A 115,343-nucleotide genomic window follows, 5' to 3' on the forward strand; every position below is an offset into this window, starting at 1 on the left:
GCTCGGATAGCTGCTCCTTCGTCACACCTGCAATATGCAGCGCTTCCTCGTCCCAGTCCAACTGCTGCAAATTCATAAGTCCGGTTGCAGAGGCAATCGAGTGGTCCACGACATATTGGTGGAATAACCGGGCAAAAACGTACTCCTTAATGGAAATGAATTTGTACGTCTGGGTCGCTACATCTGGTAAATCCCGTGTAATCCACATTAGTTTTGTGAGCGGTGACATAGGATGAATAGGCGTTCCGGTACGTAAGTAAATATCGTGTCCGTTGTATTCATGTTTGAGCGCTTCGGCCCATTTGGCGCTACGGTTATCTGCCCAAGTGATAGAGGCGGTCAGCGGTTTGCCGTTCTTATCCACTGCCAGTACGCTGTGCATGGCCGAACTGAAGGAGACGAACAGTACATGCTCAGCTGACACTCCGCTTTGTTTCATGACCTCTTGCACCGTCGTCACAACAGCTTTGAAAATATCTTCTGGATCTTGTTCTGCCGCATCCGGCTCAGGTGTATGGAGCGGATAGCCCACATGGTGCTGGGCGGCAATATTGCCGTTTTCTTCGAAAAGAACTGCTTTGGTACTGGTCGTACCGATATCGACGCCGATCATATATCGGGTGTCTGTCATATTCAATCTCCCCTTCACTTACCGTTATTAGCTCATTATCGTTAAGTTAACACACTCAGCAGCATAATCAAACCGAAAGCGACCAGGGAGAGGATGGTTTCCATAACGGTCCATGATTTTAGAGTCTGCGGAACCGTCATATTGAAAAATTCTTTAATCATCCAAAAACCGGCGTCATTCACATGAGACAAGATCAGCGACCCTGCTCCTGTAGCAAGGACGACCAGTTCGACATTCGCGCCGGGTGTAAGTGCCAGCACAGGTGCGACAATACCGGAGCCTGTCGTCATCGCGACTGTCGCTGATCCAGTGGCTACACGAATGAGCGCAGCGACCAGAAAAGCAAATACAATCACATTCATATGGGCTCCTGTAGCGACCGCTGCAATGGCCTGACCTACACCGCTGTCGATCAATACCGTTTTAAATGCACCACCGCTCCCGATAATTAAGATAATAGAGGCTGTTGGTGCCAGACATTCACTGGTAAAACGGGACAAGTCCTCTTTCTTTAGACCACGTGCATAGCCTAGCGAGAAAAAAGAAAACACGGCCGCAATCAGTAATGCCATAACCTCATCACCAATGAATTTGAAAAATACAGTGAGCGGATGTGTATTGGCCGGGTCTACAATTTCAGCGACTGATCCGCTAAGCATTAGAATAACAGGTAACAAAATGGTGAACAAAGTAATCCAAAAGGGAGGCAACGACCGCCCCGTCGTATTTCTGAACTGCTCGTCCAGCCTCTCGGAAGGTCTGACCATGATTCTTTTGCCAATCCAAGCGCCGAAGACCGGGCCTGCAATAATGGCTGATGGGATGCCCACGATGAGTGCATATCCTATCGTGCGTCCAATATTGGCGTTAAAGGCTTCAATCGCGATCATCGGAGCCGGGTGGGGTGGTAAAAGGCCGTGTACCGTCGATAGTCCTGCCAGCATTGGAATACCGATTTTAAGCAGAGACATGTTCATTTTACGGGCAACCGTGAACAGGATGGGAATTAATAAAATAATACCAACCTCAAAAAACACCGGAATTCCCACGATAAAGCCTACGATCATCATCGCCCAATGAACGCGTTTTTCACCAAAACGATCCATCAGTGTAGTCGCGATGCGTTCGGCGCCGCCGGATTCTGCCATCATTTTACCGAGCATTGTGCCTAAACCGATCACGATGGCGATGGAGCCAAGTGTACTGCCGAGCCCTTTGGTGATGGAGGCAGTAACTTCATGACCAGGCATCCCGTTAACCAGTCCGAGAAATACCGACGAAAGCAGCAGTGAAACGAAGGGATTCCATTTGAATTTAGCAATCAGCAAAATCAAAAGAATGACGGTAACTAGCGCCCATATGAGCAGGGACGCGTTATGGCTTAAGCCGAATAATGTGTTCATGAAGGTATGCCTCCTTATTCTTATATGTATAGCTAAATGTATACTTGTCGACAACTTCAATTAAAAGAGAGCCGCGCCAGCGAGAAACGCATAAAGCGCGGTACATCTGCTCTTTGTCACGCATATGTGGCTAGGACGATGTCTTTCTTCTGTAGGGAGACAGAACGCTATCGTTAACCGCGTTGCGGGTATCTCGATAATGATCCTCAATAAATCCTGACAACTCCTGAGCATCCCCCTGATTTAAAGCGTTTGCAAAGGTTCGATGTTTGTGAATCGTGACTTGTGATTCTTCGATGTTGGACGCAAATCGTTGTTCTGTTGCAGCTAACATGACCGTCAGGATTAGCTGTCTCATGCCATTCCAGGTATAAAGAATACGGGTATGGCCAGCTTCCAGAACCAGAGCTTCATGAAAATTAAAATCCTGAAGAGAAAATTCAACGACATCCCTGTACTTGAGAGCGATTTCCATTTTGTCAATCATCTGATTCAAAACAGTCACCAATGTGGCATTATCACTATGTACATACCTTTGTACAACAAAATGTTCAATCAGCATTCGCACATCGAATAGCTCCTCCATATCACCGGGTGTCATGCCGACGACAATCGCCCCCATGCGCTCCAGACGGATCAGTCCTTCGCCCGAGAGTGCCTTCAAGGCTTCACGCACCGGAGAACGACTGGTACCAAAATCGGCAGCAATCTGATTCTCAGATAGCACAGTGCCTGGTGTCTGAACGCCGCGTATAATCTGAAGCCGAAGTTCACAAGCAATCCTTTCCCCAAGTGATGCGCCCTGTAACCAGGTTGTTGGATATTTCATAGGATACTCCTATCTAGGAAATGATTTTGCATACTGGTATACAAGTTATGGAATATTATATACCCCGTTTAAGATCCTTGTAAACGGTATCAGTTGACATCGGTTCCATTTCGCTGCTTTTAGCGTTACAATAGAAGCAGAAAAAAGAAGCAGTGAAAAGTGGAACGAACACGGAAAAGAAGGAGACCGTTTAATGATTATCATTAAAACCAAAGAACAAATTGAAAATATGAAAAAGGCTGGAGACATTTTGGCTGCTTGCCACCGGGAAATTGCCAAAATGATCAAGCCGGGCATTACGACACTGGAAATTGACGCCTTTGCGGAATCCTTTATGAAGAAGCATGGCGCAACACCGGAGCAAAAGGGCTATAACGGCTACCAGTTTGCAACTTGTGGCTCACCTAACGATGTGATTTGCCACGGATTTCCAAATAAGACACCGTTGAAGGACGGGGACATCGTGACGATCGACATGGTTGTGAACCTGAATGGCTGGCTGGCAGATTCCGCTTGGTCGTATGCGGTGGGTAATGTGTCTGAGCAGGCGCAAAAGCTGCTGGATGTTACCAAGGAATCGCTGTATAAAGGGATTGAGCAAGCCGTTATCGGTAACCGGATCGGTGATATTTCCCATGCGATACAAACCTACGCGGAAGCGGAAGGCTTCTCGGTCGTACGCGAATTTATTGGGCACGGTATCGGAGAAGAGATGCATGAGCAACCGCAGGTTCCACATTACGGACCTCCACACCGTGGACCACGCTTAAAAGAGGGTATGGTCATTACAATTGAGCCGATGCTCAACACAGGCACATACCGCAGTAAAATTGATGCGGACGGCTGGACCGCACGCACGTTGGACGGCGGCTTGTCTGCGCAATACGAGCATACGCTGGCCATTACAGCAGAGGGTCCGATCATTTTGACCCAGCAATAAAAGCAGGCATCCACCGCAAACATACAGACTACCGTGGTGAATGGTCTGGACATATTACAGAAAAGGGGCTGTCCAGAGGATAGTCCCTTTTGCTACGTGCATTCTATAAAGGTCCAGTACAAAAAAAATTGCTGCGGCGGGTGAAGAACCTAAGCTTTTAGCTCAGGACATTCGAGCCTTCTACAAGCTTTTTAGAGCGAAAAAAAATTAATCAAGATCCAACGGGTGCATGGACTGGATAATGAATAGGAAACTGCGGGGAATAATGGTTTCACCTCCAAAAACCGATTTTGGCCAAAAGGCGAATATCGGTTTTTTTCATTTCATGAGTGCCAGGCCACCATTTTAACGAAATATACACTATGCCATCAGAGTGATCAGCTTAGTTCTGGACGCTAGGATACGCTAAGTGTGTGATTATGAATCTTCTATATAGTACAAAAATAACAATAATTTGAAAACAAATTCATAAGAATGAAATGAAAAATTTCCTTTATTACACATTTAGTCCCTACTACATTTTGCAAAAATTGTTTGTTCATTGTTATATGAATTATTTTTTTGCTCTAATAGAACTATTTCAACTTTTTTCCTTGATGTCGATGTAATTGAGGATCACAAAAACGTATTCCTTTAGGAAGATGGAGATCCACTCGCTAAAACGAAAAACATGTAGGTTGCGAGTCAGCATTGTCCTAGGGGAATATCGGTCACATCTTAAGTCTTGCAATTACAAGTAGCAAGATATAAACATCAGGAGGATAACCATTATGAATTCATTCAAGAAAACGAAGAGCTTGATCAGCGCCCTGACCGGGGCTGCATTATTATTCTCGCTACCAATGACGGCAGGCGCGGAGAGCAATATCAACTATACTGGCATGTTCCTGGGCTATGACGGAAGTGTAAACACCAGTCCTGTCTGGACCTACAATCCTGACATCGTCTCCTATGATCTGCTGAACTGGAACCAGGGGGGAACCGATGCAGCCTCCATTACCTCCAATAGCGCCTCCGCCATCCAAGCCTTGGGGAAAATCGTCACCGTTTCCACCCACATGCCCAATCCCCAGGGTGGAAATGTAAACGCCCCGATGTCTGATTCCGATTTCGAGATCTTGGCTAATACAGACATTTCATCCATCAATTCGTCCAGCCCCGCATGGCTGCAAAATTATAAGGCCCAGGTTGACAACGTCGTGAACGGCCTGCAAAAGTTTAACTCATCCCCCGTTTACTACAGACCCTTCCATGAAATGAACGGAGGCTGGTTCTGGTGGGGAGACAAAAACACGACGGACTATAAGAACCTGTACATCAATCTGTACAATTACATTGTGACGACCAATGGCATGTCCAACGTCAATTTTGTCTATGCTCCAAATAAAGGAGCCAACGCGGCTGCTTATTACCCCGGCTCCAGCTACGTCACATGGATTGGCATCGACGCTTACAGCGACGATCCGTCCAATGACAATGAAATTAAGATGGCTTACAATGACATCAAAGGACTTGGCAAAACTTATGGCTTCTGCGAAATTGGACCAGCCGTGGGTGGCGACCATGTGGATCGCAACAATAATCAGCTCAAGGAATTCGATTATTCGCTTTGGAACAAGGCCCTGAATGAAATCTACACTGGAGCAAGCTTCTTTATCACCTGGGACGGCGCTTATGCTCCGCAGAACAACATAAACGGCAGCACGCTGTTTACAAAAGAAAGCTCCCAGTAAGTGCCTAGCGCCCGGCGTTCGGGCAAGACGGAAATGTAGCCTCCAATAGACTAAAAAGACGAAAAGACCAAAAAGGCACGGCCTCCTGGCTGGGAGAACGTGTCCTTTTTTGGTCTATACAGCAATATGCTAGCAAGCATGTTAAAAAACCGTTGGTCAGATGCGGACTTCTGTCTCGTCCGGAACGAATTGACGATATTGAAAATACATACGGAGCCGCCAGTGTAACAAGGTGCCGAAGGCTAGGATGAAAAATAGCCCTGCTGTCTGCGGAATGGTAATGTAATGCTGAATAAATTCATGCAGCAGCAATCGGACGATCAGCAGGCTGAATAGGATAAAAAAGAAGGTACGTGAGCGTTGCACGAAAACCAGCCCTTCTTGCAACTCAAATTTGGTGCTGCGGATCAACGGGTAAGAAAAAATAAACCAGCCGACCAGAAAAGCGCCCAGCGCCCAAAGCCAGGGAACCCGTACTTCCGGCACCACGAACATCATAAAACCGGTGCTCATGCCGAGCGGAGGGATGATGATTTTTTTGGCATTAATCGGGCGATGACCTGTCTTCATACGGATGAAAATAGCCGATATAGCGATTAAGATCATACCGAAGGTTGCGCCATATTGCAGCAATGGGGTGCTAATATGAAACATGGACTGGCCCCCTCTATAAGGAATATAAGCGTTATTGGACAGACTGCAAACCTTTCACATTATACCACATATGTAATGGATATATTTAGTTACAGTCTCTCCTCCGGCAAGCGGATTATACGCCTCTTGGTGATAACACTGGCCCTATAATTGGGTCTCTTTCATACTTATGCGAGTTCTGTTGCTTGTACCTCTCCCTGAGATGATTTTTTCTCCTTTCGCATGATATAACCCATGGCTACAATAATAAGGATAAAGGCGATCAGTGCGAGAAAAGGAATGGTGATGAAATCGAACCAGTTTAGGTAATCCTGTTCACAGGATACTCTGCCGCAGGAAGTTGAAGTTTGCGTAGCTGCTTTGGCGGCTGCATGGATGCGCTGAATGGTAAAATGATAGGCCGAAATCGCACCTCCAATGATAGCCAACGGCATGACATAACGGCGTATCCCCGAATCCCCTCGAAAATAGGCGATCCCGAGTAGAAGGGTCAGGGGATACATCAGAATGCGCTGAAACCAGCATAGCTTACAAGGCTCATACCCCAAAATCTCGCTGAGATACAGACTGCCCAAAGTTGCCACACAAGCTACAACCCAGGCGGCAAACAAAGCAATATCTGTTTTTTTAAACGATCCAATCATAGTAACGCTCCTTTTTTAATTCAAATGAGAACAAAATGAACTCATTATGTCTTGTCCCATCGGCAGGCATCTGCCGATATGTATGTCTTTATCCGTATTGTACTGTATTTTGAGTGCAGGGTCATACTTAAACATATTGACATGACTAACTATCATTTTTATAATTGCAGTAGTTTGGGAAGTTAATGAGGATTCAAGTTAGATATATATCATAAGAAATTAGGAGTGTGCCCAGAATGTCGAGTAGTCCAAAAAATGAAACCCTATCTACGATTAGTGAAAGACACGCGGTAAAGAGCTATGTTAAGGATTTTAAATTGCCAGAGGAAGATTTGGAGGCTATTTTGACTGCGGCGATAGAAGCTCCTTCCGCTTGGAACCTTCAACATTGGAAATTCCTTGTTATCGAAAGCGAAGCGGACAAGCAAAAATTGCTGCCTATCGCCTACAATCAGGGTCAAGTAGCGGAAAGTTCCGTTACGATTGCCGTATTGGGTGATTTGGAAGCGAACCGTAACACCGTCATTTATGATCAAGCGGTAGAAGCAGGCGCACTGCCAGCGGAAATCCGTGACGCATTGGTAGGTCAAATCAACGGCGCGTACCAAAACCCGCAAGTAGCTCGCGATGCAGCCATCCTGAACTCTGCTCTTGCAGCACAAAATATTATGTTGGCTGCTAAATCTCTGGGCTACGACACTTGCGCAATGGGCGGTTTCATTCCAGCACAGTTGATCGAGCAATTCAATATTCCAGCACGTTACCTGCCAACCCTGCTTATTAGTGTAGGTAAGGCACAAGTGCCAGCACGTCCATCAGGACGTTTTCCACTCTCTGAAGTTGTTGTAAAAGGCAGCTTCTAAGAAGATTTGTGAATATAAAAGGGTGTTCCTGCAACCGTTCGTGGTTGGGGAACACCCTTTTTTACGTCGTGTTAGACTATTTAAGTCCTGTTGTCAGCCCTTTGTTTAGTCCGAGCGTTTGGACACGAGATATACCAGCTCCAGCGTCAGGATCGGTAGAAAGACAGAAGCTGGATAGGCCAGATAGCGCGGCTCCCATTGCGGCTTGAACTTATCCTTAAAGCGCCGCAGCCCCTGAAAGCCGTAAAAATGTCCCCCGTATTGGAAAACGAGTCGGGCCAGCTTTTCCTCGCGCAATGCCTTTTCGCTTTGCCCTACCTGGGACAGCGGTGCCATTCCCAGATTAAATGTCGTATACCCACTCTCCTTGGCCCACTCAATGACCCGTGTGAATAAATAATCCATCGTGCCATTTGGCGTGTCAGGCAAGTGGCGCATCAGGTCAATGGAGACCGTCCGTCCATGATCATAGGAAGGGGCCATCGTAGCGAAAGCGATGACCTTCCCTTCAGAGTCCTTTAGCAATGCAATCGGAGCCAACTGAAGATAAGATTCTTTGAACCAGCCGAGTGAATATCCCTTCTCCTTACGCCCATCCAGCCAAATATTCGAAACCTGACGCATCTCCTCAATCAGTAACGCCTCTAGAGGCGGTTGGATGATTTCGAACGAGTAGCCATCGCGGTCAAAACGGTTTTTGGCGCTGCGTAGCGCTTGATTGCTTTTGCCCGTCAGTGTAAATGATTCCAGCGGCACCAGTGCTTCCTCGCCCAGTTTGAAAAAGCGATAGCCGTTCTCGTGATAGATGGACAAATACTCCGGCGAGGCCTGATAAAATACAGCCGTTAACGCATACCGATCTGCGAACCGCTGAAATTCCTGAATGGCTTCACTCACACGTTCTTTTGGACCGAGTGGGTCACCTAATACAATCAGTTTGTCCCGGCTACGAGCATAGGGAATGACAACCTGTTCATTTTTGGTCCAATACAGATATTTATCGCCCAGAAAAAGCATATGAGAGACGAGATTACCACCCTGCCGTTCCAAAAATTCTTTTAGCTTATCCAGCTCCTGCTCGTCGGGTAGATTAGCGATGCTACGCTGAGGTCGAAGAAAGAAATATACCGTCAGGAATACCCATGCCAAAATCAGACTAAACACGGCGGTAACTCCGTAATCGCTGCGGTTCATAAAAAAGTCTAGATGGACCTTGGCATGCAAATGGCGCATAAAGGGAGTGTTGGAGCCTGCCCCAATGATAAAATAAGCCCCGGTTACGAGTAGAGATAATCCACCCCATATTAAAATGTTGTGCCGATTCAGCGGCGCACTGACCCGATAAAACCGCGAACGCGAAATCCATAGCATTAACGCCACAAACAGTAGGAATAAAGCTTCTTCAAAATCCAGACCTTTAGTGAAGGTGAAAATAGCTCCTGTCAGAAGCAGTATCAATGTCAGTCGTAATGCTCTGCGAATACGCAGAGAGATTCCATGGGACAGGACGACAAGCATAATTCCGATGATGACCGAGATTTCATGCGACAAGCGCATGACGGGCAGGCTGAGCAAATGCTCAGCAAAACGAAGCCGATATAACAGACCGGGCGTAGCTGCCGACAAAAGAAGCACCACGCCGGATATGAGTACCAGCTTACCAAGCGCCCATACCCCTAGGTCGGCCAAAAACCGGAATTGACCAGGCCAGCCCCATACCTTCTGCCAGGCATTAAGGGAGTAATCCCAACCTGTCTCAGCTAGCTGATTCAGGCGCTCGTTACGCGGAATCATTTCCAGCGCGGCTAACACCAAGCCGATGAGCCACGGGATGATGTAATAAAAGACGCGAAAGACCAGTAGGACAGCCAGTGCCCGATCTGAGTTGGCTTCCGCCATTTGCAGCCCGAGCAGGGCAATGATGTCGAATGCCCCGACCCCTCCGGGTGCAAGACTGATTAACCCGGCAATCGCGGCTATTACATAAATACCGAACACAGCATGCATCGGCAGTTCATGGAGCAAGTGCGAGCCGATCCATGCAAAGGTAAGGCCAGCCAGCAGCCATTCCAGCAGGGAAGCACTGATGGAAGCGGAGATGGTGGACCAGGAAAGCTGTCCTTCTCCCTTGTTGAACCATGTGGAGTACCGTTTGGAGCGCTGCATGATCAGGAATAGTGGTAGGTACAATGCCATTCCCCACAGCGCCCAATGAAGCCACGGGTGAGCATCCAGTACAGGCTGTACCGGATACAGATGAACAATGGCTCCCCAAGCCAGCAAAGATAGTCCGGTAATGACGACTGGCGAAAGAAACACGACCGCAGAGGTGATGACACCCAACGGCACACCGCTTTTCTTATACAGTACTGTGCGAAGTCCCGCTCCTGTAAAGCCTGCAAAACCAAAGACATTATTGAAGGTATTGGAGATCCAGGCGTAGCGAAATGTTGTTCCAGGCTTGACCTGAAGCTTGAAATGATGTCTGATTACGTAATCATATGCACTCATAGCCGCCACAGCAACCAGTGAGAACAAGCCAATCTCGATGAGAAAGGTGGCATCCATTCGCCGCAGCTCATGAAGCATACGCGCCAGATTAAAGTCTTTTAGTTCTCGTCCCGCCTCCCATATAATAAAAGCCAGTACAGCCAACGGTAGCAAAATACGTGTCAATCGCTGCCTGTAGATGGTCATTATGAACTGTACGATTTTAAAAGATTGAATCGGTTTGTGATTAGATTTCATAGATTCACCTGCTTGGAAAAGAATGAGATATACACGGAATGAGGTGCTTAGATTTCATACCCGCTGAACATTACTATATATTATACCTGTAATAATCGCTTCAATAACAACAGAAGGGTTACGATATGGGATTTCAGATTGATTGCTGTAAATAATTCCAATATAATGATGGAAAACCTAGTGAATTGCTTGGCAATGGAGCTGATTTGGATATGAGTATATGGGACCGTAATCTTTTTATACGTCGCCTGGAGCTGATATGGCCTCCAGATGCGGACAAGAGCCAATATCCGTTTAACTTAAAAGCCTTACACCAGTGGAACGAACTCAAATTTCATCCTTCCGTCACCTATATTATTGGAGAAAATGGCGTAGGTAAATCGACGCTTATGGAGGCAATCGCGGTCGCGTGGGGATTTAATCCAGAGGGAGGTACTAAAAATTTCAATTTTTCTACACAAGCCACGCATTCCTCACTGTATGAGCATATCCGGCTGGTGAGAGGGGTAGAAAAGCCAAGGGATGGCTTCTTTTTCCGGGCGGAGAGCTACTATAATGTGGCGACTCACATCGACGAGCTGGATCGAGAAGGAGGAGGACGACCGATTCGAGATTCCTACGGGGGTAAATCGCTGCATGAGCAGTCGCATGGCGAGTCTTTTTTTGCTGCCTTTGTGCATCGGTTTGGAGGGCAAGGATTGTATATTTTGGATGAACCGGAAGCTGCATTATCGCCTTTGCGCCAGATGGCCATGCTTGCACGGATTCACGAGCTGGTGCAGCAGGGCTCACAGTTTATCATTTCTACTCATTCCCCTATTTTGATGGCTTATCCAGATTCCATCTTGTATCATCTGACACATGAAGGGATCGACACCCGGACGCTAGAGGAAACCGATCATTTTATCATTACGAAACAATTTCTGAATAACAGGGAAAAGATGATACAGGAGCTATTCGAAGATCCACAATAAAGTTCGTAGGGACCGCCAGACCGTTCCAGAAATTCATCCTGGTCGTTCGTTATGAGAGGGACAACATCGCCATTTCAAGTTGTTCCTTTTTGCTGTTCTGCCCAAAGGAAAGATTCAGGGTTATCGGAAGTATTTTAGGATTGTTATTTGTCTCTCTCTCTATTAATATAATGAAGAGTTTTGCTGAAATGGTTGCAAAATAAGATTTTCGTATACGAAATAAAGAACCTGAGGAGGACAAAACGCTACATGTCAGATTCACAACAGTTGAAAATGGGGCCGCTGGTCATTTTGATGATTAATATGTTTATTGCCATGCTGGGGATTGGCCTCATTATTCCGATCCTTCCCAAGTTTATGAGCTCCTTGGGAGGCAGTGGTGAAACGGGTGGTTATTTGGTTGCCGTGTTTGGCTTAACCCAATTCCTGTTTTCGCCGCTAGCGGGAGAATGGTCCGATAAATACGGACGTAAAAAAATGATTATTATCGGTTTGGTAATCATGACGGCGTCTTCTGTATTGTTTGCGATTGGGGAATCGTTAACCATACTGTATATCTCCCGTTTGCTGGGAGGTGCAGGAGCAGCTTTTATGATTCCTCCGATGATGGCCTATATTGCTGATATTACAACGGTCCACAATCGTGGTAGAGGAATGGGGTTGTTGGGTGCCGCCATGTCTCTTGGCTTTGTGATCGGTCCTGGTGTGGGCGGCTTGCTGGCAGATATCTCGATTCGTACGCCCTTATATGTTTCGGCGGCCGTATCGGGCGTAGCTGCACTGATTTCCTTGATTATGCTGCCCGAAACCTTGTCGCTGGAGAAACAGTTGAAGTTTCGGAATGTCAAGGCCAAACGGGATAATGTGATTAAACAGTTTGCCCTTTCTTTCCGCAAGCCTTACTTTATGCTGCTGATTATGATATTCACGCTAACCTTTGGATTGACGCATTTTGAAACGATGTTTCCTTTCTTCGTGACGGGCAAGTTTCATTACAATGAGCGTGATATTGCTATCATTATTACCGTAGGAGCACTGGTCGGAACCGTGATTCAAGCTGTGGTCATTAGCCCGATGTTGAATCGTTTTGGCGAAAAAGGTGTCATTATCGGTTCCTTTCTGTTTTCAGCGATTTCCCTTGTGCTTATGCTGCTCTCCGGCAACTTTTATTATGTACTCGGGGTATCGCTTATCTTCTTTACCGCTACGTCGTTGCTGCGGCCAGCCATTAATACTGCTTTATCCAAAATGGCGGGGGATGAGCAGGGAGTTGCAGCCGGCATGAACAATGCTTATATGAGTATTGGTAATATTCTGGGGCCTGCACTTGCGGGTAAATTGTTCGATGTGCATATCAATTTGCCATATATTTTTGGGGCAGTCATCCTCATCCTTAGTTTGGGGCTGGCTGTAAAATGGAATAGCAGAGATACGCAAACCACAGCGGTTTAATGTTGTTCTTGTCGTAAATTTAGTCTCTTTTGGTGTGAACTGTGACGTTCTTATGAACCACAGATGGCGCCGAAGGAGGCTATTTTTTTGCATACATTGCGAAACGTTAAATGAAACGACAGAATCTTGGGTAATAATGCATGATGGTTTTACAACAAGACAAATAGTAGAGCTAAAAGCCAGATAAAAAAAGCTAGAAGGAGCTGAGAGCCGATGGAAGAGCGGAATGAGCAGTTATTTTATACAGGGACTTATGCGTCTCGTCAGGAAAGAGGAATATATGTATGTGCTTTGAATGTGACCCATGGTGATCTGCGCATGGTTGGAGGTGTGGAAGGGATGGAGAGGCCTTCTTTTCTCGCGCTACACCCGGATGGGACAAAGCTGTATGCTGCCAGTGAAACAGAAGGAGGCGAGCTGTATGCGTATCAGGTGAATACCCAGACGGGGGAATTACATCCTTTGGATCGCAAAGGGACAGAGGGAGCACATACTTGCTATGTTTCCGTAACAACCGATGGACGATATGTGCTGGCTTCCAACTATTCAGGCGGCAATGCCGTTGTGTTCCCTGTGACGGAAGCTGGAGGATTAGGAGACATGTCGGGGCAAGTTCAGCATACCGGCTCAGGTATTCGCCAGGACCGTCAGGATGCGGCACATCCGCATTCAATTATTCCAGATCCTTCAGGACAGTATGCCCTGATATGTGATCTGGGGCTGGATCAGATTGTGGTATACCGTTTGACAGAGGATGGCAAACTGGTGACCCATCGTGAGACAGATTTGCCACCTGGTTCTGGACCGCGTCATCTGGTTTTTCATCCTTCGCGTCCATATGCTTTTGTCGCCAATGAGTTGAACAATACCGTCGCTGTGTTTAGTTATAACGAACGTAATGGTGAGCTTACATTGCTGCAAAGCCTGTCCACACTGCCAGAAGGCTTTATAAATGTAGATAATACAGCAGCCGATATTCGGATTACGCCCTGTGGACGCTTTTTGTATGTGTCAAACCGCGGCCATGACAGCATCGTGCTATACCATGTCGATCTGGACAGCGGCAAGCTGAGGACGGTTGAATGGGTGGAAACCTTCGGCAGCACACCGCGTAACTTCAACATCTTGTCCGGTTATCTGGTAGTGGCGAATCAGGATGGAAACAACCTCGTATCCTTTGCCATCCATGGTGAGGATGGACGGTTGACCCGAACGGGATATGTGCTGGAGGTTCCTTCACCTGTGTGTATTGAACCTGTACGCTAATCGGATAGCACGTGGCAAAAGAGTACGATATAAGTGAATGAAAAAATAAAACACGGCGCTTTGTTTCCCATGAAAGGCATGGGACAAACGCCGTGTTCAGGTCTTGAAGTGAACTAAAAACTATTTGCTGCTATCGCCAGCTTCTACCGTTACTGTTTTGGTATGATTTTCTGCGTGTTTGTAGTACAAACGGAACAAGATGTCCTGATTGTAGTTACCGAATCCGGTGCCGAACAGAGTAACCCCTCCCACATGCTGGGCATCATCCAATATGGCAATACGGAATTTCCATTGCTTCTGATCAATCAGCACTTGGCTTAAAGTCACGTCAGAAATTTGCTTCCCATCCATAAAGGTACCCTCGGAGGTAACGCGAAGTCTTTTGAGGAGACCATATTGATTGATAAAATCAGGCCACCATGCAGGTGTGTATTTACCACGGTTATCCCCGAAATCCCCTGGGCTGGTCCATGTACCCAAATTCACATCATTTAGGAAAAAAGTGATATCTGAAGGCCAATTATCATTGGTAAAAGGGGCCTCGGATGATAGTTCCATCGAAATTTCCAGTTCCTCAGCTTTTTGGCTGGACAGTAGGAAATTCGGCACCTTATAATCCATATATCCTTGGCTGAACCAAAGAATTTTGGAATTGAAGCGCTCAGGGTCCAAGAACGAACGAGGCTCATCGAATTCACCAATGATCTTTTCGACGGTAGCCAGTCCGCAGGTCGCCTGTATTTCAAAATCTGTAAAGTGTCCGACGGAAATCTCTGTCTGATGGAATTGCCGTACATCCTGCTGATAGCGTGGCATGGCGATTTCAATTTTGTCTGTTGCCAGCGAGCACACTTTCTGTACCCCGCCTCGTCCGGGCAGCATTTTGGTCGAAATAATGGACGCTCTCTCCAGTTTCTTGACATGCATCGTCATAATCGCACTGCTGAGCCCCAACGCTTCCGCCAGCTCACGTATATTCATAGGCTTCTCCGCAAGCAGAACAATCATGTTTAGCCGAACCTCACTGGCCAGCGCCTCATAAACGGGAAGTGATTTTTCAGAAATGTCCAGTTGCATAGTTCCTCCAATTCTAACGCACATCATAAATTGATGGTAGTTTAACATATATGGATTTTTTTCAATAATAATACATATTAAACGATATGATTTACATTTATATAAACAATATACCCTTTCCTTGATCATTGGCACAAGCCTAACCCCACAAAAATCCAAAAATTGTTCAAAAAACAGGACACCCCATAAACTCTTTCTTTGTTGTTGGGATGTCCTGTGATGGTATGTGATTTGCAGGCAGGATACGGGTAAAGGCATGTCCATTGGTGTTTAGGATCGGATATGTTCTTCTGCCAAAGAAGAGTCAGCCGTTTTATCTTTATCTGCTGCGCGTAAATCCTGATGTTGAGAAGCATCTGCCTTGATCAAGCCGGGATGACCAACATAAGGACGATCACTGCGAGAGCGGCCTCGGGTAAGTCGGAAGCCGATCAAGAACAGCACAAGCTGAACAGCCAGTATGTAGGGAGACGCTTCGGGTCCGATCCATTGAAACAGGGCGACAGCGGCGATTACCAAGCACAACAGGCTTGTTGGAAAATGGGATGCCGTCACGTCCAGATCATTTTGCCTGCGCAGGGTCATTAGCCTGTACACATACAGTAAGGCGATCAAGCCTGAAACGAACCTCATCCACGCACACCCTATGAGCCATGAGGCAGATTGTGCAGTGTCGGGCAGACTAACATCAACATGGCTGGAGGCTGTCAGTTCCACAACCAGCCTTGTGACCAACCAGACGATTCCTGCCAGTGCCAGCGGACCAGCTGCTGGACGCAATAGCTTCCACAATGCTGTTCCCCAGCCCGGAGCATGAGATTCCAGCAGAACAAGACGCCGTTCCTCAATGAGTTTGTTCATTTCACGCTCCAGTGATTTGAGAAGCAATTCTCTGCGGAACGCATCACACTCCCGAAGGGATGCTTGAACCTGCTCTTGAAGGTGAGGGGTCAAATAGGGAGCAGCTTTGGCTTCCTGAAGAGCGTGGATGAGTCCGTTCTGGTACTGCTTTTCGCTGTTATTGAACCCGTTCTGGGTAGCGGTTTGGAGACAACCAGCTAATCGTCCATAGATACGCAGCGATTCCTGTAATTCTTCCAGCCGCTGCTGACGCGAATTTCGAAGCTGGGCTGCACTGTGAACATACAGCCATACCAGCAAAGACAACGCCAGCAGGAAGGCAATCAGACCGGGTGAGATATATGCGGCTAACGCCGCGAAGTCCGTCGGGGACACCCGCAATCCCTCCTTCCATTGTTCTTTCTACACTATTGCACAGACCACACAGGCATTTCAAGGGCTTGTATATCTCTGACCAAGATATATGAAGTATTTTTTGGTAAAATAGACAAGATTACAAGCAGGAAGAGGAGATTCGGCATGAATAAAAATATAGAAAATGCAACAGAACATCATGAGACATCGAATCAACCGTATGAGCTTCTTCGTGTAGATTACGCCATTCCATCCGTCGAGGAATATCGGGCTTTGCGCAAGGAAGCTGGTTTGTCGCAAATTACAGAAGAAGCGGCAGCCAAGGGCCTACCGAACAGGAAGGGATGTACTGGCGACAGCCGGGAGGACTGTAAACTGAAATCCTGTACGAGTTTGAGTTGAACATAAAACGGATAAATAACAGTAAGAAAATTATAGACAGGAAGAAGGCAGTGAATATGAAGGTTATTATTTTCGGGGCAACAGGGACAATCGGCAAAGCGTTAGTAAAGGAAGCTATCAAGCGTAAGTATCAGGTGACGGCGGCGGTGCGCGATCCGCAACGTATGACAGAGCAAAGTGAATATTTGACAGTGGTTCAAGCGGATATTCTGAATCCAAATTCTGTTACGGATGTGGCCAAAGGGCACGATGCTATCATTAGCGCGTACGGTCCCAAGTTTGGAGAAGAGGAAGAACTGCTCGAAGCGACTCGTTCTTTACTGGAAGGAACTCGGCGTTCCGGCGCGGAGCGCATACTTGTCGTTGGTGGAGCGGGAAGTCTGAAAACAGAAAACGGTGAACGCCTCATGGATACCGCCGAGTTTCCGGAGGAAGTGAAGCCGCTGGCGGCTGCCCATGCAGATGCACTGGAGCTGTACCGCGCTGCGGATGTAGACTGGACCTATTGTAGTCCTGCCGGAATGATTGAAGCAGGAAAACGTACAGGACAGTTCCGTATTGGTTTGGATCATTTGGTGGTTGACGAATTAGGCCATAGCCGTATCTCGGTCGAAGATTATGCGGTAGCCCTGATTGATGAGTTAGTAGAAGGGGAATTTGTCAATTCCCGTTTTACGGTTGGATATTAATAAGCAGGGATAGCCATACGGGAGGCGAAAAGCATGTATATGGTGACCGCCGAAGAAATGCGAGAATTGGATCGCTATACAATTGACAAGCTGGGTATTCCGGCCCTTACCTTGATGGAAAATGCCGGGCGCGCGGTAGCTGACGAGGTATTGAAGCTTTCACACACTGGGCAGGGGGATATACCGGGACATGGCGGTGTTATACGGACAGAGACGTGGAGTCAAGGACGACATGACTTACGGGAACGAGAACACTGGTATATCCTCGTAGGCAAAGGCAACAACGGTGGTGACGGACTGGTGGCGGCCCGCCATTTAACCGATGCAGGGCTACGCGTCACCGTTGTGTACGTCGAGCCGCTAGACACGCTGCGGGGTGAGGCGGCTGCGCAGCGCGATATCATCGCGGCTCTGGGTATCCCGGTGATCCTCTATGGCCGGGATACCCTCGACCTGCGCGGCGCCTCCGGCATCGTCGATGCCCTGCTGGGCACGGGCACGCAAGGCCCGCCGCGCGAACCCTACGCCTCGCTGATCCACGAGGCCAATGCCAGCGGCGTGCCGCTGGTGTCGGTAGACGTGCCTAGCGGCCTTGACGCCGACACAGGTGCACTGCACGAGCCGTGCATTCGTGCGCGCGTCACCGTATGCCTCGCCTACTTGAAGCGTGGGCTCGTCCAATATCCAGGCGCCGGGACCGCAGGCGATGTGGTGGTACGCTACATCGGTATTCCACCCGGCCTTGCCCGTGAGTGCGGCGTGCAGCTGCAGCTCTTGACCCGTGACACGCTGCGCGCTGCGCTGGACGTGGATGTAAGCCGCAGCCGCGTGCCGGACGGACACAAGGGCACCTACGGCCACGTTCTGGTCGCGGCTGGAAGCCTGCGCATGAGCGGCGCGGGCTTGCTGGCCGCACGTGCCGCTCTGCGCATCGGCAGCGGCCTTGTCACGTGGGCGGTGCCCGAAGCGCTGCTGCCGCGCATCATTGGCGCCGCGCCGGAACTAATGCTCGCTGCCGCAGCAGCAGGCGGAGACGGCGAATGGAACGCCGACTCCGCAGACGAGCTGCTACAGCTCGCGCAGGCACGTGATGTGCTGGCCGTCGGCCCCGGCCTCGGCCGCTTTGCAGGGGACACCGGCTGGCTGCGCCGCCTGTGGGAGGAATACGGCGGTCCGCTTGTGCTTGATGCGGACGCCTTGAACATCCTCGCCTCGGCGGGGCCTGAGCTGGAGGCTTGGAAGCCGAGAAGTGCGGCGGTCGTATTGACCCCGCACCCCGGTGAAATGGCTCGTCTGCTGGGCATACCGACAGCAGAGGTCCAGCGTGACCGTATCACCCATGCCCGGGAGTACGCCCGAACACGTGGGGTCACGCTGGTGCTCAAAGGAGCGCGCACGGTCATCGCTTGTCCCGACGGAACGGCCTACGTCAATACCACAGGCCATGCTGGGATGGCGACAGGCGGTGCGGGCGATGTGCTAACAGGCATCATCGCAGGTTTGCTGGCTCAGGGCTTGAATGCTTCGCAGGCAGCAGCTTTTGGCGTGTATTTGCATGGTGCGGCTGGAGAAACAGCCGCACGTCATCGCCAGCATCCTGACTCTGTGATCGCTGGCGACATTATTGAAGCCCTATAGGCCATAGCAGCAGTGGCAGGAGGAAGGCCAGCATGATCTGTAATCCATATTCACGGTTCAGCCAGTGCCTTCCTCCATAATACAGCAGTGTAATCCCTGCACCTGCTATGCCGTTGCTCCATGAAATGCCCGTTCCGGCAGGCGACATCAAAGAACCTAGCAGGAGAAAGACACTGAATCCTGCAGCGAGGTATAGGGTGAGCTGCTCGGGCTTGCGAAGCCAGGGTAAAAGATCGCATAGCGCATCAGCGACAAGAGCGGCAGGAAGGGCAAAACCATAGGCCCACAGCTGCGCGGTCAGTTCACCACTATTGCCTGCTATAGTCAGAGGAACCCCTATTACTTCCTCTGTCAGATAGCAGTAGACCCATAAGAGACCAAAAACCAATCCTCCACAGGCCAGTTTATTCAGCGCATAACAACCAAGCTCCATCCGCCAAGGCATTTTGGAATTAAATTCATTCCAAGGCTGTCTCATGTTGCGACTCCTCCTCTGATCACACTCGGTATTCACAACCAATCAAGGAATTTATTTTCAATTACAATCCGCTTACCGTTTACGACATTTCAGTTTACGTTAGCTGTGTATCATGTTCCTAAGCAAAATAAAGATTGCGGATAGCCGCGGTACGGAAAGGCGGGGATTGCATGATACAGGCGGTTATTTTTAATCTCGAAAGTACATTGTTAGACCCCGGAGGACGAGGCTTAACCCAGGGAATGCGTGATATTTTCAGATGGAAAGGTATACAGGTAACTGAAGAACAGGTATCTCATGGGCGAGGAATGCCGATCCGGGATCATATTGCGAATGTGCTGGGACTTTCAGAGGTTCGGAAAAAATGGCTGGAGTGCTTTGGTGCGCATCCTGGCAGAGTGGATATTGAGCATATTTATCTTGAGCTTGTCCCTGTTCTCCGCTCCTTGATCCAAGGGGCTGAGCCTGCTATCGGTATAGACAGGGCGCTGCAGGAGTTGCAGGATCGTCGCATTCAGTCAGGTGCCACTGCATCCTGTCCAATGGAGATGCTCAGTCACGTATTTACGCCTGCACAGTCACCCTATACGCTGGATTGTATGGTTGCCCCTTGTGAAGTTTCGCAGGGGAGACCTTATCCGTGGATGATCTATGAAATTGCACATCGCTTGCAGGTATTTCCGCTGAGCGATATTGTGAAAGTAGGAGATACAGCAGCCGATATGCAAGAAGGACGGAACGCCGGTGTATGGACGATTGGTGTCTTGAACCATAACGAAAGCGTGATGACCGTAGCTCAAACGACCAGCCATGAAGCGGAAGACAGAGTGGCTGAGGAACGGCGCAGACAGAGTGTATATGGTTTGAAAAGAGCAGGAGCCCACATCGTGATGAACTCGGTCGCTGACTTGCCGCGTATTTTGCGTGAAATCGAAATGCTCCAGCATACGGGAGGCTATCCTTCTTATACAAAACAGGTGAAAACAGCGGCGCTACCTCCATCATAAGAACGGGTATGATTCTGGGTTGCTTGAATACACACTTCTAGGTTATATGTATGCACCTACTCGGATAAAGGTGAACTCTGCTCGGCTTTCAAAACATAATAATGGAGCATTCGCTACGTTAGCGAATGCTCCATTTTAGTTTACTTCTTTTTGTTTAGTTGAATCGAATCCAACATCATATTTACTATTCAGCGTTTTTTACCCGGAACTGGTCGGCATGACGCTGCAGATTGTTTGATAGTGTGGTGAGATTGCGGGCTACTTCGGATAGTTCTTTTACCGCTAGGGCCTGTTTCTGAGCGCTTGCTGATACATCTTCTGTCATTCCGGCAGTCTGCTGTGCCGCGCTGGCTGTGTGATTTAAATGTTGATCTACGCTGTGACGTACCTCTTGCATCTCTGCCGTCAACTGAGCCAGATGTGCAGCTAACTCCTCAACTTCCCGTGAAACCTGGGTGACTTTGTCAACAGACTGTAGACATGCTGAAATTTGGGTTTCTTGTTCATTGACGGTCTTTATGTTTTCATCAAATTGATCACCCATTTGCTCAATTTGCTCAACAAAGCTGCTTAAGATTTCGTCGATTTCACGAATCGATATGGCGGATTGTTGGGCAAGTTGCCCCATTTCATGAGCGACCACAGAAAAACCCTTGCCAGCTTCGCCTGCACGTGAGGCTTCAATAGATGCATTGAAGGACAAAATCTGCGTCTGCTTTACGATGCCCTGTACCTGTTGACCGATGTTAGCTGCCTCACGGGATTTTTCGGTTAACGCGTGGGACATGCGTTGCATCTGCTTGATACGCAGGGCGCTTTCGCGTCCTTTTTCTAATAACAGTTCATGCTCACTGGCTACCTGATTGCGAACCTCATTGAGATGATGGGCTGTATCCGTGAATTGCTGCACATGGCTTCCGACTTCATCCAGCGTTTGTCCTAATCGGTCAGATTGTTGAACCGATTCCACCGCTTGTTCTGCTTGGTTAATAGAGACATCGGCAATTTGCTGGAGTGTACGGGACAGTTCCTCAGTCTGATGGAGTGTCCCCTCCGTTGTCACGACGATATTCTTCGATGCAAGCTGGAGTGTACTTGAACTGCTTTGAATATCCACAATCATATTCGACATGGCTTCCACCATTTTGTTCGTCAATCCGCTGATTTCGCCTAACTGATCATATGTTACTTGCGACGATGTAACCGTAAGGTTGCCGTCGGCTACTTGCTCCAGTGTATTTTTAATAAATCTCACCTGACGTAGTATCCGCCGGGTTACCAGCATCATAGCCGCAATGGAGATGATCAGAATGATGGAGATAACAGGGATCACTAATCGGTAGGCCTCGGGCAAGGTATGTTCGTATACTTCAGTCACAGAGGACAGGGATCTATCGATTCCCAAATAACCAATGATGGTTCCATCAGTATCCTTAATGGGAGTAAAGGAGGAAAACATCGTCCCCCACTCAGGGTCCGTTGTAATATCTGTAGTCACTGTTTCCCCTTGTTTCAATTTCTCTTCCGTTTCTTTAAGGGTAAAACTTACAGGAGTTCCGAATGGACTGTAGTCTTTGTCTTCCCATGCGGCTCCATCTACTGTAATTTTCCACTCATTGCCCACACGGTTGTACATATAGATGTACAGGATTCCAGTTTGCAGCCTGAGTGTATTTAACTCGTTACGAAGCTGCTTATACTCGCTGCTTTGCTCCGATGAATCCGTATTTAAGCTCTTGACTGCGGATTTGTCCAATAACTGGGCCGTGTTCTTTGCCAGCGTTTCATTGTTTAGCTGCATGGTTGATAGAGAAGCATTCTGGATAGATTGATTGGTCGTCCACAGAACAATGACGCCAATCACTATTAAAGGAATGAGCAAGATGAAGTAGAGTTTGGATTGTAATCCCATTCTTTTTTTAACGCTTCTTTTCATAATATGCTCCTTACTATGTTTTTTTACCTTCATATATATCGTGTACAAATAGGAAAATATGAATAGTTATTCAGATGTTTCATGATTTTTTTTGCGTATTTGCGTAAATTCTCATGAAAAAAGCCTTAGCCCGGTAAGTACCGAGCTAAGGCTGTATCTTATGACTTACAAATCGTCAAATCCGTTGTCATCTCCGACCTTGCCATAATTGCGTGATTTTGCTTCAAAGAAGTCCGTTTTTGTCGCATTCAGCGCTTCATCTGAGAATGGTTTAATCCAAGGCATACAGTTTACATCTACGCCTTCGTACGCTTTGTCCATACCAAGCAATCTCAGGCGCATATTTGCCATGTATTTGATGTAATCGCTCAGCTCGTTCAAGTCGATGCCGCGAACCTCTTTGAGCGTATAATGCGCCCAATTCGTTTCCAGCTCCACAGCGCGGTCAATCATACGATAGACATAGTCCGTATTTTCCTTGGTATTCAGCTCAGGGAAATCAGACAATAGCTGCTTAAACACTTCGGCAAAGAAGTAGCAATGCTGATTTTCATCACGCTGAATATACGAGATCATTTGGCTGGTTGCCATCATTTTCTGATCACGGGCCAAATTGTAGAAGAAAGCAAACGTACTGTAAAAGAAAATGCCTTCCAAAATCAAATCCGCTACCATCGCTTGGAAAAAGGTCTGTGGGTTCTGCTCATCGCGGAACTCCTGATAAATGTCCGAGATGAATGTGTTACGCTCCAGCAGGACAGGATCGTTTTTCCAGTATTCAAAAATTTCCTTCTGTTCCTGATCTGACACCAAAGAAGACAGAACGTAGGAGTAGGACTGGTTATGCACCACTTCCTGCTGCCCGATAATCGCTGAAATAGCTTCCAGTGACGAGTCGGTAAAATAGCGTTTTACATCCCCGACAAACATCGTTTGCATCGAATCCAGTACAGCCAGCAGGCCGATGTTAATTTTGAAGGTGCGCTGTTCTTCGGCATCCAGCACAGGGAACTGGGACGCATCCTTGGACATCGGAATTTCATCTGGAATCCAGTGGTTCAGCAGTAGCACTTTATACAATTTGTACATATGCGGCATCCGAATATCGTTCCAATTCAAAATACCGGAGCTTTCGCCTTCAATAATACGGGTAGAACGATTTGGCGCTTCCGTGTTAAAAATCTTCTGTAACTGCATGAGAGCTTCTCTCCTTTAGTTTAGGATGCGCAGCTATCACATTCTTCAATCGTCAGTGCGCGGCTGCGTACATAATAGGTCGATTTCATACCTGATTTCCAGGCATGGATGTGCAGCTCTAAAAATTCAGTTGCTTTAATATCAGGCCGTACATACAGGTTAAAGCTTTGGCCCTGGTCAATATGACGCTGACGTGCAGAAGCCATGTTGATCGAAGCGTGTTGATCCAGCAAGAAAGCCGTCTTGTAGTACCAGATAGTTTTTTCGTTCAAGTCCGGTGCAGGGTTAGCAATCTTGTAAGTTGTTTTCTCTTCATAGGAAAGCAGCTCATACAATGGATCAATGCTGGCGGTAGAGCCTGCAATAATAGACGTGGAACCGTTAGGCGCGATGGCGAACAGCCATGCGTTGCGGACACCGTTTTGTTGGACTTCTTCTGCAAGCTCACTCCACTCGGAGGTAGTGACAAATTTGCCTTCGCGTGTACCGTCTGTATAGCCACGGGAAGTGAAATAGTGCCCGGTAGACCAGTCAGAGCCCTCGAATTTGGCATAACGGCCTTTTTCTTTCGCTAGCTCCATGCTGGATTTGACGGCCAGGTAGTTAATCTTTTCATACAAATGATCGTTATAGGTTACCGCTTCATCGGATTCCCAACGGATACCTTCCAGTGCGAGTAGATGATGCAGTCCGAATGTACCCAGACCGACAGCGCGATATTGGCTGTTCGTATATTGTGCTTGCAGTACTTCAATGTTGTTGATATCAATAACATTATCCAGCATACGTACCTGAATCGGCACGAGGCGATCTAGCACACCTGCCGGAACCGCACGAGCCAGATGGATGGAGTTCAGGTTGCACACCACAAAGTCGCCAGGAATTTTGGAAATAACGATGCGTGTTTGTCCGTCCTTGGTGACCAATTCTTCTTTTTCCACTACAGTTGCAGATTGGTTTTGCATAATTTCCGTACACAGGTTGGAGGAATACACCATACCATGGGCGCGGTTCGGGTTGGCCCGGTTTACCGTATCACGGTAGAACATGTAAGGCGTACCTGTTTCCAGTTGCGACTTCATCAGGCGCTTCATAATGTCGATGGCAGGCACTGTAATACGAGAGAGAATGGGATGCTGTGACGCCTCCTCATACTTTTCGCGGAAGGTACCTGAACCGAAGGTTTCATCATAAAAATCTTCCAGCCCCAGTGGACGACCGTTGTCATCTTTCCAGCCCATCACTTTCTTCACTTCATGCGGACAGAACAGATTCCATTCGCCCCGTGCTTCGACCCGCTCCATGAACAGATCGGGCAGACATACGCCATGGAACACGTCATGTGCACGCATCCGCTCGTCACCGTTGTTCAGCTTCAGGTCAAGGAATGCGAGGATATCCTTATGGAATACGTCCAGATATACGGCAATTGCACCTTTGCGAGTACCCAATTGGTCTACGCTAACAGCTGTATTGTTTAACTGGCGAATCCACGGAATGACGCCGGAACTTGTATTTTTATGTCCACGGATATCGGAGCCACGCGCCCGTACTTTACCGAGGTACACGCCGATACCGCCGCCCATTTTGCTAAGACGGGCTACATCCGTATTGGAGTCGAAAATACCTTCCAACGAGTCGTCTACGGTGTCGATAAAGCAGCTGGAGAGCTGTCCGGCCACCTTTTTTCCGGCATTGGACATAGTTGGTGTAGCTGCTGTCATGTACATGTTGCTCATCGCCCAGTACGCTTCTTTGACCAGCTCCATCCGCTTGTCGGCAGGCTCTTGGTGCATCAGGTACATCGCGATGATCATGTAGCGTTCTTGAGGCAGTTCCATTACGCGTCCGTCAAAATCGTTGGCCAAATAGCGCTCAGACAGTGTTAACAGCCCGATATAATCGAACAACAGGTCATTTTTCGGCAAAATGGAATCGCCCAACTCATCAATCTGCTCCTTGGTATAGTAGTCGAGCAGTTCTTGACGGTAAATTCCTTTTTGGACCAAATCAGTGATCAGTGGATAAAAAGCGCCGTAAGGCTCGTCCGCATAGGATTTGTAACGGCGGTGAGTAGCCGCTTTTTTATACAAGGAAGTGAGCAAAGCACGTGCAGCGGCAAATTTCCAGTCCGGTTCTTCCTTACTAACCAATTCAAGGGCAGCCATTGCAAACGCGTTGCTAATGTCATCCCCCGTGACTTCGTCCCGGCGCAGCTTGCTAGTTACACCGCGAATGAGTCGATCCTTATCCAGCTTGTCCAGTCCGCTGAGTACACGGTCGGCATATACGGAGATGCGTATTTCGTCAAAAGCCAACTGGCGATTGTTTGGTTTGGTTACGAGTTGTGGCATAGGATTAATTCCTCGCTTTCCTGATTTGGAATCATACTTGGGAATAGGCATGAAAATGATCATGATGAGAAGATAATGGCGAAAAAAGCGATGGTCAGACAGCATTTGGGGGCTGTATGTAATCCAATAACATAGAAATAGCGATGTACCTGCCAATGAAGGGGGAAAAGATGGTTCCCGTACGATTTATCGGCTACATCACTATATTTAGACGTGTTATGAATATTTAACCCAACATATTGTGTGTAAAAACTTAAAATTTCAAATAAGTGCAAGGAGTATTATAGCAACATTCGAAGCCATACGTAAAGGAAAAGGAATGGAAAATCAAAATATACAGAGAAGTCGCGGGCTGTATTTGAATTGAGACAGTTTGAACGGTACAATAAATGATAAAGATGTTTCCTACAGAAACAAGCAGCATACATATGAACTTTTTTTGTGAAATAAGGCTGCTCGCTCTATCGGACTGAAATTTTAGATTTTTAAAGAAGCGATGATTTTAATTTTAGGGAGGAACCTGGCGATGGCTATTGCAGAAGTGACAGTGATCCCGATTGGAACGGGGAGTACAAGCCTGAGCGACTACGTTGCCCAGATGCAAAAAGTGTTGAAGACGCAAAAAGGAATTACCTATGAGCTTACCTCCATGAGTACGATTATTGAAGGTTCGTTGGACGATGTATTCACCGCCATTGCTGCGCTGCACGAAGCACCATTCCTGTCAGGAGCGAAGCGTGTTTCCACCTCGGTCAAAATTGATGATCGCCGTGACAAGCCTTCCTCCAGTCACCAAAAGCTCCGCTCTGTAGCAGAGAAACTATCTGGCACCGTGACAGGAAATGTTACCGAACTAAATCCAAATCCTAGTTGAAAAAGTTGATGTAAGTGATTGATTTTTATGTAACTAAGAGTATAATAGTTTTTGTTGTCAGTTACACTGACCTGCTGGTGTAGCTCAGGGGTAGAGCAACGCACTCGTAATGCGTAGGCCGGGGGTTCAATTCCCTTCACCAGCATAGCTATAAACTCAAGCACAGCGCGACTTCCAAGCTTTTTGGAGACCGCGCTTTTTTGTGATTCTGGACAATCTTCTACACTGAGGTCTTTTTTGTAGGATTATTATGCTATATATAATTAATTTTTTGTTTCGTTTCATGCTAAAGATCGAATTTTTACATTAGTTGCATGGTATATTGACAGGTGGTTAATTTTGGTGAAAAATGAAGTATGATTTTAAAAATTATGGAAAGTTTATGCGAAGGGTGGCTATGGCATGAAGCATACACCTACGATACGAGCAGAATTAGACAGATACTTAAAACAAGAGAGCATGAGTCTAACGCAATTCGGGCATATAGCAGGCATGAACAGGGGGATAGTAAGTAGCATAGTGTCAGGAAATAAATCTATGTCTGTTAACCAGATAGATCGCATTACAGAGGCTATGGGTTTACCAGAAGGCTATTTTTATGATCTATTTATAGAAAACTACATCATCGACACTCCACCGAATATGAGGCGAATCGAGCCGTTTTTGTATCGCTGTGCGGAGTTGGACAAGCTGGATGCGATCCGTCGAGTGGTGGGAACCATTATGGACAACCTACTCTATTCGCCTAAACTATTTGAAATTGCAGAAGAATTGTTGACACAGGGACGACATGCGGCTGCATTGCTGCTCTATGAAGGGGTAGCTGAAGCGGAGAAATATCAACACTCTGAACGCTTGGCAGTCTGTCAATATCGTATATTCACGATTCAGATTGGAGACGACCAAAGCCGCAACCACAAGGCAGCTATACTATTTGAGCCTTATGTCGAGCGCCTAGATGATTTAGAACAACTTGATGCGTTAAAGGATTTGGCTAATGTGTACAGGTCTTTGCGTAAATGGGACAAGGTTGATGAAATAGCGAGGGTGATGAGAGCTAAAGCTAAAATCCAATACAATTGGAAACATCAACAGAAGAACCAAGAACGCAATGAGGCTGTTAAGAAACTAGGTCGTCCGATGTTTGTGTACATCACGTATGCCGACTTACTATGTGCGAGTGTCTGTGATGCCCGAGGCGATTACCAACAAGCTCTACAATATACATACGCCTATGCGGACTTGGATTGGGTTAGAGAGACTGATGATGATACCCTCTATTGGATAGAAATGTATCAAGATTGGGCACGATGCAATATTTATGTAAATAAGCTCTTGTCTGGAGATGTCAGCGTGCTCTCAGATTATGTTGAATACATAGCCGAAACAGCAGATACCATGGAAGGTGAGAAACTTTCAAAGCTGTTAAACGTTATGATAGCTGCTAATCAATATAATTTGGATGTTGATGATGTACTTTCAAGGTTTAAAAAAGACATTGATGCCTTTACTCAACTCCCGACATCTACTGATATGTACAGCCAACAAGTAGTACCCGACTACATTGCATGGTTTGGTTACGAAATGGCCTACTATTATTTAAACAGAGAAAGGTACAGTGATGGTTTTAAACAATTGTTATTTGCAATGGTAAAGTCACATATAATAAATAATGAGACTTACTTTATAAATTGTATTGGCCTGTTTATGCGTTTCCAAGTCTATGCGATTCCTGAAATCAAAACAGAGTTCTCCAATCTAATTGAAAAGGTGTGGATAGGTAATGTTGAGAAAAATAGGACTGTTAATTGTTGCGAGTAGCTTTTTAGTTTTCATGACTGTACCTGGTATCCAGATCCTTGTGCAAGTTGGAGGTTCCTAAACGTCAGTACAGCAATCCCCGCTAACCTTAACCTGGTGGGCGGGGATTTTTTTGTTGAAGGAATTACCACTTCGTTCATCGAATGAATGACCGAGGTGATCAGCATGAAACATACATATAAGGTGTTAAAGTCGGATATCGAATTATTTGCTGCTGCATTAAGCCAGGTAAAAGTATATGTTGTACAGCCGTTGGGAGAGAATTTGATAGATATTGTGGATTATGGCGGTACAGTGGAGAAGATTATACCGGAATGGCTAGATACATACCTAATCGGTAATCGAACTATGTTCTTGTCCATTTTCGGCAATCGGGACAAGAACTTGTACCGATAAAATAAAAAAGCCGCTAAACAGCGACTTTCAATGGGACCATGTTCCCGGCAACGTGTCATCACGGTTTGAAAATTCATTTTTCACAAATGCTCGCTCAACATTTAATCATTGCCAATAGTTCAGACCGAGCAACCGCATCGTCTTTATACACACCACGGAATGATGAAGTTTTCGTTACAGTTCCACGTTTTCTAATGCCCCTTCCACACATACAGTAATGCTCAGCTTCGATGTATACGGCTACTCCTAGTGGTTTAAGAACTTTATCCAAGGTATCTGCAATTTGTGTTGTCATTCTCTCTTGTAATTGAAATCTGTGTGCATAGGCATCTACCACTCTGGCTAGCTTGGATAATCCCGTGATGATATTCCCTTGTGGTAGATAGGCAATATGCGCCTTTCCATAAAACGGAGCAAAGTGATGCTCACAAAGAGAATGAAAAGAGATATCTTTCACAAGAACTAATTCATCATAAGATACATCGAAAGACTTCTCCAGAAGGGCTTCAGGATTTTCATTATATCTTTCGGTATATTCCATAAACGCTTTAACAACACGACAAGGAGTCTCTTTCAATTCATCTCTACCTGGATTATCACCACATAACCGAATGAGGTCAGTGATGCCAGCCAACGCACTATTAACTTGCTTGACTTCAATGTCGCTAAAACTATGCCCCAGACCAATTGATTTTTTCAGTTCAAGCAAAGATTCCGAATCAAGATTCATCTGAGTTTTCTCCCTCACTATATCTAGAAAATTCACTCGAAAAATCCCCTGTAAGTGCCATGTGTTTTTTACATCATAGTCTTCTTAAAGGGGATAATTTATATTTTATTTATTAGTCTACATAGAAAGTTAACCTGTATTAAATCAGCGATTATTTCTGAAAATACTTCGCTCCATTATTAGCGATAATTTCTTTGTACCAATGAAAACTTTTCTTTCTGATTCTACGAAGCGTGCCAGAACCATCATTGTTTTTGTCCACATAGATGTATCCATACCGTTTTTTCATTTCGCCGGTACCGTTACTCACAAGGTCAATCGGTCCCCAACTTGTATAACCAATAATATTAACTCCGTCTTTTATTGCTTCAGCAATCTCTGCAAAGTGAAGGTCCAAATACTCAATGCGGTAATCATCTTCAATGGTATCGTTGTCCAAAAGAGTATCTTGGGCACCAAGTCCGTTTTCAACGATAAACAATGGTTTGTTGTACCTTTCATGTAACTGGTTGCAGGTAATACGCATGCCCTTTGGATCAATTGTCCATCCCCACTCGGAGGTTTCCAAGTAAGGATTAATTACGGAACCAAACACATTTCCATCCGTACAATTCTTCAAAATTTCAGGATCAGCACTGGTACAACGGCTCGAATAATAGCTGAAACCGATGTAATCCACAGTATATGTCTTCAGAATCTCCAAATCTTCAGGCTCAAGCTGTAGCTGAATTCCATTCTCAATGAAAAAGCGTTTGGCATAACCTGGATACTCGCCTTTGGACTGTACATCAATCAAGAAGTATGAATCATGCTCCATTTTCATTACTTCCCAGTAATCTTCCGGATTGCTACTGTATGGATATACATTTCCAGCCGCCAACATACATCCCATCATGGCATTAGGAATGATTTCATGACAAGCCTTGACTGCCAGTGCACTTGCTACAAGTTCATGATGCGCTGCTTGATACAGAACTTGTTGTTTGTCCTCGCCTTCTTCAAAAATAATGCCCGCTCCTGTATAAGGAAGATGCAATAACATATTAATTTCATTGAATGTCATCCAGTATTTCACTTTATTTTTATAGCGTTCAAACAGTGTTTTGGAGTATTTTTCAAATAGTTCAATCATGATTCGGTTTTTCCAGCCGCCATACGTTTTCGCCAAGTTCACGGGTAAATCAAAATGACAAATCGTAACGACAGGCTCAATATTGTACTTCAGAAGTTCATCAAACACGTCATCATAAAATTGCAATCCTGCTTCATTCGGAGTTACATCGTCACCATTTGGAAAGATACGGGCCCAGGAGATCGACATTCGAAATGATTTGAAACCCATTTCAGCAAAAAGCGCGATATCCTCTTTATAACGATGATAAAAATCGATAGCTTCATGCGAAGGATAAAACTCGCCATCCTCGGGTACAAATGAATTTAAGTTGCCAGTCGAAACCTGATTACGTTTGGGCCCCGTCGGCATCAAATCAATGGTCGTCAGTCCCTTACCATCAGCCAGATAAGCTCCCTCAATTTGATTCGCAGCTGTAGCTCCACCCCACAGAAAATTATCCGGGAATTTAGTGATTTCATTAAACATTTCCACGTACCTCCCTATTTTTTATACATATACTTTGATTAAATGTTCTTTTTCATTAACCATGTCATTTTTGATCCCTACAATGTCGCGATACGTAGACGTATTCGTGACTATAATGGGGGTTACCGTTTCATAGCCGGCATCCAGGATCGCCTGCAAGTCGAACTCTACAATGATATCACCGACCTGAACACGATCACCATCCTTAACAAATGCATTGAAATGCTGACCTTTCAACTGAACCGTATCTTGTCCGATATGAATGAGTATTTCTACCCCGTCATCACTAATGAGACCAATGGCATGTTTAGTACGGTAAATCGTTTGTACAATGCCGTTCACTGGGGATACGACCCGTCCGTTCGTGGGGCGGATGGCTATCCCTTTACCCATATGCTCTCCTGCAAAAGTCTCGTCTTTAATATCTTGGAGTCTAACAACAGTACCGGTCATCGGACTAACAATTTCAAATGGTTGGTCATTCAATTGACTTGTGTTGGGAATCGGTTCTTGTTTGTCACCCATATTTGTTGACATTGTTTCTGTTGGATCTTTAAAACCAATAAAATAGGTCAAGACAAACCCAAAAATAAAGGCAGCTGCAGTTGCGATAAGTGACATGTAAAAACTGAAATCAATGCCGGCTGCCTTATTTACGAAATTGGGATAGCCAAACACACCGAGGCCCCCAAGAATATAGAATTTTGACCCGGCATATCCCAATAGGCCTCCACCGATCCCTCCGGCAATACAACTCATAATGAATGGTCTTTTTAAAGGCAGGGTCAGGCCATATATAGCAGGCTCCGTGACGCCAAAAATCCCTGAAATGAATGCCGGTACACTCAAAGCTTTTGTTTTTTGATTTTTGGTTTTGATCAGAACCGCTAGAACCGCACCGATTTGCGCAAATGAAGCTCCAAAAGAAAGCGCCATAATCGGATCTGATCCTAGTGTGCCAATATTCAGCAACGCAATGGGAATAATCCCCCAATGAAGTCCAAAAAGAACCAAGACTTGCCACATTGAGCCTATGATTAATCCCGTTAAAATGGGGCTAAATCCGTAAATTTCGGTAGCGCCCGCGCCAATTAAATTCCCTGCCCATGTAGAGATCGGACCTATAACCAAAAAAGTGGCTGGGACGATAATAAGCATCGTAAAAAAGGGAACCAAGAAAGTTCTTACCACTTGTGGAATAACTCTTTTTAGATACTTTTCTAATTTTGAGGCAGAGAATGAAGCCAGAATTATAGGTATGACAGAGGAGGAATAACTCATCAAAATTACAGGAATACCCAAAAACGTGATATGAATTGGAGATTCAAAAATGGTTCCTCCAAACAAAACGTATTGTAGATTTCCTTCACTTAAACCCGACAACGTCGGATATACGAGAGATGCTCCTATAGCCATTCCAATAAAGGAAGACCCACCGAATTTTTTCATTGCAGTGTACCCTAGAAATACGGGGAAAAAGTAAAACAGACAGTCGCCAGTTGCTTTTAGCAATTGATACGTCCCAGATGTTTCAGTAATCCAACCGAAAGACAAGAACAGTTCATTGAATCCTTTAATCATTCCTGTTGCAGCCAATAGGCCAAGTAATGGCTGAAAAACACCTGAAATCATATCAATAAAACGATTGAAGATGTTTCCTTTGGATGTTTTTTCGTCATTTGAATTTAATGTCTCTTCATCATCTGAAGACCATTTTCCAATTTTAGTTATGGCTTTATGCACATCTGGAACTTCGTTCCCAATAACAACTTGGTATTGCCCCCCACTTTGCATAACCGTAATGACCCCAGACAAACTTTTTAATTCTTCCGTTTTGGCCAATCCTTCGTCCTTCAATTGAAAGCGCAATCGTGTTACACAATGAACAACGCTGGTAACGTTTTCAACACCGCCAACTCCAGACAAAATCTCCTTGGCCAACTGGTCATAATTCATGAATGCTCTTCCTCTCTGGCTGTGACTTTGCATCAAAAAAAACTGAATAGCTGTCCGGTGCATAGATCTTAGACAACATCACCATGCTGGAAGTTTAGCGATCCAGATATTGCCCTTCGACGGTTACATCCTGTAAGGCTGTGTTAGCAATTTTCTATTTGTCACAGGCCTCAAATTTTGTGAAAGTTAGCTGAAGGTACGTCTTTTCTGGCCAGAAATGGTATTGCCTGATTGAACAGTCACAATCCAGTTGATGTACAAGCTCCCTTTGCGGACAATAATAAAACAATCTTTTTTGAAAATGCAAGGTTTTTTTCTCTGGAATTTAACTTGTAGAGAGAAATTCACATGAACATTCTTACATTTCATATATGTAGTAATTTTGGCCCAAATAATTAAAAAATAATTTGGACTTGATTGCTATTTAATCACATTACTTTGTATTTAACTGTTACTGTCGCTTTGACCTACTTTAGATTTCATCCTGATTCTCTCCGAATCAGATTATTGACAAGAACAAACCTTTGCTTTTATACTGATACCGAAAGAACGAAATACTAAAACCCGATGGATGTGGATTTTTCTAGAGAGTCATCTCTATTTTCGCCACACGAATGCCTTTACGCATTTGTGTGGCTTTTTTGTATTCAAAAAAGGAGGATTGTTTATGAAGTTGTGGCATTATGCAGTTATTGTTTTCTTGGGAGGTTGTTGTTACGGCATACTTTCCACATTTGTTAAACTGGCATATAGCGCTGGTTTTTCAACACCAGAGGTAACTGGTGCGCAGTATTTCTTTGGTGCAGTTTTGAGTTGGATATTTGTAATTTTTGTAAAAAATAAAAACCTTACGTACAAGCAGGTTACAAAACTCCTTCTATCCGGAATTCCATTTGGACTGACAGGCATGTTTTATTATCAATCGCTACAGACCATAAATGCTTCTCTAGCTATCGTCCTTTTATTTCAGTTTGTTTGGATTGGGACACTATACGAATGGATTCTCCAGAAGAAAAAACCAACCAGAAGTAAACTTATCTCGATTGGAATACTGCTCATCGGTTCGGTTTTGGCGGCAAACATTTTTTCTGAGGGTGATCTCTCGCTCTCGTGGCAAGGAACGATATGGGGGCTATTGGCTGCTTCAACATTTGCTTTATTTGTTTTTCTTAGTGGTGCTGTTGCGAAAGAAACTTCGCCCATACTGAAAAGCGCCCTTCTTTCAACCGGAGCTGTTATTACTGTTTTTGTAGTATTTCCGCCAACCTTCTTATTTAACCCCGATGTGCTGGCAGGATTGAGTCCTTTTGGATTAGTCCTCGGAGTGTTCGGAGTAGTGTTGCCTCCGCTTTTGTACTCCATAGGTATGCCACATATTGGTTCAGGAATGGGTACAATTATGACTGCATCTGAATTACCCATGGCCGTTATTATGTCTTCTCTTGTATTAGGAGAATTTGTCGGCTGGTCTCAGTGGATTGGCGTTATCATTATTTTATGCGGCATCGCATATAGCAACATACGACAAAGAACATCCAGCCCGGAATCTTCAATGAAGGAACATACTGCACTTTAATCTAAACGATACACGAGGATAAAGGGGCATGCTATCTTATCCTTATACAATATCAAAAAACTCATCATATTAGGAGGTTAGATAATCATGATTTCAGAACAAGACTCGAAGCTTTTGCAACGCTGTGTGGAACTTGCACGAATTGCGCTGGAGCATGGAGATGAACCTTTTGGTTCTCTACTTGTGGACCAACAAGGGAACGTACTGGAAGAAGATTATAATCATATTTCTGGGGGGGATCATACTCAACATCCGGAATTTGCTTTGGCACGATGGGCTGCTAACCATATGACACCAGAGGAACGAGCAAAAGCAACGGTATACACATCTGGCGAACATTGCCCAATGTGTGCAGCTGCTCATGCATGGGTTGGATTGGGCCGCATCGTATATGCGAGTTCTTCTGCTCAACTGGTTCAATGGATGGAGGAATTGAACGTTGTGCCAACGCCGATCTACAATTTATCCATTCAGGAAATCATTCGCGATGCGAAAGTGGATGGCCCTGTACCTGAGTTAGCTAACCAAATTAAAGCACTGCATGTGGAGATGCATCAACGAACTAAATGAGCATGCTATTATAATAGTAGAAAAACATTCTAAGTTAGTTCCAATAACATGTCAATAAATAGCAGTTAATTCCATATATAATAAAAACGAACATTGAATTGTTTTTTTGTTGGATAAGTTCAAATCCTTACTTAGAATAAGAGCTTTTTTACATAATAAAAAGATGCTTTAAGAGTAGGTATAAATGGCGCGATTATATTTAGATCATTTAGAAAAGGAACATTGTTCTTTTCCTTTTCAGCAGGCCGCTGTGATATGTTAGATCTGGTGATAAAGACGTGGAGGCGCACAGAGAACATAAAAGTTATTAGCTTGTTCTAGAGTAAGATACCTAACTCTATGGGGGCGGGAAATTCTATACTACGGGATATTGTCATCTGGAGGGCCGGGATCAAAATCTAAAGATCATCATGCTCGTAGGAGACGAGAAGGAGACTTAAGAGAGCATTAAGGCATCAGTCTCGTCTTATTGCCTCAATTACTTTCTTCTACCAAATCTTCTACCGAAATACGGATATCTAGACTACCAGTAGGAACCTTATTCTTGATAGTGCAGGCTATAGGAGTCTTGTAAAACCCACCAAAACTCTATTTCGACGCACTCGTAATGCGTAGGCCGGGGGTTCAATTCCCTTCACCAGCATAGCTATCAACTCAAGCACAGCGCGGCTTCCAAGCTTTTTGGAGGTCGCGCTTTTTTGTTGGAGTGAGCATTTTTCTACCATTTTTCTAACCTTTAATCTAGTAAAGTGGGTTTTTCAGTGCTAATACTCTCATCTGTAATTGAATCGCCAATGTTTTTTAACACCGCCTCTTGGAGGTTGGGAAGAACATGTGAATAGGTATCCAGAGTTACATTGATTGATAGACGAATGTCCAAGTTGCTCTTGAACGTTCTTCGGATGAATACCCGCTTTGAGAAGTAAGGTTGGTTATTTTTACACTTTCAGGATTATGCGGTTCCAGAAATTAAATCAGCATTTTTAAATCTTATTGTTAATGTGCCGGATAAGCTTTTAACCACCATCATAGCATTCACCCTCAAGTTACCATTGGAGGATTTTAAAGCACAAGCTCTGCTAACCTTATGGTTGGCAGAGCTTGTTCGTTACCGGAACTCCGTATTTGTTTTCGCAGCCCCTATCGTTAGATACGCTTAATTTATTTCATTATATCGTTCGACTGCCTTGCTTAGCTTATAATTGAAATTCTCAGGTGTGCCATCCGTAGTGTTCAGGAACTGGCCGTTCAGGTCAGAATCAGATACAGGTTTCTTCTTATTGATGCGTTCAATAATTTTCGAAGCAGCCGCTTTTGCCTCAGTGGCTGAATCAACATAGTTTCTGATACTGAAGCTGTTAATCCCTTCTTTTTGAACTCGATTCTTGTCTTTTGAGATTGTCATGAGCGCACTTAGATCTGCGGTCATAATGTCGTATTTGGCTTTAAACTTCGTCATATCAAGCTGCAGCACATTGTTGGCGGTGATACCCTGCTCATCCATTTCAATGGCCGTAGCCTCGGCATCTATCATGAACTTCAAGGCATTATACCTGATCTGCTGGTCTGAATCCTTGAGTTTTTGCAGTTCAGCCAGACGCTGCTCGTTACCCAATTTTTGCATAGCCGTGAAGTATTGTTTGGAGACAGTCTCGTAAGCGAGATTGGCACTTACCAGCTTGGTATGCAGCTGTTTTCCTTTTGCGAAGTCATCATCCACGTAGCCTTTTGTATCATAGTAGGCTTTCATTTCGTCCAGGACGGACAACAGATCATTGATGACCGGTGTCAGTTTGATCACTACGGGGTCTGCGTTCGCAAAAGCAGGTTGGCTTGCGGTATAGCCGTTCGCTTTATCAATAACTTCCCGCTCAGTTTCAGCAACGTCAAGCATGATGAAGCTGAAGTTCTTCTCGATTACAGGCTGTGTATCAACTCCGAACTTCTCGAAATAATGAACCAGAACCTCATTGATTCTGCCTGTCATCAAGTTATTCAGCCTCACATACGCATTGTATTTTTCGATTTCTTTGCTCTCGCCGGACGTAACGCCTGTAGTCGCTTGATCCACGGTGGATGTAATGGCAGAACAAGCGGACAACATTGCACCCAACATGATAATGGAAATAAAGAATAATGATAGCTTTCTCAAAATAGTGATTCCTCCGACTGAGTAATTTAACGTGCTTTTCTTTTGTAACATGTCTGAATAGAGAACAACTGATCTCTTCATGGTCGATTAAGTTCCCATTCGCCGCATATTAATGTTGATTGTGAACAATCTATTCAATTTTAAATTTATTTGGTGAATAGGTCTTGAGACTTGAGTAGCATAATTTTATAAATTTCTTTGTTGTTGACGATTGCTCTGCCAACTTCCTAAATGCTTATATTCCTCTGGTCTCAGTTAAAGAGACTGACGACGATACTCAACACTGGATTAGCTTGTTCAAAAGTTGGGCAGAAGGTAATACTTACGTATATAAACTGTTGTCAGGAGATATAAGTGTGCTTCAAGATTATGTTGAATATATTGCAGCAACATCCGCCACTAACGAGAATGAGAAAATCTCAAAACTGTTGAATGTTATAATTTCAGCAAACCAATATAGTATAGATGTAGAAGGTATACTTCAGCAATTTGAAGCCGAAATAAATGCTTTTGCACAACAGCAACTATCATCAGATGATATGTATACCCAACAAGTGATAACGGATTATATCGCGTGGTTTGGTTACGAGTTATCTTATTATTATTTACATCGAGGTTCTTACATTGATGGTTTTAAACATTTGATGTATTCATTAGTAAGTTATCATACACTAAATAATGAGACTTGTTTTATAAACTGTTTGGGTTTGTTTTTACATTTTCGGGATTATGCGGCTCCTGAAACCAAAGCAGCATTTTTAAATTTTATGGAAAAGGTGTGGATGACCAATGTTGAAAAAAATGGTACTGCTGATCATCGCGGCTAGCTTTTTGTTTATTGTTACTGTGCCGGATCAAGCCCTTAACCAACACAATAGTATTCAGCCTTACGTTACCATCGGAGGTGCTTAAACGTAAGCAAAGCAAATCCCCGCAAACCTTAACTGGTCGGCGGGGATTTTTGTTGAACAATCTAAGGAACAGTGTGTTGAGGAATCGTACTGGAAATTTAGGCTTTAACTGGTTCAGGTCTTTTTAATTGAAGAGGGGGGGGTATTAGCCAACCCTTTTCTTTATTCATTTTTAAAATACGAACTCCCAAAGCAGTCTTAGTTAGATGATATTTCGCAAATAAAGCCCCGATGTCTTCTCTAATGGATTGACCCATAGCTTGGCTGCAAGATGTCAATCCTACAGTGGTATCTAATGCGATTTTAGCTGCGATTTCGGGATCAGTAAACCTTGCACCAACCGGGATATCCTCAAGTTTCACAGGGGGTCTTTCAGGCAAAATAGGAGCTGGGGCAATCCCATTATCAGTAAGCATTGCGTCGCATTCTTGGATTTCCAGTTTAGCTTGATCAATAAGATCATCCAATATTTTTTTGAGTTCTTTGTCTCCTGCGTGGTTTAAACATGCTTGGTAAAATGAAACGCTGCCTTTCGCTAACGCTGAAAACTGCCACACACTATAAACTTCTCCGTAATGCATGGGCTCGTCTTTTGGATTCCCGCTTAGGATACCCATTATAAAAACCACTCCTTTTTTAATTTTAATGATGTACAAATTTATGATTCCCAGTAGTGAAGATTTAATGTGTGTATAAGAAATAAGTTCAATTGGCATGCTAAATACATTAAAAAATTGATTGCAAACACAAATTTAAAGGAGTGGTTTAGGTATGTTGAAAAAAATGAAGATAATGGCTGTTGTTGCATTAATGATTTCAAGCTTTGGAGCGGCAGTAGCATTTGCTGAAAACAGTCAAAACAATATGGACACAAACGACAATGGTAGAACACAAATGCTAACTACTACTAATAATAATGATAACGATAATAATAATAATTGGGGGTGGCTTGGCCTGTTGGGACTAATTGGCTTGGCAGGTTTAAAACGTCGCGAGCCTGAAAACCACAGTAAAAGATAATCGTAAACAACAACTCAAAAACAACTAAACAATCCCCGCTAACCATACTTGGTCAGCGGGGATTGTTTACTTTTAGATTCAACACACCGATCACCGAATAGCTATTAAGATTAACTAATCTTATTTTTCCGTGATCAATGTGAATTTAGAGTAAATGAAAGGACTCTGCTAATATATTGCCATAAGAGTCTTTATTTGATTACTCACTTACTTAAAACGTCAGGGTATCTTTTCTGTTTTATGGAGTAGTGGGTAATGCAGTTTCCTTCTCTTCGTTATTTTTAACTTTTCTTGTTATTTTCTTAGTTCTCCGTCTAAGAATGACGAAAATATAAACTATAGCAATCAAAAGTGACTTTATATAGAAAATGTCATCTAATTGTTGATAATAGAAAGACAAAACCAAAATAAAAGTAAAGACAGAGACCATAATCCTTACCGCCAGATGATGAATAAACTTTATAAATTTACTATGTTCATTACTTTTTTGAAGATCAATTATTAAGTATAGTACAAAAACAGGTATGGCAATCGAAGCTCCTTTTAATATATCCTCTATTGATTGTGATCTAACTGTAATAAATATTAGATACGACAAAGCAAGCGTGCCAAAATTAATAAAGGAAGTGACGACATTTTTTAAATTTAAGAATCCTAATAACCATCGTACCAGTACTTTGAAAGGATATAATATAAGAATTAGTGCAAACAAGCCCATGAATACTTCTATCATATATTCCATTCTAACTCTCCTTATGTTATTTAGAACTTAATTCTATACACTTACTATTTTCATTTATTAAATGTCCTCATATATCCACATCGGTTGTGGTATTTGCTTTTTATCTGCCATACATATTATCGGTATTTCCTGTTATTTTCTTTGATTATTTGTTCCATTGAAACAATTTTCTAACTAATGTGATAATGCATATCTTGAGAGTTTTTAGCAGCAATTAGAATTCTTAAGAGTGGAACCAAGTCAAAGATCATCATTCTGCTAGAGACAAAGATAATATTTTAGAGACCATTAAGGCATCTGTCTCGTCTTGTTACCTCTTGATCGTGACATGGCTCCCACAATGATGGAAAACTGTAGATAATCAATAATCCTCTGTATAAAATTTCGGATATTTCAACCATAATAAGACAGCCTGTTTTATTCCAAACGTACAGAGGAGTAGATAAAATTGAAAAACAAATGGCTGTTGGCATTGCCGTTAACCTTGTTGCTCGTTTTTAGCATGACTCCGTTAGTAGTCGCGCAAGCGAAGGTAGGGGAGGAGAAGGATCTGCTTGCCTAAGTTCCAAAATGGTGCAACTGAAAGGCGATATGCAGAAGGTATGGATCGACCATACGATATGGACGAGGAACTATATTGTCAGCGCCATATCTAATCTTCAAGATCAGAAGGACGTATTGGACCGGCTTTTACGGAATCAGCAGGATATAGGCAATCTGATCAAGCCTTATTATGGGGAAGCCGCTGGTAATAAGCTGGCTGATCTCCTGAGGGAGCATATTCTGATCGCAGGCAAAATTGTAGCGGCTGCCAAAACGGGCAATCAGGCGGATGTGAAAAAGCTGGAGGCGGATTGGCATACAAACGCCGACGATATCGCCAAATTTTTAAGTGATGCGAATCCGAACTGGCAGTTTAAAACGTTACAAGATATGCTGTATACGCCCCTTCAGTTGATTACGGAATTAGTCCTTGACTATATCAAAGGAGATTGGAGAGCGGAGATTGCAGCAACCGACAAAAACGAGATCCATATGAATCATTTAGCGGACATTCTGACAGAAGGCATTGTCAAACAGTTTCCTGAAAAATTTCAAGTGAGCGCTATAGACGCTGCAAAGCAGATTAGCTTTCTATAAATACCCCAAAGGGTGGCTATGGAAAGCTTTTTTTACCGAGAAGCCGCCTCAAAATATATTTCAATACATATACTTGGAGCATGAACATTCGAAGAAATAGTTTTCGAGAAAAATAGGGAAGTTGGCTTTTATGCAAAATAATATTTTCTAATTTTAAAATGTAGAATGGAGGGAACTTCTTGTGCCACGAGCTTCAGTTATACTGCCAGTTTATAACACTGTGTCCTTTGTTTGGGAAGCAATCCACAGTATATTAGCTCAAACCTATTCCGATTTTGAATTGATTATTATTGATGATGGCTCAACAGATGGATCCGCTTTTGTTATTTCACAGATAACAGATCCTAGAGTGGTTAAAATATTCCATAGTACCAATCAAGGTTTGGTTGCTACTTTAAATGAGGGATTCAATAGGGCAACTGGTGAATATATCGTTCGTATGGATAGCGATGATATTTCTACGCCAGATCGATTGGATGTGCAAATATCATTCATGGATCAAAATCCCTTAATTGATGTATGTGGTGCTGCTTTTACTACTTCTAGTGGAGGGGCACTTAAGGTGAATCCGGCTAGTCATGAAGAAATTAGAACATGGTTGTTATTTCATTGCTGTATCTGCCATCCTGCTACAATAATACGCAATAGCATGATACATCGGCTAAACATTCAATATGATAGTAGTTATCCTCATGCCGAAGACTACGAACTGTGGAACCGATTAGCCTCTCAGGTACAAATAGCAAACCTCCCTATAAGCTTATTGTATTATCGTCAACATAAAGGACAAGTGTCCATTCAGCACAGAGCCATACAAGACGACACCGCTCGGAGAATTCGACAAAGACAGTTTAGCCAGTTGGGCTTGGAATTATCAGATGAAGAGAACCAGATGATGCTGAATATTCTTGAGTTTAAAATTAATCCCTATGATTATAATTGCTACACTAAAGCTGTGGGATTTGCAAATTGGGTGTTGGATCAAAACCGTAAGTATCAGATTTACAATCAGGAACTATTAAGCATGGCTTTCTCGCGGTGTATATCTCATCTTCCATATTAACAAAGATATCAGCACGCGATCGGAAAGTATCCTAATATTCCGCTGGCATGCGTAAATGGAGTGCTTTTTATGTTTACCTGAATGCCCGGTCATAAAACATATTTACACATATATTAAGATGAAGACAAATAAAGGAGGGCTAAAGCTATGAGCGGATGTGCAGGTGCAGCTGTTTGCGGTGTGTGGACTTCTACAGCGGCTATTTTGGTGCTCTATATCCTCTTGGTTATCATCCTTAAATCATGTTGGGTTTAATTTTGCGAAAAGAATTGTATGATAATGACCCATCAATCAAGTTGAACGACCTTCTTTCATTCTGTCCGAAATTAGATTAGATAAAAAGCTCTGCTAACCTTATGGGTCGGCAGAGCTTTTTGCATTTGAACAATTTCCTAATCACTTTATTTAGCCGGATAGAGTCCCTCTCGTTGTGTATTTAGTTGAATACTCGCTTAAGGGCTTACTTGATTAAAATTTATTGATTTTCTTTCGTGAGAAAAGAAGCTGCTAACAGTGTAGTATTCGTATAGCCACCTGAAACATTTTCATATGAAAAATTAGCGATAGGAACTCCAATAACTGTAGCAACGTCTCCTTCAAAAATTTCCCCACTTGCTCCCGGATAAACTGCCATTACTGTATTATCATTTTCATCACTAATATAAACGATAGCCGTTGTTCCTATAGGAATGTTATCTTCTTCTATATCTATTACATCGCCGCTTATTTTTACAAATTTGTTTAAGTATAAGTTCAAATTTTTATTTAAGTGTTTTGTTGTTACGGATTTGTCTACTAGATTAATGACTTTGCTTTTATCTGTGGAAGGAAATAAGTCACTGTTTTTAGCAATGAAGTCATAAGACGTTTGTTCCATAGAAGCTTGATCTTCTGTTAACATGGGGGTTCCATCTTTCATGAATTCAGCAAATAAATATTGTTTATCTGTGACCTGATTTGTAGAAGCTTGCTGAGCAGTATTTTCATTGCTTGCTGTTTGTTCAGTAGCAAAGGATGTACTTGAAGACCCAGACCTTGTCGTTGCTTCTTTGAAATTGCTTCCACAAGCTGTTAGAGCTACAGAAAGTAGAGCAATGAATAGAGCTTTTTTTAACATGACGAATTCTCCTGTGAGTATCCTCATCGGTTGAGGTAGTTGCTCATTTTATCTTGTTACCTTTATTATCGAATATTAATGTTGAATAAATAAGCAAAGCACAGCTTCCAGGCTTTTTGGAAGCCGTGCTTTTTTTGTTTAAAAAACGATTTGCAAACTTTTAGTCTAGAAAAAATGTATCGTCCAGTATAGCAATGTAGGCGTGATTTCGAGATTAGGGTAACGGTGAAAAAAGGACTTCATTGGCATGTTAGCCGATATGAAGTCCTTCATCATGTTTATTTCGTTGAATATTCGCTTACTTCAAATGTGAGAATTTTGTTGAAGATTACGTAGTCTTTGCGATTGCTGAATGGACCTTTGTTGTTATTGTGCTTGTCAATGGCAAAGAAAGAAGCACCTCTACCAGCATCTTTAGCGTCATACCAAGCGATGAAAGCATTGAGTTCTTTTTTACTCAAATCGAATTCTTTATCAAACCCATTGTCCATGGTTACAGTCAGAATAGCTCGATCACCAGTTGGTTGGGAGGCCCCATCTGTATCCGACGGATCGGGCTTAGTGGACGGATCCGGTGTAGTAGACGGATCGGGCTTAGTGGATGGATCCGGTGTAGTAGATGGATCTGGTGTAGTGGACGGGTCCGGTGTAGTAGACGGATCGGGCTTAGTAGATGGATCCGGTGTAGTAGACGGGTCAGGCTTTGTAGATGTATCCGGTGTTGTAGATGTATCCGAATCTTGATAAGGTAAAAAACCTTCGGGTACAGAATAGTTAAAAGCGCTTGCTCCAAAATTAGCAGTAAGTGTTTTTTCTGATGTTGTACCATTTATAATCAATGGAAAAACTTGCAATCCAGCAAGATCCGAAGGTTTAGCAATGCTTAATCCTTGAGACACCCCATTTTTATACCATGTGATCTTATCGTTGTCTAAATCTAGAGCTACTCCAATCACGTCTTTGTTACCGAACTTACTACCATAATTGGTTCTTTGAATTCTGTCTGATGTGTTTTTCGTTTTAACAAATAATTCAGGAGTGAAACCATAGGCTGCTATTCTATCCCAAGAGGATGAAGGTAATGTACCTGTCTCTCCAGTAATTCCTATGGCAACTGCGGACTCAACCCATGTATCTTTTATAGTGATCTCCCAATACCATTTACCTGTGGTTTTTCCTATAGATGCTTTGTCAGCTTCATTGATTTTCGTGAGAGTGTTATCCAATGACCCATTTGACCAAGTCACATTTGTAGTTTCTGCTTTTGTAACGGTAGGGAACAATGAGAACACCGAAGCTCCAATAAGAAGGGCTAACACTATTGTTCCTAGTTTTTTGAATATAATATTGTTCATGACTTCCTCCTAAATATATGTAATAACAAGTGAATTATAGAACTGGATTGGGAGAATTGTCCAAACATTAAATGATATATATTAAAATATGAGTATTATTATGGAATTTAATTTGTTAACTTCAGAATTAGACTAATATGAGGCGTGGGATTCGATAATCATAATGACCTGGCATATCCCATATGACTAAGTAAGTGCTTTTTTGCTCACATAGAGGAGGGATATGATTGGATGCATTCGTTTCACGCTCATTAGATGAAATACGATTTTGGTCCAGGATTATGAAGGAGCATTCCTTTTTTCTGGGGTTAGGTTTTAGAGCGGAAGATACTCAACTTAAAACAGAAGCCAATCGGTTCTACACCATTTTTGAGGATATCGAGAAAAGGTCGCATGAATTTAATAACAAGACAGATCCTTATACAATCAAAGAGTTTAATACGGAAGTTCAGAATGCAGCGACGAATATTTGGGCATTTAAGAGAATGGTATTGGGCCTTATATTACAATGTAAGCTTCCTGGACAAACCAATTTTCCTTTACTGGTAGATCACGTAAGCCGGGAAGCAAATTATTTCAGAAACCGTTTAGGAGAACTGAATTCAGGAACACTTGAACCCTTACCTGATGCTATTATTGACGAAAATGTATTTTTCTTAAAAATCATGGCCGATCACGCAAAATTTATAGGCCATTTACTTGATCCATCCGAACGTAAACTGGTTGAACAAGCTAGGGAGTTTAGTAATGATTTTGATATGCTAATGTTTCAAGCGATTGACCTAAGTCATATGCGGCCACAGTCACAAACCGTTCCACTCCTGAGTCAATTTGTTGATGAGAACCGTGTCTCTGTGAAGTCCTTGCGTGATTTTAAGAAAACAGCGCGTGATTTAATCGACGAGTGCCGAATAAAAAGCATTATCCATCCTTTATTAGCCGATCATGTATTTCGTGAAGCTGAGAGGTTCCTTTTTATTCTCGATATGTTTGATCAATCCTTATCAGGTGTTAAGGTGAATAAGAGAGAAATCATGCACTGAGAGAGTCCTGCAAAACGAATACAGTTTCTTTAAAATGTCCAGTGGAAATAAGCTTTAGACTGAACAAAAAATCAAACAGCGGCGGACCAAGACTTGAAAAATAAAGTCTTAGACAGCCGCTGTTGTCATCCAACTAACGTGTATGAGCATATAGAAAATCCAATATGTCAGCATTAAGTCCCCTATGGAAATGTTCGCGATCAAAGCCGGGAGGGTCTTGCGATGGGAGAAGGGCTGGAGTCCTCATCGATTTCGGGAAAGGACTCAGAAAGGAGAAATGTCCGGCGTTTTTTACGGTTTTGTATTGTACCTTCTTAGGGTCCAGCACGCCATCCAATATTATACGCGCGTGTAAAGAAGGAGTGTACTGATCCTTCTCTGCATCCATCATTAAGATAGGTAGATTAACCGTACGCAAGCTATCTTCAGCTCGAAACCAGACCGACGCTGGCGCTAGTAAAACGAGGCATTTTACTCGGTAATCTGGTGTAACCTCTATAAGCTGGGGCTTTCCGTCCGAGGTCTCGTGAGGAAAAGAAGTCGGCACGCCACCTGCCGCTGCTAATACCGTATAACCACCCATGGAATGTCCAATGAGCGACACAGCATTCTGTATCAAATTGTCCTTGAACAGCATACTATCGAAAAACCAATCGGTGGCCATATTAAGATGTTTAGGTCTATAGATAAGATTCTGGGCAGTCCCTTCCAGACTATTATCATTTCGATTGTTAAATGGATGCTCTGGAATGCCGACAATAAAACCATTACGTGCTAAATACTGCGCCAAAATCCGATACACAAGCGGTGTACTGCCAGTACCGTGAGAGATGATAACCAAAGGGAACCTTCCTTCCGATGGCTCTGCCTCTCTCACCAACTCTAACTGGTATGGACCCAATCGCTCTATTTGTTCGGGTTCGTCCGTTGGATACATTACCATCATGGGAAATGTAATGCCTAGAGAGGAATCCTTTATTTCTACTTCTCGCCATCCTGCATAACTATTCTTAAATTCTGCGTTTCTTATCATCCACTATACTCTTCCTTTCTCGAAATTTTTGTTTAACTATCCCCCTGCCCGTTTGCTTAATGCAATAATAGACAGCTACGGAGTGCATACGCCCCATCTCCGATCAGCTTCAATTTTTCTTGTTCACTTCTAATTATTGCTATATATTCAAATCCAAGTATCATTGGCTGCCGTTAATTCTGACTCTGCTCCTCCAGTATTTACTACGCCCCTCGGCTCTACTAGCATGATATGGCACTCTTTATGTGCGAATGGCTTGTGTTCGACTCCTTTAGGTACAATAAACATCTCCCCCTGGGAAACCTGTACCCGTCCATCTCTAAAATCAATGAACATCTCGCCCTCAAGTACAATAAAGACCTCGTCGGTATCTTGATGATCATGCCATACAAAATCCCCAGTTATTTTCACCAATTTAAATTGATAGTCATTCATTTCACCAATAACTTTCGGAGACCAATGATCACTAAACTTAGATAACTTTTCATTCAGTTTGATGGATTGATACTTCATAATAACCTCCTTTTAAACTAGATATCCTCAGATGGATTTATAATCGCCAAAACCTGGTGATCCTCCCATTTTCCGTTGATCTTTACGTTGCTTCGAGAGATGCCTTCTTTATGAAAGCCAGCCTTCTCAAGCACACGGATAGATCCTGGATTCCGAGGAGAGGCTTCCCCGAAGATCCGGTGAAACTTTAGCTCATCGAAAGCATAGCGAACCACCTGCTTCACCGCCTCCGTCGTATAGCCCTTGCCGTTATATGCTTGATCTAGGCTGTATCCGATCATACAGCTCTGAAGCGGTCCCCTCACCACAAAAGATAGACCTATGCTGCCTATAATCCGGTCATCCTCCTTGTGGCATACCACAAAGGAATATTTCCGATCCTCCATCATGTCGGCCTTGCTCTTAATAATTGTCTGGAGCTGGTGCTCCTCCGTATAGTACTTCTCTTGGTTGTTTGGCGAAAACTTCTCAAAGAATTCCCGATTGCGCTTGTACATTGCTGTCAATTCTGCGGCGTCCGTCTCCTCAGAGAACCGGATGTATACTCGCTGCTCCGACATCTGCACCATCCTTCCAAACTGTAATATTGAAAGAATTATATCACAGGATGAAGATTGGGAAATTGATTTGATGAATGGTGTATATCAGGCAGCATTCCTTTGAATGTTAACTAAAAATATATACCGTAATTATTGGATTGGATATAATGTTTTCTAAAAAAGGAGGATATATTGTAATGAATAATGCTTACGAAGTGCTTGAGGAGCGTATATCCGAATGGGGAATCTCTAATGAGGAAATTATTGCGGTTTATATCGTTGGGTCCCGGGCAAGAGAGGACAAGCCTTTTGATGAGTTTTCTGACTTGGATGTAGTCGTCTTTTCAACGAATCCAGATTACTATCTTCAAAATGATCAATGGTTACTAAACATCGGCAAAGTTTGGACCAGCTTTATGTTTCGAACGGCAAAAGGGGATCCGGAAAAACTCGTTCTCTTTGACCAAGGGGCTGAGGTTGATTTTCTATTCCGTCATATTTCTGATCTGGATCATATAATCAAAAATGGACGTATTCCTGAAGGATTTCAGCGGGGGGTCAGGATGCTGCTCGATAAGACGGGGAATGGAAATCAAATCATTTCTCAAACCACAACGATCCCGGATACTCCTCTAATATCTGAAGGTGCTTATCTACAGGTTGTTAACATGTATTGCTTCGCCTCTCTATATGTGGCTAAACAAATTTTGCGTAATGATCTGTGGGTAGCTAAGCAAAGAGATATGGACTGTAAACAATTATTGCTGCAAAAATACGTGTATCCGGATGAATTATTTTCCCATATTCAAAACTGGTTAGGGGGACAATATGATAAGCATAGATAAAAAGTCGAGCACCCTAATTGTTGTACTGCATGAGATTTATGGGATTAACAAGCATATACAAAATTTTTGTAGCCTATTATCAGATCAGGGTTATGACGTCATTTGTCCAAATTTACTAGGCAAAGAAACGCCTTATGACTATTCGCAAGAGGAAAGTGCCTATACCAATTTTATAGAAAATATAGGATTTGAACGCTCTTTCTATCATATCGAAAGTTTATTATTAAGTATTCGAGCTCGCTATAAAAAGGTATTTATCGTCGGCTTTAGCATAGGGGCAACGGTTGCCTGGCTGTGTAGTAAAGAAAAGTATGTTGATGGAATTGTAGGATACTATGGCTCTCGTATTAGGAATTATTTAGAAATAACTCCACATTGTCCAACACTGCTTTTTTTCCCACAGGAAGAACCATCATTTAATGTGGATGAGCTCATTTCAATTTTAGATAACCGTAATATCCGGGTACATAAATTCAGCGGACAGCACGGATTCAGTGATCCGTACTCTCCCCGATATAACGTACATTCGGCTCAGCAATCATTTAACGAAACGGTAGAGTTCTTCAAGAGAGGTTGATCAATGAACAGCTTCATCCAGCCCACACCTGTTTCATTACTCTGGGGAAACGCACAGTCTGATATGCGGATTAGTCAAATGTATACACATCATTGACTATGAAAAGGAGACGTATGTGGCTGTGGCTACCTTTTTTCATAATACCATTCAACCTTCTCCGGCAGATGGGGCAAAAGCGGCGGATCAGAGCGGGAAAGCTTCTTAATTTATCCTGCTTACTACGACAGGAGTTAACTTTCAGGACTCCGCCATTGCTATTGCCCAATTCAAACAGTCTGCTTGATTTGAGGTAATGCGAAAAATAAAAGGACTCTGATGATCTAGTCGACCTCTATCGAAAATATCTCTTTAAAACCTCCTTTACCCTCGGCTGTAATACGTATCGCTCGGGTTGTAGGCAGACGCTCGATCCAATTTAATTCAAATAATCTGTCCAGAATAGCACTTCCTAAAGCACCTGCAAGGTGATGGCGTCGTTCACTCCAATCCAGGCATTTATGTGAGAAGGAGCGGCGCTTTTGTCTTGTTTTTGTAAGGTCAATCTGAAAGTCAGTGAAGAAAGTCTCTCCTTGGTCCGTAATATGAAGCCCGTCCTGATCCTCGGAAAGAATCCCCTTTTGCATGAAAAAATTCATGAGCTGTACGCCTAATTGACCCGCAACATGATCGTAGCAAGTTCTTGCCAACCGTATGGCCTCGTTTTCGGAGGCTTGTTTGAATGACTTGATTGGAACAGGTGGAGCTATGGATAAAAATGACTCCATCACCCGGGCAACTTCGGGGTCTTGAATGCCATAGTAACGGTGACGCCCTTGTTTTTCCACAGTAACGACGTGTGCCTCGGTCATTTTAGCCAGATGGAAGCTGGCCGTTTGCGGTTTGATGCCTGCCATATGGGCCAATTCACTTGCCGTGTGGAACCTGCCGTCTAATAAAGCGGTGAGTATAGCTGCACGGGAAGGCTCGCTAACAAGAGAAGCAATCATGGCTACATTTGACTTGGTGCTCATGGCACGGTTATCCCCCTTTGTAATCCATACTTCGATGAAGGTTGAAATATTTATATTTTACAATAGGGAGGTAGATCTGAATAGAAGGAGAAGAGATAATGAACCCAACAAATCAGATGAATAAGATGAATCATACCCCAGACGTTAAAACGATTAACCCGAGCATTTTATATTACGGAACCCCTGTGATTTTACTCAATACGGTGAATGAGGATGGAACAACCAATATTAGCCCCATTTCCTCCTCGTGGGCATTAGGAGATTGTGTGGTACTAGGTATTGGAATTGGCGGGAAAGCATTTGAAAATATGAAGCAGCATCCCGAATGTGTAATCAACGTCCCGGGGCCTTCGATGTGGGAGAATGTAGAACGTTTGGCTCCTTATACAGGCAAGAATCCTGTTCCAGCGGAAAAGAAGGAACATGGATTTATGTACCATAAAGATAAGTATGAGATCAGCGGACTCACTTCGATTGAGTCGAATAGAGTCAAGCCCGCCCGAATTAGGGAGTGTCCTATTCAAATTGAAGCCAAGGTGAAGGATGTAAGAATCCCTAACCATTCTCCTGATTTTGCGATCGTCGAAACCCAAGCCATACAGGTGCATGTTCATCAGGATATCATCCTCGGTGAGAATCATATTGATCCGGCAAAGTGGAGTCCGCTAATCTATAATTTCCGCCATTATTTTGGTTTGGGTGAGCATTTGGGCAAAACCTTCCGATCTGAAACCTGATGCTTTAAGTAAAATGATAATATCCTACCTGAATAATGAGAATTATCTTCCCAAATCGTCCTTTTTATGCGAGAATAATTGAAAAATCATCCATGACTACGCATACAGGAAGAGACGATTCATACAGCACGTATAACAAGGGAGGAAATAATCATGTCAGAAGAACGCAAGCTGTCATTCGAAACTCTCGCTGTCCATGCCGGACAAGAGATTGATCCTACTACCTTTTCTCGCGCCGTTCCGTTGTACCAAACCACTTCATATGGATTTCGGGATGCCGAGCATGCGGCTGATTTGTTCTCGCTGAAAGAATTCGGCAACATTTATACGCGTCTGATGAATCCGACCACGGATGTGTTCGAGCAACGGATTGCCGCACTGGAAGGCGGGGCTGGCGCGTTGGCCACAGCTTCGGGAATGGCGGCGATTTCCTTCTCCATTCTGAACATTGCGGGAGCTGGAGATGAAATTGTGTCGGCCTCCAGTCTGTATGGTGGTACATATAATCTATTTTCTACAACACTGCCCAAATTGGGCATTAAAGTACATTTTGTCGATTCGGATGATCCAGAGAATTTCCGCCATGCCATTACGGGTAAAACGAAGGCCATCTTTGCCGAAACGATTGGCAATCCACAGGGCAATGTGCTGGATGTGGAAGCAGTAGCGGCGATTGCGCACGAATATGGTATTCCGCTGATTGTGGATAACACGTTCCCAAGTCCTTACTTATTGCGTCCTATTGAATACGGAGCGGACATTGTTGTGCATTCGGCAACGAAGTTTATTGGCGGACACGGTACGTCTATTGGTGGGGTGATCGTGGACAGCGGCAAGTTTGACTGGAAAGCGAGTGGTCGTTTCCCGGGGCTGACTGAGCCGGACCCGAGCTACCACGGAGTTGTTTACACCGAGGCGGTGGGACCTATCGCATATATTATCAAGGCACGGGTGCAATTGCTACGGGACTTGGGAGCTGCCATTTCTCCGTTCAATTCATGGCTGCTGCTTCAAGGCTTGGAGACACTTCATCTGCGGCTGGAAAGACATAGTCAAAATGCCTTGAAGGTAGCGCAATATCTCGAAGGCCACAAGGATGTGGAGTGGGTCAGCTACACCGGGTTGCCGAGCCACCCGTCCTACGCATTAGCTCAAAAGTATTTGCCGAAAGGACAAGGAGCAATCCTGACCTTTGGTATTAAAGGTGGAAGCCAGGCGGGAAGCAAGCTAATTGCGAATGTAAAGCTATTTTCTCATTTGGCGAATGTAGGTGATTCCAAGTCTTTGATTATTCATCCGGCAAGCACAACGCACCAGCAGTTGAATGAGGAAGAACAGGTTGCTGCCGGAGTAAAACCGGAGCTGTTACGCCTATCTGTCGGGACAGAAGCAATAGACGATATATTGTATGATCTGGAGCAGGCGATCGCGGCCAGCCAGCAGTAGTAGCAGTAGACTCTTCTTAGACTAAGTGTGACAGAGCATTCGTGTAGCATCGCAAGTGATTTTTCGACCCAGATCGGTATTCGTTCAGGGTTGATCAGGCGGGGGGCAACCTCCGTCTTTTTTTGCGTGTTGACAACATACCCCCATAGGTATATATTATACCCCGTAGGGTATATGAGGAGGGGAAGAAGTGGGTAGAAAAATAGTTATTATTGGCGGGGTAGCAGGTGGAGCTTCTGCTGCTGCGAGGTTGCGTAGATGGAATGAGGAAGACGAGATTACTCTGTTTGAACGCGGAGAGCATGTTTCTTTTGCGAACTGTGGCCTTCCCTACTATATTGGCGGGGCAATCCCTGCGCGGGAGAAGCTGTTTCTCCAGACGCCTCAAGGGATAAGAGACCGTTTTAATATAGATGTGCGGGTACTGAAAGAAGTGATACAAATAGACCGCGAGCAGAAGCTCGTCCATTTCCGCGATATGGTTACAGGGGAAACAGATGAGCAGTCATACGATATTGTGGTATTGTCGCCGGGAGCCAAACCGATGATACCGGACATTCCCGGATTACATGAAGCTGTGAATGTATTTACATTAAGAAACATTCATGACACGGACGTCATTAAAGCATATGTAGATGAAAGACATCCCCAGCATGTCACGGTGATCGGGGCCGGATTTATTGGGCTGGAGATGGCCGAGAATTTGCGGGAGCGTGGACTTGCAGTAACTATTATTGATAGGGGACAACAATTATTGAATCCACTGGACCCTGAAATGGCCAAATGGGTAGAACAGCATATGAGACTGAACGGGGTGGAGGTGCGTTTAGAGGAAGGAGTCACGGCTTTTGAAGAGCAGGGTGCACAACTTCGTTTGACCTCCGGGGGTGTACTTCAGACGGACATGGTTATTCTGGCGATCGGTGTTGTTCCTGAAAATGAGTTGGCCAAGCAAAGCGGATTGGAACTTGGTTTTCGCGGCGCCATCCAGGTCAACGCCCAACTGCAAACCAGCGATTCGGCCATTTATGCGGTGGGGGATGCCATCCAGGTCAAGGACCGCAATCATGGGTTTGCAACGATGGTATCGCTAGCTTGGGGAGCCAATCGTCAGGGGCGCTTGGCAGCGGATCATATTAACGGTCAGACAATTTCTTATGATGGGGCGCTCGGAACATCCGTCATTAAGACCTTTGCATTGACTTCAGCATCTACAGGTAATAATGAAAAAACATTACAGCGGCTGGGCGTTCCTTATCAGGCTGTTCATATTCATCCCGGTTCGCATGCTGGTTATTATCCTGGCGCATCACCCATCGCTATGAAGCTGCTCTTTAATCCCGAGAATGGGATGATCTATGGGGCGCAGGCTGTTGGAGCTGATGGAGCAGACAAAAGAATTGATGTCATTGCGACGGCTATTCGTGGTCATTTGAACGTCCGAGAACTGGCTGATATTGAACTTGCTTACGCACCTCCCTATTCTTCAGCAAAAGACCCTGTGAATATGGCGGGCTACGTGGCTTCGAATATCATGGATGGGCTGGTCCAAACGATACAGTGGCATGAAGTTGATGATTTTCACCGAAAGGGTGGTCTTATTATTGATGTTAGGGATGCAGTGGAGCTACAGGCAGGAGCCATTCCAGGTTCGATTCATATTCCTCTGGCCGAGATTAGAGAGCGGATGGCGGAAATCCCTAGTGATCTGGAGATCGCGGTATCCTGCCAAGTTGGTCTGCGAGGCTATATTGCGGCCCGAATTTTGACCCAATACGGTTATCGGGTGAGGAACGTTGATGGTGGCTATAAGACGTATTCGGTTATGGCTGAACGTGATCATCTCTTAAAATAGTTCATCACCCATCCAATCTGGTTAAGGTGATCCGTTACTTCGCCGTGCAGCGCACCAAAGAAAGTATCTTGTAGCTCCACGGTAACGGTACCTTTTTCTGCTAGTGCGTGGTAAGCCTGCTTAAGCTCGTCCTCACTTTCACAGTCGAGAATGATTTGTACATGCTGTGCTTTCAGCGGCTTACCGTAGGAATCCGAAAAATGGATATGACTGCTACCCAGGTGAAGTTCAGCGTGCAAGAGTCTGCCTTCCTGCTTGTTTAGCACTTTGATTTTTCCGCCTAAAACCGATTGGTAATAGTCAATTGACTGCTGCACGTCGTTTACAATGACAAAAGGGCTTGCACTTCTCATGGAATCATTTCCTTTCCTGTCTTTAATGTAGGATTGCTACTGTACATTATTTACGTTATTCGCAGAGTTTACCCCCTTTCTGATCAAATTATGGCTTGGTTCACTGTGTGACGTCTGTTACAATAGAAGAGTCATATACGAATGGATAGAAAAGAGGTTGAACAGTGGGCACTTCAGTGATTTGGGAAGCAGTTATATATTGGGTAATCTTGGTGATTTCCGCTCTGTGCGTGATCGCAGTATCTGGTAGTCGGAAGACGGCAAGCACGATTATTTTGGCGCCCGTTGTTTTATTCTGTACCATATTTATGATGCAGGGCTCGGTGTTTACTGCCATGCAGCACCCGACGATGGGGTCTAATGTGGGTTTGGGTATGGCATTTCTGACAACATGGGTAGTCAGCGGAATATTGTTTGCTGTAGCGCTTGTAATTGCTTTTATTAAATATAGCAAGAAGAACAAGGCGTAATTTAGCCCTAACCTCAGATGAATAAAGGCTTTCGGTGATGTGCCGAAAGCCCTTTTTGTATTCCTTTTTAACCATGCAGGATGTCTCCGCTTATCTGCGTCTTCTCATAAGCAACACAACGATCAGCACGACGATGATCACGATCAATAGGAATTTCATATTCGATAACCTCCTTGGTCTGTCTCATATTTGGTATTAACCATTTTTAGTTAGTATGCACCGATGGATCTCAAGCAAGTATCTATTGTCGAGTTCTTGGGGAAATTTAGAATGTGGGATCAAAAAGAGGTTTACAGGCTTAGCTGGAAAGTGTATACATAAAGTAAGGGAGGCGATTGCCATGAGTGATCGTGCATTTCATTTGTTCTATATTATTTTCTTAACGGTTCTGGCACTTGGAAGTGTTGGTGGAGTCGCTTGGTGGCTGCGCTCTGTCGGTCGTCAAGAGAAGGAAAAAAACTAAATTCAACATGGGAATACAAGCCCAGTGCATCTTCCAGTAGGAGGGTGCATTTTTATGTGTTATAATGGGAACATATGTTCTTTGTAGGAGGGAAGACGATGTTGCCAGATTTGGAACGAAAGCTGCTACGTATTTTGTATAATTATTTCGCCCAGCATCGCCACATGCCCACAATGGCGGAATTGACCGTAAAAACGGGCAAGCGAGACGCTGAAATTAAAGTCGCCTTGCGACATATGGAACAGGAGCGCTACATCACTTGGGAAAACAATTCGGGTACCCAACATGTTGTTTTACTGGAAGGATGGGAGCGTCCCTCGACCCAAAGGCGCACTCAAGCCGAAACAAGACGTTCCACTACGCAAACGATGCCGACCGATGGTACAGAATATTGGACGAATTATTAAAAGGTATATAAAACTGGAGAATTAATGAGTTTTTAAGGTGCATATCATTTAGTTTTAAGAAAGCGAGACTATAATGACCCTATTAACCCCTTTTTGATCAAGCTATAGGCCCTGTCGATGTATCGACGGGGTCATTTTTTTGTTCATGATACGGTTTCCGTAAAATGAAAAATCCCCCGGGGATCATCCGGAGGATGGGTGCAGTTTGCATGTACTGCACAGCTTGCCCAAACTTCATCGTTTGATGGCATAATATATATTCAACCCCTGCTACCTTGCAATATATGGTCAGCATGTTCATAAGGGGCAGTGTGATTCCACTGTTCATTTTCCAAACGACAAAAGCCCTACCTCTCTTTCGTCCTTGCGGCTCCGATGACCGCGCCAGTGTGAATGTGAAAATCTTCGGCAAAAGCTCAAAATTCTACATTAGGGTTATACATAAAATTTGGAGAAGCTCCATACGGTGATTAGGAGTAATAGCTTGTTGCGTGGAATCTTATGGGGTTAATACATACTTTAATAGTATAGCAGGAATATATCTAAAACACAAGGTGTGTTTGGTTTCTTAATTAGAATAGCATGATTTCCCATCTATAAATTGCAGACTAAAAGCCGTCTTCGTATTGTAAAATGCTCAAGCAAGAAGGTAAACTTTTGATGGTTGGACTCCGATATTGAATACACAAGATATTTTAGAGTGTACGGATGAAAAGAGGGGTAGCAATTTGCCGACCTATAAGCGCTTTATTCAGCATGTTATCCTGAACTATATTATAGGTTCGTTTATCGCTGTATTGTTGGTAGGTATGATTTTTGTATTTTCCACGTTAAATGTTGCCCACTATGAAATTCTGGGTCTTGTTAAAATTATTGCATTTTCCAGCGTCATTATGATTGCTTGTGAAACCATAGTGTTTCGAATCCATTTGAGACCGGTTCATCGTTTTTTTCTAGGTAACCAGGAAACGCTCAAGGATGTAGAAGCGGTGTATATCCGGGTTCATCATCTGCCTAATTTGTCAGTTTTACGTATTGTAGGACCGCATTTGTTAGGCTTCTCTATCCCGGCAACCGTCATTGCGTTATGGATGATACATACTGGACAACTTACTTTTCCCTTTTATTATGTAGGAATCGCCTGTATAGGAGCTTGTCTGGTCGCTTCCATGCACGCACTGGTTGAATTTTTCCTGACCATGAGAGCAATCAAACCACTGCTGGAGGAAATTCGGGATCGAACCTACCAGCAATATGGATTGAGCCTGTCCCTGCGAGGACGAGTCCTGCTATCGCTTCGGCATAAATTTCAGTTAAGTGCGACGCTCATTGGTGCTTTTCCTTTATTTTTATTTTGTTTAGCTACACAGATTCGCTTGGAACGTTTGGAGGCGGCGAATTCTAGTTCCTATTGGGCATGGGCGGGTGCGATTTTAATCTTTGGTGTAGCCTTTGCTTATCTGGGAGGCAGGTTGCTGACCCGTGAGATCGAACAGCCGATCCACCACCTGCTGGAAAAAATGAATGAAGTGAAGGAAGGCCGCCTGAACAGTAATGCCAGCGATTTGTATTCGGACGAATTTGCGGAGCTGGTCGAAGGATTTAACATGATGATTGAGGGCCTGAAGGAACGGGAAGAAAAGAACGGTCAGCTATTGGACAGTTACTTCGCCACCTTGGCGGCAGCACTGGATGCACGAGATGCCTATACCGCAGGACATTCTTTGCGTGTAGCTGAATACTCTGTACTCATTGGGCGCAAGGGAGGTTTGAATGAGACGGACCTCGATTTGCTGCGCAAAACAGCCTTGCTGCATGATATCGGTAAAATCGGCGTGGCTGACGCTGTGCTACTCAAGGACGGCAAGCTGACGGACGAGGAGTTTGATCAGATTAAAATGCACCCGGTTATGGGGGAGAGCATTCTCCGGCAAGTTGAACCGGCTTATGCTATGGCCCCTTATTTGCCTGGCGTGCGCTCGCACCATGAACGTTATGATGGCAAGGGATATCCTGACCAGCTCGCTGGGGAAGATATCCCCCTATTTGGGCGAATCATTGCTGTAGCGGATGCTTATGATGCAATGACGTCTAATCGCCCCTATCGGCAAGGTATGAAGGAAGAGAAGGCGGTTATGATATTGGAAGAGGGAAAGGGAACCCAATGGGACCCTTATTTTGCCGAATTATTTGTCAAGGAGTGGCGCCGGAACAAAGGCATCACAAGCTGACTCTATAGGTATCAGCACATTAGAGCGAGCCATTGAGGTTCGCTTTTTTATATAGGGAGCTAAGCATCTTTTGACATGTCGAAAGATGGGGCTTCATGTTATGATGTACAAGAAAGGCAGACGCGGTTAACATAGGCCTGGCATCCAATTTTTTGCGCTATGGGAGTGTGAGTCCATGCAATTTTCAATGATGTTTCTAATGAATTTAGGGATGCTGATTGCCGTTGCCTATGTGGCGAACGTGATTTATAAATATGGTTTGAGTCGTACCTCTTTGCGGTTCAAATATGTCAGCTCCGTGCTGTTAGTGATATTTGGCGGATGGGTCAGCTCTTGCTTTGGTTTTAATTTTAGTGAAACGGTTATTTTTGATCTGCGTTTTGTACCGCTGATTATCGCGGCATTGGTGTATCCCCGCTCCTATACGCTTATTATTATTGGGGTCGCAATCGGACTTACGAGATTTACCTTTGGTCTGCATATGGCGGCGTGGGTCGGCTTTTTGAATATGAGCATTCTGGGCGTCCTGTGCGCCGGATTGAACTACTGGATGCGGCGTTCCACCTGGCGTCTGATTATCAAGGCATCGGTGACCATTTTAGCGGTTAATATCGTAAATACGTTAAATATAGCCTGCCTGGGCGTCATTCCCTGGCGCTATTATGTAGCGGAGGTTGTTCCTCTGACACTGCCAATCGGCATCGTCCTCAGCTTTCTATTTGCTCTGATTTTACGGGACTTTCAGATGGAGCAACAGCGGAATCATCAGATTAAGCAGGCGAATGAGTTGTTATCAGAGCAGCGAGATGAGTTGCAGAAGACAAAGGTCATTCTAGAGGAACGTGCCAAGCAACTGATGATGGCTTCCCAATATAAATCGGATTTTATGGCAACGATGTCGCATGAGTTACGTACACCTCTTAACAGCATTATTAACCTGGCGCAGATTATCAACGAGCAGGGAAAGGAACTGGATGAGGACGAGCTATACCAGTACAGCGATCTCATCTATGCCTCGGGGCATGATTTGCTCCAACTGATCAACGACATTCTGGACTTGTCCAAGGTCGAGGCTGGACACATGGAAATCGTAAGTGAGCCGGTCAATGTGCGTGAAATTGCGCAGGTGATGATGATGCAGTTTGAAGTCACTGCGAAGGATAAAAACCTGGAATTCAGCTTAAAGGAGCATGAGCCTATACCGAATGAAATTCGGTCCGATTCCAAACGTGTACAGCAAATTTTGCGTAATCTGTTGTCCAATGCCTTTAAGTTCACTCATGAAGGACGTGTATTGCTGGAAATCAGTACACAACATCTGGATCGAAAGGGACAGGAGGGAGATTGGGTTGTATTTGCTGTAAAAGATACGGGCATCGGCATTTCCAAGCTTCAGCAACACGTTATTTTTGAGGCATTCCAGCAGGCGAACGGTTCCATTAATCGTAAATATGGAGGAACTGGGTTGGGATTGTCCATCAGCCGTGATTTTTCCCGCTTGTTGGGCGGGTTTATCCGTCTGGAGAGTGAGGAGGGCAAGGGAAGTACATTTTCCCTGTACCTACCGATGTGTCCGTCCAAAAGCAAGGAGGCGGACGAACAACCCTTTAAATTAACCTAATCGCAATTGTAGGAGCAGGAGCGTTATGGCACAAAGGAGGTCTATCATGGAACGTAAAGCGGTCGTTGTGGGTGCAACAGGGCTTGTCGGGGGTTATGTTGTACGAGAGCTGCTGGTGCAAAAGGAATACAACCGCGTCATGGTTATGGGCAGACGTCCGTTGGACATCAAGCATCCCAAGCTGGAGCAGGCGCTTATCGATTGGGAACAGCCACAGAAAGCGGCGTTCGCCTTCGAGGGGGTGGATGATGTTTTTTGTTGCCTTGGGACAACGATGAAAAAGGCTGGCTCCAAGGAGCAGTTCCGTCAGGTGGATGTGGACTATCCAGTGCTAGCTGCCCAGTTGGGCAAAGAGGCTGGTGCTGTACAGATGCTAGCTATCTCAGCGATGGGGGCCGATCCAGATTCACGCGTGTTTTATAACCGCACCAAGGGTGAGGCTGAAGAGGCACTTGCCGCTATCGGGCTGTCTGCGCTGCATTTGTTCCGTCCGTCGCTGATCTTGGGAGCGAGACCTGAACGACGTTTGGGCGAAGCCGCTGCCGCTGTTGTCATGAAAGCGCTGGACGGCTTGATGACAGGCAAGCTGGCTTCCTACCGTGCCATCCCGGCTTCGGTCATCGCACGAGCCATGGTACGGATCGCTCTTGCGCAGGCGAGCGGTGTACATATTTATCCGAACGACATTATTCGGGTCATCGGTGCGGAACTAACATCCGATGATGAGGAAACTGGTTCAGGAACGGCTCCTGATGAGAATATGTAAAACCACAGCTAGGGTTAAAAATGACAATAACGCCGCTGCTGCCCGATGATTCGGGCAGCAGCGGCGTTATTTGTGTTTTATTGGTGGTCTGTATGTTGCGGCACATCCATCGTAATCTCTAATTCATCCATGTAATGGCGTGTCCAGTTGCCATTAGCATCAAGCAGGGCACTGCCCCCTGGTTGTGTTGGCAAGATATAAGGCTTGAAAATGATCTTCTGGGGAGTATCCACAAAAGGAGTAAACAGGGTGATCATTTTGCTGTTACGTTCTTTGGTAAGAGGGACTCCAGAGCCGCTCAGGAGTTGGAGTTCTCTTCCCTGCTCGTCGAATACCGCATAATCAAGCATATCCAATTCTTTTTTGGTGTACTGGATCGTTTGTCCATTTTTGATGTCATTGTACTCTCGCTTCACGGTGTACTCATCCGGCATATGTGCAATATCGGTCAGCATTTTGAACGATGTTGTGATCTTGGTCGTGATGGGTGTCATTTCTACCTTTTCTGCCGTAAATGCAAGATACGGATTAGACTTGCTTATTTGCAGCTGAAGTGTCTTGTTATTTATTTTAGTTTTGTGAACCGTGGTTTGTATGCGAAACGGCTCGGCTACACCTTTTAACTTTGCATATACCTCTAGCTCAAACTGATCTGGTAAGACGGGTTTACCACTGGCAGAATCACGCATATACGCAATCAGCATAGAATTACTGTCTTTGCCTGGGCGGCCATACATGAAATTAAAGGCGCCATTATTGCTATTGACCGATGTTCCATTGATGAACAGGTCCACTTTCTCCAGAATGTCTTCTTCAGGCTGTCCTTGTGTATGGCTGGTCGGATATAGGGTTTGATGTTGTGAATCTCCGCCGCTCTTTTCCAACGCCACGACCAAGCGTGTCCCGTCAAATATGATTTGTGGTACCTTTAACGTAATACCGCTATGGGTAACACTGAGATTCGAGGAAGTTGCCAACCCTCTCTGATCAGCGGTTTGCAGCCCGAGATCCCCAGCAAGCCTGAACACGCTGTCTACAAGGGGAACTTGTTTCAATGATTCTGCCATTGTTGGTGAAACAAAGGCGCTACCAATGATCATAACGCTAATGACAGCCGCAGAAGCAGCGACAATTGCGGTTCCGCGAAGGAATCTTTTGACCGATCGCTGTAAGGAAGGGGATTTGGATAACGGCTCCACATCCGATTCCATTTGTGTGTAAAATGCATCTAAGCGTTCTCTTACCAAATCGGGAATCATTACCGTGTCAGCTTCCAAGTTTTCTTTTTCTGATTGTAATTTCCGATCCAGCTCTTGATTCTGTTTCTCAAACTCTGAAGGGATCATTGAAAGGTCGCCTTCCTTTCTCCGCGATTTTGTAGCAGGCCCATTAATGTTCTGCGAGCACGGTGCAATCGTGTTTTGACGGCTCCCTCTGATACATCCAGTACCTCTGATATTTCTCTGATCGGCATATCCCGCAAATAGTGGAGGGAAATTACGGTTCGCATGGATTCCTCCAAGTGGTCGATGGCCTCGCGCAGTTCGATTTTTTCATATCCGCCCGAGGTGGAGGGTTCCTTTATAAATTCGGCCACGGGTACGATCCGTTTTTGCTTGCGGATAATGAGATGGCACTCATTAATGAGGATGCGAAGCAGCCATGTTTTAAAATAGCGAGGTTCACGCAGCTCACCCAGAGACTGGTATGCCTTGAGCATCGCCTCTTGCATTGCGTCCGCGCAATCTTCATTGCTGTGAAGAATGGAACGCGCCATACCATACATATCGGCTTCCATATGTTTCATCAAGGTGACGAATGCCTTGCGGTCCCCCTGCCTTGCTTGGTGTAAGTTTGTTTCGAGATTCAAAGGATGGTGCTCCTTTCCCGTCTATACTTAGCTATGATCATTGTACCTGTATCTGGATTTGTAGAATTTATTTTGTAGCAGGTTACAGGAGTTAGATGATACATAGACGCTAAAGGTTACAGCGGATATAAAAAAAATATAGCAACGTGGCAACGGATGTCTTAATAGAAACCCGGTGCGTTAATCCGTCGCACGGAATAGTGGCTTTGGACTTCACATGCTATAATACGGTGAACCAGTATCAGGAAGGAGAATCCAACCCATATGAAAAAAACAATTGCTACTGAAAAAGCACCCGGTGCTATCGGTCCTTATAGCCAAGCGGTAGAGGCAGGCGGGTTTATTTACACTTCGGGACAGCTTGGACTGAATCCGGCAACAGGTGAGTTTGGTAAGGATGTACAGGAGCAGGCACGCCTGTCCTTGAGCAACGTACAAGCCATTCTGGAAGCGGCAGGCAGCAACATGAACCAGGTTGTGAAAGCGACTGTATTCCTGAAGGACATGAACGATTTTGTCAGCGTCAATGAGGTGTACAGTTCTTTCTTTGAGCAACCCTATCCAGCACGCAGTGCGGTGGAGGTAGCCCGTCTGCCTAAGGATGCACTGGTGGAGATTGAAGTCATTGCATTGAAGGGCGAATAGTCTGTACCCGGTGTAGATCACTCAACAAGCAAGCTTATAGATTTGATCAAAGTCTATACCTAATCATATTGGATAAAATGAATAAACAAAGCAAGCGAGCTTGGGCTAGATGATTCAGACCCGAACTCGCTTGTTTTTGCTAGTAGATATCAATAGTTTCTTTAATCCCGGTCTCGATTACGGGCAAAGAATAGCCATAGGGCGTACACCAGAATGATTGCCGCCAAGATCAATGCAGCCAGCCGTACATTTTCATGGTTCGGATGCTCGACGGCGATGGCGATATAGGCCCATACAAATACGAGAGGATAAATGCTGTCACGATAAGGGAAGCTGACCATGATCGCCAATATGGTGCCGATGAGCAGGATGATGATCGCCCATGTCGTATCGCTGAGTCCCCAGCCACTCCATTCATTCTTTTCCAGTGCCACTGCAATATTGATAATAGTAGCAACGGATACCCAACCGAGGTTGAGGCTGAACGGTAGCTTGACGAACCACATTTCTCCGCGGGTTGGCTGAGGTGTGCGGGTACGTACATACACGACGCCCAAGGAAAGCAAGTATAAAATAATAACGATGACGCACAGTTCTACGTATACATACTGCCAGAGGAAAATCCAGATGATATTGAAAACACAGCTTAGAATAAAAAAAATACCGATGGATTGAACGCTTGTCTTGGCTTGCCCTGTAGGTGTAGCTTGATACACGACAAAGCAGGCGAGCAGCACGTAGATGACTGACCAGATGGAAAAAGCGTAACCCGCTGGGGTGATCAAGGTAGGGTACATGTTGGATACAGCAGCAGTACTTCTGCCACCGATAGGAAGTGTAGAAGCCAGAAAGTTAATGAGAACGACAGCAATAAATACAATAATATTCCACCATTTATACGGATGGCTTCGTGACATTGGGATATCTCCTCCTCAACGAATGATGATCCAAAATGACCGACTGGTCACAATCTTCTACTATGAATATACCCACTTTGCTTTCGAATATGTCCGAACGGGAAAAAGTTTCTTGATCCCGGCATAATCATAAAAAGTGGTATGTATATGCAGTCATATGTAGTACAATGATAAAAATTTTAAGCACTATATAAGCTGGATTTCCTCAGGTTCAACTTATATAGAAGTAAGGAGATAAGTAGAATGAATGGCTTGGAGAAAGTAGGGAAATTTGTAGGAGGGACCTTTTCCATTTGGGTACTTTTATTTGCATGCTTGGGGTTTTTCTTTCCTGCGGCGTTTACAGGGATGAAAGGATACATACAGTTATTTCTGGGCATTGTCATGTTCGGGATGGGGCTAACTTTATCTGCGGCTGACTTTCGCGAAGTATTCCGGCGTCCAGTGGATGTGGCTATTGGTGTGGTCGGGCATTATCTGATTATGCCGTTTCTGGCCTTTGGCTTGGCATTAGTATTGCAGCTGCCACCGGATATTGCGGTAGGTGTCATTTTGGTAGGCTGTTGCCCGAGTGGAACTGCGTCCAACGTAATGACGCTTTTATCCAAAGGCGACGTGGCGTTGGGGGTATCGATTGCTTCGGTGTCGACGCTGATTGCTCCACTGGCTACCCCGGCGATGATTAACCTGCTTGCTGGACGTTGGATGAATATTGATGCGAAGTCCCTGATCATGGACATTCTCATCGTAGTTATTGTCCCCATTGTGCTGGGTGTTATCATCAAATCGCTATTTCGCAAACAGGCAGAAGCCAGTGTCCAGGCGCTGCCGCTCATATCAACACTGGTGATTATGCTCATCGTGGCTATTGTGATTGCAGGTAGCAAAGGCAAGATTTTGGAGACAGGTCCGATTATTTTTGGTGTGGTTATTTTGCATAACGGAATCGGGTTCCTGCTTGGATATTGGTTTGCCAAGCTGTTCGGCATGGATCTTTCCAAGCGTAAAGCTGTTACGCTGGAAACGGGAATGCAGAATTCCGGACTGGGTGCTGCGCTGGCAGCAGCTCATTTTAACCCGATTGCTGCTGTACCGAGTGCGATTTTTAGCGTGTGGCATAATATTTCCGGCTCGTTGCTCGCGACTTGGTTTTCCCGCCGGGAGGAGAAGAAAAGCACAACCCGGAAGCATTAAGCTTTGTTAGTGGCTTGTGCCAAGGGCTACGGTTCAGCTTTTTCGAACAGTTTAGGGATGGTCAGAAAGGATAGATTTGACTTTATAGTTGCGGATCATTATACTGTGGTTATTATAACCACTGTATTTAAGTAAGCAACAGTAGTTTGAGTCGTTATGGAGGAAAACTACATCGAATTCGTATTCGGCTTCATGCACAACAGCCTTATATTATCTGATCTGATTTAAACTGAAGGAGAGAGAAAGAATGAACCCAAAATATAATTCTCTATTTGAAGCTTTTACCCTACCATCCGGTATTACGTTGAAGAACCGTATTACCATGGCACCTATGACTAACTTTGCTTCCCACGAAAATGGTGAAGTGAGTGACGAGGAACTGGCATACTACCGTGAACGCTCCGGTGGTGTGGGCGCGGTTATTACCGCTTGTGTGTATGTAACTCCAGATGGCAAAGGCTTTGTCAATGAATTCGGTGCGGACAAGGATGAAATGATTCCGAGTCTCCGTCGTCTGGCAGATACGATTCATCAAGAGGGCGCGAAAGCGATCCTGCAAATTTATCATGGTGGCCGCCTGTGTCCACCGGATCAGATTCCAGACGGACAACCGATTAGTGCAAGCGCAGTAGCCGAGGAAAAAGAAGGCGCACCCGTGCCGCGTGAAATGACATCCGATGATATCCACCGCGTCATCCGCGCCTATGGCGAAGCAACCCGCCGCGCGATTGAAGCAGGCTATGATGGTGTGGAGCTGCACGGAGCGAATGGTTACCTGGTGCAGCAGTTCTTCTCCCCGCATTCCAACATTCGTACTGATGAATGGGGAGGAAGCCTTGAGAAACGCTTGACCTTCCCGCTGGCGGTTGTTCACGAAGTGAAAAAAGTGATCGCAGAGCATGCGAAGCGTCCATTCATTTTCGGTTACCGCTTGTCTCCTGAGGAAGGACACACGCCAGGCATCACGCTGGATGATACGATGGTGCTTGTAGACCGTCTGGCGGATCAAGGGCTGGATTACCTGCACATTTCCGTAAATCATTTCTTCGGTGGTTCGTTCCGTGACCGTAGTGACGAACGGTCACGTACCGTTCTCATCCATGAGAAGGTAGGTAACCGTGTGCCGATTATGGGAGTCGGATCGCTGAATACACCGGACGAGGCGCTTGCAGCACTGGAGACAGGTGTACCGCTTGTATCGCTGGGACGTCCGCTTTTGATGGAGCCGCAATGGGTTCAGAAGGTGCAAAACGGCACAGAAGATACCATTCGCACAACCTTATCCAAGCAAGCTCAGCAGGAGCTAGTTATTCCTGACTATTTGTGGGGTGTGTTGACGACCCTTCCAGGCTGGATGCCTGTTACGGACTAAATTTTGAATGACGGAGATACCCTAGGCTGCTCTCATGCACCTGGGGTATTTTCCTGTCTTGTGACCGTGAACACAATAATATAGGAATAACTGAGAAAGAAGGAAACTGACAATGTTACATGGAACTAATGGCGCGATTTTGATGAAGTCCACCCATCCGGGGCTACAGATTCGACTGTTGCAAGTAAATGATGCAGAACGTTTATTAGAGATCAGACGTGAAAATTTTGATTTTTTCAAACCGTTCGAGCCAGAACGGCCTGAAGTTTACTTTACCCTGGAAGAACAGACGCGTCTGATTTCCAACGGTTTGGAAGCGGCACAAGCCGGACAGGGATATACGTTTGGACTTTTTTTGCCGGAAAATAATAAGCTGATTGGCAGAATAGAGCTGTCGGGTGTCGCTAGAGGCCCCTTTCAAAACGCCAATCTGGGCTACTTTGTAGATCCTGCTTACCACGGACAAGGCTATGCTACTTCCGCAGTGAAGGATATTGTACGCTACGCCCTGAACGAGTTGGAATTACACCGTATTCAAGCAGGAGTGATGCCAAGAAATACGCCTTCCAATCGAGTGATGGAAAAGGCAGGATTTCGCCGCGAAGGGCTGGCTCTCAACTACTTGAAGATTAATGGTGTGTGGGAAGATCACGTGCTGTATGCGATAACGGCTGAGGATTTGCAGAATGGCGTCTTCTGAACTCGCCAGGCGTGACCCCCTCCAGTTTTTTGAACACCTTGCCAAAATATTTTTCATCCTGATAACCGACCATACCGGCAATATGATGAAGGCGCAGCTTGTCATTCAGCAGTAATAGCTTTGCCTTGCCCATCCTGATCTGGCACAAATAGTCCGACAGATTAACCCCGTACTCCTGCTTGAATTTACGAGAAATGTATTCCCGACTGAGGTAAAAGCGGCTCGCCATATCCTGAAGAGAAATGTCCTCGTCGTAGTGTGCATCCAGATAGCGGGCAATATCACGGATGGTCGGGTTGTTTGGACTATGGCTTGGTGTAAGTGCCTGACCGGCTGCTAGCAGTCGGTTTTCGATCTGTCTTTGCCATAAGGGCAACGAAAGCATGCCGCGGTTGTCGACCGGCAAGGCATGAATGGAGCTGGACTCATCCGCCAATTCCTCGCCATCGGTATCACCGGGTCTGTCATTCAGCCAGCGGGCCAGCATCCAGTCCAACTCCTGATTCCAACTGGCGAGCTGCTCTGCTGTAACCGAAGGCAGCTCGGCTACGACTGCTATCCAGCGGCCTACCGCTATAGATACACGACTGGCATTACAGCTAAGTGCACTAAGTCGTAGTTCCTCTTCCATCTCAGGCAACTGGGGAAGACGAATGCTCTGCCGTGTCTGGGCACTCTGGTGCATCCAGTCAGCGGTTTGCAACACATCCCGTTTCCACAACGCTTGCCGTGCCTCTTGGTAGGCAGTGGCTGCCGCTATGGGAAAGGCACCAAAAGAGCCAACCCCGATGTGCATGTAGCACCGCAAAGCGGTTTTGATTCCTGTATGAATATCCTGCAAGAGCTTTGACCAACGAGATGGATCGCCCCAATATAGCAGAATAATTTCGTCCATACGCTCCAGATGACGGAATGCAACTCCGGTTTGAGAAGTTCCGAGAAATTCGTTGCAGATGTTAGTGAGGGAAAAGCTCAAAAGCGCACGCCGCGTTTTATATTTGTCCAGTATATCGGCATCCAGCTGAGTAGTACTCATCACAGCTGCATTACATATCTGAATAGCTGCGGGAAGACGTAGCTCCTCGCGTAAGGGCGTAATGGAAAGAGGGGTATTCGCTATCCCGGAAACGATTTCAGTCAGGAGCTTATCAGCATAGTGTGGCCTCATCCGATTGACCTCCATTGCCTGCATCGTCTGCCTGTTCCGGTCTTGCTCTGCTGTCCGCCAGGCTTGAGTGGCTTTTTTTACAGCCTCGTTAATCTCCACTGGATCCACGGGCTTAAGAATATAGTCCATGCCTCCCCGGCGGATGACCTGTCGAACCAATTCAAAATCATCATAGCCACTGACCACCACGACTCTAGTTGCTGGGGAATTGACTTGAATCCACTCCATCAGTGCTATTCCATCCTTGCCGGGCATCCGCATATCCGTGAGTACAACGGGTGGGGATAGGGCGGTAATGACCTCAATCGCCTGATCGCCCGACTCGGCTTCAATCACCTCGCTCACACCGCAAGCTTCCCAATGTACGAGCATCCGTATGGCATGGCGCACATGCTTCTCATCATCCACAATCAGGACTTTCATTGACAGATCACTCTCCCTTAATATGAATCTCCGTATGGGTTTCCGTGCGAATTTCGAGTGTGTACCGGACACCATGAGGCAGAATGTTGTCTACGCACAGGGTGTTAGAACCATCCTCCGAGTGAAGCTGAATACGCAATAGAACATTACGAAGGCCAATGGAGTCTTGCTCGCTAGTGTCTGGCTCCTCGTAGGCTTTTAGCGGACGTTTTAACATATGCTGGAGTTGCTCCAACTCGGCTTGTGGAATGTTAGTTCCGTTATTTTCCACTGTTATTTTCACAATACCTTCCCGGATTCGGCTACCTGTAATGCGAATTTCACCGGGCCCCAGCCGGGGATCGGCACCGTGTTTAAAGTAGTTTTCCACCAACGGTTGGAGAATCATTTTAGGCACCCGATCATTCAGGACCTCATCCTCCCACTGGTAAGTGACCTCTAATTGCTCACCGAAGCGTTCCTTTTGTAAATCAAGATATTGTTTTACATGTTCGGCTTCTTCCTTAAGAGTAACGACCGTATGGTCCCTCATATTATAGCGCAGCATTTTGGCAAGGGAAGAGAGCAACGAATAAATTCGCGGCACCTCATGCTGTAGAGCCAGGGTTCCAATAGACTGTAGCGTATTATATAAAAAGTGAGGATTAATCTGTGCCTGGAGCGCTTTCAATTGATGTGTCTTGTTAGCCAGCTCCAGCTTGTATTCCCGCAAAATGAGGTTATTGATGGTATCCATCATCTGTCTGAAACGGCGCGACAGTACTCCGATTTCATCGTTACTCATGGCCCGAATGTCTACATCCAGTTGACCGGACTGAATCTGGTTTATGTAGCGAGTCAGTCGCTTAATAGGTGCCGTGATTTTTATCGAAATCCATAACGTGGCAACAATGGCAAGTAGCAATGCTGCGCCTGTAATGACCGCATTGATCTGAGTCAGGCGGGTAGCCCGTAAATACAGCGTACGATGTGGTATTTTCTTGACGAGTGTCCAGCCTGACAAATTGGCATCCAGCTTGCCGTACACGTGCAACGCTGTATCATCCTCTATCACTCCGTGCTCGTCTTCCTTAGAAATTCGATTGAGCAGGTCAGATTCCTTCCAGTGTGTTCCAATTAATGCTTCTTTTCCGCTATATATGATCGTTCCGTTTCGATCGATTAAAAACAGCTCCTCTGTATCCGCATCATACAATTGACGGCAAATACTGCGCAGCGGCTCCAGATCAACATCTATAGCCAGTACCCCAAGCGTCTCTGAGGCAGGAATGTTCCGAATCGCTCGATGAAGTGTAAATACCTGCTGCTCTGTGTTGTGCTCCGCATAGGAAACCGCCGAAAAGCCGTACAAATGCTTCATATGCGTGGGCTGTATGAACAGTCCGGAAGGGCCATAATGAATAAAACCGGTAAAGGGCTCCAGCCGGAATTCCCGTAGAGGAGCCGTGCTGGTAATCAGCGTAGATTGCCCAGCCTCAAAAGAATGCAAATACACCTGGTCAATGCCTGACGTAGCATTCATCATCGTTTGCAGAGTGGTGTATATTTCAGCGACGGCCCGGTAATCATCCGGGATTTTGGCCAGATTACGCAGAAAATGAGGGTCATTATAGACTCCGATGGACGCGCGATTCAAACCCTGTAAATAGTTATCCAAATTCGTAATTCCCTGAAAAATAAGCCGCTCATTTTCTTGTGTGGCCTGCTCCCGCAAGGATTGCTTGGTGAGAACGAAGGTCATGGTCATCGACAGCAGTAGCGGCAGGGTGACTGCAATGAGCAAAAACCAGATTAGGCGAGAACGAATACTGTAAAATTTCATGCAGTGAGCTCCTTTCACAATTCAAGGCGAGCCAGAGGTCAATATTTTCCCCCTTAATGGTTCACGATCCTACGTGTTCTCAAGAGCGCTTATTCGACATAATGAACATGTGAATCGCATATCCTTACGGCCCAAACATCATACTGCTGAAAGAAAGCCGTAAAGGAGCGTTCCAGACACCAATAGACAACATAAGGGGGGGATCGGTTTGAATCGCGCCAAGTCGTCGCAATGGCTACAGCAATGGATTTTTGTAGGGCCCTCGACGTTATTTTTCGTTATCATTATTGTAATCCCTTTCATGCTCGGAATGTACTATTCTTTTACAGAGTGGAATGGAGTAGCCAATCAGGCAAAGTGGGTCGGGCTGGATAATTTCAGTCACATTTTATGGAATGATGACAAATTTGGGACAGCGTTCTGGTTTACGGTCCGTTTTACGGTGGTAGGAGTGGTGGCTGCGAATATTTTTGGCTTTCTGCTGGCGTATTTTCTAACCAAACCGTTGAAAACAAAAAATGTACTAAGGACCATCTTTTTTATGCCCAATGTGATCGGAGGTCTGTTGCTGGGCTTTATCTGGCAGTTTATTTTCGTCAAGGGATTTGCAGCAATCGGAGAGAGCACGAACTTGTCCTTCTTCAATCTGTCCTGGTTGGGAGATGAGATCACGGCCTTCTGGGGCATTGTAATCGTGTTTATCTGGCAAACTGCCGGTTATTTGATGGTGATTTATATCTCTTCCCTAACCAATGTGCCCCGCGATATGCTAGAAGCAGCCGAAATTGACGGAGCTAGTCGGATGCAAATTTTGCGGTCGATTATACTTCCTTTAATCATGCCTGCCGTTACGGTTTGTCTTTTCCTGGCGATATCATGGTCATTCAAAATGTTCGATCTTAATTTGTCACTGACCAAAGGCGGTCCCTTCGGGTCCACAGAGTCGGTTGCACTCAATATTTACAATGAAGCGTTTGTGAATAATCGTTATGGGCTGGGAACAGCTAAAGCACTCATTTTCTTTATCATTGTTGCTCTGGTTACGAGCCTTCAGGTACGACTGACGAAAAGTCGGGAGGTGGAAGCGTAAATGGAAACAAGCAAGCGCTACCGCTTTGGAACATGGGCGACCGAGATAGTGATGATCCTCGTCGCATTGTTATTCCTCGTCCCGTTTTACTTTTTATTCGTGAATTCGGTCAAAAGCTTTGGTGACCTGCTCACCGATTCTGCGGCCTGGCCACAAACCTTTGTATGGAGCAACTACGCTAGAGCGTGGAGCATCACGCGTTTTCCCGAAGCTTTATGGAATTCATTCGTGGTTACGGTAGTTAGTAATCTGCTGCTCGTACTGATCAGCTCAATGGCAGCTTACCGAATGGTCCGGCGTCCGACGCGTTATAATCGAGTGTTGTTCAGCCTGTTCGTAGCTGCTATGGTTATTCCTTTTCAATCGGTGATGATTCCTTTGGTCAAGGTTATAAGTACACTGGATTTAATGAACAGTATAAGTGGTCTGGTCATCTGTTATCTGGGATTCGGAGCTCCAATGTCGATCTTTCTCTTTCATGGATTCGTCAAAGGTGTGCCAGTCGAGGTGGAAGAAGCAGCTACGGTGGACGGCTGTACGCCTTACGGAGTGTTTTTCCGAATTGTGTATCCGTTGATGCTGCCGATGATGGTAACTGTTATTATTTTAAATACGCTCTGGATTTGGAATGATTATCTCCTGCCTTCTCTGGTACTGCAAAAGGCTGAGCTGCGCACGATTCCGATTGCGACCTATGCCTTTTTCGGACAATACACGAAGCAGTGGGATTTGGCTTTGCCTGCTCTGGTGCTGGGCATCTTGCCAGTCATCGCATTCTTTCTGGCCATGCAAAAATATATTATACAAGGTATTATGGCGGGTTCAGTCAAGGGTTGAGTGTGGGAATGAGCTGAAAATGTACACGGTGTGCCACTCCGCAAACGGACGGGTGCTTACCATCGCTGTTGCCTCCAGATTTCCCTGAATAAACGAATAAAGGTGGGAATCTAGAGACAAAGGCGAGCGCTATCGCTTGTTCAGCACCATTCCCTTTGCTCCGTCGCCACATGAATTTTTCGAGTTCATCTGATATGAATTTAAAATAGAAAGGAACATCAAAATGAAAACGCATACTTTTAAAAAGAAAGCTCAAGCATTAATCTTGCTTCTCGCGGCCTTTGCCCTGGTTTTGGCAGGTTGTAACAGCAGTGGCGGACAAAACGCAGGCAAAGAGGAAGTGAAGGAAAAAACCATTCACATTTTTCAGTTCAAGGTAGAGATTGCAGAAGCGCTGAACCGCATGAAGGCGGAATACGAAGCGTCTCACCCAGGGATCAAGCTCGATATTCAGACCGTGGGCGGGGGCAGTGATTACGGAGCGGCGTTAAAGGCGAAGTTTGCTTCCGGGGAGCAGCCGGATATTTTTAACGTCGGCGGTTACCGCGAGCTGGATACGTGGCTGGAATATTTGGAGGACCTGTCTGACCAGCCTTGGGTTGGGGATGTGGTCGATGTCGCCAAAGAGCCGATGACCAAAGACGGCAAGCTGTATGGCCAGCCGATGAATCTGGAAGGGTACGGCTTTATTTATAACAAGGATCTGTTCAAGAAGGCGGGGATTACGGAGACCCCTAAAACATTGTCCGAACTGGAGGGAGCTGCACAAAAGCTCCAAGCCGCTGGGATTACGCCATTTTCTAATGGATATCAGGAGTTTTGGGTGCTGGGTAATCATTTACTGAACGTAGCATTTGCCAATCAGCCGGACCCTTCGGCCTTCGTCAAGGGACTGAATGATGGAACTGCAAAGATTCCGGGCAACGCTGTATTCGCCGAGTGGGTTAAGTTGTTCGATTTGACACTGAAGTATGGCAATTCGAAGCCGCTCACGACCGATTACAACACACAGGTAACGAACTTCGCCACTGGAAAGGCTGCCATGATGCAGCAAGGAAACTGGACTCAGGTCCAAATTGACGGAATTAATCCGAAGCTGAATCTGGGGATTTTGCCTATGCCGATTGGTGAAGACGCAACAGCCGGAGATAAGCTGTTTGTAGGTGTCGCCAACAACTGGGTGGTTAATAAAAATTCGTCTGTCAAACCCGAGGCGAAAGAGTTCTTAAACTGGATGGTAACATCCGAGCAGGGTAAAAAGTATATCACCAAGGAATTCAAGTTTATTCCAGCGTTCAAGAGCATCGAAGGGGCAGAGGCTGATATGGGCCAATTGGGTGCTGAAGTGGTGAAATACAGTAAGGAAAACAAACTGCTGGGCTGGTTCTTTAGCCGCTATCCTGAAGGAGCACAGCAAGAATTCGGAAGTCAGATGCAAGCCTATGTGGCAGGTAAATCGGATGCTGGGAAGCTATTCGATGATTTCCAGAAAACATGGGAAAATTTGAAGACTAAATAAGAACAAAAGCACGCGATAAAGCCTTCGTATGTCAGGGAGATTGCATGATCCTGAACATACGAAGGCTTTTTTGCAAAATTAATTATATATGGTAATGGAGAAGAACAATATCCCCACGGCGTTCTATTTCTTGGAGTTCAAACGTACTTGGTAGTGTTCCCTCTGGAAATAACGGTATTCCTTGTCCAAGCACTTTGGGAATGATCGCAATGATAGCTTTCTCCAGCAGTCCAGCTTGTAAGAAGGCCTGGACTAACTGGCCTCCACCGACTAGCCATACCGCACCTTCCGATTGTCCTTGTAGACGTGGAACCAGTTCAGTCAGAGCTTCGTCCGTAAATGTAATATGTGGCGCCTGCTGTTGCTCCGTTAATGCTCGTGTGAGCACATAGCATGGCTTTCCAGCATAAGGGAAATCATCTGAGAGCTTCAATACTTCCTCATACGTCAGTCTGCCCATCAGCACCGTACCAACGGTATCGTAAAAGTCGGCATATCCATTGTCCCCACCATCTCCTTTAACATCATACAGCCAGTCCACCGAACCGTCCGGCAAAGCGATATACCCGTCGAGACTCATGGCAATATACAGCACAACTGCGTTTGATTTCAAATCCTTCATAGTGTTCATTCACTCCTTTCTATATCCTAATGTTACAATGTATTTATGACATCGTATGTCGTAGTTAAACGGTCATTTTAAATTAATTTTTGATTAGAGGGGTACCTTATGAACGAACGCAGAATTGCTCTTATGAGGATACTGGATTCCCGAAAAAAATATACGGCGCGTGAGCTGGCTGAACGTTTTGGTGTCTCCGTCAGGACGATACAAAGAGATCTCGACTATTTGCAGCAGACCGGATTACCCCTTTATACCGAAATGGGTCCTCATGGCGGGTATCGGGCACTTCCCAATCGGCTTCTTCCTCCCCTTCATCTTGCTCGTGACGAGGCCTTGGGTCTTTTTCTCATGCTGCAACTGTTGGAGAACATTCCAGATATCCCTTTTGGCTCAGTTCGTGAGCATTTATCCGAGCACTATTATGCCGAACTTCCACAGGATGTGCAGGACAGTATCGATCAATTAAAGGAGTACATTTCTTTTCGTATGCTACCTACTCACGCAGATTCACCCTACACCTCAATCATTTTGGAGGCTGCGCTGAATAAGCGCCGGGTGAACATGCATTACCGCTCCGCTTCCGGGGCAAAGTGGACTCAGGTATATCCGATTGGACTGTATTTTGATCACGGATATTGGTACATGCCAGCGCATAGCAGAGACCGCATCATTTTGTATCGTTCAGATCGGGTGATCACAATAACGATGCTGGACGACACCTTGGACACCCTTCCTACACTTCAGGAATGGTTGGCTTCGGAGGATTCCCGTATAGGAATTCCGTCCAAAATAAAATTTACCGCCTTGGGTGTCAGGCTGGCCGGATCAGATGCCCTCTTCCAAAATGTCTCCCATCAGGAAGGGCAGGCTCAGGAATGGCAGGGATATATTCCGGTCGAAGAGTTTAGATATGTATCCCGACTTTTGCTAAAATACGGGCCAGAGGCCGAGGTCGTATATCCCAAAGAACTGCGTGTACAGGTCAAGCAACTGTTGCAAGACAGCCTGAACCCTTATCTGAAGGATGCAAAAGCGGATGATGAAGAAAAAGACAATTAATCCTGTAAATTGATTCTCTTATTTATAGTTAACCACATGAATATTTAAGGTTATTGACTTATGACTTTCCATTTATTTTTGTGATAAAGTTTTGAAAAGAGCCCGTTTTCGTATATGATGAAGAGTAATAATTCAAAAGGCTGGACGGGAGACAGATATGAATCAACCGCTTTATGGGATATGGCTCGGAGATGTGTTTTTTTGCTTTTCTGGTGAGACGTCGGAACCACGTATCGATGCGTGGAGCAGTGTAATTCGCAGGCTGACGCTAAAGGGAGACCTTCGGCCGTTTCGGCAGGCTGCGTTGCGCCTTGCCGAGGTACGGATACCGAACACTGCTCGTGTGGAAACCGCGGGCAGAGGTGGCAAAAGACGTTCCATGCTGGGGCGTACATTGGAGGGCTTGGCGCTGGAACCGCGCGAGACGATGGCACTGCTGACCCGCATGGACGAGAAGGGCTGTGCGGCATCGGGCATTACGCTGGGCGAGGAAATGCAATATTGGCAAAAAGCCGCTTATTTTGCGCTAGAGCTGATGCAGCGGGGCGAAATTACGCCATCGCTTACAGAGGCGCGTCCATCGGGACCACGTCGTCGCGGTCCGGAAGCGGCTGTCGGGGTGTGGATTCCTCGTCTGTATCAAGAGGAGGACATACGCCGCTTTCATGAGCTGGCTGCTGCAATGCCGGCTGTTTGTATGGCGGCTCCTGCCGTTTTCGCGGGTAAGGAGCCTGAAACACGCGAGGATGCAGCCGGAATCGTGCTGTACTCCTTCTTGTGTGCGGTCATCCATGCGGAAACGACCGCGGTGTTGGCAGCATCAGACCGTGAGCTGGGACGATATCGTGCAGAGTATCGGCGCGGAGGATCGCCGCTGACAGAGCTATGGTGGAACAGTCTGCTGACAGGTTCCCGCCCGGTGGCGATTCAGGGAACGCCCGCGGAGATGGAGGAGCTGGTTCTCCAAGCGTCCTCTCTTAAGGGAAGCGCAATGCCTGTCACGGAGCGGGAAGACAAGGAGCCGATAGAAGGGCAACTGCGGTTGTGCCTTCGTTTGGAGCCTTCGCTGGAAGAGAGTGTGAAGGAATGGCGCATTACCTTTTGGGCAGAAAGCGATGCTGAGCCGGGGTTGCGACTGCCTGCTCTGGCACTGTGGGCGCATCCTGAACGCGATCTGGTTCGCGGCGGAATTGTATATCGTCAAGTGCAGGCGCAACTGCTAATGAGGCTCGGACAGGCTGCTGAAGCGGCACCTATATTGCAAGAAGCGTTGAACCGCCCTTATCCCGAAGGGCTGACACTGGAGCCGGAGATGTTCTTCCGCTTCCTGACGGAAGCCGTTCCCGCATTACAAAAGAACGGTATTACCGTGCAAATGCCTTCACGCTGGAGCCGGGAGGGCCGAAGACGTGCAGGCTTGCGGCTCAAAATGCGTTCGACAGAGCAGGGTGCCAAGCCGGATGGTGTGATTGCCGATACATCGACTGTCGGCATTAACCGCATGATTTCGTTTGATGCCGAGGCTGTGCTGGGTGATACAACTTTGACGATGGAGGAACTGGAAAGCATTGTCGCCGCTAATTTGCCGTATGTACGTCTCGGAGGGGAATGGATCGAGGTCGATCCTAAGGAAATTCGTCAGGTGCTGCGCTTTATCAAGCGCGGTGAGAACGGTGAGATGAGCTTGTCCGAATGGATGCATCTGGCCGCAGAAAATGAAAGTGCAGGCGAGGCCTCATGGAAAGGCTTGTCCATCTTTGGCGCGGAATCCGCCGGATTGCTTGCGTCTTTGGCTGAGGGCGGCGTACTTCGTTCGGTAGAGCCGCGACCTGTGCCAGAGACTCTGCACGGCGCATTACGGCCCTATCAAGAGCGCGGCTTTCAATGGCTGGCCGCGATGCGTGGATTAGGTTTTGGTGTCTGCCTTGCGGACGACATGGGGCTTGGTAAAACGATTCAGGTCATCACCTGCCTACTCGACGGTGGCATCGGCGCAGATGATCAACGTCCGGCGTTGATCATCTGTCCGACGTCCTTGCTCGGCAACTGGCAGCGCGAGTTGAAACGCTTTTCACCGGATTTGTCACTGTATATTCACCATGGCAATCAGCGACTCCACGGCGAGCTGTTTCAGGAAAGTGTACGTGAGTATGATATCGTCCTCACTACCTATCATTTGGCGGGACGGGACGGTAGCGATTTATCTGCGGTATACTGGTCCTCCATCGTGTTGGATGAAGCGCAATATATAAAAAATGCACGAACAAAGCAAGCACAAAGCGTCATGAAGCTGTCTGCTCCACATCGGATTGCCATGACGGGTACACCGGTAGAGAATCGGCTGAGCGAGCTGTGGTCTATTTTTCAATTTCTGAATCCAGGTTACCTCGGTACGGCGTCTTCATTCCGCCAACGGTACAGTCTGGCGGGAGAGGAGCGGGGGTCTGCGTTGCGTGAGCTTCATCGCCTCGTCTCCCCGTTCATGCTACGTCGACTCAAAAGCGACCCAGATATACGCAAGGATTTGCCGGAGAAGCTGGAGTTGAAATCCTACTGTGTACTGACACCAGAGCAGGCCGGATTGTATCGGGGCGTAGTGGATCAATTATTGGGAACACTGGATGGGCAGATCGGTATGGCTCGCAAAGGGCTTGTTCTGTCTTCACTGACCAAGTTGAAGCAGATTTGTGACCATCCGGGTCTGATCATTCCGGGTCGGGCTGATAGTGGTAAAACGCAAAACTCGGGCAAAATGGAGCGACTGCTGGAATTGGTAGAGACGATTCGCGAGAACGGCGAATCGGCGCTGATATTCACCCAATATGTGTCGATGGGAGAATTGCTGGTCTCCCGTTTGGCCAAAATCTTCGGGGAAGAGCCGTATTTTCTACATGGAGGACTGGCGAAAACCAGACGGGATGAAATGGTTCACAACTTCCAGCAGGGAGAAGGGCCGAATATATTCGTACTTTCCCTGCGTGCAGGTGGTGTGGGCCTGAACCTGACACGTGCCAGCCATGTCATTCACTATGACCGCTGGTGGAATCCTGCAGTGGAAAATCAGGCGACAGACCGCGTATTCCGTATTGGCCAAAGCCGCAATGTACAAGTGCACAAGCTGATTTGTCAAGGTACACTGGAGGAGCGAATCGACGAGCTGATCGAGAGCAAAAAGGCACTTTCCGAGCAGGTTGTCGGCTCCGGTGAACATTGGCTTACCGAAATGTCTGATGATGAATTGCGTGGTCTGATAGCGTTGCAAAATGATGTATGGATTGAGTGAGCAGAGAAAGGATGAAGGCGATGACGAGGCCGCGAGTGAAGCTGAAAGTAACTGACGGTCAATGGATAGCGGAATTAGACGGAAATGGCTTGGAAGGCGAATCAACGGGTGTACCTTCCGCACATGCTGTCCAATGGACGGGTCCAGCGCCTGTACTAAACCCCGAACAGCGAAAGGCATGGCTGGAGCAGCTAAAAGCAGATCCTTTGGACATCTACCGCTTTTTGCAAGGGGAAACCTGTCTATCGCTGGATGAGATCGTTCAGCTAGCAGCTGAGACAGCCACTTCCAGCATGGAGGATGGCGTGGGTGTAGTCGACGATGTGAAGAAGGCTCTTCAGACCGGGATGGCAAGCGAGCCGCAGACCTGTCTGGAATTGATCGGAATGACGCGGGAAGAACTGCTGGAGTACGTATTCAGTGCTTGGGCCGGAGAGTTATCTCATGTGCAGGGGACATCCCCCGCGCTTGAGTCTACCTCGCGGCCGGAGGGCGGACGCAGTGGATCGGCAGCGATTAGCGAATGGATTGCCGAGTCAGCGGCAGAAGGAGCATTACATCGTCCCGGTGCAGGTTTTCATGCGATTGAGATTCATCTGCCGCAGAAGCTTGTTCCTAAGAAGGAAGCGGATATTACGGCTTTGCTGCCGGGTTTACCCCGTGTGGAAGAGGCATTGAAACTCATACGTGAACGGGTAGCCGAGCGGGCCCGAGCTGCAATTCCGCAAAAACGTCATACTCCGTAACAATTCGGGTATATACTTCCTTTTTCGAGTCTATTCGCCTTCATCGAACGGGATAACGGCTTCGAAGAGTGTCCAAAGTTCAGTTACAATGGGGGAACGGAAAAGTCACTGCAAGTCATGTATCAATTGCAATATTGGAGGAGATACCAGCATGAAACGACATATACAACAGACGCGCACATCTCAGCGATGGACCAAAGCGCTCATTCCAGGGCTGATCCTGCCAGGGCTATTACTGGCAGCCTGCCAGCAGGGAGGATCAGGTGGACAGGAAAGCGAGCCGTTAAAGTCATCTACAGCGGTACAGGAGAATGTGCAGCCTTCCACCCAGCCGGATGCGGGCAATAGCAGCACTAGTGCTGGACAAGCCTCTGCGGGTACAGAAAGTGGACAGGCCGACCCTGTGATGGCGTTGCGGAGCCAGAGTGCGCTGCAAGCCACGGTTAAGGAAGAGGATGGAACCGCGATTGTCACCAATGCGACTTCGGATACAGTCGTTGTGAACAAAAAGCGCAGCTTGCCTGTGGGCTATGTCCCAGACGACCTGGTGGAGCCGCAGGTGCCTTTCTCCTTCGAGGGACCGCATGAGAAGCGGCATTTGCGTAAGGAAGCGGCAGAGGCACTGGAGAAGCTGTTCGACGGTGCGAAAAAGGACGGCATTGAGCTGCGTGCGGTATCGGGATACCGCTCCTATAAGCGTCAGGCGTCTATTTTCGACTACAATGTAAAGACAAAGGGGCGGGATTATGCCTCTAAAGTCGGCGCTGCACCGGGTACGAGTGAGCATCAGACGGGATTGTCCATTGATGTATCCAGCCCAAGCGTAGGTAATGCGCTGGAGCAATCCTTCGGAGCTTCCAAGGAAGGCGAATGGTTGGAACAACATGCACCGGAATACGGATTTATTATTCGTTATATGAAGGGTAAGGAAGATGTGACCGGCTACGTGTACGAGCCTTGGCATATCCGTTATGTGGGAATAGACATTGCGGAGGATGTAGCCAAGCAGGGGATGACGCTGGAGGAATATTTCGACGAGAACAATATCAAGCTGTAGCAGCTAAAATCAAGCCGTAATCCTAGGGATTACGGCTTTTTGTCGTGTTTTTCTTCCAAATTGAACCTTTTCAAGGTAGAATCTCGTATAGTGATCAACGACAGAAGCGCTTTGATTTGTTGCAAACCTCATGATAGAAGCGTACAGGAAGGGAAGGGAATCATCATTTATTATTCATTAACGTATCGCGAATGGTCGGAAGACACTCAAAAGGAACTGCGCAGCCTGACACGGGAATCCGTATCGGGAGATGAGCTGTTTCTACGCAAGCTTGTAGACGCTACGCGTCTCCATGACAAACTATGGTCGCATATCTCGAATGAAAGTGAGGAACATACGGATCATTCCGTCTATGTGACTGAATTTACAGGGGAACGTGCAAAGCCTTACGGGGCGTCCATCACAGACCTCGTGCTTGCCAGTGAGGGAGGTTACACTTCCACATACAGTGCAATGTACTGGATATGGCATGAACCTGCATTCCGTAGTATGGATCAGCGGGAAGGTTCGGTATTTACTTTGGAGTTGGCCCAACGGCTATTAGATCACTATACAGTACTGGGTGGCAAAACATATGAATTTATATATTCGGTACTGGACCCTCAGCTGAAAAAGGTACATCTGTTTGTGAAGGAGGTCGATCTGTGATGGAGCATTCTTGGGACAAAATGAAATCCAAGCCCGGCTCTCGTACACGGATGGCGGCCTTTGCCCTGATGTTGGCTGTCCCGGCAGCTCTGACGGGTTGCGGTGACGACGAGTATTATGACTGCGATGAGCTTCCTGTATCGGAACAAACGGCGTGTCGGGATTCAGGCAGCAGTGGGTATTACTATGGCGGATCGACTTATTATAGTGGAGGCTCCTCATACCATAGCAGTCGTTCTTCTTCCAGCTCATACCGCAAAAGCTCATCCTCATCTTCCAGCTCACACAGCGGTTTTGGCAGCAGCGGCTCACGCAGCGGCTTTTTCTCTGGGGGTTAAGATGAGCATGCGCACGATTCGGCAATTGCCTTATGAACATGACGAGCTTTTTAAGGGTGAAATCAGCCGTATCATCCCGTATCACCGCATGTATGGCAAATCCTATTGCGTGCCGGCCTTAACGGTATATCGGGAAAGCGAGCTGGCAGAGCTTCAGGTTGCTTCTGAGGCGGTACATCGTATTTATCGCAAAGTTCAGCAATTCGTTCAGCGCTATATGCCGGATGAATACCTGGTGGAACGGTTGGGGATTCATCCGGGCTTGCTGCGTGCTGCACGTATGGAGGCCGAGCCGGATGGGATAACCCGCCAGGACTGGATTGTGGGGGAAGCGGGTATCAAGTGCATTGAGAATAACACCGATACCCCAACCGGAATTCCCGAGGTGGCTTATCTCGAAGGAAAGCTGCTAGAGGTGCTGAGTAAGGGAGGAATGTCGGAGGATGACAATGCACTACATGGACCCTCAACTGGAATGGACGAGGCGATTCAGTCTGCCTTGACGGAGCTGATTCATTTTTATAGCCGCAAGGGATTAGGGACAAAGGTGTATTTCACTTGCTATAACTGGCACATCGAGGATCAGACGAACACCAAATATATTATGCGTTTATGTGAACAAGCCGGATTCGAAGTCGTTTATGCTCCTTTGGAAGAACTGGAGATTATCCCGAATGAAGGATTGTATCACCGGGGAGAGCAGATCCGCATTCTCTATCGCCTGTATCCGCTGGAGTATCTAATTGATGACCGGGAGGAGAATACGGGGCTTGAGGTGGGGCAGGCGCTAATGGATATGGTGGCAGACGGGAAAATAGGATTAATCAACCCACCGCAGCATATCATTACCCAGAGCAAAGGGTTCACCGCAACCGTATGGTCACTGTATGAGCGCAATAAGCAGACACCAGAGTTCTGTGGTTTTCGTTTGTTTGACGATCGCGAGCTGGAGGTGATACGAACCTACCTGCTGCCTACGTATTTTGAACCCTCGGTGTTTATGCAAAATAAAGAGCCCTATGTAGCCAAAGGTATATGGGGTCGGGAGGGTAAAGGGACGCACTTGATTGAACATACCGAAGACGAGGAGAGACTAGAAGGCGTCTTGGGAAAGGTTCAAAATGCGAAGACCGACCATCCTGATCTGCTTCACCAAGCTGATGCTCCACGAACACCTGAGCAGGAGGAAGCCGCACATATTGCCGCTTATTATGAAGGACAGCCTAAGATTTATCAGCGGCTGTGGCCGATGCAGAGCGCAGAGGTACAGACCGAGGAAGGGCTATTTCACGGCTATGTGTTAACAGGCATATTTGTAATTGGGGGGCGTTTTGCGGGTGTCCTGCCGCGAATCGGTGAAAAGGTAACAGGTGATATGGCCTACTATTGCGCCGCCGCCGTTGCCACCGTACCTCCTAATCCGCCGGTTGTATAAGCTAAATTGAAAAATATACAATATTCGAACATATCTGTTCATTTTCACAAGTGAGGATTTTGCAAAATCCTGAAGTATCATAAGGAGGAAGAAAATTGGACTCTCATATCAGTTTGGGCAACGCACTGGGCAATGTAGGTATAGGCCTGCTTATCCTGTTTGCCATCTTAATCGTAGGTTATTTTGTGTTCAGCTTACTGACACGTTATAACGATAATCAAGAAATCGCACGCGGCAATGAGGCGGCAGGCATCTATATGGGGGCAAAGCTGCTAGGTCTGTGTATCATCGTGGGGATGGTGTCGTACAGCAGTCATTCATGGCTCGATATGCTGGCCTGGTCGGCTGTGGGCATTGTAGTGCTGTGTCTCGTCTATGTGATTTTTGATCTGGTGACGCCGCGTACCAAGGTGTGCGAGGAAATTGCCAAGGGCAATGTGGCTCTGGCACAGCTGCTGCGTTCAATCATCGTCGGGGTTTCTTTTGTGGTAGGTACATTTTTGATGTAGTCGATATAGAGAAGGAATACCAAGGATTTGCAACACCGGACAACGGAGCTGCAGATCCTTTTTTTATGAGATTGTATTCTCTACCGGCATCAGACTGTTGAATTAAGGGTTGCAACGATCACTTCCTGTGGGGACTATTCTACAAAGCAACGGGTGATACTGCATAGCAAAAGGAATTTGCTACAGAGTTCAAACCAAATTGAAGAGAAGGGAGTTCTGAACATATGAGTACCACCACCTTCCCAACCAAACAAATTCGGATGGGTATCATTGGCCTGGGTCTTATCGCTGAATATCACATGAGATCACTGCACACCATCTCGGGGGTATCTATTGTGGCCGTTAGTGATGTGAATCCCCATCGCCTTCAAGCCATCGGAGAACAATTGCAACTGCCTGCTTCCAAGCGGTACGCCCATTATGAAGCATTAATCCGTGACCCAGAAGTAGATGCGATTCTGTCGCTGACACCCAATGATGTGCATTTTGACATTATTCGTATTGCGCTGGAAAAACACAAAGCTGTACTGGCAGAAAAACCATTGACTCTCACATGGGAGGAAGCGGATCGGTTGAAAAAGCTATATACAGCGAATCCGGTGCCTTTGCTGGTTCACTATAAGCATCGCTACGGCGCGGCCTTCCAATATACCAAGCAACTGCTGGAGGAGCAAAAGCTGGGCAAAATCTATAACATTCAATTCCGTTATCTAATGGATGCATTTGCGCCGTATCGTCAGCATCCGTATACATGGCGTCACAATTTGGCCAAGGCTGGTTCTGGAGTAGTGGGGGATACAGCCTCACATATCATTGATCTGGCCCGTTTTCTGGTGGGTGAATTTAAAAGTGTCGCAGCGCTGCTACATACGATTACACCCGAGCGGCTCGATCCGATTACCCGCCTGCCTGTAAAAGTGGATGTGGAAGATCTCGCTGCCTTTCATGGCATCGTAGGCGACAATACCGTGGGAACCTTTATCACTCATAAAAATGCCATCGGCATACGGCACGATATCGAAGTCGATATCTATGGAGAACTGGGTACACTGCACGCCAGCCTCAATAACCGGGAAAGTATCCGCATTGTGCTGCGTGACCTAGAACACCCGGATGCCGAATACGAGACTTGGACTGTCCCTGCAATCTATAATCATACGGCCTATGAAGATTTTGTTGAGCTGGCAAGGGGAAAGTTTGTGGATCGTGCCCCCTTATTCGAGGACGGCTACAAAAACCAGTGGGTACTTGAGAAAATACTGCAATCATGGAAAGAGAATGGACGTTTAGTAGAAGTGTAGGGACCCGCAAGAGGGTTCCTTGGAAAGAGCAGCCATCTTGCGGTTTAGCAATTCAATTATCTGTAAAGACATCTTTTTCATCATTTTCGCATCTCAACGCTTATAGGGCCTTCGCCTTCACACTCCTTTACCATCAATTTTGTTCCGCATGCATAGTAATGTTTCATGTAAGCTCCACCCTTGTATCCCATTTTTAAATTTGTAAATGTTGCTCTTTATCCCTTTTCTTGCTGCGTTCTTACCCGTCTAGCCCCAATCAGCCGCCAGCCTGTTAATAATGCCGCCACAAGACAGATGGACGCGGACGTCATAAAGACTACATGCATGCCTGTCAGAAAAATTTCTGGATGACCCTGAATCAAGCCGGTGACCCGATAACCAGCCTCTTTACTCATAATATAAAAGAGGATTGATGTGGCCAAAGTGATCCCCACAACCATACCGACGTTGCGAACCAGCGAATTGACGCTACCGGCTGAGCCGAGCTGTGTGCGGGGTACCGTGGACATAATCAGCGAGTTGTTCGGCGATTGGAATAAACCACTGCCAATGCCCAGCATGGCAATCCACAGACCCACGAGCGGGATGGAGCTGCCTGCATGCAGTTGGGCCAATCCAATCTGGGCAATGACCATAACGACCAGCCCAGCGAATGTGAGCAGTTCAGACCCGATTTTATCGGAAAGCGCACCGCTGAGTGGGGCCACAATAACCATAGAGATGGGGAACAACATTAGCAGGAACCCGGCATGAAAAGGCGACAAGTTCAGCATATTCTGCGCATAAAAAGGTGAAATGATGTTAAAGCAAAAGTTAGCGACGAACACCAGAAAAGCACACAAAATACTGAGCGAAAATAACGGATTTTTGAATAGCGCGAGCTGTAGCAGTGGCTGTGGACGACGAAGTTCCAACCTAATAAACATGGCAAAAGCAACTACAGCCACCACCAGCGAAGCAACGATACGTTTGTCGCCATACCCGACCTGTTGTCCCAGCAACAATCCGACGAACAAAGTGAGAATAAAAATAGCAAATACCAAGCTACCGGGAACGTCAATTTTATCTTTCACCTTGATCAAATCCTTCGGCAGAAGCTTCCAGCCAAGAAAGACAGCGACCAACCCTATCGGTACATTGACCCAGAAAATGTACTGCCAGCCGAGTGAGGAGACAATAATACCGCCTAAGCTTGGCCCGGCGATACTACCTAGAGAAACGAAGGTTCCAATGAGGCCAAGTGCTTTGCCCCGTTCATTGGAGGGGAAGACATCTGTCACAATCCCCTGACTGTTTGCCATGGTCATGGACGCCCCAATCGCCTGAATAATGCGGGAAATCAGCAGCATAGAGAGCGAAGAGCTAAGACCGCACAATAGGGAGCCAAGAATGAATACGATTGTGCCGATTTTGAATATTTTGATTTTACCGACGATATCTCCAAGCTTGCCAAAAAATAAAATAGCGGTACATATCGCCATTAAATAGGTGGTTGTCACCCATTCTATCTGTGCCACGGGTAAATGTAATGTGCGAGACAACACAGGAAGAGCGATATTGACGATGCTTCCATCCAATGTGGACATAAATGTAAACAGATTTAAAACAATTAAAATCAGCCAACGTTTCTTCTGGACTTCGATATTCTCTTGATAGGTTGTAGCCGTTGTAGCAGTTGAACTCATCATTACACCTCGTTATCGTTGACAATTTTCATTTAGTTGCACACGCAACTAAATGAACGGTTCTAGTGTACAGCAAATTAGTTGCGTATGCAACAATATTATTGTAAACTTTGCTTTGGTCCCAACTGGGGATGTGTCATTTTTAAGCCAATGAGGTGTATTTGATGAGAAAAAAACAACCGATTGGAAAGCTAATTTCCCACCTGTACCGTCGTAATCAAAAAATATTGTCCAAAAAACTGACTCCTTACGGAATCGGCAGTGGAGGACAACACAGCTTTTTAAAGCTTATTTTGCAGCGGCCGGGCATTACACAAGAGCAGTTGACGAATGAACTTAAATTTGACAAGGCAACCACGGCGCGCTCTGTGAAACAATTGGAGGAATCAGGCTATATTGAACGGAAAACAGACCCAAATGACCGCCGTTCCCATCTTTTGTCTCCTACAGCCAAGGCGCTAGAATTTTCCCCTGTCCTACAAGGAATATTGGACGAGTCCAATGTCAGCCTTGTTCACAATCTATCCGAAGAGGAAGAGGACCTTCTGATCGACCTGCTGCAAAAAATTAGTATAGACCCTGACGAATAAACAAATCAGGAACTGGCCAGAGGATCGTGGCAGGTAAAAGAAAAAGCAGCCCTCACAGAGGATACTCTGTGAGGGCTGCTTGATGCCACGTCATTCAGTCCAAGCCAATTCCTTTGAACGCATTCATGACTAATTGTCGTACATAGAAGTCGTCTAATGGATAACCGGTTACCAACAATCGATAAAAAACGGGCCCATAAATGAGATCGATACATAATTCAATATCGAGATCTTCCTTCAATTCTCCGCGCTCCATTCCGCGCTCAATAAGAAGCCTGGCCTCAAGTCGCCGAGGGTGGAAATATCGGGTCCGGTATGCCTCTGACAATCCTGAATCAAGTTGCCCTTCGCCTATTAACTCCGTAATGATTTTACCCTCTCGACTTATTAAGAACCGCACTAAATTTGTGGCATGAATGAGAATATCATCTAATACAGAGCCCGTGTCGGGCACGGGCAATCTTGCTATGGTGGCTGACAGGAAACCATCCATCACTACGGCAGCTTTGTTAGGCCACCATTTATAAATGGTGGCTTTGCTAACTTTCGCTCGTTCAGCAATTTTTTCTACCGTAACTGCCCCAAAGCCTTGCTCCAACAGTAAATCATAGGAAGCGTTAAGGATAGATTTTTGCGTCTCGACATTACGTGGACGTCCTCTTTTGCTCTGCACTGGAATGCTCACCTTCTTAATAGATATAAGTAACCACAAAAAATAAACTATACGTTCAGTATATCAAATACCATGTAAAAATAAAAAGTTGATTTTGCCTATTTACAAAACGAAACGTTCAGTATATTATTTAACTATCGAATTAATGAACTATACGTTTAGTATTTAAATTAATGAGGAGGATTATCATGCAAAGAGAACAACAAGCCTTAGAAAGTAACCGTATCTCAAATTGGATGATGTTTTTGTTAGCAGCCGCATGCGGCCTTATTGTTGCCAACCTGTACTATGCTCAAACCCTTGTAGGACCTATTCATATTGCTATGGGTCTTTCTTCTACAGCCGCGGGCTTCATTGTCACCTTGACTCAAATCGGCTATGTGGTGGGATTGCTATTTATCGTACCGCTCAGCGACATTATCGAAAATCGACGGCTCATGGTCGTATCGCTAATCATTACAGTCTGTGCATTGGTTGTTGCCGCTTTTGCTACCAATGCCCCGTTGTTCCTGACCGCTTCCTTGTTCATTGGAATTGGATCTGTGGTAGCCCAAATACTGGTGCCGTACGCCACCTATTTAGCATCCGAAGAGCAACGCGGCCGCGTTGTTGGGAATGTCATGAGCGGACTCTTGCTAGGCATTATGTTCGCACGGCCAGTAGCAAGCTTTATCACCAGCATCTGGGGGTGGCAAGCCGTATTTATTTTGTCAGCCATTGTCTTGACGCTGTTGACGATTCTGCTCTCGCGAGCTCTTCCAGAACGCAAGCCTGTGCCTAAGGTATCTTACAGTAAATTGATTTTCTCGTTAGGTACTCTTCTAAAACAAACGCCTGCATTGCGTCGCCGTGCCCTCTATCAAGCCTGCCTATTTGGTGCATTCAGCCTATTTTGGACTGTTGTTCCTCTACGTTTGGCGGATGATTTCGGAATGTCCCAACAAGGGATTGCATTGTTTGCTTTAGTAGGCGTAGGTGGTGCAGTAGCTGCTCCGATTGCCGGGAGATTGGCGGATAAAGGCTGGAGTAAAGTATTAACCGGGTTAGCTATGATCATTGCAGCCATGTCTTTTTTGCTCATCTATCTTTTTCAAAGTCATTCGACGGTTGCACTCGTACTTCTCTTTATTTCCGCGATTACACTGGATATGGCTGTATCGGGAAATCTTGTACTTGGACAGCGTGTGATTTACTCCTTGGGAAGTGAAGCGAGAGGGCGTTTGAATGGATTATTCATGTCTATTTTTTTCATAGGCGGAGCGATTGGATCATCATTAGGTGGTTGGTCGTATGCGTTAGGAGGTTGGAATTTCAGTGCTCTGATTGGAGTCGTCCTGCCAGTGCTGGCTTTGCTGTACTTTTTCACTGAGAAAGAAACGAGTGGAGACGTGCGAAAGAAACAAACCACCTGATAGAGGTCAGCTTTAAGTTATGCCGTACGCAAAAACATAATGATTAAAATGGCTGTTCCCAAGAGAAAGCAAAGGGGCGAATAGAGCACACTGTCCCATTTTGCAAAAACGGTTCCTTTCTTTCTCTTGCAGAACCCTACCCATTTGAAATCTCCTATAGAACGTAAAATAAATACGCATGACAACAAGCCTGCACCGTAGGAATGAAAGGACCTGAAAAACTGGAATTGTGTTACTCCACCTAGTTCTAGGACGAACCAAGCGGCTAAAGCTAGTAAGATGGCAACAATTGATGTCCCTATCTTGGAGGGTTTAAAGAGTAAATCCGTTCCCGTGCTTGGAATCGCTGCCTTAGCGCCTTTTTGTCCGCCGAATACCCAATATAAATGCATGCCGCTCAGTACCCATAGAATTCCGCCAACTGCCCATGTAAGTAATTCCAACATCCCACATCCTCCTTAATTGGATTCATTCGAAATCCACTCTGTCCAAATCATGTGAATATGCTGCTGAATGGCTTCGTCACTTAATGTCTCTTGCTTGTGACGCTCATACCAGCCTAAGTAGTAATGGTACAGCATCCATGATCTCTGAAAGGCTTTCTCTGCCTGCATTCCCTTCTGTATTAAAAGCTCTTTCATAAACTCCATTCTCATCTGTTCAACTTCATCGAGCAAGGAACGGTAACTATCATCCTTCAATGATAGTTTTCGCAGATAAAACAGAAAATCTCCTCGTTTCGTCTTCCCGAACATCTGGGTTAACAACTCTCTGATCCGCTCATCTGCAGCAGCATGGATGATGGACGCTGCAATCACCTGTTGTGTCGTCTGTTCCTTCCATGTCTCCACAATCTGTCTAATGTAGCTGCTGCGATTGTTAAAATACCAATAAAAACTGCTCTTACTGCACTCCAAAGAAACGGCCATTTTTTCAACTACGAGTTGATCAATTCCACCCTGTTCAAAACGTTCGATTCCTTTCTGAATCCATTGTTCTTCTGTGACAATAATTCTAGGCATCTCTCCTTCTTCCTTTCTGTACGGTATCGTCTAGATGAGTGTATATTATAGTGTTTTCAGAGCTGTGTAAATATGGATACATAAACGCCCACTTGAAATACCTGCGAATTTGATCTATAATGCTGTAGCATATAGTGATATTCAAGGCATTGACCAAAGACATGATTTCCTTGAAGGGCCGTTCAGAGAGAAAAGACGAGGCTGAGAGCTTTTCCGGCAACCGCATGTGAAGTTACCCCTTTGTAGCCGTGACGTTGAACATGTAGCTGTGCAATCTGGCAGTGACATCAGTAAGCGCCTACCGCTTTATCCCCGTTAACGGATACCAATGGAGGGTCACGCATGTCGTGCATGAGCATGTTCCGATGAACATGAATGTACGCACAGGAGCGGGCCGAACTAGGGTGGAACCACGAGCTGAACGCACTCGTCCCTTAAGGGAGAGAGGCGTTTTTTTGCGTTCAATTTTGATATAGCACACAATTTGAAATGGAGGCTTTAATCGTGAGTATTCAAGTAAAATTGCCGGATGGAGCCGTACGCGAGTACGAGCAGGGCGTAACGATCGCCGATGTGGCGGGTTCGATCAGCTCCGGGCTGAAAAAGAACGCCGTAGCAGGTAAAGTGAATGGGAAGGCTGTAGACCTGAACACCGTTTTGGACCAGAACGTTGACCTTGAAATCATTACGCTGGACGGTGCAGACGGTCTGGAAATTTATCGCCACAGTACAGCGCATTTGCTGGCACAGGCGCTCAAACGCATTTACGGTGAGAAAAATGTGAAGCTGGGTATCGGTCCGGTCATCGACAGCGGCTTCTACTATGACATTGATATCGAAAACCCATTGTCCGTTGACGACTTGGCCAAGATTGAGAAGGAAATGACGAAGATCGCACAGGAAAATCTGCCGATTACACGTCGTGTGGTCAGCCGTGAGGAAGCCACTCGTATTTTTGGAGAGTTGGAAGATCCACTGAAGCTGGAACTAATTCGTGATTTGCCGGAAGAAGCGGAAATTACAATTTATGACCAAGGCGAATTTTTTGACCTGTGTCGTGGCCCGCATTTGCCATCTACTGGCCGCATCAAAGCTTTTAAACTGTTGAGTGTAGCGGGTGCATACTGGAGAGGCGATTCCAACAACAAGATGCTGCAACGTATCTACGGAACAGCATTCCCGAAAAAAGCACAACTGGATGAGCACCTGCATTTGCTGGAGGAAGCAAAAAAACGCGACCATCGCAAGTTGGGTAAAGAGTTGGAACTGTTCATGTTCTCCGAGGAAGCACCGGGTATGCCGTTCTACCTGCCTAAAGGTATGGTTGTCCGCACTGCATTGGAAGATTACTCCCGTGACATTCAACGTCTGCATGGCTATGAGGAAGTACGTACACCGCTGATGATGAACAACCGGCTGTGGGAACAATCGGGACACTATGAGCATTACAAGGAAAACATGTACTTCTCCGAAGTGGATGAAACTACATTTGCGCTGAAACCGATGAACTGCCCAGGTCATATGCTTGTATTTAAAAATGAGCTTCACTCCTACCGCGATCTGCCAATTCGTATAGCCGAATTTGGACAAGTGCATCGCCATGAGCTGTCCGGTGCGTTGAACGGTATGATGCGTGTTCGTACATTCTGTCAGGATGATGCGCATATTTTCGTCACACCAGGTCAGATTGAACAAGAGATTTCAGACGTAATTAAGCTGATTAACGAAATGTATAGTGTGTTTGGCTTTGACTTCACAGTGGAATTGTCCACACGTCCAGATGACTTTATGGGCGAGCCAGCACTGTGGGATCAAGCGGAACAAGCTCTGCAAAACGTGCTGGATCACCTGGGCATCAACTACCGTATTAATGCGGGAGATGGAGCATTTTACGGTCCAAAAATTGACTTCCACATTCTCGATGCGCTCAAACGCAGCTGGCAGTGCGGAACGATCCAATTGGACTTCCAAATGCCTGAGAAATTCGACCTCACTTATGTGGGCGAGGACAACCAGAAGCACCGTCCAGTCGTTATTCACCGTGCCATCTATGGTTCGATTGACCGCTTCATGGGCATCCTGACTGAGCATTTTACAGGTGCATTCCCATTGTGGTTGGCTCCTGTTCATGCGAAGCTGTTGCCAGTATCCGAGAACTATATCGAGACTGCTAATGAGATACAGGATGCATTGCTGAAAGCGGGTCTGCGCGTCGAAGTGGATACTCGCAATGAGAAGCTTGGTTATAAAATCCGCGAGGCGCAACTAGAGAAGGTTCCATATATGTTCGTTATCGGGGAAAATGAAAAAACAACCGGTACTGTAGCGGTTCGTAAACGCGGCGAAGGCGATCTGGGATCACTCAGCATTGCGGACATCGTTGAGAAAATCAGCACAGAAATCCGTGAGAAACAGTAATATTTGATCGAAAAAATGTGTAAAAGAGCCATCAAAACCATGATGAACGTGGTTTTGATGGCTCTTTTTTTGTACATTACAGAATTCAGCGTAAGACTGAACCAACGTTTTTGCAGCCTCGACGGAATTCTTAAGTTATCTTGCACACAAAAACTTAGCAGGTTTGTGGCCGTGAAGTGGCGTGATCTGCGGGGAGGGAGAGTGTCTTCATGGACGACTCTTCGGATGGTTTCGCCGGGGTTTCTTCCGCATCCTGTTCCTCGCTAAGCGATAAAATTTCGCCGCGCAACTTCAGCATTTTCTGATCCAGCTCGTAGGTTGCACGTGCAGCTTCGGTCAATCCATTAACGACATGTTCAGGCACTTTCTTATCGAACTTATAGTACAAAATATGCTCCATACTGGCCCAGAAATCCATAGCCAATGTACGCAATTGAATTTCAACCTTGATCCAGCGTGTGCCCTCAAACAGGATCAGTGGAATTTCCACAATGACATGCAGGCTCTGATAGCCGTTGGGCTTAGGATGGGCTATATAGTCCTTGACCTCCAGAATACGAATGTCTTCCCGAGTGTGTAGATGATCCATCAGACGATAAATATCTTTCACAAAGGCGCATACCACACGCATCCCCGCGATATCATGAATTTCACGCAATATATTGTCCAAGGTCACTTCATGCCCTTTGCGCCGAACCTTTTCCACGATGCTGTGGGGCTCTTTGATTCGGGTTTTAATATGTTCAATCGGGCTAAAACCGTCTAACAGCTTCCATTCCGTCTGGATCAGCTTAATTTTATTCTTTAATTCTTCCAGAGCCAGCTGATAAAGGACGGGAATCTTTCTCCACTCCTCTAGTTGCTTGGCGTCAACACTGTTTTGATCCAGCTGTAGCTGAAATTCCTGCAAGGGTAATGGGACAGCATTCAGGTGCTTCCAATCCGGTTCATTCACAGAGCATTCTCCTAAATGAGGCTTATGATGTCCTCGATCTTTTTCGTAAAAATGCATTATCGTATACATTGTACACTATGTCAAAACCTACAGGCAAAGGAGAGACGGACAAAGAAAAAAAGAAATACGACAAGAATTATAGTGGTAAAACCGAGTAATCCGATGTATAATTACAAAAATGCTGATTTGGAGCATTTAATTCTTTTAAAAAAATCACAAATGTAGAGTATCCATCATTAGATTAAAAATATAAATTACAGAAAAGAGGAAAAGAAAAATGGCAAAAGTAGAAAGTTTTCAATTAGATCACACGATTGTAAAGGCTCCTTATGTAAGAGCAGCGGGAGTAGAGCATGACGAAAAAGGAAGCACAGTACAAAAGTATGACTTGAGATTTTTGCAACCCAATGAAGATGCACTTCCGACAGCAGCTGTACATACGCTGGAGCACTTATTAGCCACGTATCTGAGAGATGAAATCAAAGGAATTATTGATATCTCTCCTATGGGATGCAGAACGGGGTTCTACTTGATTTTATGGAATGAACATGAGCCTGAGGAAATTGCACTCGCTTTGGAAAAAACCTTGAAAAGAATTCTGGAAACGACAGAGGTCCCGGCTGTTACTGCTTTGGAATGTGGGAACTACAAGGACCACTCCCTTTTCTCTGCGCAGGAATATGTGAAGATTGTATTGGAAGCAGGCATTAGCCGCGATCCTTTCGAAAGAGTATTGTAAAATCTATGATTTCGATTGACCTATCTCATCAGACAGCGGTAGTGACAGGCGGTAAGTCAGGCATAGGCAAGGGAATTGTAGAGCTTTTCATTCAAAGCGGAGCTAAAGTGATTTCTGCTGATATCTCTTATGAAGAGCCGTATAGAGTGGTCAATCCACAGTTGGTTGAAACTCAATTGGACATATCCAAACCGGATGATATCGAAAGATGGTGCGATTTACTAATCAGCGAAGCGGGAGTTCCTGATATATTGGTGAACTGCGCGGGTACTTCTACGATGGATTATGTCATTGATAGTGAGTTGGCTGATTGGGAGAAAGTATTTTCGATCAATTCAACCGGATTATATGTAACGTCCAAACGTTTTGCCAAAGAAATGGTGGCTGCTCGTAAAGCAGGACGAATTATTCAAATGGCTTCGCAGGCTGGAAAAAATGGATATCGGGCGATGGGCGGATATTGTGCTTCCAAACATGCGGTTCTCGGCTTGACCAAGGTGATGGCCATTGAGCTTGCCCGGCAAAATATTTTGGTAAATGCGGTCTGCCCTGGCATTGTAGAAACGCCGATGAAGCATCGTGAACGGATTGAAGGAGGCGTCATTCGCGGAATGACCGCTCAAGAAATATACGAAGAAGATTGTTCACAGGTCCCTTTGGGGAGAACGGCCGAGGTGGAGGATGTTGCCAATGTAGTGCTGTTTCTGGCAAGTCCGCTCTCTGCATACATGACAGGACAAGCGATTAATGTTACAGGTGGAATGACGATGCACTAGCATACTAGCATGATCTGGGGGAAAACAACATGAGAAAATCGTTCGTTTTACTATTAGGGATTAGTTTATTATTAGTTGCCGCAGGATGCGGTACTAAAAGTTCAGACAGCAATGGCTCCAGCGCCGCTTCCGGTTCGGAAACGCAAAAAGTAGTCATCGGATCCATGGGCTCTGACGCCCAGATATGGAAGCATATTGCCCAGTCCCAGGCCGCCAAGGATGCCAAGCTGGACATTGAAGTGAAAGAAATTAACGGTGGAATCGAAACGAACAATGCAACCAAAGAAGGCGAAGTAGACGTGAATGCATTCCAATCATGGGCGTACCTGGTTAGCTATAACAAAGAGAGCAAAGCCGATTTGAAGGCGATAGCCACAACCTATCTGGAGCCGATGGGGATTTATTCGCAAAAATTCAAAAGCATCGATGAAGTGACTGACGGGGCTCTGGTAGCTTTGGCAGATAACCCGGCCAATACGGCAAGAGGTTTAAAGTTATTGGAAGCCTCCGGTTTGATCAAGCTTAAGGCTGACTTTAATGATGCCTTGGGTACAGTCAATGATATTACTAGCAATCCTAAAAACCTGAAATTTGAACTCATTGATGACAAAACAGGCCCACGAGTGATTCAAGATGTAGGCTTGGTGCTGATTGGGAATACGATTGCTTTAGAAGGGGGCCTGAATGTACTGAAAGATTCCTTGTTCCATGAGGAAATCAGTCAGGCAACCAAAAATAATATTAACGTTCTGGTGACTTCATCTGATAAGGCGAATAACAAAGGGCTGCAAAAGTTAGCGGATCTCTATCATAACGAGGATACTCAAAAATACATTAAAGATGAATTTGGCGGTACCAAAGTAGAAGTTAAAGAGCCGGTTTCTTATTTGGAAGGACAAACTACAACAAAATAAACTTATGAGGTCAGCCAGTTTTTCGGGTTGACCTCTTTTGTTAGTAGTCGGCTTGAGTTTGAGCATGGGTTTCGATTCGATAGTGTTTGGGGGAGAATCCCTTTATTTTTTTAAAAATTTTCGAGAAGAGTAAAGGATCGTTATAGCCGACTGAACGGGAAATATCACCGATCGAAAGTTCAGCGTTTCCCATCATTTCACATGCTTTGTTGATCCTATAGCGAACCAAATAATCCTGAATGCTTGTGTTCACTTGTTGTTTGAATAACGAACATAAATAGCTTCGATTGAGTCCGATAAAATTTGCAATGTGCTCAATGGTAATCTTCTGAGCATAATTCATTTCGATAAAATCCTTCACTTTTTCCACGTAAATTTCCGCCCGGCTTTCCTTTTGTTCAGGAGGTGTTACCGGACCGAACTCTATAAGCTCCGATAACATTAGGCATAGCAGACCGGTCAGTCTGGTTTCCCGAGCTTTATGGCATCCACTTGATTCGTTCATGAGCTGCAAATACTGATAAATCAAATGGTCTCCTTCAAAGTTGAGGATTGGACGCGTCATCGTTAGACCTGCTTGCTTGAGGAGTGTTTCTGCCAGTACCCCGTTAAAACCAAACCAGCAATAAGACCAGGGATTTACGGCATCGGCTTGATAATAAGTGATGACTTGCGGGCAGATTAGAAACCACTGTCCTTTCCGCAAGCGATAACTGAACCCGCCAACCTCGAAGGTACCCTCTCCGTCCAAAACATAATGGAGCAAATAGTGATCTCTTATCGCAGGTCCAAAAAAGTGACTCGGTATGCATTTCTCTATGCCAAACTGAGTTAGATACAATTCAGAGTGCTGTTTACTACGTGGCAAATATTCTATCACGCTAAATCTCCTTATGTAAATTATCAAGCATTATAACATAAATAGTGAGCACCATGCCATGTACTTCATATCTAAAATTAATATATGATTTCTGTAGAACCTGCTGCTATATTGTTGGATCTTATCAAGCTTTACACCATATGGGCTTAGTTGATGCCTGCTACATAAAGATTCTTCTAAGTGCCTTTTTGGTGTGGATCTCCGATGATTATTATCTAAGAGAGGGGTTATTTTCCCAATGGGTATCATTGTTCAAGAGCAAACGGGGCTGTTTCATCTACAGTCGTCGGGCATGAGTTATATTATTCAGGTTGTGGATGGATTTCCTGTGCATGTATACTGGGGAGATAGGCTGAAGCATCGCGAATCAACGGCCGATCTATTGCCTCACACTTCTGCGACGGCTGGATTGGATCGGCTACCGCAAGAGTATCCGCAGTATGGGAGTGGAGACTTCCGTACCCCGGCGTATCAGGTAGAACTTGAGGATGGAACTCGTATTACGGAGTTGAAGTACGATGGTTACCGTATCATGAAGGGAAAGCCATCATTAAGCGGGCTTCCGGCCGTATATACCGAGAATGAAGACGAAGCGGATACGCTGGAACTGGAATTAAAAGATGCCTTTTCAGGTCTTAAAGTGGTTCTTCTTTACACCGTTTTCGCGGATCGAAACGTAATCGCTCGTTCGGCTCGCTTGAGTAATGCGGGGGAAAAGAATCTTAGGCTCCTTCGTGCACTAAGCGCCAGTGTCGATTTTTCGGGTAAAAGCGATTTGGAATTCATGTATCTTTCGGGAGCATGGGCTCGGGAAGGGAATATTACCCGCAAACCGATTCTTCAAGGTGAAACCCGAATTGATAGTAAAAGGGGCATGAGCAGCCATCAACTCAACCCTTTTACTGCATTGGTCACTCGGGAGACAACGGAAAGCTATGGCGAGGCATTCGGCTTTAGCCTTGTGTATAGCGGGGGCTTTGAGGCGGGAGCGGAAATGGATTCATTTGGCTCTACACGGTTTAACATCGGCGTGAACTCCTTTGACTTTTCGTGGTTACTGAGCCCAGGGGAGAGTTTCCAAACGCCAGAAGCCGTTATGGTTTACTCCGGTCAAGGCCTGGGAGATATGTCGCGGACGTATCATCGCTTGTATCGGACTCGACTCTGCCGAGGGAAATATCGGGACGGAGAAAGACCTATTCTGGTCAACAACTGGGAAGCTACCTATTTTGACTTCAATGCAGATAAGTTGGTATCGATCGCGAAAGAGGGGGCTGAGCTAGGTATCGAACTATTTGTCTTAGATGACGGTTGGTTCGGAAAACGAGATTCCGACAATTCGTCTCTTGGCGATTGGTACGAGGATCGTCGGAAGCTGCCAGACGGACTTGCGGATGTCGCGAAACGTATCAATCAGCTGGGTCTTGAGTTCGGGCTTTGGTTTGAGCCAGAGATGATCTCTCCAGACAGTGAGTTGTACCGGGAGCATCCGGACTGGTGCCTTCACGTTCCGGGACGGAGGCGCAGCGAAGCCAGATGGCAGCTAGTGCTGGACTATACTCGCAAGGAAGTGCGCGATTTCATCTACGATTCGCTGGCTGCCATTTTCTCCAGCGTGCCGGTTTCTTACGTGAAATGGGATATGAACCGCTGCCTGACGGAAATCGGTTCCGCTGCTCTGCCGCCGGAACGCCAATCCGAGACTGCCCATCGCTATGTTCTTGGATTGTATGAGCTATTGGAGCGCGTCACCACTGAATTTCCGCATATTCTTTTCGAGAGCTGTTCAAGTGGCGGAGGACGCTTTGATCCAGGCATGCTTTACTACATGCCTCAAGTCTGGACTAGTGATAATACCGATGCGGTGGAACGCCTGAAGATTCAATATGGAACTAGCCTTGTCTATCCTGTAAGCGCAACCGGGGCGCATGTCTCGGCAGTTCCGAACCATCAAGTTGGACGCATAACGCCCCTTGATTTTCGAGGTGATGTAGCCATGTCCGGGAATTTTGGATATGAGCTTGATCTCACGAAATTCACCGATGAGGAAAAAGAGACGGTCAAACGCCAAATCGCAGTCTACAAGCAGATTCGTGGTTTAGTACAGAAGGGTGACTTGTATCGCCTAAAGAGTCCGTTTGAAAATAACGAGTCGGCTTGGATGTTTGTTTCTGAAGACCAAGAGGATGCCATCGTCTACTATTTCCAAGTGATGGCTGTCCCGAACGCGCCTTGGCGAGCCCTCCGCCTTGACGGACTTAATCTAGAACTCGAATATGAAGTTCAGTCAGGAAATAGCGGGCAAAAGTCTATCCATGGGGGGGATAGGCTTATGAAGTTGGGGCTCCCTCTTGTCTACAGACAGAAAGACTATGAAAGTGGATGGTTCAGGCTCCGGGCAATAAGGTCCGGCAAGGCCTAAAGGATCAGTACAACTGTAAACTGCCAAAAGAGAAAAAACAATCGATTAGGTTATGCCCCTTTTTATATGAAAAGGGGCATTTTGCGCGTAGCAGCCGCACTGATCGGAGAGGGGGGAAGCCTTGTTTTTTATACGAATGATGAATGACATGAAACTGAGGAAGAAAATGACGCTTACATTCATTTCGGTAGCCGTTCTTCCCTTGCTGTTATGCGGTCTGTTTCTGACCGGGAGGCTTCGAGAGATTGTCATTAAGAACGCCTTTATGCAAGCATCCAACAATGTTGAAAGGGTCCGAAATCGTACAGGAGAACTGATTAAAGTTCCGCTGGACATCTCGTACCGGCTAACCAATGACAGCCGGATGAAGATGGTGGCCAGCCAAAAGTATAACAGCTACCTCGAAGTCATTCAGGCATATCGGGGGTATACGGATATTCGTGACTACCTCCAGTTATACAAAGAAATATGCGGCATCCGTGTCTATGTCGCTAATCCAGGAGCGCTTAACAATTGGGAATTTATCCAGCCTGACGATACGATCACAACCGCAGATTGGTACAAGGAGGCTATAGATCAGAAAGGCTTGGCCGGATGGGATTTAATCAAGGATGAGAGGGACGGTTCCGATTATCTCAGTCTAATTCGTTCATTCTCAGTGGATTCACTAGGGCGAAAAGGAGTTCTGGTCATGAATGTAAACAAGCGCCAATTAAATTCAATCCTAGAGCAGGAATCGTTTCCTACCTTGATCGTAGATAACCAGAATCAGATCGTCGCGTCTAATGAAGCAAAGTTGTTCGGGAAGAATCTTTCCGAAATTCATGCTGACGAAAATATACTTTTTAATCAGGAAGGAAGTTACAACACGTTCATCAACGGAAAAGCGTCAAAAGTGGTTATTGCAAATCTAATTCCACAGAACAGTTGGAACGGACTTCGCGTCATTTCCATCTTTTCCGTTTCAGAGATCACCCGCGATGCCAATCAAGTGATATGGCTTGGCGGAATCGTGATCACGGCCAGCCTGATGTTTGCAGTCTTACTTATCTATGCTTCTGCTTCGCTATTATCCAGAAGGCTTCTCCGCTTGAGCAAACATATGACCAAAGTTGGCGCGGGCTCATGGGAAAGATTTCTCCATATCGACGGAAAAGATGAAGTCGGTATACTATCAAGGCAATTTAACGCGCTCGTAAGCAGCGTGAACAATTTGGTGCAGGAGGTCCAAGAAACGAATCGTCAGAAAAATCTCGTAGAGCAAAGACAAAACGAGATCAAATTTAAAATGCTGGCCAGCCAGATTAACCCGCACTTTCTCTTCAATTCGTTGGAGTCCATCAGAATGGAGGCCCACATTCGCAAACAGGACGATATTGCTGAGGCAGTATGGCAGCTGAGTACGTTGCTTCGCAGCAGTCTGGAGGCCGGTAATGATAAGATTCCGCTACGCAAAGAACTTGAGCGGGTTAGCTGTTATCTTGATCTTCAAAAGTTCCGATATGAAGACCGTTTGAATTATCGTTTAACGGTTGATCCGAATTTGGAGGAGATGTTGGTCCCGCCGTTGATTATTCAACCTTTGGTGGAGAATTCTATTGTGCATGGCCTGGATAACCGCGCAGAAGGAGCTGTCATTGAAGTGAAAGTAAAGGAAATTCTGGAGGGGGTCCGAGTTATGGTACGTGATAACGGGGCTGGTTTCACGGCCGATCGTCTCGCTCTTGTACGGGAAGAGCTTGCTGCATCCTTACATGAACAGGAGGTCCAGCGGATTGGATTGCGAAACGTAAACGATCGTCTCGTTTTACTGTATGGGGCTTCTAGTGCCTTGAAAATCGAGAGCGAGCCTGGGAAAGGCACTTGTATTCAGTTTTTCATTCCTGGAGGGAATCCAAATGATTAAGGTAGTGATCGTTGATGATGAACCGAAGCTTCGTCAAGGCCTTCAAACGCTGATTCCATGGGAAAGTCTCGGATTTACCGTTATTGCTGCGGCAGCTAATGGAAAAGAAGCATTGAAAGTCATTGAGGAAAAGACTCCCGATGTCGTAATTGTCGATATCCGCATGCCGGTTATGGATGGTTTACAGTTGATTGAGCACTTGACATCTGACGGTCATCATTTGCATTTTATGATTCTCAGTGGATATGCCGACTTCGAGTATGCCAAACAAGCGATCAAATACGGAGTTGTCGGCTATCTCCTTAAACCGGTGGACGTCGCTGAAATGTCGGCCAACTTAAAGCGGATACGCGAGCGGATTGAAGAGGAGCGACTTCAAGGAGAGTGGCGTGAGAGGGAGATTATGAATCGTGATTATTGCCTGCATAGCCTGCTCGTCCCGCAAGAGAAAACTGAGGATCCCGCCAAATTGAGAAGTAAGGCAAAAGAAGCGGATTTGTTGTGGACCAGCTATGAAGTCGTAGTCGTCTACCCGCGTGTTTCTGAAGTGGATCGTGCCGATGTGGTAAATCGGCTTTCGATTGAGTTAAAACCAAAGATAGAAGGGCAGATGATGGGGCTTGTAACTGTGATTCCCCCCTATACGGTCCTTCTGCTCAACGAGCCGCTGCGCGGAAGGAAACGACGTGAAAGTCTGTATAACGAGATTCGTAACGCCGTGGGTAATGTACGGTTCGTTGCTGCAACCGGAGGGGGAGTGTCTGTTCCCGAAGATATTTGCAAATCTTTTTTTAAGGCCCAGAAAGCAGTAAAACAAGCTTTTTTCAGCGAGAAGAACCGACTGATAGATCCGTATCCTCTCTTTTCGCCCTCGCTGGATTCTCCCCGATTGTCCGTCAATAAAGCCGAAGAAATGATGGAGGATTTCATCTTCCGCCTGTATTACAGTTTGGAGGTAGGAAACCAGGCTATAGTACTACCGTTGTTGAACGAGGCGGCAGCATTTTTTCTCAAGCAGGGGCAAGATGAGAAAACTGTTAAAGAATCCTTCTTCTTTCTGTCCAATGCAGTCATTCACAAGCTGACCGCGGGTTTCTGTATCGAGTTGAAAGAGACGGAGGCAGTTTCCCGTTTCCTAAATGGGATATATCAGCATGATCACCTAGATGATCTTTTGGAAGAGACCCACTGTTTCCTACTAGCATTGGGAAAAGACTCCGAACACCGTGGAAAGGAGCAGGAATTCAAAAAAATGATCGATTTCATTCACAGGCATTATGCGGACAATCTGAGGCTGGAAACGCTAGCCGGACTACTAAACTACAGTACCGCCTATTTAGGCCAGCTTTTCAAGAACAAGACTGGGGAGTACTTCAACACCTATCTGGACCGAGTCCGCATCCAAAAGGCCAAGGAGCTGCTGGATCAGGGAATGAAAGTATACGAAGTCGCTGAAAGCGTGGGCTATACAAGCGTCAACTACTTTTACAGCAAATTCAAAAGGTACGAAGGCCGTTCACCGTCGGAATATAGAAATCCATAATTTGTGTATGATTTTTCCCGAAATCCGTTGTATGGGCGCGGACTCCTCTCTGTTTTATGATGGATTTTAAGAGAGGGGATGAAAAAAATGAAAGCGGTAACAGTGGTTTCGGAAAAGGCATACAAAAAGACGGAGAGGAATGCTTGGAAGGTATTTAAAAGCCAGAGGTATCTTTACTACATGTCCATTCCATTTGTTATTTGGGTTTTTGTCTTCCAGTATTTGCCGCTATGGGGCTGGACAATGGCCTTTCAAAAATATAAACCCGGGTTGAGTTTTTTTGAGCAAAAGTGGGTGGGCTTGGAGCATTTTCGTACTTTGTTCCGAGATGATCATTTCTACCAAGTGCTGCGGAACACGCTGGCTATGAGTCTTATGGGACTGATCGCCGGTTTTATCGTGCCGGTTGTCTTTGCTTTACTGCTCAACGAGGTTCGTATCCAGGTTATAAAACGATTTGTTCAGACGGTATCTTATCTGCCGCACTTTGTTTCATGGGTGGTTGCTGCAGGCATTGTCACCAAAATGCTTTCAGCGGATGGCGGTGTCGTGAATGATATGTTCATGGGTCTAGGCATCATCGAACAGCCGATCCAGTTTATGGCCCAAGGTAAATTATTTTGGTGGGTTGTAACCTTCGGAGACATCTGGAAGGAAACAGGTTGGAACGCCATTATTTATCTGGCTGCCATCGCCGGTATTGGTCCTGAATTATACGAGGCTGCGCGGGTCGACGGCGCTAGCCGATTCCGGCAAATGTGGCATATCACGCTGCCAGGGATCCGGCCGACCATTATCATCCTCCTGATTATGTCTATTGGTCATTTGCTCGGTACGGGATTCGAGAAACAATTTTTGCTGGGCAATCACCTGGTCATTGATTACTCTGAAGTACTTGATTTGTATGCGCTTAATTATGGTCTGGCGATGGGACGTTACTCTTTCGGAACGGCAATTAATATCTTTAATTCGGTGATAAGCCTGATCCTATTGTTTGCGGCTAACGGAATCTTTAAGCGCTATACCAACGAGAGTATTATGTAGGGAGGATAAAGGACATGGAGGCTGTCAAAAGCAGTACGCCAGTCGGCCGATTAAACAACTGGCTTAAGGCGAAATCACCACAAGATCGAATCTTAGAAGTCGTTGTTTATCTTTTCATGATTGTGGTAACCGTTCTAACAATCTATCCGTTCTTAAATGTACTGGCTATCTCTTTTAATGATTCGGTAGATACCATTAAAGGGGGAATCACCATCTGGCCAAGGCAATTTACGTTGAAGAATTATGATTTGATTTTCACCTATGAGGGGTTAATCACTGGATTCAAGATATCCTTTCTGCGGACCGTCATTGGCACCGTAGCGGGCTTGGCCAGCGGTTCGATGCTTGCGTATACGCTTGCACGAAGTGATTTTCAAGCTCGAAGGTTCATCTCAATCTTTCTTGCCGTCACCATGTATGTTTCCGGGGGGTTAATCCCAGGTTTTATCTTGATGAAGGAATTGCATTTAATTGATACATTTGCCGTCTATATTTTACCCGGCCTTGTAAGTGCGTTTAACGTCTTCATTATTCGTTCCTTCATTGATGGTCTGCCTTATGCGTTACAAGAATCAGCTAAGCTGGATGGTGCCAACGACTTCACGATATACTGGCGCGTTATTCTTCCTCTTTGCAAACCAGCATTAGCGACCGTAGCGCTCTTCTTGGCAGTAGGGCAATGGAACTCTTGGTTCGATACTTATCTGTTTAATGGGTCTAACGAATCGTTGACGACCCTGCAATATGAATTGATGAAAATTTTGCAGAGTACTACAACGAGCGCAACCAATTCCCAGGATGCTGCCAATATGGCTGAGCGTATGGCACAAGTATCTCCGGAATCGGTCAAAATGGCAATCACCATCATTGTTACAGTGCCGATTCTTATCGTCTATCCTTTTTTGCAAAAATATTTTGTTAAAGGTATGACGCTTGGAGCGGTAAAAAGCTAAAACGAAGCAGCAAACATTCATTATACAGGGAGGTTTCGCTCCATGAAGTCAAGAAAAAACAGAATGATCGTATCTTTCGTAATGTCACTGACTTTAGTGGCGACCCTTGCAGGGTGCAGCGGTAATAATCCGTCCGAGGCTACCAAGGCCGTAACAACGGGTGACATCACGCTTACTTATTTTTCGGAAGACTCCAGCACAAATTGGAATGGCATGAAGGATGAAGTCGGTAAGGTCATCGCTGAAAAAACTGGAGTAACCCTTGATGCTGAATTCGCTGTCGGTGACCCGGTCCAAAAGATTTCATTGATTGCAGCCACAGGAAACTATCCTGATTTAATCGCTGCTAAGGCGGATGTTGGCAAACTTGTCGATGCTGGCGCAATCATTGATCTGACGGATTTGATCGACAAGCATGCACCAAACATCAAAAAAATGCTGGGTGACAAGCTTGTTCGAACAAAGTACAGTTTGGACGACCCATCAATCTATGTGATTCCAACTTGGTCTGCTGTCGAAGAGAAAAAAATCAAACCCGACGTAGGATTTAAACTCCAACACCGTGTCGTCAAGGAAGCGGGATACCCAGACATTCGTACGGTACAGGATTTTGAAAAAGTCATTAAGGACTATCTAACCAAGCATCCGACGGATGAAAATGGCAACAAAAATATCGGACTGTCCCTAAATGCGGACGATTGGCATATGTACCAGGTAACGAACTCAGGATTCCAAACAACTGGGGGACCAGACGATGGCGAATACTACATCGATCAAAAAACACACCAAGCGACTTATCATTTCCGTCGACCGGAAGAAAAAGAATATTTTCGCTGGTTGAATCACATGAACGCCATTGGATTACTTGATCCGGAAAGCTTTGTGCAAAAGACTGACCAGTTTAAGGCGAAAGTGGCTTCAGGTCGCGTACTGGGCCTGGCCGATCCGGAATGGGACTATGGCGACGGACAAAATGCGCTGAAGGCGGAGGGCAAATTCGATCAGACTTACGGTCATTATCCAGTTACCATGAGCAAGGAATACAAGGATACCAACTTCTGGCTGCCTGGTTTTGATGGGGGGTACGGAATCTCAATCTCTAGCAAATGCAAGGATCCGGTACGCGCTATCCAGTTTCTCGACTTTCTAGCATCGGAAGAGGGGCAAGTCCTGAATAACTGGGGAATTGAAGGAAAGCATTACACGATGAAAGACGGCAAACGGACGATTACTCCGGCTGTACTTGAACGGATAAACAATGACAATGCGGCTTTCCAAAAAGAGTCTGGAATCGGCCTATATTGGAACTTGTCGGTCCATTATGGTGATGGCATCGAGGACTCAACCGGCAACTATTTCACTCGTAGTTATCCAGAACTGCTAACAGCGACTTACAATAAGTCGGAGAAGGAAGTTCTGAAGGCTTATAAGATCGAGCACTGGAAAGATCTATTCCCGAAGGAAGAGGAATTTCCGCCTAGAGCATACGGAGCAGCATATACAATGTCTCTTCCCAATGACGATCCGGCTGTTATTCTTGGAGCCAAGATGAAGGATATTACATGGAAACGAATTCCGGAAGCTGTCATGACTAAACCGGAAAACTTCGACAAGGTTTGGGATGCCTATATGGCAGAACTAGAGAAAGCTGGAGTGCAAGAAATGGAACAATCCTTTACCAAGCATATCCAAGACCGAATTAAGCTGTGGTCCACGAACTAACTCGTTTCGCATAAAAGAACGGGGCCGTTTCCACTTTCCTGCCGGAGAGGAGACGGTCCTTTTTCATAATGGTCTCTTTGTTAGAAAAGTAGCTACATTAACGAAACGGGAGAATAGAAATATGGAGCATTTGAGGTACAAATAAACAGCGGCTACCCTGGTTATTTTCAGAGGTGGCCGCTGTTTGTTAGAGGAAGACTACTTCGTTACTTTACGACGCTGGATGGGACGGTATAGTTACGGATACGTTCAAAGTAATTTACTCCGCTTCATTCTTGGACGAAGTAAATAGGTCTTGGGGAAGCTCATCCCTCGTGATCACGTAATCGCTGTTGAACACTTTTATGAGATGATCCAGGGAGTTATATTGTCCGTTGCGGATGAAGTCGCCTGTCCATGTGGTGAAAAAGAGCCAATGCGCTGAATATGTTTGAAATAATTCAGGATCGCCAATCGGACCGTTTTCGGACAGACCAACCAGCTTCTTGCCTTGCACGAGATTCACCAAGCTGTCATACTTGCCGATACTTGGGCTATAATTAGCCGCCTGGTTGTAGATATCCACACTTACAATATCGACGACATCGTCTCCCGGATACCACTCGGGGCTCTCAGAGTTCCATACCCAGATCAGGTTGTTCAGGTGATGGTAGTTTGTTAGGCGGTCGTACATGATATGGTACAGTTGCTTGGCGGAGTCTGGCCCTTGGGCGCCCCACCAGAACCATTTGCCCTCCGCCTCGTGCAGCGGTCTCCACAGCACCGGAACGTGAGCGTCTTGGAGACGTTTCAACTGAGCAGCAATAGCATCGATATCCCTTAGGATAAGCTGATACTCTTCCGATTCGGGATGATTAAGTGCATATTGAACGTCGAATGTAGTAGCGTCCGTGTAAAACCCGCGCCACCATTCTTTGCCGGGAATATCATGCAGTCCCTTAGGAGCATTCCAGTGCCATGCGAATGTGACAATTCCACCTTCTTTGGCCCATTGAATCGCCTTGTCCACCTCAGTTGGGGTGGTACCACGCTCGACGCGAGAGGGGGAGTAATCCATCATGTCCGTTGATAACATCGCAGGATACTTTCCAGTTTGGTCTTTAATCCACTGGGCATCCTCAAGAGTGTGCTGACCGGAAAGAATGTTGCTGCCGTAACTATCGACGAGATAACCCATAAGTGCCTTGGTTTCCGCAGTCGCATTCGGGTTTACTGGCTTTTTCTCAATCTGATGCAATTTCGGGGGGGACACTGCTGACAGCTTGACGTAGTCGATATGATATTGGTCCGAATCGACATTGAACTGTATGGTATTGTTTCCCGCACTCAGCATCAGTTTACCGCCAGATACCTCTGTGTAGCTTGCTGTTGTCGGGAGTGATGTTTCGCTGGTCTGGCCATTGACCACCAATTGAGTCTTTTTGTCTCCATTGGGGTTACTGTAACCGATTGCAAGATTGTAAAGCCCGCTTGAGGCTGCGTTATAGGCAAAGGTTAACGACCCTGTGCCTTTAAAGGCTGCGTAACCGGTACCGGAATAACCCGTATCAGCAGCTTCGATGCTGACCTCACCAGTAATGGCTCCGTCTTCGGCTTCCATTTTGCTTATTGCAGCAGGCAGATTGGCGAATTCAACCTTCACATACTCGATCCCGTAATATCCCCAGCCTCTTGAAAAAGTCAGCTCGTTTGTGCCAGCATTCAGCATGATCTTAGTTACCATTTTCTCGTTCACCGCCGCACCTTTCGGAGGAGCAGCCAGCGTTACGTTTTCAGCCATTGTGCCATTGACCTTGATGCTGGTATCCTTGGAGCCGGTGTCCGCCGGAATGTAGTAGCCGAGGCTCAGCCTATAAAGACCTGCTGTAGGCACGTTCACTTTAAACGTAGCCGTCCCGTCAGACTTGCCGGAATTAGGGTCATAGTCATAAAAGAAGGATACATAGCCATCGCCTTTATAAAGCGTATCGCCGGTATAGGGTATATCCCGTTTTTCTACCCCGTAACCTTGAAGAATTGCATTTTTGGAGCTGACGACTATAGGAGAGGAATTGCCGTCAGTGACCAAGTGAGCTGATTCTGCTTTTGCTAGGCTTGGAATTAAACTGAGAGATACCAACAAAAAGGATAAGAGAACAAAACTGAGAATACTGAGAAACCTTTTTTTCCATGGGTCTGGCATATGACTCACTCCTTGGATTAGATGTTAAAACCTTAGTTAACCTGCAACGCATAATACAGGAAACGCTTTCATAAGTGTGTACATATTAAGTACGCTTTGAAGTAATCGATGACAGGTGATTAAGGACCAGCTTGCACTTTTAAACATTCCTTCTTCATTTGTATGCGTTTTCAATATTTGTCATTAATTTTTTCAGTGCCTCACCTCTCTTTAATTTCATCATAAATTAGACGCGAGGCAGGAACCATACAATGAATTTCGGGAAAAATCATCCTTAAATTATGGATTTTTATACTCCGGCGGCAAACAATTTATCTTTATAGAAATGTATAACCCAATATTTTTTAAGGCTATATGGAATAAGCGGGAAGAATAGTTTCAATTTTGTGGTATCATGCCAGTAGGTATTCCACGCATAGGAAAAGTATGACTAATGAAAGGGACTAATAAATGATTTCTCATCGATTGCTTACCTACGAAACAATTAGTCAATTAACTGACCAGATTAATATAGACCAACACTTGTTATTCTATAGCTATTTAAGTCAACGTAAGGAGCAGGCTAAATTTGTTGGTCAATATGTAGACGACAAGCTGACGGCGGTCTTAGCATACTTTTGGGGGCTATCCTTCCCTGCATTTTCTTTTCATTGCATAAATCGCGAGAAACTTAACTTTCCAGCTCTTATTACTTTTACTGAGGAAATCATTCAACTTAAGAAAAATACTGTTTGTGGTACAATTCTCTGTAATCGTGACCTTCAACTTTTTCAATCTCATGGTCTTATAATGGGTAACCCACAACGTTTTTTAACAATGAAGCATATGGATCAATCGAAACTGCTCGATTCAAACTGGGCTGAGCTAGTTAAGGAAAATGACCTTTCAGATATAGTGGATTTATTAAGAAATGGCGGCATGAAATTTTTTACGAGGAGCGAACTCGAACAATATCCTTTCCTTGGGATAAAGGAATGTGGTCATTTTATTGCCGTGGGCGGCTTCCACTTTTATGATTCTAAACTCGTTGAGCTCGGAAACATATACACAAGCCCTACCCACAGAGGGAAAGGCCTAGCAAAGCACTTGACGAGCCAACTTACAAAACTGGGCAGATCACTTTCATCAGATATCTACCTGGGAGTACTGAAGGAGAACCAAGCCGCTGTATATCTTTACGAGGGCTTAGGCTATGAGATCACGGCTGAGCAAACTATTGTTGATTTTAAGCTATCTATTGATTGACGAACTAGGCCGCTGTCGCGCGCCGATTGAGAAGTACAACGGAATATAGGTGACTGTTGGTATTAGAGCGGTATCACGCAACCAGAAAAGAAATAGCCCTTAATCCTTGATTTCATTTTCTAAATTTCCTGAAATCTTTAGGTGTTCTTTCATGATGTTTTTTAAAAGACTGAATGAAGTGATTTACATGATTGAACCCCACTCTGTGGGCTATTTCAGTTATTGTAGAATCTGTTGAAATTAATAACTCGCTGCTTTTCTTGATACGGTACTTAATTAAATAGTCGTAAGGTGTCATATGAATGGTTCTCTTAAAACTACGAGTGCATTCCGATATACTTAAATGTGCTACTTCAGCAATTTCTTGCAGTGTTATATTGTCTGAATAGTTTTGATGGATAAAGCTGAGCATCAATTGAAGTCTTTCCTGTTGCAGTTTCATGTATTTAGGTGCTTCCTCCGAAGAAAGCGAAATGTTAGAAATTATGATGAACCATAATTGTGCTGTTTTAATAGAAACCTCATATTCCCACCCCCAGTTTTTTTTCATATCAAATTTCTCTTTCATATCCCAAAGCATTTGCAGTATTTGAATTTGCCATTCAACATCTCCTTTGATTACTAATGACAATAAGAGAGAGTTTGTATAAGGCAGTACATAGTTTTTTTCCATCGCACTATCTGCATAAAAGGCCAGCAGCTTCTCCGGGAAATTAAAACTGACATATTGGCCGTTATGTGTAAGGTGCGTAGTAACGTGAAGAACACCTTTATTAATTAAAATGGCCTGGCCTGTTTCTAATTCATGATTAATCCCGTTAACTTGGATTACTAGCTTCCCTTTGGTAACCAAAGTGATTTGTAGTTCCTCATGCCAATGTAGATCGTTGAATCCTCTACCTTCAGGACTACTTGCATGAATAGTATGGGTGTACATGATGTATGGAAATGAAACATCGGGATATAGAATGGTCTCATGCAATTGTTTTTCCATTTTAGCGAGGTCCTTTCTGATGACGATATTTCTATATAAATTAAAGATATAGTTACACAAAATAAATAAAAGTGGTGATATTATTATACCAGATCTTCGGCTTATCATTACAATCCTGTGCACAGGCGATTGGATAAGACCTCTTGGAGGCGTACATGTGAAAATAAATCAATCGTCGTTACCGTTTCATCCGTATATTTTGCTTTTAATCAGCATACTGTCTGTCTCTATCTCATCCATCATGATCAAATCCTCAGATACTCCAACCTCTGTGGCTGGGATGTACAGATTGTATATGTCAGTACTCATAATGCTTCCTTTTGTACCTTGGAAAATGTTCCGTACCTTAGAAATGAACAAAAAAGATTGGATTACCGTTTTCATAGCCGGTCTTTTTCTCGGGTTACATTTCTTATTCTGGATGGAATCTTTAGTATATACCTCAGTTGCGAGCTCCATGGTCATCTTATCCTTACAGCCTTTATTTGTAATGATGGGTTCATACTTTATGTTCAGAGACCGAGCCAACATATTAACCATTCTTTGTTTGATCGCCGCTCTTGTCGGTTCAATCATTATTGCTTGGGGAGACATAGGGATTTCGAGAGAGGCATTGATCGGAGATGGATTATCTTTATTGGGAACAATTTTGGTTTCAGCATATATGTTGGCAGGACAGAAAGTAAGTCACAAAATAAATGCAAATTTATATAGTGTTATTGTTTTTTTTATTGGTGGCAGCGTCATGCTGGTCTACAATTTGTTGAATCATTATTCCTTGATTGAATATGACTCGTCGGAATGGATGTATTTCTTGTTACTTGCAGTAATCCCAACTATTTTTGGACAATATATTTTTAATCTGTTGTTGAAATCAATGGGTGCAACTACGGTCTCCGTTGGTATTATTGGAGAGCCTGTTCTTGCTATAATCCTCGCCTACTTATTCTTGGGAGAAATCATTTCTGCATTTCAATTCATAGGTGGAATCATGACTTTATTCGGTATGGGAATGTATTTTTGGGCAAAATCTTTAAAGTATACTACAGTTGCAAAATATTAAATTTGAAATTGATTATCGTTAAATTCAAGAAAGAAATCGATGAGGAGAAGGTTTAGATGGCAACGATTGATGATTTTTTGAAACTAGATATTCGAGTTGGAACCATCATTAAAGCTGAGTTTTTTGCAGAAGCAAAAATACCTGCTATTAAACTTGAAATTGATTTTGGACAAGATATCGGTGTAAAAACTTCGAGTGCGCAAATTACAGAAAGATATGTGGCTGAAGATATTATAGGGGAACAAATTATAGGTGTAGTCAACTTTCCACCTCGACGGATAGCAGGCTTTAACTCAGAGGTATTGGTTCTTGGAGGAATACCCGAAAAGGGGGATGTGGTTCTATTGAAACCAGATATCAAACTACCTGATGGAACACCTATTGGGTGATAGAACGCTTGGATAATCTAACGGGACATGATCGTTCAATAGCAAGTTAAAACAGATAGTGGCAGGCTAGGGCTTTATTTTTAAGTCCTAGTCTGCCACTTTTTTATTTGGTCTGTCCAAATTTTATTTGATTTATTATTGGTCTGCACAATTCTCCATACCAGCTATACGCCGTATCCCTATCTGGCTGGGATGCTGCGTGTCCCCTCTGTCATCGGGGAGGCGCAGAGCGGGCACACTGGCGGCGTGCTTGTGCTAGCCGCGCTTGTACGGCGTCCGCTTGTCGTGTCGCGACGCATCCACGCTTTACAAGCGCCGTCGGTGCATTTCCACACGGGCACGCTGATGCGTGGCTCCGCTTGAGATCCTGCCACCGACGAGGTCGACCGTGCCGTAGCGCTGCCTGGTCCCGGCCTGCTGCTCACGCGGGTCGCTGTGCCAGACGCTGGCGAACCACCCCCGGCCCGGCTGCCATAACCCGAGGTACCCTTCGGTTGGCCAAAGCTGCTGCGACGCGTGTCCGGCTTGGAAGTCTCGGGGGGAGTGACCCCATAGGCTTCCAGCAAGAAGCGAGACACGGCGGCAGGCTTGCCGTGATTGGAGGCGGGGGAGGTGATGTATAGCAACTCCTTCGCCCGGGTGACGGCCACGTAAGCGAGGCGGCGCTCTTCTTCAAGCGCTGCATCGTTATCCACAGCTGTAGTTGGGGCGGCGCCTGCCCGCCGATCCTCCGGCAGCTCGCTGTGCAGCGCCGAGCTGTGTGGCAGAATGCCTTCGCTGGCTCCGATCCAATATACGCAAGGGAATTCCAATCCCTTGGCGCGGTGGATCGTCATGAGCCGAACAGCATCGCTGTCTTCCTCTCTGCGCAGCGATTCCATTTGGCGGTGACGCTCGGAAAGCTCGTCCGCAAAGCTGACGAACGCCTCCACAGTGTCAAACCGCTTGGCTGCCGTTTCGAGCTCCTCCAGACTTTCTTGCATCGTTTCCTTATAATGAGTCCACGCGCCCGTATCTCCACTTTCCAAATATTTGTCATAAAAGACGCGCCGCATTTCTTGAATGGCATAGGCAGGTTTCATGGTAGTGAGACTGCGAATCAGACGAATACGCTCTTTCACTTGTTCACGCTGAAAATCACGTAGTCGATCCCAGCGGCTGAGATGAATCAGCGGGTATTTTTTAGCCTGCTGTTTCTCCTCGCGCATAATCCATTCCATACCCGCCTCACGGGAGACGTACAGCGGCCCAAGGGTGCTCGGAATGGATTCCATACGCCGGGGATTTAGCGATAAGCGCAGGTGATCCATTAAAGGACGAATCAGGGACTGATCGTAAAATACAGCCCCTGCTCCGTACTGAATAAATGGGACATCCCGCATAATTAATTGCTCAAAAATAGATCGGCTTCCGCTGGCTGTTCGATGCAAAATAGCGATATCCCGGTAGCGCAGCCGACCTTCCTCTACTTGCCCGAGTAGATGGGTAACAATATGCCCCGCTTCCTCCTCGGGTCCGGATGGGGTGGCAAACTGCGGTGGCAAGCCTTCACGCCCAGCAGCCGAAAGACGTTTGGAGCGTCGATGAACATTTTTGGCGACAATGTTAGAGCCCAGCCCCAAAATCCGCGCATCGCTGCGATAATTAATATCCAGAGTAATGACCTTTGCATCCTTATAGACCTTGTCAAACTCCAGAATGGATTCCTGGCGTGCCCCATTAAAGGTATAGATCGTCTGGTCATCATCCCCCACAACCATCAGATTGCGATGTCGGGCAGCCAACCGCTGCACCATCTCATATTGGAGGGCATTTGTATCCTGAAATTCATCGACCATGATATGTGAAAAACGTCGCTGAAGCGGCTGAAGCACATCCGGGTCACGCAGTAGTGCGGAGGCACGCAGCAGAATATCGTCAAAATCCATTTTATTGCGCTCCTGTTTCCACGCTTCATAAGCGAGCATGGCACGCTTGGCATCCGATTCCTCGCGCACGGTTTCCGGCAGCTCGTCCGCGCTGCGGCCTTCCGCTTTCCAGGCGGAGAGGGCAGACAGCAGGCTTTCCGGCTGGAAAGCCTCGCTGAGCCCAAGCTGCCGCAGCATCATTTTCATGACGGTATGCTGGGCCTGCGTTTCACCGAACACTTCATCTTGCACGCCGCGATGCCGCAGCATCGCCAAAGCGAATGAGTGA

101 protein-coding genes, 2 tRNA genes and 3 pseudogenes (2 of these 106 only partly in view) are annotated in these 115,343 nt (G+C 45.6%); 65 read left to right on the plus strand and 41 right to left on the minus strand.

Translation table 11 applies throughout. The annotated features are described in order from the left end of the window. The 3 genes from gntK to MKY35_RS02290 form a co-directional block, all read right to left on the minus strand. Window positions 1-631, minus strand: partial view of a gluconokinase gene (gene gntK / locus MKY35_RS02280; RefSeq protein WP_342445466.1) — the start only. Its footprint begins 923 nt before the window's first position; only the first 631 of its 1,554 coding nucleotides appear in the window; the start codon lies at window positions 629-631; its stop codon lies off the left edge, out of view. A 41-nt stretch (window positions 632-672) separates the two neighbouring features. Then, entirely contained in the window at window positions 673-2,034 is a 1,362-nt protein-coding gene (locus tag MKY35_RS02285) for a GntP family permease (protein WP_341038480.1), read from the minus strand. Between the two features lie 130 nt (window positions 2,035-2,164). Beyond that, window positions 2,165-2,863 (minus strand): GntR family transcriptional regulator, encoded by a 699-nt coding sequence (locus tag MKY35_RS02290; RefSeq protein WP_342445467.1) that lies wholly within the window; start codon window positions 2,861-2,863, stop codon window positions 2,165-2,167. A 193-nt stretch (window positions 2,864-3,056) separates the two neighbouring features. Here MKY35_RS02290 and map point away from each other — a divergent pair, with 193 nt between their 5' ends. Together map and MKY35_RS02300 are read left to right on the plus strand one after the other, a co-directional pair. Then, a complete protein-coding gene (map, locus tag MKY35_RS02295) occupies window positions 3,057-3,803 on the plus strand; it encodes a type I methionyl aminopeptidase (RefSeq protein WP_013308498.1) in 747 nt (248 codons plus the stop codon). Window positions 3,804-4,573: 770 nt separating this feature from the next. Next, window positions 4,574-5,536, plus strand: coding sequence for a glycosyl hydrolase (locus tag MKY35_RS02300; RefSeq protein ID WP_318627649.1), 963 nt, complete (start codon window positions 4,574-4,576; stop codon window positions 5,534-5,536). A gap of 156 nt (window positions 5,537-5,692) precedes the next feature. Here the strand turns inward: MKY35_RS02300 and MKY35_RS02305 are convergent, their stop codons facing one another. Both MKY35_RS02305 and MKY35_RS02310 read right to left on the minus strand, forming a co-directional pair. Further along, on the minus strand, window positions 5,693-6,190 hold the full coding sequence (locus tag MKY35_RS02305) for a cytochrome c biogenesis protein CcdC (RefSeq protein WP_029514725.1): 498 nt from the start codon (window positions 6,188-6,190) through the stop codon (window positions 5,693-5,695). 167 nt (window positions 6,191-6,357) lie between these two features. Further along, complete coding sequence (locus tag MKY35_RS02310; protein ID WP_342445468.1) at window positions 6,358-6,834, minus strand: disulfide oxidoreductase; 477 nt, start codon at window positions 6,832-6,834, stop codon at window positions 6,358-6,360. Between the two features lie 236 nt (window positions 6,835-7,070). Here MKY35_RS02310 and MKY35_RS02315 point away from each other — a divergent pair, with 236 nt between their 5' ends. Further along, window positions 7,071-7,697, plus strand: a complete 627-nt coding sequence (locus MKY35_RS02315) for a nitroreductase family protein (RefSeq protein ID WP_069010781.1) — start codon at window positions 7,071-7,073, stop codon at window positions 7,695-7,697. Window positions 7,698-7,802: 105 nt separating this feature from the next. Here the strand turns inward: MKY35_RS02315 and mprF are convergent, their stop codons facing one another. Beyond that, the gene (mprF, locus tag MKY35_RS02320; protein ID WP_342445469.1) at window positions 7,803-10,445 is read right to left on the minus strand and encodes a bifunctional lysylphosphatidylglycerol flippase/synthetase MprF; all 2,643 of its coding nucleotides are present in this window, start codon (window positions 10,443-10,445) and stop codon (window positions 7,803-7,805) included. A 212-nt stretch (window positions 10,446-10,657) separates the two neighbouring features. Between mprF and MKY35_RS02325 the strand changes: the two genes are divergently transcribed. The 3 genes from MKY35_RS02325 to MKY35_RS02335 all read left to right on the plus strand — a co-directional run bounded on the left by MKY35_RS02325 (window position 10,658) and on the right by MKY35_RS02335 (window position 14,137). Further along, window positions 10,658-11,419, plus strand: a complete 762-nt coding sequence (locus tag MKY35_RS02325; RefSeq protein ID WP_029514729.1) for an AAA family ATPase — start codon at window positions 10,658-10,660, stop codon at window positions 11,417-11,419. Window positions 11,420-11,668: 249 nt separating this feature from the next. Beyond that, a complete protein-coding gene (locus MKY35_RS02330; protein ID WP_029514730.1) occupies window positions 11,669-12,871 on the plus strand; it encodes a tetracycline resistance MFS efflux pump in 1,203 nt (400 codons plus the stop codon). Window positions 12,872-13,084: 213 nt separating this feature from the next. After that, window positions 13,085-14,137, plus strand: a complete 1,053-nt coding sequence (locus tag MKY35_RS02335) for a lactonase family protein (protein WP_342445470.1) — start codon at window positions 13,085-13,087, stop codon at window positions 14,135-14,137. 120 nt (window positions 14,138-14,257) lie between these two features. Here MKY35_RS02335 and MKY35_RS02340 read toward each other — a convergent pair whose 3' ends face one another. Both MKY35_RS02340 and MKY35_RS02345 read right to left on the minus strand, forming a co-directional pair. Next, the gene (locus MKY35_RS02340) at window positions 14,258-15,214 is read right to left on the minus strand and encodes an ArsR family transcriptional regulator (protein ID WP_039270301.1); all 957 of its coding nucleotides are present in this window, start codon (window positions 15,212-15,214) and stop codon (window positions 14,258-14,260) included. 270 nt (window positions 15,215-15,484) lie between these two features. After that, window positions 15,485-16,450, minus strand: coding sequence for a hypothetical protein (locus tag MKY35_RS02345; RefSeq protein ID WP_342445471.1), 966 nt, complete (start codon window positions 16,448-16,450; stop codon window positions 15,485-15,487). A gap of 144 nt (window positions 16,451-16,594) precedes the next feature. On the opposite strand from MKY35_RS02345, the gene MKY35_RS02350 reads away from it, so the two are divergent. From MKY35_RS02350 to MKY35_RS02360, 3 genes are read left to right on the plus strand one after another with little or no spacing between them, the layout of a single operon-like run. Continuing rightward, window positions 16,595-16,831 carry a hypothetical protein gene (locus tag MKY35_RS02350; RefSeq protein ID WP_342445472.1) on the plus strand — a complete coding sequence of 79 codons (237 nt, stop codon included), beginning with the start codon at window positions 16,595-16,597 and terminating at the stop codon, window positions 16,829-16,831. Window positions 16,832-16,887: 56 nt separating this feature from the next. After that, window positions 16,888-17,520 (plus strand): NAD(P)-dependent oxidoreductase, encoded by a 633-nt coding sequence (locus MKY35_RS02355; RefSeq protein WP_342425582.1) that lies wholly within the window; start codon window positions 16,888-16,890, stop codon window positions 17,518-17,520. 33 nt (window positions 17,521-17,553) lie between these two features. Then, window positions 17,554-19,158 carry an NAD(P)H-hydrate dehydratase gene (locus MKY35_RS02360; RefSeq protein ID WP_342445473.1) on the plus strand — a complete coding sequence of 535 codons (1,605 nt, stop codon included), beginning with the start codon at window positions 17,554-17,556 and terminating at the stop codon, window positions 19,156-19,158. On the opposite strand, the gene MKY35_RS02365 is transcribed toward MKY35_RS02360, so the two are convergent. Next, entirely contained in the window at window positions 19,142-19,636 is a 495-nt protein-coding gene (locus MKY35_RS02365; protein ID WP_165148014.1) for a hypothetical protein, read from the minus strand. The two genes, MKY35_RS02360 and MKY35_RS02365, sit on opposite strands and share 17 nt — an antisense overlap. 170 nt (window positions 19,637-19,806) lie before the next feature. Here MKY35_RS02365 and MKY35_RS02370 point away from each other — a divergent pair, with 170 nt between their 5' ends. Next, a complete protein-coding gene (locus tag MKY35_RS02370) occupies window positions 19,807-20,643 on the plus strand; it encodes an HAD hydrolase-like protein (protein WP_342445474.1) in 837 nt (278 codons plus the stop codon). Between the two features lie 184 nt (window positions 20,644-20,827). On the opposite strand, the gene MKY35_RS02375 is transcribed toward MKY35_RS02370, so the two are convergent. The 3 genes from MKY35_RS02375 to MKY35_RS02385 form a co-directional block, all read right to left on the minus strand. Beyond that, window positions 20,828-22,579, minus strand: a complete 1,752-nt coding sequence (locus MKY35_RS02375; RefSeq protein ID WP_342445475.1) for a methyl-accepting chemotaxis protein — start codon at window positions 22,577-22,579, stop codon at window positions 20,828-20,830. Window positions 22,580-22,744: 165 nt separating this feature from the next. Beyond that, window positions 22,745-23,776, minus strand: a complete 1,032-nt coding sequence (locus MKY35_RS02380) for a ribonucleotide-diphosphate reductase subunit beta (protein ID WP_029517885.1) — start codon at window positions 23,774-23,776, stop codon at window positions 22,745-22,747. A 20-nt stretch (window positions 23,777-23,796) separates the two neighbouring features. Beyond that, a complete protein-coding gene (locus MKY35_RS02385) occupies window positions 23,797-26,130 on the minus strand; it encodes a ribonucleoside-diphosphate reductase subunit alpha (protein ID WP_029517884.1) in 2,334 nt (777 codons plus the stop codon). 526 nt (window positions 26,131-26,656) lie between these two features. On the opposite strand from MKY35_RS02385, the gene MKY35_RS02390 reads away from it, so the two are divergent. The 4 genes from MKY35_RS02390 (at window position 26,657) to MKY35_RS02405 (ending at window position 29,221) form a co-directional block, all read left to right on the plus strand. Then, window positions 26,657-27,004 carry an MTH1187 family thiamine-binding protein gene (locus tag MKY35_RS02390; protein ID WP_029517883.1) on the plus strand — a complete coding sequence of 116 codons (348 nt, stop codon included), beginning with the start codon at window positions 26,657-26,659 and terminating at the stop codon, window positions 27,002-27,004. A 73-nt stretch (window positions 27,005-27,077) separates the two neighbouring features. Beyond that, window positions 27,078-27,149 (plus strand) — tRNA-Thr (locus MKY35_RS02395). Between the two features lie 257 nt (window positions 27,150-27,406). Next, window positions 27,407-28,825 (plus strand): transcriptional regulator, encoded by a 1,419-nt coding sequence (locus MKY35_RS02400; protein ID WP_342445476.1) that lies wholly within the window; start codon window positions 27,407-27,409, stop codon window positions 28,823-28,825. A 165-nt stretch (window positions 28,826-28,990) separates the two neighbouring features. Further along, window positions 28,991-29,221 carry a hypothetical protein gene (locus tag MKY35_RS02405; protein WP_342445477.1) on the plus strand — a complete coding sequence of 77 codons (231 nt, stop codon included), beginning with the start codon at window positions 28,991-28,993 and terminating at the stop codon, window positions 29,219-29,221. 94 nt (window positions 29,222-29,315) lie between these two features. On the opposite strand, the gene folE is transcribed toward MKY35_RS02405, so the two are convergent. From folE to MKY35_RS02420, 3 genes are all read right to left on the minus strand, one after another. Beyond that, window positions 29,316-29,951: a GTP cyclohydrolase I FolE gene (folE, locus tag MKY35_RS02410; RefSeq protein ID WP_342445478.1), complete on the minus strand. Its 636-nt coding sequence runs from the start codon at window positions 29,949-29,951 to the stop codon at window positions 29,316-29,318. 151 nt (window positions 29,952-30,102) lie between these two features. Next, window positions 30,103-31,551, minus strand: a complete 1,449-nt coding sequence (locus MKY35_RS02415; protein WP_081112449.1) for a 6-phospho-beta-glucosidase — start codon at window positions 31,549-31,551, stop codon at window positions 30,103-30,105. A 21-nt stretch (window positions 31,552-31,572) separates the two neighbouring features. Continuing rightward, window positions 31,573-33,507 carry a beta-glucoside-specific PTS transporter subunit IIABC gene (locus MKY35_RS02420; protein WP_069290948.1) on the minus strand — a complete coding sequence of 645 codons (1,935 nt, stop codon included), beginning with the start codon at window positions 33,505-33,507 and terminating at the stop codon, window positions 31,573-31,575. Between the two features lie 667 nt (window positions 33,508-34,174). Between MKY35_RS02420 and MKY35_RS02425 the strand changes: the two genes are divergently transcribed. From MKY35_RS02425 to MKY35_RS02435, 3 genes are all read left to right on the plus strand, one after another. Continuing rightward, window positions 34,175-35,083 carry a DMT family transporter gene (locus MKY35_RS02425; RefSeq protein WP_342445479.1) on the plus strand — a complete coding sequence of 303 codons (909 nt, stop codon included), beginning with the start codon at window positions 34,175-34,177 and terminating at the stop codon, window positions 35,081-35,083. Window positions 35,084-35,170: 87 nt separating this feature from the next. Further along, window positions 35,171-35,653: a nucleoside deaminase gene (locus MKY35_RS02430; protein ID WP_254350809.1), complete on the plus strand. Its 483-nt coding sequence runs from the start codon at window positions 35,171-35,173 to the stop codon at window positions 35,651-35,653. 556 nt (window positions 35,654-36,209) lie between these two features. Continuing rightward, window positions 36,210-36,296: transfer RNA gene (locus tag MKY35_RS02435), tRNA-Thr, on the plus strand. Window positions 36,297-36,389: 93 nt separating this feature from the next. Here MKY35_RS02435 and MKY35_RS02440 read toward each other — a convergent pair. Both MKY35_RS02440 and MKY35_RS02445 read right to left on the minus strand, forming a co-directional pair. After that, a pseudogene (locus tag MKY35_RS02440) lies at window positions 36,390-36,582 on the minus strand (integrase); the annotation flags it as partial. Between the two features lie 227 nt (window positions 36,583-36,809). Continuing rightward, on the minus strand, window positions 36,810-37,805 hold the full coding sequence (locus MKY35_RS02445) for a YiiG family protein (RefSeq protein WP_342445480.1): 996 nt from the start codon (window positions 37,803-37,805) through the stop codon (window positions 36,810-36,812). Between the two features lie 254 nt (window positions 37,806-38,059). On the opposite strand from MKY35_RS02445, the pseudogene MKY35_RS02450 reads away from it, so the two are divergent. Continuing rightward, a pseudogene (locus MKY35_RS02450) lies at window positions 38,060-38,632 on the plus strand (transcriptional regulator); the annotation flags it as partial. Window positions 38,633-38,814: 182 nt separating this feature from the next. On the opposite strand, the gene MKY35_RS02455 reads toward MKY35_RS02450, so the two are convergent. Beyond that, window positions 38,815-39,333, minus strand: coding sequence for a DUF3231 family protein (locus MKY35_RS02455; protein ID WP_069010789.1), 519 nt, complete (start codon window positions 39,331-39,333; stop codon window positions 38,815-38,817). A gap of 154 nt (window positions 39,334-39,487) precedes the next feature. Between MKY35_RS02455 and MKY35_RS02460 the strand changes: the two genes are divergently transcribed. Then, complete coding sequence (locus tag MKY35_RS02460) at window positions 39,488-39,736, plus strand: WGxxGxxG family protein (protein WP_039270312.1); 249 nt, start codon at window positions 39,488-39,490, stop codon at window positions 39,734-39,736. 238 nt (window positions 39,737-39,974) lie between these two features. Here MKY35_RS02460 and MKY35_RS02465 read toward each other — a convergent pair whose 3' ends face one another. Next, entirely contained in the window at window positions 39,975-40,478 is a 504-nt protein-coding gene (locus MKY35_RS02465; RefSeq protein WP_342445481.1) for a hypothetical protein, read from the minus strand. A 448-nt stretch (window positions 40,479-40,926) separates the two neighbouring features. Here MKY35_RS02465 and MKY35_RS02470 point away from each other — a divergent pair. From MKY35_RS02470 to MKY35_RS02480, 3 genes and pseudogenes are all read left to right on the plus strand, one after another. After that, window positions 40,927-41,618, plus strand: a pseudogene (locus MKY35_RS02470) (glycosyltransferase). A gap of 181 nt (window positions 41,619-41,799) precedes the next feature. Then, window positions 41,800-42,681, plus strand: a complete 882-nt coding sequence (locus MKY35_RS02475; protein ID WP_342445482.1) for a glycosyltransferase — start codon at window positions 41,800-41,802, stop codon at window positions 42,679-42,681. Window positions 42,682-42,828: 147 nt separating this feature from the next. Beyond that, window positions 42,829-42,936: a hypothetical protein gene (locus tag MKY35_RS02480; RefSeq protein WP_023986758.1), complete on the plus strand. Its 108-nt coding sequence runs from the start codon at window positions 42,829-42,831 to the stop codon at window positions 42,934-42,936. Between the two features lie 220 nt (window positions 42,937-43,156). Here MKY35_RS02480 and MKY35_RS02485 read toward each other — a convergent pair whose 3' ends face one another. Both MKY35_RS02485 and MKY35_RS02490 read right to left on the minus strand, forming a co-directional pair. Next, window positions 43,157-43,798, minus strand: a complete 642-nt coding sequence (locus MKY35_RS02485; RefSeq protein WP_341071590.1) for a hypothetical protein — start codon at window positions 43,796-43,798, stop codon at window positions 43,157-43,159. A 278-nt stretch (window positions 43,799-44,076) separates the two neighbouring features. After that, window positions 44,077-45,153, minus strand: coding sequence for an SPRY domain-containing protein (locus tag MKY35_RS02490; RefSeq protein WP_342445483.1), 1,077 nt, complete (start codon window positions 45,151-45,153; stop codon window positions 44,077-44,079). A gap of 227 nt (window positions 45,154-45,380) precedes the next feature. On the opposite strand from MKY35_RS02490, the gene MKY35_RS02495 reads away from it, so the two are divergent. Then, window positions 45,381-46,196: a DUF2935 domain-containing protein gene (locus MKY35_RS02495; RefSeq protein ID WP_342425585.1), complete on the plus strand. Its 816-nt coding sequence runs from the start codon at window positions 45,381-45,383 to the stop codon at window positions 46,194-46,196. Between the two features lie 133 nt (window positions 46,197-46,329). Here MKY35_RS02495 and MKY35_RS02500 read toward each other — a convergent pair whose 3' ends face one another. From MKY35_RS02500 to MKY35_RS02510, 3 genes are all read right to left on the minus strand, one after another. Next, window positions 46,330-47,229: an alpha/beta fold hydrolase gene (locus MKY35_RS02500; RefSeq protein ID WP_342445484.1), complete on the minus strand. Its 900-nt coding sequence runs from the start codon at window positions 47,227-47,229 to the stop codon at window positions 46,330-46,332. 147 nt (window positions 47,230-47,376) lie between these two features. Continuing rightward, complete coding sequence (locus MKY35_RS02505; RefSeq protein WP_342445485.1) at window positions 47,377-47,742, minus strand: cupin domain-containing protein; 366 nt, start codon at window positions 47,740-47,742, stop codon at window positions 47,377-47,379. Between the two features lie 17 nt (window positions 47,743-47,759). Beyond that, a complete protein-coding gene (locus tag MKY35_RS02510) occupies window positions 47,760-48,302 on the minus strand; it encodes a GNAT family protein (protein ID WP_342445486.1) in 543 nt (180 codons plus the stop codon). Between the two features lie 176 nt (window positions 48,303-48,478). Between MKY35_RS02510 and MKY35_RS02515 the strand changes: the two genes are divergently transcribed. Both MKY35_RS02515 and MKY35_RS02520 read left to right on the plus strand, forming a co-directional pair. Then, window positions 48,479-49,126: an aminoglycoside 6-adenylyltransferase gene (locus MKY35_RS02515; RefSeq protein ID WP_342445487.1), complete on the plus strand. Its 648-nt coding sequence runs from the start codon at window positions 48,479-48,481 to the stop codon at window positions 49,124-49,126. Next, on the plus strand, window positions 49,110-49,703 hold the full coding sequence (locus MKY35_RS02520; RefSeq protein ID WP_029516009.1) for a dienelactone hydrolase family protein: 594 nt from the start codon (window positions 49,110-49,112) through the stop codon (window positions 49,701-49,703). The genes MKY35_RS02515 and MKY35_RS02520 overlap by 17 nt, the downstream gene beginning before the upstream one ends. Window positions 49,704-50,023: 320 nt before the next feature. Here the strand turns inward: MKY35_RS02520 and MKY35_RS02525 are convergent, their stop codons facing one another. Continuing rightward, a complete protein-coding gene (locus MKY35_RS02525) occupies window positions 50,024-50,713 on the minus strand; it encodes a winged helix-turn-helix domain-containing protein (protein WP_342445488.1) in 690 nt (229 codons plus the stop codon). A gap of 98 nt (window positions 50,714-50,811) precedes the next feature. Here MKY35_RS02525 and MKY35_RS02530 point away from each other — a divergent pair, with 98 nt between their 5' ends. The 3 genes from MKY35_RS02530 (at window position 50,812) to MKY35_RS02540 (ending at window position 54,751) form a co-directional block, all read left to right on the plus strand. After that, window positions 50,812-51,450: a flavin reductase family protein gene (locus tag MKY35_RS02530; protein WP_342445489.1), complete on the plus strand. Its 639-nt coding sequence runs from the start codon at window positions 50,812-50,814 to the stop codon at window positions 51,448-51,450. Window positions 51,451-51,603: 153 nt separating this feature from the next. After that, window positions 51,604-52,896: a homocysteine synthase gene (locus MKY35_RS02535; RefSeq protein WP_342445490.1), complete on the plus strand. Its 1,293-nt coding sequence runs from the start codon at window positions 51,604-51,606 to the stop codon at window positions 52,894-52,896. Window positions 52,897-53,086: 190 nt separating this feature from the next. Continuing rightward, window positions 53,087-54,751 (plus strand): CoA-disulfide reductase, encoded by a 1,665-nt coding sequence (locus tag MKY35_RS02540; protein WP_342445491.1) that lies wholly within the window; start codon window positions 53,087-53,089, stop codon window positions 54,749-54,751. Here MKY35_RS02540 and MKY35_RS02545 read toward each other — a convergent pair. Further along, window positions 54,736-55,104 carry a VOC family protein gene (locus MKY35_RS02545; protein ID WP_029516003.1) on the minus strand — a complete coding sequence of 123 codons (369 nt, stop codon included), beginning with the start codon at window positions 55,102-55,104 and terminating at the stop codon, window positions 54,736-54,738. The two genes, MKY35_RS02540 and MKY35_RS02545, sit on opposite strands and share 16 nt — an antisense overlap. A 164-nt stretch (window positions 55,105-55,268) precedes the next feature. On the opposite strand from MKY35_RS02545, the gene MKY35_RS02550 reads away from it, so the two are divergent. The 6 genes from MKY35_RS02550 to MKY35_RS02575 all read left to right on the plus strand — a co-directional run bounded on the left by MKY35_RS02550 (window position 55,269) and on the right by MKY35_RS02575 (window position 61,062). Next, the gene (locus MKY35_RS02550) at window positions 55,269-55,574 is read left to right on the plus strand and encodes a hypothetical protein (RefSeq protein WP_238794843.1); all 306 of its coding nucleotides are present in this window, start codon (window positions 55,269-55,271) and stop codon (window positions 55,572-55,574) included. Window positions 55,575-55,914: 340 nt separating this feature from the next. After that, a complete protein-coding gene (locus tag MKY35_RS02555; protein ID WP_256026045.1) occupies window positions 55,915-56,037 on the plus strand; it encodes a hypothetical protein in 123 nt (40 codons plus the stop codon). A gap of 98 nt (window positions 56,038-56,135) precedes the next feature. After that, window positions 56,136-56,444 (plus strand): hypothetical protein, encoded by a 309-nt coding sequence (locus MKY35_RS02560; protein ID WP_342445492.1) that lies wholly within the window; start codon window positions 56,136-56,138, stop codon window positions 56,442-56,444. 728 nt (window positions 56,445-57,172) lie between these two features. Beyond that, on the plus strand, window positions 57,173-58,675 hold the full coding sequence (locus MKY35_RS02565) for an HD domain-containing phosphohydrolase (RefSeq protein ID WP_342445493.1): 1,503 nt from the start codon (window positions 57,173-57,175) through the stop codon (window positions 58,673-58,675). Between the two features lie 175 nt (window positions 58,676-58,850). Beyond that, window positions 58,851-60,296: an ATP-binding protein gene (locus MKY35_RS02570; protein ID WP_342445494.1), complete on the plus strand. Its 1,446-nt coding sequence runs from the start codon at window positions 58,851-58,853 to the stop codon at window positions 60,294-60,296. Between the two features lie 46 nt (window positions 60,297-60,342). After that, entirely contained in the window at window positions 60,343-61,062 is a 720-nt protein-coding gene (locus MKY35_RS02575) for an NAD(P)H-binding protein (RefSeq protein WP_342445495.1), read from the plus strand. Window positions 61,063-61,139: 77 nt separating this feature from the next. On the opposite strand, the gene MKY35_RS02580 is transcribed toward MKY35_RS02575, so the two are convergent. Continuing rightward, window positions 61,140-62,408 carry a DUF4179 domain-containing protein gene (locus tag MKY35_RS02580; protein ID WP_342445496.1) on the minus strand — a complete coding sequence of 423 codons (1,269 nt, stop codon included), beginning with the start codon at window positions 62,406-62,408 and terminating at the stop codon, window positions 61,140-61,142. Next, entirely contained in the window at window positions 62,405-62,932 is a 528-nt protein-coding gene (locus MKY35_RS02585; RefSeq protein WP_342445497.1) for a sigma-70 family RNA polymerase sigma factor, read from the minus strand. Before MKY35_RS02585 ends, MKY35_RS02580 begins: the two co-directional genes overlap by 4 nt. A gap of 264 nt (window positions 62,933-63,196) precedes the next feature. Between MKY35_RS02585 and MKY35_RS02590 the strand changes: the two genes are divergently transcribed. Continuing rightward, window positions 63,197-63,577: a RidA family protein gene (locus tag MKY35_RS02590; protein WP_013308546.1), complete on the plus strand. Its 381-nt coding sequence runs from the start codon at window positions 63,197-63,199 to the stop codon at window positions 63,575-63,577. Between the two features lie 161 nt (window positions 63,578-63,738). On the opposite strand, the gene MKY35_RS02595 is transcribed toward MKY35_RS02590, so the two are convergent. After that, window positions 63,739-64,494, minus strand: a complete 756-nt coding sequence (locus MKY35_RS02595; RefSeq protein WP_342445498.1) for a tryptophan-rich sensory protein — start codon at window positions 64,492-64,494, stop codon at window positions 63,739-63,741. 243 nt (window positions 64,495-64,737) lie between these two features. Between MKY35_RS02595 and MKY35_RS02600 the strand changes: the two genes are divergently transcribed. The 3 genes from MKY35_RS02600 (at window position 64,738) to MKY35_RS02610 (ending at window position 67,760) form a co-directional block, all read left to right on the plus strand. Continuing rightward, on the plus strand, window positions 64,738-65,688 hold the full coding sequence (locus tag MKY35_RS02600) for a bile acid:sodium symporter family protein (RefSeq protein ID WP_342445499.1): 951 nt from the start codon (window positions 64,738-64,740) through the stop codon (window positions 65,686-65,688). A gap of 247 nt (window positions 65,689-65,935) precedes the next feature. Continuing rightward, window positions 65,936-67,060, plus strand: a complete 1,125-nt coding sequence (locus tag MKY35_RS02605; protein WP_342445500.1) for an NADH-dependent flavin oxidoreductase — start codon at window positions 65,936-65,938, stop codon at window positions 67,058-67,060. Between the two features lie 112 nt (window positions 67,061-67,172). Continuing rightward, window positions 67,173-67,760 carry a GNAT family N-acetyltransferase gene (locus tag MKY35_RS02610; protein WP_342445501.1) on the plus strand — a complete coding sequence of 196 codons (588 nt, stop codon included), beginning with the start codon at window positions 67,173-67,175 and terminating at the stop codon, window positions 67,758-67,760. Here MKY35_RS02610 and MKY35_RS02615 read toward each other — a convergent pair. After that, window positions 67,690-69,351, minus strand: a complete 1,662-nt coding sequence (locus MKY35_RS02615; RefSeq protein WP_342445502.1) for a response regulator — start codon at window positions 69,349-69,351, stop codon at window positions 67,690-67,692. The genes MKY35_RS02610 and MKY35_RS02615 overlap by 71 nt on opposite strands. 7 nt (window positions 69,352-69,358) lie before the next feature. Next, complete coding sequence (locus MKY35_RS02620) at window positions 69,359-71,173, minus strand: histidine kinase (protein ID WP_342445503.1); 1,815 nt, start codon at window positions 71,171-71,173, stop codon at window positions 69,359-69,361. 208 nt (window positions 71,174-71,381) lie between these two features. Here MKY35_RS02620 and MKY35_RS02625 point away from each other — a divergent pair, with 208 nt between their 5' ends. The 3 genes from MKY35_RS02625 (at window position 71,382) to MKY35_RS02635 (ending at window position 74,619) form a co-directional block, all read left to right on the plus strand. Then, a complete protein-coding gene (locus tag MKY35_RS02625; RefSeq protein ID WP_029515990.1) occupies window positions 71,382-72,263 on the plus strand; it encodes a sugar ABC transporter permease in 882 nt (293 codons plus the stop codon). Then, window positions 72,264-73,100, plus strand: coding sequence for a carbohydrate ABC transporter permease (locus MKY35_RS02630; protein WP_342445504.1), 837 nt, complete (start codon window positions 72,264-72,266; stop codon window positions 73,098-73,100). It begins immediately after the preceding gene. A gap of 223 nt (window positions 73,101-73,323) precedes the next feature. Further along, a complete protein-coding gene (locus MKY35_RS02635; RefSeq protein ID WP_342445505.1) occupies window positions 73,324-74,619 on the plus strand; it encodes an ABC transporter substrate-binding protein in 1,296 nt (431 codons plus the stop codon). 82 nt (window positions 74,620-74,701) lie between these two features. On the opposite strand, the gene MKY35_RS02640 is transcribed toward MKY35_RS02635, so the two are convergent. Then, window positions 74,702-75,241, minus strand: a complete 540-nt coding sequence (locus MKY35_RS02640) for a dihydrofolate reductase family protein (protein WP_029515987.1) — start codon at window positions 75,239-75,241, stop codon at window positions 74,702-74,704. Window positions 75,242-75,349: 108 nt separating this feature from the next. Between MKY35_RS02640 and MKY35_RS02645 the strand changes: the two genes are divergently transcribed. The 9 genes from MKY35_RS02645 to MKY35_RS02685 all read left to right on the plus strand — a co-directional run bounded on the left by MKY35_RS02645 (window position 75,350) and on the right by MKY35_RS02685 (window position 85,620). After that, entirely contained in the window at window positions 75,350-76,303 is a 954-nt protein-coding gene (locus MKY35_RS02645) for a YafY family protein (RefSeq protein WP_342445506.1), read from the plus strand. Between the two features lie 157 nt (window positions 76,304-76,460). Beyond that, complete coding sequence (locus MKY35_RS02650) at window positions 76,461-79,586, plus strand: DEAD/DEAH box helicase (protein ID WP_039270360.1); 3,126 nt, start codon at window positions 76,461-76,463, stop codon at window positions 79,584-79,586. Between the two features lie 20 nt (window positions 79,587-79,606). Continuing rightward, on the plus strand, window positions 79,607-80,332 hold the full coding sequence (locus MKY35_RS02655; RefSeq protein ID WP_342445507.1) for a phosphoribosylglycinamide synthetase: 726 nt from the start codon (window positions 79,607-79,609) through the stop codon (window positions 80,330-80,332). Between the two features lie 151 nt (window positions 80,333-80,483). Further along, window positions 80,484-81,389 (plus strand): M15 family metallopeptidase, encoded by a 906-nt coding sequence (locus MKY35_RS02660; protein ID WP_342445508.1) that lies wholly within the window; start codon window positions 80,484-80,486, stop codon window positions 81,387-81,389. A gap of 90 nt (window positions 81,390-81,479) precedes the next feature. Further along, on the plus strand, window positions 81,480-82,037 hold the full coding sequence (locus MKY35_RS02665) for a hypothetical protein (protein WP_238794842.1): 558 nt from the start codon (window positions 81,480-81,482) through the stop codon (window positions 82,035-82,037). Continuing rightward, the gene (locus MKY35_RS02670) at window positions 82,037-82,375 is read left to right on the plus strand and encodes a hypothetical protein (RefSeq protein WP_342446585.1); all 339 of its coding nucleotides are present in this window, start codon (window positions 82,037-82,039) and stop codon (window positions 82,373-82,375) included. The genes MKY35_RS02665 and MKY35_RS02670 overlap by 1 nt, the downstream gene beginning before the upstream one ends. A gap of 1 nt (window position 82,376) precedes the next feature. Beyond that, window positions 82,377-83,810: a glutathionylspermidine synthase family protein gene (locus MKY35_RS02675; RefSeq protein ID WP_342446586.1), complete on the plus strand. Its 1,434-nt coding sequence runs from the start codon at window positions 82,377-82,379 to the stop codon at window positions 83,808-83,810. Between the two features lie 95 nt (window positions 83,811-83,905). After that, entirely contained in the window at window positions 83,906-84,319 is a 414-nt protein-coding gene (locus MKY35_RS02680; RefSeq protein WP_039270367.1) for a DUF350 domain-containing protein, read from the plus strand. A gap of 224 nt (window positions 84,320-84,543) precedes the next feature. Further along, entirely contained in the window at window positions 84,544-85,620 is a 1,077-nt protein-coding gene (locus MKY35_RS02685) for a Gfo/Idh/MocA family oxidoreductase (RefSeq protein ID WP_342445509.1), read from the plus strand. Between the two features lie 215 nt (window positions 85,621-85,835). On the opposite strand, the gene MKY35_RS02690 is transcribed toward MKY35_RS02685, so the two are convergent. Further along, complete coding sequence (locus MKY35_RS02690) at window positions 85,836-87,305, minus strand: MFS transporter (RefSeq protein ID WP_342446587.1); 1,470 nt, start codon at window positions 87,303-87,305, stop codon at window positions 85,836-85,838. A 164-nt stretch (window positions 87,306-87,469) separates the two neighbouring features. Here MKY35_RS02690 and MKY35_RS02695 point away from each other — a divergent pair, with 164 nt between their 5' ends. After that, the gene (locus tag MKY35_RS02695) at window positions 87,470-87,895 is read left to right on the plus strand and encodes a MarR family transcriptional regulator (protein WP_029515975.1); all 426 of its coding nucleotides are present in this window, start codon (window positions 87,470-87,472) and stop codon (window positions 87,893-87,895) included. A gap of 94 nt (window positions 87,896-87,989) precedes the next feature. Here the strand turns inward: MKY35_RS02695 and MKY35_RS02700 are convergent, their stop codons facing one another. Then, window positions 87,990-88,568 (minus strand): TetR/AcrR family transcriptional regulator, encoded by a 579-nt coding sequence (locus MKY35_RS02700; RefSeq protein WP_342445510.1) that lies wholly within the window; start codon window positions 88,566-88,568, stop codon window positions 87,990-87,992. 188 nt (window positions 88,569-88,756) lie between these two features. Between MKY35_RS02700 and MKY35_RS02705 the strand changes: the two genes are divergently transcribed. Then, window positions 88,757-89,980: an MFS transporter gene (locus tag MKY35_RS02705; protein WP_342445511.1), complete on the plus strand. Its 1,224-nt coding sequence runs from the start codon at window positions 88,757-88,759 to the stop codon at window positions 89,978-89,980. Between the two features lie 17 nt (window positions 89,981-89,997). Here MKY35_RS02705 and MKY35_RS02710 read toward each other — a convergent pair whose 3' ends face one another. Next, window positions 89,998-90,426: a DUF3995 domain-containing protein gene (locus MKY35_RS02710; protein WP_342445512.1), complete on the minus strand. Its 429-nt coding sequence runs from the start codon at window positions 90,424-90,426 to the stop codon at window positions 89,998-90,000. Window positions 90,427-90,438: 12 nt separating this feature from the next. Next, complete coding sequence (locus tag MKY35_RS02715) at window positions 90,439-91,002, minus strand: TetR/AcrR family transcriptional regulator (protein WP_342445513.1); 564 nt, start codon at window positions 91,000-91,002, stop codon at window positions 90,439-90,441. A 504-nt stretch (window positions 91,003-91,506) separates the two neighbouring features. On the opposite strand from MKY35_RS02715, the gene thrS reads away from it, so the two are divergent. After that, on the plus strand, window positions 91,507-93,420 hold the full coding sequence (gene thrS, locus MKY35_RS02720; protein WP_029515969.1) for a threonine--tRNA ligase: 1,914 nt from the start codon (window positions 91,507-91,509) through the stop codon (window positions 93,418-93,420). A 154-nt stretch (window positions 93,421-93,574) separates the two neighbouring features. Here thrS and MKY35_RS02725 read toward each other — a convergent pair whose 3' ends face one another. Then, window positions 93,575-94,375, minus strand: coding sequence for a GTP pyrophosphokinase family protein (locus tag MKY35_RS02725; RefSeq protein WP_039270377.1), 801 nt, complete (start codon window positions 94,373-94,375; stop codon window positions 93,575-93,577). 277 nt (window positions 94,376-94,652) lie between these two features. On the opposite strand from MKY35_RS02725, the gene MKY35_RS02730 reads away from it, so the two are divergent. Genes MKY35_RS02730 through MKY35_RS02740 form a run of 3 tightly spaced genes read left to right on the plus strand, consistent with a single transcriptional unit; the run spans window position 94,653 to window position 96,804 of the window. Next, window positions 94,653-95,114 carry an S-ribosylhomocysteine lyase gene (locus MKY35_RS02730; protein WP_029515967.1) on the plus strand — a complete coding sequence of 154 codons (462 nt, stop codon included), beginning with the start codon at window positions 94,653-94,655 and terminating at the stop codon, window positions 95,112-95,114. A 5-nt stretch (window positions 95,115-95,119) separates the two neighbouring features. Then, window positions 95,120-95,890: an SDR family NAD(P)-dependent oxidoreductase gene (locus tag MKY35_RS02735; protein ID WP_029515966.1), complete on the plus strand. Its 771-nt coding sequence runs from the start codon at window positions 95,120-95,122 to the stop codon at window positions 95,888-95,890. Between the two features lie 29 nt (window positions 95,891-95,919). Further along, window positions 95,920-96,804, plus strand: a complete 885-nt coding sequence (locus MKY35_RS02740; RefSeq protein ID WP_342445514.1) for a MetQ/NlpA family ABC transporter substrate-binding protein — start codon at window positions 95,920-95,922, stop codon at window positions 96,802-96,804. A 40-nt stretch (window positions 96,805-96,844) separates the two neighbouring features. On the opposite strand, the gene MKY35_RS02745 is transcribed toward MKY35_RS02740, so the two are convergent. Beyond that, window positions 96,845-97,684, minus strand: coding sequence for an AraC family transcriptional regulator (locus MKY35_RS02745; protein WP_342445515.1), 840 nt, complete (start codon window positions 97,682-97,684; stop codon window positions 96,845-96,847). A 238-nt stretch (window positions 97,685-97,922) separates the two neighbouring features. On the opposite strand from MKY35_RS02745, the gene MKY35_RS02750 reads away from it, so the two are divergent. The 6 genes from MKY35_RS02750 (at window position 97,923) to MKY35_RS02775 (ending at window position 107,274) form a co-directional block, all read left to right on the plus strand. Then, the gene (locus MKY35_RS02750; RefSeq protein ID WP_342445516.1) at window positions 97,923-100,106 is read left to right on the plus strand and encodes an alpha-galactosidase; all 2,184 of its coding nucleotides are present in this window, start codon (window positions 97,923-97,925) and stop codon (window positions 100,104-100,106) included. A gap of 121 nt (window positions 100,107-100,227) precedes the next feature. After that, entirely contained in the window at window positions 100,228-102,012 is a 1,785-nt protein-coding gene (locus MKY35_RS02755; RefSeq protein WP_342445517.1) for a sensor histidine kinase, read from the plus strand. Next, window positions 102,005-103,555 (plus strand): response regulator transcription factor, encoded by a 1,551-nt coding sequence (locus tag MKY35_RS02760; protein WP_342445518.1) that lies wholly within the window; start codon window positions 102,005-102,007, stop codon window positions 103,553-103,555. Before MKY35_RS02755 ends, MKY35_RS02760 begins: the two co-directional genes overlap by 8 nt. A gap of 87 nt (window positions 103,556-103,642) precedes the next feature. Then, the gene (locus tag MKY35_RS02765) at window positions 103,643-104,599 is read left to right on the plus strand and encodes a sugar ABC transporter permease (protein WP_029515960.1); all 957 of its coding nucleotides are present in this window, start codon (window positions 103,643-103,645) and stop codon (window positions 104,597-104,599) included. 14 nt (window positions 104,600-104,613) lie between these two features. Further along, window positions 104,614-105,552, plus strand: coding sequence for a carbohydrate ABC transporter permease (locus MKY35_RS02770; protein ID WP_342445519.1), 939 nt, complete (start codon window positions 104,614-104,616; stop codon window positions 105,550-105,552). A gap of 42 nt (window positions 105,553-105,594) precedes the next feature. Further along, the gene (locus MKY35_RS02775) at window positions 105,595-107,274 is read left to right on the plus strand and encodes an ABC transporter substrate-binding protein (protein ID WP_029515958.1); all 1,680 of its coding nucleotides are present in this window, start codon (window positions 105,595-105,597) and stop codon (window positions 107,272-107,274) included. A gap of 259 nt (window positions 107,275-107,533) precedes the next feature. On the opposite strand, the gene MKY35_RS02780 is transcribed toward MKY35_RS02775, so the two are convergent. Further along, on the minus strand, window positions 107,534-109,456 hold the full coding sequence (locus MKY35_RS02780; RefSeq protein ID WP_342445520.1) for a glycosyl hydrolase: 1,923 nt from the start codon (window positions 109,454-109,456) through the stop codon (window positions 107,534-107,536). 450 nt (window positions 109,457-109,906) lie between these two features. On the opposite strand from MKY35_RS02780, the gene MKY35_RS02785 reads away from it, so the two are divergent. Further along, entirely contained in the window at window positions 109,907-110,701 is a 795-nt protein-coding gene (locus MKY35_RS02785) for a GNAT family N-acetyltransferase (RefSeq protein ID WP_342445521.1), read from the plus strand. A gap of 112 nt (window positions 110,702-110,813) precedes the next feature. Here MKY35_RS02785 and MKY35_RS02790 read toward each other — a convergent pair whose 3' ends face one another. Next, window positions 110,814-111,695: an AraC family transcriptional regulator gene (locus MKY35_RS02790; RefSeq protein WP_342445522.1), complete on the minus strand. Its 882-nt coding sequence runs from the start codon at window positions 111,693-111,695 to the stop codon at window positions 110,814-110,816. A 241-nt stretch (window positions 111,696-111,936) separates the two neighbouring features. Here MKY35_RS02790 and MKY35_RS02795 point away from each other — a divergent pair, with 241 nt between their 5' ends. Together MKY35_RS02795 and csaA are read left to right on the plus strand one after the other, a co-directional pair. Further along, the gene (locus MKY35_RS02795) at window positions 111,937-112,758 is read left to right on the plus strand and encodes a DMT family transporter (RefSeq protein WP_342446588.1); all 822 of its coding nucleotides are present in this window, start codon (window positions 111,937-111,939) and stop codon (window positions 112,756-112,758) included. Window positions 112,759-112,814: 56 nt separating this feature from the next. Continuing rightward, window positions 112,815-113,147, plus strand: coding sequence for a chaperone CsaA (gene csaA / locus MKY35_RS02800; RefSeq protein ID WP_039270396.1), 333 nt, complete (start codon window positions 112,815-112,817; stop codon window positions 113,145-113,147). A gap of 179 nt (window positions 113,148-113,326) precedes the next feature. Here csaA and MKY35_RS02805 read toward each other — a convergent pair whose 3' ends face one another. Continuing rightward, on the minus strand, window positions 113,327-115,343 hold the 3' portion of the coding sequence (locus tag MKY35_RS02805) for a UvrD-helicase domain-containing protein (protein WP_342445523.1). 413 nt of this gene lie beyond the right edge of the window; only the last 2,017 of its 2,430 coding nucleotides appear in the window; its start codon lies off the right edge, out of view — the gene reads right to left on this strand; it ends in the stop codon at window positions 113,327-113,329.

This window comes from Paenibacillus sp. FSL L8-0638 (genome assembly GCF_038593075.1).
Taxonomy (GTDB): domain Bacteria; phylum Bacillota; class Bacilli; order Paenibacillales; family Paenibacillaceae; genus Paenibacillus; species Paenibacillus polymyxa_D.

Excerpts from the sequence above, each read along its gene's own strand:
- MKY35_RS02285 (WP_341038480.1), bottom strand. The coding sequence starts at position 2,034 with ATGAACACATTATTCGGCTTAAGCCATAACGCGTCCCTGCTCATATGG.
- MKY35_RS02290 (WP_342445467.1), bottom strand. The coding sequence starts at position 2,863 with ATGAAATATCCAACAACCTGGTTACAGGGCGCATCACTTGGGGAAAGG.
- map (WP_013308498.1), top strand. The coding sequence starts at position 3,057 with ATGATTATCATTAAAACCAAAGAACAAATTGAAAATATGAAAAAGGCT.
- MKY35_RS02300 (WP_318627649.1), top strand. The coding sequence starts at position 4,574 with ATGAATTCATTCAAGAAAACGAAGAGCTTGATCAGCGCCCTGACCGGG.
- MKY35_RS02305 (WP_029514725.1), bottom strand. The coding sequence starts at position 6,190 with ATGTTTCATATTAGCACCCCATTGCTGCAATATGGCGCAACCTTCGGT.
- MKY35_RS02310 (WP_342445468.1), bottom strand. The coding sequence starts at position 6,834 with ATGATTGGATCGTTTAAAAAAACAGATATTGCTTTGTTTGCCGCCTGG.
- MKY35_RS02315 (WP_069010781.1), top strand. The coding sequence starts at position 7,071 with ATGTCGAGTAGTCCAAAAAATGAAACCCTATCTACGATTAGTGAAAGA.
- mprF (WP_342445469.1), bottom strand. The coding sequence starts at position 10,445 with ATGAAATCTAATCACAAACCGATTCAATCTTTTAAAATCGTACAGTTC.
- MKY35_RS02325 (WP_029514729.1), top strand. The coding sequence starts at position 10,658 with ATGAGTATATGGGACCGTAATCTTTTTATACGTCGCCTGGAGCTGATA.
- MKY35_RS02330 (WP_029514730.1), top strand. The coding sequence starts at position 11,669 with ATGTCAGATTCACAACAGTTGAAAATGGGGCCGCTGGTCATTTTGATG.
- MKY35_RS02335 (WP_342445470.1), top strand. The coding sequence starts at position 13,085 with ATGGAAGAGCGGAATGAGCAGTTATTTTATACAGGGACTTATGCGTCT.
- MKY35_RS02340 (WP_039270301.1), bottom strand. The coding sequence starts at position 15,214 with ATGCAACTGGACATTTCTGAAAAATCACTTCCCGTTTATGAGGCGCTG.
- MKY35_RS02350 (WP_342445472.1), top strand. The coding sequence starts at position 16,595 with ATGAATAAAAATATAGAAAATGCAACAGAACATCATGAGACATCGAAT.
- MKY35_RS02355 (WP_342425582.1), top strand. The coding sequence starts at position 16,888 with ATGAAGGTTATTATTTTCGGGGCAACAGGGACAATCGGCAAAGCGTTA.
- MKY35_RS02360 (WP_342445473.1), top strand. The coding sequence starts at position 17,554 with ATGTATATGGTGACCGCCGAAGAAATGCGAGAATTGGATCGCTATACA.
- MKY35_RS02365 (WP_165148014.1), bottom strand. The coding sequence starts at position 19,636 with ATGAGACAGCCTTGGAATGAATTTAATTCCAAAATGCCTTGGCGGATG.
- MKY35_RS02370 (WP_342445474.1), top strand. The coding sequence starts at position 19,807 with ATGATACAGGCGGTTATTTTTAATCTCGAAAGTACATTGTTAGACCCC.
- MKY35_RS02375 (WP_342445475.1), bottom strand. The coding sequence starts at position 22,579 with ATGAAAAGAAGCGTTAAAAAAAGAATGGGATTACAATCCAAACTCTAC.
- MKY35_RS02380 (WP_029517885.1), bottom strand. The coding sequence starts at position 23,776 with ATGCAGTTACAGAAGATTTTTAACACGGAAGCGCCAAATCGTTCTACC.
- MKY35_RS02385 (WP_029517884.1), bottom strand. The coding sequence starts at position 26,130 with ATGCCACAACTCGTAACCAAACCAAACAATCGCCAGTTGGCTTTTGAC.
- MKY35_RS02390 (WP_029517883.1), top strand. The coding sequence starts at position 26,657 with ATGGCTATTGCAGAAGTGACAGTGATCCCGATTGGAACGGGGAGTACA.
- MKY35_RS02400 (WP_342445476.1), top strand. The coding sequence starts at position 27,407 with ATGAAGCATACACCTACGATACGAGCAGAATTAGACAGATACTTAAAA.
- MKY35_RS02405 (WP_342445477.1), top strand. The coding sequence starts at position 28,991 with ATGAAACATACATATAAGGTGTTAAAGTCGGATATCGAATTATTTGCT.
- folE (WP_342445478.1), bottom strand. The coding sequence starts at position 29,951 with ATGAATCTTGATTCGGAATCTTTGCTTGAACTGAAAAAATCAATTGGT.
- MKY35_RS02415 (WP_081112449.1), bottom strand. The coding sequence starts at position 31,551 with ATGTTTAATGAAATCACTAAATTCCCGGATAATTTTCTGTGGGGTGGA.
- MKY35_RS02420 (WP_069290948.1), bottom strand. The coding sequence starts at position 33,507 with ATGAATTATGACCAGTTGGCCAAGGAGATTTTGTCTGGAGTTGGCGGT.
- MKY35_RS02425 (WP_342445479.1), top strand. The coding sequence starts at position 34,175 with ATGAAGTTGTGGCATTATGCAGTTATTGTTTTCTTGGGAGGTTGTTGT.
- MKY35_RS02430 (WP_254350809.1), top strand. The coding sequence starts at position 35,171 with ATGATTTCAGAACAAGACTCGAAGCTTTTGCAACGCTGTGTGGAACTT.
- MKY35_RS02455 (WP_069010789.1), bottom strand. The coding sequence starts at position 39,333 with ATGGGTATCCTAAGCGGGAATCCAAAAGACGAGCCCATGCATTACGGA.
- MKY35_RS02460 (WP_039270312.1), top strand. The coding sequence starts at position 39,488 with ATGTTGAAAAAAATGAAGATAATGGCTGTTGTTGCATTAATGATTTCA.
- MKY35_RS02465 (WP_342445481.1), bottom strand. The coding sequence starts at position 40,478 with ATGGAATATATGATAGAAGTATTCATGGGCTTGTTTGCACTAATTCTT.
- MKY35_RS02480 (WP_023986758.1), top strand. The coding sequence starts at position 42,829 with ATGAGCGGATGTGCAGGTGCAGCTGTTTGCGGTGTGTGGACTTCTACA.
- MKY35_RS02485 (WP_341071590.1), bottom strand. The coding sequence starts at position 43,798 with ATGTTAAAAAAAGCTCTATTCATTGCTCTACTTTCTGTAGCTCTAACA.
- MKY35_RS02490 (WP_342445483.1), bottom strand. The coding sequence starts at position 45,153 with ATGAACAATATTATATTCAAAAAACTAGGAACAATAGTGTTAGCCCTT.
- MKY35_RS02500 (WP_342445484.1), bottom strand. The coding sequence starts at position 47,229 with ATGATAAGAAACGCAGAATTTAAGAATAGTTATGCAGGATGGCGAGAA.
- MKY35_RS02505 (WP_342445485.1), bottom strand. The coding sequence starts at position 47,742 with ATGAAGTATCAATCCATCAAACTGAATGAAAAGTTATCTAAGTTTAGT.
- MKY35_RS02510 (WP_342445486.1), bottom strand. The coding sequence starts at position 48,302 with ATGTCGGAGCAGCGAGTATACATCCGGTTCTCTGAGGAGACGGACGCC.
- MKY35_RS02515 (WP_342445487.1), top strand. The coding sequence starts at position 48,479 with ATGAATAATGCTTACGAAGTGCTTGAGGAGCGTATATCCGAATGGGGA.
- MKY35_RS02520 (WP_029516009.1), top strand. The coding sequence starts at position 49,110 with ATGATAAGCATAGATAAAAAGTCGAGCACCCTAATTGTTGTACTGCAT.
- MKY35_RS02525 (WP_342445488.1), bottom strand. The coding sequence starts at position 50,713 with ATGAGCACCAAGTCAAATGTAGCCATGATTGCTTCTCTTGTTAGCGAG.
- MKY35_RS02530 (WP_342445489.1), top strand. The coding sequence starts at position 50,812 with ATGAACCCAACAAATCAGATGAATAAGATGAATCATACCCCAGACGTT.
- MKY35_RS02535 (WP_342445490.1), top strand. The coding sequence starts at position 51,604 with ATGTCAGAAGAACGCAAGCTGTCATTCGAAACTCTCGCTGTCCATGCC.
- MKY35_RS02545 (WP_029516003.1), bottom strand. The coding sequence starts at position 55,104 with ATGAGAAGTGCAAGCCCTTTTGTCATTGTAAACGACGTGCAGCAGTCA.
- MKY35_RS02555 (WP_256026045.1), top strand. The coding sequence starts at position 55,915 with ATGAGTGATCGTGCATTTCATTTGTTCTATATTATTTTCTTAACGGTT.
- MKY35_RS02560 (WP_342445492.1), top strand. The coding sequence starts at position 56,136 with ATGTTGCCAGATTTGGAACGAAAGCTGCTACGTATTTTGTATAATTAT.
- MKY35_RS02570 (WP_342445494.1), top strand. The coding sequence starts at position 58,851 with ATGCAATTTTCAATGATGTTTCTAATGAATTTAGGGATGCTGATTGCC.
- MKY35_RS02575 (WP_342445495.1), top strand. The coding sequence starts at position 60,343 with ATGGAACGTAAAGCGGTCGTTGTGGGTGCAACAGGGCTTGTCGGGGGT.
- MKY35_RS02580 (WP_342445496.1), bottom strand. The coding sequence starts at position 62,408 with ATGATCCCTTCAGAGTTTGAGAAACAGAATCAAGAGCTGGATCGGAAA.
- MKY35_RS02590 (WP_013308546.1), top strand. The coding sequence starts at position 63,197 with ATGAAAAAAACAATTGCTACTGAAAAAGCACCCGGTGCTATCGGTCCT.
- MKY35_RS02595 (WP_342445498.1), bottom strand. The coding sequence starts at position 64,494 with ATGTCACGAAGCCATCCGTATAAATGGTGGAATATTATTGTATTTATT.
- MKY35_RS02600 (WP_342445499.1), top strand. The coding sequence starts at position 64,738 with ATGAATGGCTTGGAGAAAGTAGGGAAATTTGTAGGAGGGACCTTTTCC.
- MKY35_RS02605 (WP_342445500.1), top strand. The coding sequence starts at position 65,936 with ATGAACCCAAAATATAATTCTCTATTTGAAGCTTTTACCCTACCATCC.
- MKY35_RS02610 (WP_342445501.1), top strand. The coding sequence starts at position 67,173 with ATGTTACATGGAACTAATGGCGCGATTTTGATGAAGTCCACCCATCCG.
- MKY35_RS02615 (WP_342445502.1), bottom strand. The coding sequence starts at position 69,351 with ATGAAAGTCCTGATTGTGGATGATGAGAAGCATGTGCGCCATGCCATA.
- MKY35_RS02620 (WP_342445503.1), bottom strand. The coding sequence starts at position 71,173 with ATGAAATTTTACAGTATTCGTTCTCGCCTAATCTGGTTTTTGCTCATT.
- MKY35_RS02630 (WP_342445504.1), top strand. The coding sequence starts at position 72,264 with ATGGAAACAAGCAAGCGCTACCGCTTTGGAACATGGGCGACCGAGATA.
- MKY35_RS02635 (WP_342445505.1), top strand. The coding sequence starts at position 73,324 with ATGAAAACGCATACTTTTAAAAAGAAAGCTCAAGCATTAATCTTGCTT.
- MKY35_RS02640 (WP_029515987.1), bottom strand. The coding sequence starts at position 75,241 with ATGAAGGATTTGAAATCAAACGCAGTTGTGCTGTATATTGCCATGAGT.
- MKY35_RS02645 (WP_342445506.1), top strand. The coding sequence starts at position 75,350 with ATGAACGAACGCAGAATTGCTCTTATGAGGATACTGGATTCCCGAAAA.
- MKY35_RS02650 (WP_039270360.1), top strand. The coding sequence starts at position 76,461 with ATGAATCAACCGCTTTATGGGATATGGCTCGGAGATGTGTTTTTTTGC.
- MKY35_RS02655 (WP_342445507.1), top strand. The coding sequence starts at position 79,607 with ATGACGAGGCCGCGAGTGAAGCTGAAAGTAACTGACGGTCAATGGATA.
- MKY35_RS02660 (WP_342445508.1), top strand. The coding sequence starts at position 80,484 with ATGAAACGACATATACAACAGACGCGCACATCTCAGCGATGGACCAAA.
- MKY35_RS02670 (WP_342446585.1), top strand. The coding sequence starts at position 82,037 with ATGGAGCATTCTTGGGACAAAATGAAATCCAAGCCCGGCTCTCGTACA.
- MKY35_RS02675 (WP_342446586.1), top strand. The coding sequence starts at position 82,377 with ATGAGCATGCGCACGATTCGGCAATTGCCTTATGAACATGACGAGCTT.
- MKY35_RS02685 (WP_342445509.1), top strand. The coding sequence starts at position 84,544 with ATGAGTACCACCACCTTCCCAACCAAACAAATTCGGATGGGTATCATT.
- MKY35_RS02690 (WP_342446587.1), bottom strand. The coding sequence starts at position 87,305 with ATGAGTTCAACTGCTACAACGGCTACAACCTATCAAGAGAATATCGAA.
- MKY35_RS02695 (WP_029515975.1), top strand. The coding sequence starts at position 87,470 with ATGAGAAAAAAACAACCGATTGGAAAGCTAATTTCCCACCTGTACCGT.
- MKY35_RS02705 (WP_342445511.1), top strand. The coding sequence starts at position 88,757 with ATGCAAAGAGAACAACAAGCCTTAGAAAGTAACCGTATCTCAAATTGG.
- MKY35_RS02710 (WP_342445512.1), bottom strand. The coding sequence starts at position 90,426 with ATGTTGGAATTACTTACATGGGCAGTTGGCGGAATTCTATGGGTACTG.
- MKY35_RS02715 (WP_342445513.1), bottom strand. The coding sequence starts at position 91,002 with ATGCCTAGAATTATTGTCACAGAAGAACAATGGATTCAGAAAGGAATC.
- MKY35_RS02730 (WP_029515967.1), top strand. The coding sequence starts at position 94,653 with ATGGCAAAAGTAGAAAGTTTTCAATTAGATCACACGATTGTAAAGGCT.
- MKY35_RS02735 (WP_029515966.1), top strand. The coding sequence starts at position 95,120 with ATGATTTCGATTGACCTATCTCATCAGACAGCGGTAGTGACAGGCGGT.
- MKY35_RS02740 (WP_342445514.1), top strand. The coding sequence starts at position 95,920 with ATGAGAAAATCGTTCGTTTTACTATTAGGGATTAGTTTATTATTAGTT.
- MKY35_RS02750 (WP_342445516.1), top strand. The coding sequence starts at position 97,923 with ATGGGTATCATTGTTCAAGAGCAAACGGGGCTGTTTCATCTACAGTCG.
- MKY35_RS02760 (WP_342445518.1), top strand. The coding sequence starts at position 102,005 with ATGATTAAGGTAGTGATCGTTGATGATGAACCGAAGCTTCGTCAAGGC.
- MKY35_RS02765 (WP_029515960.1), top strand. The coding sequence starts at position 103,643 with ATGAAAGCGGTAACAGTGGTTTCGGAAAAGGCATACAAAAAGACGGAG.
- MKY35_RS02770 (WP_342445519.1), top strand. The coding sequence starts at position 104,614 with ATGGAGGCTGTCAAAAGCAGTACGCCAGTCGGCCGATTAAACAACTGG.
- MKY35_RS02775 (WP_029515958.1), top strand. The coding sequence starts at position 105,595 with ATGAAGTCAAGAAAAAACAGAATGATCGTATCTTTCGTAATGTCACTG.
- MKY35_RS02780 (WP_342445520.1), bottom strand. The coding sequence starts at position 109,456 with ATGCCAGACCCATGGAAAAAAAGGTTTCTCAGTATTCTCAGTTTTGTT.
- MKY35_RS02785 (WP_342445521.1), top strand. The coding sequence starts at position 109,907 with ATGATTTCTCATCGATTGCTTACCTACGAAACAATTAGTCAATTAACT.
- MKY35_RS02790 (WP_342445522.1), bottom strand. The coding sequence starts at position 111,695 with ATGGAAAAACAATTGCATGAGACCATTCTATATCCCGATGTTTCATTT.
- MKY35_RS02795 (WP_342446588.1), top strand. The coding sequence starts at position 111,937 with ATGATCAAATCCTCAGATACTCCAACCTCTGTGGCTGGGATGTACAGA.
- csaA (WP_039270396.1), top strand. The coding sequence starts at position 112,815 with ATGGCAACGATTGATGATTTTTTGAAACTAGATATTCGAGTTGGAACC.